General features: G+C 67.0%; 105 protein-coding genes (1 of these 105 running past the window's edge). 48 read left to right on the top strand and 57 right to left on the bottom strand.

The features are described 5' to 3' along the window. Window positions 1–58: the 5' end (the start) of a cytochrome d ubiquinol oxidase subunit II gene (gene cydB, locus ABE424_RS13835; RefSeq protein WP_346492320.1), read on the bottom strand. Its footprint begins 1,097 nt before the window's first position; 58 of the gene's 1,155 nt are visible here — the first part of the coding sequence; it begins with the start codon at window positions 56–58; the stop codon falls past the left edge of the window. Window positions 59–73: 15 nt separating this feature from the next. Then, window positions 74–1,663: a cytochrome ubiquinol oxidase subunit I gene (locus tag ABE424_RS13830; protein WP_176989428.1), complete on the bottom strand. Its 1,590-nt coding sequence runs from the start codon at window positions 1,661–1,663 to the stop codon at window positions 74–76. A gap of 226 nt (window positions 1,664–1,889) precedes the next feature. Between ABE424_RS13830 and cydD the strand changes: the two genes are divergently transcribed. Next, complete coding sequence (gene cydD, locus ABE424_RS13825) at window positions 1,890–3,620, top strand: thiol reductant ABC exporter subunit CydD (RefSeq protein WP_346492321.1); 1,731 nt, start codon at window positions 1,890–1,892, stop codon at window positions 3,618–3,620. Next, a complete protein-coding gene (gene cydC, locus ABE424_RS13820) occupies window positions 3,617–5,290 on the top strand; it encodes a thiol reductant ABC exporter subunit CydC (RefSeq protein ID WP_346492322.1) in 1,674 nt (557 codons plus the stop codon). Before cydD ends, cydC begins: the two co-directional genes overlap by 4 nt. A gap of 53 nt (window positions 5,291–5,343) precedes the next feature. Here cydC and ABE424_RS13815 read toward each other — a convergent pair whose 3' ends face one another. The 11 genes from ABE424_RS13815 to ccmA form a co-directional block, all read right to left on the bottom strand. Continuing rightward, window positions 5,344–5,970: a cold shock and DUF1294 domain-containing protein gene (locus ABE424_RS13815; RefSeq protein WP_346492323.1), complete on the bottom strand. Its 627-nt coding sequence runs from the start codon at window positions 5,968–5,970 to the stop codon at window positions 5,344–5,346. A gap of 8 nt (window positions 5,971–5,978) precedes the next feature. Further along, window positions 5,979–7,091: a homoserine O-acetyltransferase gene (locus ABE424_RS13810; RefSeq protein ID WP_346492324.1), complete on the bottom strand. Its 1,113-nt coding sequence runs from the start codon at window positions 7,089–7,091 to the stop codon at window positions 5,979–5,981. 73 nt (window positions 7,092–7,164) lie between these two features. After that, window positions 7,165–8,181: a tetratricopeptide repeat protein gene (locus tag ABE424_RS13805; protein WP_346492363.1), complete on the bottom strand. Its 1,017-nt coding sequence runs from the start codon at window positions 8,179–8,181 to the stop codon at window positions 7,165–7,167. After that, window positions 8,175–8,561: a cytochrome c-type biogenesis protein gene (locus ABE424_RS13800; protein ID WP_346492364.1), complete on the bottom strand. Its 387-nt coding sequence runs from the start codon at window positions 8,559–8,561 to the stop codon at window positions 8,175–8,177. Before ABE424_RS13800 ends, ABE424_RS13805 begins: the two co-directional genes overlap by 7 nt. Before the next feature lie 64 nt (window positions 8,562–8,625). Continuing rightward, window positions 8,626–9,237 carry a DsbE family thiol:disulfide interchange protein gene (locus tag ABE424_RS13795; RefSeq protein WP_346478185.1) on the bottom strand — a complete coding sequence of 204 codons (612 nt, stop codon included), beginning with the start codon at window positions 9,235–9,237 and terminating at the stop codon, window positions 8,626–8,628. 9 nt (window positions 9,238–9,246) lie between these two features. Next, on the bottom strand, window positions 9,247–11,160 hold the full coding sequence (locus tag ABE424_RS13790; RefSeq protein ID WP_346492325.1) for a heme lyase CcmF/NrfE family subunit: 1,914 nt from the start codon (window positions 11,158–11,160) through the stop codon (window positions 9,247–9,249). Beyond that, entirely contained in the window at window positions 11,161–11,622 is a 462-nt protein-coding gene (gene ccmE, locus ABE424_RS13785; protein WP_123730743.1) for a cytochrome c maturation protein CcmE, read from the bottom strand. Continuing rightward, window positions 11,619–11,804, bottom strand: coding sequence for a heme exporter protein CcmD (gene ccmD / locus ABE424_RS13780; protein WP_346492326.1), 186 nt, complete (start codon window positions 11,802–11,804; stop codon window positions 11,619–11,621). Before ccmD ends, ccmE begins: the two co-directional genes overlap by 4 nt. Then, on the bottom strand, window positions 11,801–12,565 hold the full coding sequence (gene ccmC, locus ABE424_RS13775) for a heme ABC transporter permease CcmC (RefSeq protein ID WP_346492327.1): 765 nt from the start codon (window positions 12,563–12,565) through the stop codon (window positions 11,801–11,803). Before ccmC ends, ccmD begins: the two co-directional genes overlap by 4 nt. 123 nt (window positions 12,566–12,688) lie before the next feature. Then, window positions 12,689–13,384: a heme exporter protein CcmB gene (ccmB, locus tag ABE424_RS13770; protein ID WP_176989437.1), complete on the bottom strand. Its 696-nt coding sequence runs from the start codon at window positions 13,382–13,384 to the stop codon at window positions 12,689–12,691. Then, window positions 13,381–14,010 (bottom strand): heme ABC exporter ATP-binding protein CcmA, encoded by a 630-nt coding sequence (gene ccmA / locus ABE424_RS13765; RefSeq protein ID WP_346492328.1) that lies wholly within the window; start codon window positions 14,008–14,010, stop codon window positions 13,381–13,383. Before ccmA ends, ccmB begins: the two co-directional genes overlap by 4 nt. A gap of 139 nt (window positions 14,011–14,149) precedes the next feature. Here ccmA and ABE424_RS13760 point away from each other — a divergent pair, with 139 nt between their 5' ends. The 3 genes from ABE424_RS13760 to ABE424_RS13750 all read left to right on the top strand — a co-directional run bounded on the left by ABE424_RS13760 (window position 14,150) and on the right by ABE424_RS13750 (window position 16,772). Next, window positions 14,150–15,298, top strand: a complete 1,149-nt coding sequence (locus tag ABE424_RS13760) for a pyridoxal phosphate-dependent aminotransferase (RefSeq protein WP_346492329.1) — start codon at window positions 14,150–14,152, stop codon at window positions 15,296–15,298. Between the two features lie 17 nt (window positions 15,299–15,315). Beyond that, on the top strand, window positions 15,316–16,122 hold the full coding sequence (locus ABE424_RS13755; protein WP_346492365.1) for an amidohydrolase: 807 nt from the start codon (window positions 15,316–15,318) through the stop codon (window positions 16,120–16,122). Window positions 16,123–16,337: 215 nt separating this feature from the next. Continuing rightward, a complete protein-coding gene (locus tag ABE424_RS13750) occupies window positions 16,338–16,772 on the top strand; it encodes a hypothetical protein (RefSeq protein ID WP_176989440.1) in 435 nt (144 codons plus the stop codon). Between the two features lie 195 nt (window positions 16,773–16,967). On the opposite strand, the gene ABE424_RS13745 is transcribed toward ABE424_RS13750, so the two are convergent. From ABE424_RS13745 to ABE424_RS13735, 3 genes are read right to left on the bottom strand one after another with little or no spacing between them, the layout of a single operon-like run. Further along, window positions 16,968–18,770 (bottom strand): pseudouridine synthase, encoded by a 1,803-nt coding sequence (locus tag ABE424_RS13745; RefSeq protein WP_346492330.1) that lies wholly within the window; start codon window positions 18,768–18,770, stop codon window positions 16,968–16,970. Next, the gene (scpB, locus tag ABE424_RS13740) at window positions 18,763–19,800 is read right to left on the bottom strand and encodes an SMC-Scp complex subunit ScpB (RefSeq protein WP_346492331.1); all 1,038 of its coding nucleotides are present in this window, start codon (window positions 19,798–19,800) and stop codon (window positions 18,763–18,765) included. The genes ABE424_RS13745 and scpB overlap by 8 nt, the downstream gene beginning before the upstream one ends. A gap of 15 nt (window positions 19,801–19,815) precedes the next feature. After that, complete coding sequence (locus ABE424_RS13735; protein ID WP_176989443.1) at window positions 19,816–20,847, bottom strand: ScpA family protein; 1,032 nt, start codon at window positions 20,845–20,847, stop codon at window positions 19,816–19,818. Window positions 20,848–21,067: 220 nt separating this feature from the next. On the opposite strand from ABE424_RS13735, the gene ABE424_RS13730 reads away from it, so the two are divergent. The 10 genes from ABE424_RS13730 (at window position 21,068) to ABE424_RS13685 (ending at window position 34,930) form a co-directional block, all read left to right on the top strand. Continuing rightward, window positions 21,068–21,367: a YciI family protein gene (locus ABE424_RS13730; protein WP_088434706.1), complete on the top strand. Its 300-nt coding sequence runs from the start codon at window positions 21,068–21,070 to the stop codon at window positions 21,365–21,367. Next, entirely contained in the window at window positions 21,364–21,633 is a 270-nt protein-coding gene (locus ABE424_RS13725; protein WP_070470362.1) for a BolA family protein, read from the top strand. The genes ABE424_RS13730 and ABE424_RS13725 overlap by 4 nt, the downstream gene beginning before the upstream one ends. A 148-nt stretch (window positions 21,634–21,781) precedes the next feature. Beyond that, window positions 21,782–22,819, top strand: a complete 1,038-nt coding sequence (locus ABE424_RS13720) for a LacI family DNA-binding transcriptional regulator (RefSeq protein WP_346489939.1) — start codon at window positions 21,782–21,784, stop codon at window positions 22,817–22,819. Window positions 22,820–22,911: 92 nt separating this feature from the next. Continuing rightward, entirely contained in the window at window positions 22,912–25,971 is a 3,060-nt protein-coding gene (locus ABE424_RS13715; RefSeq protein WP_346478195.1) for a TonB-dependent receptor, read from the top strand. A gap of 227 nt (window positions 25,972–26,198) precedes the next feature. Beyond that, window positions 26,199–27,812, top strand: coding sequence for a glucoamylase family protein (locus tag ABE424_RS13710; RefSeq protein ID WP_176989446.1), 1,614 nt, complete (start codon window positions 26,199–26,201; stop codon window positions 27,810–27,812). Between the two features lie 33 nt (window positions 27,813–27,845). Next, window positions 27,846–29,162 (top strand): sugar ABC transporter substrate-binding protein, encoded by a 1,317-nt coding sequence (locus tag ABE424_RS13705; RefSeq protein WP_346492332.1) that lies wholly within the window; start codon window positions 27,846–27,848, stop codon window positions 29,160–29,162. Continuing rightward, window positions 29,159–30,040 (top strand): sugar ABC transporter permease, encoded by an 882-nt coding sequence (locus ABE424_RS13700; RefSeq protein ID WP_123730758.1) that lies wholly within the window; start codon window positions 29,159–29,161, stop codon window positions 30,038–30,040. The genes ABE424_RS13705 and ABE424_RS13700 overlap by 4 nt, the downstream gene beginning before the upstream one ends. Next, complete coding sequence (locus ABE424_RS13695; protein ID WP_346492333.1) at window positions 30,037–30,873, top strand: carbohydrate ABC transporter permease; 837 nt, start codon at window positions 30,037–30,039, stop codon at window positions 30,871–30,873. The genes ABE424_RS13700 and ABE424_RS13695 overlap by 4 nt, the downstream gene beginning before the upstream one ends. Then, window positions 30,870–34,052, top strand: a complete 3,183-nt coding sequence (locus ABE424_RS13690) for a discoidin domain-containing protein (RefSeq protein ID WP_346492334.1) — start codon at window positions 30,870–30,872, stop codon at window positions 34,050–34,052. The genes ABE424_RS13695 and ABE424_RS13690 overlap by 4 nt, the downstream gene beginning before the upstream one ends. Continuing rightward, window positions 34,052–34,930, top strand: a complete 879-nt coding sequence (locus tag ABE424_RS13685; RefSeq protein ID WP_346492335.1) for an endonuclease/exonuclease/phosphatase family protein — start codon at window positions 34,052–34,054, stop codon at window positions 34,928–34,930. The genes ABE424_RS13690 and ABE424_RS13685 overlap by 1 nt, the downstream gene beginning before the upstream one ends. A gap of 186 nt (window positions 34,931–35,116) precedes the next feature. Here the strand turns inward: ABE424_RS13685 and ABE424_RS13680 are convergent, their stop codons facing one another. Then, a complete protein-coding gene (locus tag ABE424_RS13680) occupies window positions 35,117–38,545 on the bottom strand; it encodes an Rne/Rng family ribonuclease (RefSeq protein ID WP_346492336.1) in 3,429 nt (1,142 codons plus the stop codon). Between the two features lie 442 nt (window positions 38,546–38,987). Between ABE424_RS13680 and ABE424_RS13675 the strand changes: the two genes are divergently transcribed. Beyond that, a complete protein-coding gene (locus ABE424_RS13675) occupies window positions 38,988–39,926 on the top strand; it encodes an RluA family pseudouridine synthase (protein WP_259261541.1) in 939 nt (312 codons plus the stop codon). A gap of 125 nt (window positions 39,927–40,051) precedes the next feature. On the opposite strand, the gene zupT is transcribed toward ABE424_RS13675, so the two are convergent. The 3 genes from zupT to ABE424_RS13660 all read right to left on the bottom strand — a co-directional run bounded on the left by zupT (window position 40,052) and on the right by ABE424_RS13660 (window position 41,732). After that, window positions 40,052–40,861: a zinc transporter ZupT gene (zupT, locus tag ABE424_RS13670; RefSeq protein ID WP_176989452.1), complete on the bottom strand. Its 810-nt coding sequence runs from the start codon at window positions 40,859–40,861 to the stop codon at window positions 40,052–40,054. Between the two features lie 105 nt (window positions 40,862–40,966). Next, window positions 40,967–41,386: an energy transducer TonB gene (locus ABE424_RS13665; protein ID WP_179458505.1), complete on the bottom strand. Its 420-nt coding sequence runs from the start codon at window positions 41,384–41,386 to the stop codon at window positions 40,967–40,969. Window positions 41,387–41,390: 4 nt separating this feature from the next. Then, a complete protein-coding gene (locus ABE424_RS13660; protein WP_176989454.1) occupies window positions 41,391–41,732 on the bottom strand; it encodes a 4a-hydroxytetrahydrobiopterin dehydratase in 342 nt (113 codons plus the stop codon). A gap of 90 nt (window positions 41,733–41,822) precedes the next feature. On the opposite strand from ABE424_RS13660, the gene ABE424_RS13655 reads away from it, so the two are divergent. After that, window positions 41,823–42,422 (top strand): NfuA family Fe-S biogenesis protein, encoded by a 600-nt coding sequence (locus tag ABE424_RS13655; RefSeq protein WP_176989455.1) that lies wholly within the window; start codon window positions 41,823–41,825, stop codon window positions 42,420–42,422. A gap of 9 nt (window positions 42,423–42,431) precedes the next feature. Then, window positions 42,432–44,183 carry a hypothetical protein gene (locus tag ABE424_RS13650; protein WP_346492337.1) on the top strand — a complete coding sequence of 584 codons (1,752 nt, stop codon included), beginning with the start codon at window positions 42,432–42,434 and terminating at the stop codon, window positions 44,181–44,183. A gap of 35 nt (window positions 44,184–44,218) precedes the next feature. Here ABE424_RS13650 and ABE424_RS13645 read toward each other — a convergent pair whose 3' ends face one another. Continuing rightward, window positions 44,219–44,665, bottom strand: coding sequence for a barstar family protein (locus tag ABE424_RS13645; RefSeq protein WP_346492338.1), 447 nt, complete (start codon window positions 44,663–44,665; stop codon window positions 44,219–44,221). Further along, the gene (locus ABE424_RS13640) at window positions 44,662–45,150 is read right to left on the bottom strand and encodes a ribonuclease domain-containing protein (protein WP_346492339.1); all 489 of its coding nucleotides are present in this window, start codon (window positions 45,148–45,150) and stop codon (window positions 44,662–44,664) included. Before ABE424_RS13640 ends, ABE424_RS13645 begins: the two co-directional genes overlap by 4 nt. Before the next feature lie 267 nt (window positions 45,151–45,417). Here ABE424_RS13640 and ABE424_RS13635 point away from each other — a divergent pair, with 267 nt between their 5' ends. Continuing rightward, a complete protein-coding gene (locus ABE424_RS13635) occupies window positions 45,418–46,029 on the top strand; it encodes a superoxide dismutase (protein ID WP_346489949.1) in 612 nt (203 codons plus the stop codon). Window positions 46,030–46,102: 73 nt separating this feature from the next. Here the strand turns inward: ABE424_RS13635 and ABE424_RS13630 are convergent, their stop codons facing one another. After that, window positions 46,103–46,891: an endonuclease/exonuclease/phosphatase family protein gene (locus ABE424_RS13630; RefSeq protein ID WP_346492340.1), complete on the bottom strand. Its 789-nt coding sequence runs from the start codon at window positions 46,889–46,891 to the stop codon at window positions 46,103–46,105. 237 nt (window positions 46,892–47,128) lie between these two features. Between ABE424_RS13630 and ABE424_RS13625 the strand changes: the two genes are divergently transcribed. Then, window positions 47,129–48,691, top strand: coding sequence for an oligopeptide:H+ symporter (locus ABE424_RS13625; protein ID WP_176989460.1), 1,563 nt, complete (start codon window positions 47,129–47,131; stop codon window positions 48,689–48,691). Window positions 48,692–48,698: 7 nt separating this feature from the next. Further along, the gene (locus ABE424_RS13620) at window positions 48,699–49,322 is read left to right on the top strand and encodes a rhomboid family intramembrane serine protease (protein WP_319212117.1); all 624 of its coding nucleotides are present in this window, start codon (window positions 48,699–48,701) and stop codon (window positions 49,320–49,322) included. A 40-nt stretch (window positions 49,323–49,362) separates the two neighbouring features. On the opposite strand, the gene ABE424_RS13615 is transcribed toward ABE424_RS13620, so the two are convergent. Continuing rightward, entirely contained in the window at window positions 49,363–49,542 is a 180-nt protein-coding gene (locus tag ABE424_RS13615) for a hypothetical protein (RefSeq protein ID WP_019182899.1), read from the bottom strand. A gap of 212 nt (window positions 49,543–49,754) precedes the next feature. Between ABE424_RS13615 and ABE424_RS13610 the strand changes: the two genes are divergently transcribed. The 3 genes from ABE424_RS13610 (at window position 49,755) to cfa (ending at window position 52,110) form a co-directional block, all read left to right on the top strand. Beyond that, on the top strand, window positions 49,755–50,057 hold the full coding sequence (locus tag ABE424_RS13610) for a GNAT family N-acetyltransferase (protein ID WP_176989462.1): 303 nt from the start codon (window positions 49,755–49,757) through the stop codon (window positions 50,055–50,057). 65 nt (window positions 50,058–50,122) lie between these two features. Further along, window positions 50,123–50,977 carry a DUF3298 domain-containing protein gene (locus tag ABE424_RS13605; RefSeq protein ID WP_346492341.1) on the top strand — a complete coding sequence of 285 codons (855 nt, stop codon included), beginning with the start codon at window positions 50,123–50,125 and terminating at the stop codon, window positions 50,975–50,977. Window positions 50,978–50,991: 14 nt separating this feature from the next. Further along, a complete protein-coding gene (gene cfa / locus ABE424_RS13600; RefSeq protein WP_346492342.1) occupies window positions 50,992–52,110 on the top strand; it encodes a cyclopropane fatty acyl phospholipid synthase in 1,119 nt (372 codons plus the stop codon). A 65-nt stretch (window positions 52,111–52,175) separates the two neighbouring features. Here the strand turns inward: cfa and ABE424_RS13595 are convergent, their stop codons facing one another. Then, entirely contained in the window at window positions 52,176–54,347 is a 2,172-nt protein-coding gene (locus tag ABE424_RS13595) for a M3 family metallopeptidase (protein WP_346489953.1), read from the bottom strand. A gap of 225 nt (window positions 54,348–54,572) precedes the next feature. Here ABE424_RS13595 and ABE424_RS13590 point away from each other — a divergent pair, with 225 nt between their 5' ends. Further along, window positions 54,573–55,055, top strand: coding sequence for a glutathione peroxidase (locus ABE424_RS13590; protein ID WP_346492343.1), 483 nt, complete (start codon window positions 54,573–54,575; stop codon window positions 55,053–55,055). Between the two features lie 106 nt (window positions 55,056–55,161). Here ABE424_RS13590 and ABE424_RS13585 read toward each other — a convergent pair whose 3' ends face one another. From ABE424_RS13585 to ABE424_RS13570, 4 genes are all read right to left on the bottom strand, one after another. After that, window positions 55,162–55,941: a ferredoxin--NADP reductase gene (locus tag ABE424_RS13585; RefSeq protein ID WP_121038039.1), complete on the bottom strand. Its 780-nt coding sequence runs from the start codon at window positions 55,939–55,941 to the stop codon at window positions 55,162–55,164. 95 nt (window positions 55,942–56,036) lie between these two features. Next, complete coding sequence (locus ABE424_RS13580) at window positions 56,037–57,908, bottom strand: ABC transporter ATP-binding protein (protein ID WP_346492344.1); 1,872 nt, start codon at window positions 57,906–57,908, stop codon at window positions 56,037–56,039. A gap of 98 nt (window positions 57,909–58,006) precedes the next feature. Further along, window positions 58,007–58,450: a carboxymuconolactone decarboxylase family protein gene (locus ABE424_RS13575; RefSeq protein ID WP_346492345.1), complete on the bottom strand. Its 444-nt coding sequence runs from the start codon at window positions 58,448–58,450 to the stop codon at window positions 58,007–58,009. Window positions 58,451–58,485: 35 nt separating this feature from the next. Then, a complete protein-coding gene (locus ABE424_RS13570; protein WP_346492346.1) occupies window positions 58,486–59,382 on the bottom strand; it encodes an RNA polymerase sigma-70 factor in 897 nt (298 codons plus the stop codon). A gap of 154 nt (window positions 59,383–59,536) precedes the next feature. Here ABE424_RS13570 and ABE424_RS13565 point away from each other — a divergent pair, with 154 nt between their 5' ends. Next, window positions 59,537–61,054 carry a fumarate hydratase gene (locus ABE424_RS13565; RefSeq protein ID WP_346492347.1) on the top strand — a complete coding sequence of 506 codons (1,518 nt, stop codon included), beginning with the start codon at window positions 59,537–59,539 and terminating at the stop codon, window positions 61,052–61,054. Between the two features lie 76 nt (window positions 61,055–61,130). On the opposite strand, the gene ABE424_RS13560 is transcribed toward ABE424_RS13565, so the two are convergent. Further along, a complete protein-coding gene (locus ABE424_RS13560; protein WP_346492348.1) occupies window positions 61,131–61,766 on the bottom strand; it encodes a LysE family translocator in 636 nt (211 codons plus the stop codon). Between the two features lie 160 nt (window positions 61,767–61,926). On the opposite strand from ABE424_RS13560, the gene ABE424_RS13555 reads away from it, so the two are divergent. Further along, window positions 61,927–62,562, top strand: coding sequence for a glutathione S-transferase family protein (locus ABE424_RS13555; RefSeq protein WP_346492349.1), 636 nt, complete (start codon window positions 61,927–61,929; stop codon window positions 62,560–62,562). A gap of 6 nt (window positions 62,563–62,568) precedes the next feature. Here ABE424_RS13555 and ABE424_RS13550 read toward each other — a convergent pair whose 3' ends face one another. Further along, on the bottom strand, window positions 62,569–63,678 hold the full coding sequence (locus ABE424_RS13550) for a sterol desaturase family protein (protein WP_346492350.1): 1,110 nt from the start codon (window positions 63,676–63,678) through the stop codon (window positions 62,569–62,571). 185 nt (window positions 63,679–63,863) lie between these two features. Here ABE424_RS13550 and ABE424_RS13545 point away from each other — a divergent pair, with 185 nt between their 5' ends. Then, window positions 63,864–64,208: a hypothetical protein gene (locus tag ABE424_RS13545; protein ID WP_346489712.1), complete on the top strand. Its 345-nt coding sequence runs from the start codon at window positions 63,864–63,866 to the stop codon at window positions 64,206–64,208. A 9-nt stretch (window positions 64,209–64,217) separates the two neighbouring features. Here ABE424_RS13545 and arsC read toward each other — a convergent pair whose 3' ends face one another. The 3 genes from arsC to ABE424_RS13530 form a co-directional block, all read right to left on the bottom strand. Next, a complete protein-coding gene (arsC, locus tag ABE424_RS13540; protein ID WP_346492351.1) occupies window positions 64,218–64,571 on the bottom strand; it encodes an arsenate reductase (glutaredoxin) in 354 nt (117 codons plus the stop codon). Next, window positions 64,571–65,737: a phospholipase A gene (locus ABE424_RS13535; protein ID WP_346492352.1), complete on the bottom strand. Its 1,167-nt coding sequence runs from the start codon at window positions 65,735–65,737 to the stop codon at window positions 64,571–64,573. The genes arsC and ABE424_RS13535 overlap by 1 nt, the downstream gene beginning before the upstream one ends. 153 nt (window positions 65,738–65,890) lie before the next feature. Continuing rightward, window positions 65,891–66,376 (bottom strand): DUF456 domain-containing protein, encoded by a 486-nt coding sequence (locus ABE424_RS13530; RefSeq protein ID WP_179459580.1) that lies wholly within the window; start codon window positions 66,374–66,376, stop codon window positions 65,891–65,893. Window positions 66,377–66,608: 232 nt separating this feature from the next. Between ABE424_RS13530 and ABE424_RS13525 the strand changes: the two genes are divergently transcribed. Continuing rightward, window positions 66,609–66,812, top strand: a complete 204-nt coding sequence (locus ABE424_RS13525; RefSeq protein ID WP_019185917.1) for a cold-shock protein — start codon at window positions 66,609–66,611, stop codon at window positions 66,810–66,812. An 88-nt stretch (window positions 66,813–66,900) separates the two neighbouring features. Here the strand turns inward: ABE424_RS13525 and ABE424_RS13520 are convergent, their stop codons facing one another. Together ABE424_RS13520 and ABE424_RS13515 are read right to left on the bottom strand one after the other, a co-directional pair. Then, on the bottom strand, window positions 66,901–67,386 hold the full coding sequence (locus tag ABE424_RS13520; protein ID WP_019185918.1) for a glycine zipper 2TM domain-containing protein: 486 nt from the start codon (window positions 67,384–67,386) through the stop codon (window positions 66,901–66,903). A gap of 118 nt (window positions 67,387–67,504) precedes the next feature. Further along, complete coding sequence (locus ABE424_RS13515) at window positions 67,505–67,945, bottom strand: cytochrome c (protein ID WP_176989476.1); 441 nt, start codon at window positions 67,943–67,945, stop codon at window positions 67,505–67,507. 94 nt (window positions 67,946–68,039) lie between these two features. Here ABE424_RS13515 and ABE424_RS13510 point away from each other — a divergent pair, with 94 nt between their 5' ends. Further along, a complete protein-coding gene (locus ABE424_RS13510; RefSeq protein WP_319212080.1) occupies window positions 68,040–68,849 on the top strand; it encodes a tRNA threonylcarbamoyladenosine dehydratase in 810 nt (269 codons plus the stop codon). 27 nt (window positions 68,850–68,876) lie between these two features. Here ABE424_RS13510 and ABE424_RS13505 read toward each other — a convergent pair whose 3' ends face one another. Then, entirely contained in the window at window positions 68,877–69,749 is an 873-nt protein-coding gene (locus tag ABE424_RS13505) for a LysR family transcriptional regulator (RefSeq protein ID WP_346492353.1), read from the bottom strand. Window positions 69,750–69,846: 97 nt separating this feature from the next. On the opposite strand from ABE424_RS13505, the gene ABE424_RS13500 reads away from it, so the two are divergent. Further along, window positions 69,847–71,250, top strand: a complete 1,404-nt coding sequence (locus tag ABE424_RS13500; protein WP_346492354.1) for an MFS transporter — start codon at window positions 69,847–69,849, stop codon at window positions 71,248–71,250. Here ABE424_RS13500 and ABE424_RS13495 read toward each other — a convergent pair. Then, window positions 71,224–71,997, bottom strand: coding sequence for a TatD family hydrolase (locus tag ABE424_RS13495; protein WP_346492355.1), 774 nt, complete (start codon window positions 71,995–71,997; stop codon window positions 71,224–71,226). The genes ABE424_RS13500 and ABE424_RS13495 overlap by 27 nt on opposite strands. Beyond that, window positions 71,994–72,218, bottom strand: a complete 225-nt coding sequence (locus ABE424_RS13490; protein WP_319212071.1) for a DUF6116 family protein — start codon at window positions 72,216–72,218, stop codon at window positions 71,994–71,996. The genes ABE424_RS13495 and ABE424_RS13490 overlap by 4 nt, the downstream gene beginning before the upstream one ends. A gap of 159 nt (window positions 72,219–72,377) precedes the next feature. Between ABE424_RS13490 and ABE424_RS13485 the strand changes: the two genes are divergently transcribed. The 8 genes from ABE424_RS13485 to ABE424_RS13450 all read left to right on the top strand — a co-directional run bounded on the left by ABE424_RS13485 (window position 72,378) and on the right by ABE424_RS13450 (window position 81,689). Next, window positions 72,378–73,208 carry a glycine zipper 2TM domain-containing protein gene (locus tag ABE424_RS13485; RefSeq protein ID WP_123730792.1) on the top strand — a complete coding sequence of 277 codons (831 nt, stop codon included), beginning with the start codon at window positions 72,378–72,380 and terminating at the stop codon, window positions 73,206–73,208. 131 nt (window positions 73,209–73,339) lie between these two features. Further along, window positions 73,340–73,891, top strand: coding sequence for a GNAT family N-acetyltransferase (locus tag ABE424_RS13480; protein ID WP_346492356.1), 552 nt, complete (start codon window positions 73,340–73,342; stop codon window positions 73,889–73,891). A gap of 90 nt (window positions 73,892–73,981) precedes the next feature. Continuing rightward, on the top strand, window positions 73,982–74,641 hold the full coding sequence (locus ABE424_RS13475; protein WP_346492357.1) for a glutathione S-transferase family protein: 660 nt from the start codon (window positions 73,982–73,984) through the stop codon (window positions 74,639–74,641). A gap of 47 nt (window positions 74,642–74,688) precedes the next feature. Next, entirely contained in the window at window positions 74,689–76,968 is a 2,280-nt protein-coding gene (locus ABE424_RS13470; protein WP_346492358.1) for a thiamine pyrophosphate-dependent enzyme, read from the top strand. A gap of 3 nt (window positions 76,969–76,971) precedes the next feature. Further along, window positions 76,972–78,915 (top strand): asparagine synthase (glutamine-hydrolyzing), encoded by a 1,944-nt coding sequence (asnB, locus tag ABE424_RS13465; protein WP_346492359.1) that lies wholly within the window; start codon window positions 76,972–76,974, stop codon window positions 78,913–78,915. A 167-nt stretch (window positions 78,916–79,082) separates the two neighbouring features. Then, complete coding sequence (locus tag ABE424_RS13460; RefSeq protein WP_346492360.1) at window positions 79,083–79,643, top strand: NADPH-dependent FMN reductase; 561 nt, start codon at window positions 79,083–79,085, stop codon at window positions 79,641–79,643. Window positions 79,644–79,857: 214 nt separating this feature from the next. Further along, a complete protein-coding gene (locus ABE424_RS13455; protein ID WP_121037974.1) occupies window positions 79,858–81,282 on the top strand; it encodes a replicative DNA helicase in 1,425 nt (474 codons plus the stop codon). A gap of 191 nt (window positions 81,283–81,473) precedes the next feature. Continuing rightward, complete coding sequence (locus ABE424_RS13450) at window positions 81,474–81,689, top strand: hypothetical protein (protein ID WP_346492361.1); 216 nt, start codon at window positions 81,474–81,476, stop codon at window positions 81,687–81,689. A gap of 297 nt (window positions 81,690–81,986) precedes the next feature. Here the strand turns inward: ABE424_RS13450 and lpdA are convergent, their stop codons facing one another. The 7 genes from lpdA to ABE424_RS13415 all read right to left on the bottom strand — a co-directional run bounded on the left by lpdA (window position 81,987) and on the right by ABE424_RS13415 (window position 92,864). Next, window positions 81,987–83,423 carry a dihydrolipoyl dehydrogenase gene (lpdA, locus tag ABE424_RS13445; RefSeq protein ID WP_346492664.1) on the bottom strand — a complete coding sequence of 479 codons (1,437 nt, stop codon included), beginning with the start codon at window positions 83,421–83,423 and terminating at the stop codon, window positions 81,987–81,989. A 60-nt stretch (window positions 83,424–83,483) separates the two neighbouring features. Further along, complete coding sequence (sucB, locus tag ABE424_RS13440; RefSeq protein ID WP_346492665.1) at window positions 83,484–84,686, bottom strand: dihydrolipoyllysine-residue succinyltransferase; 1,203 nt, start codon at window positions 84,684–84,686, stop codon at window positions 83,484–83,486. Between the two features lie 43 nt (window positions 84,687–84,729). After that, complete coding sequence (locus ABE424_RS13435; RefSeq protein WP_346492666.1) at window positions 84,730–87,561, bottom strand: 2-oxoglutarate dehydrogenase E1 component; 2,832 nt, start codon at window positions 87,559–87,561, stop codon at window positions 84,730–84,732. 185 nt (window positions 87,562–87,746) lie between these two features. Continuing rightward, entirely contained in the window at window positions 87,747–88,655 is a 909-nt protein-coding gene (locus ABE424_RS13430; RefSeq protein ID WP_346492667.1) for a GNAT family N-acetyltransferase, read from the bottom strand. A 14-nt stretch (window positions 88,656–88,669) separates the two neighbouring features. Beyond that, entirely contained in the window at window positions 88,670–90,073 is a 1,404-nt protein-coding gene (locus ABE424_RS13425; RefSeq protein ID WP_346492668.1) for a cupin domain-containing protein, read from the bottom strand. Between the two features lie 63 nt (window positions 90,074–90,136). After that, entirely contained in the window at window positions 90,137–91,504 is a 1,368-nt protein-coding gene (gene purB / locus ABE424_RS13420) for an adenylosuccinate lyase (protein ID WP_346492685.1), read from the bottom strand. A gap of 37 nt (window positions 91,505–91,541) precedes the next feature. After that, window positions 91,542–92,864, bottom strand: coding sequence for a hemolysin family protein (locus tag ABE424_RS13415; RefSeq protein WP_346490291.1), 1,323 nt, complete (start codon window positions 92,862–92,864; stop codon window positions 91,542–91,544). A gap of 295 nt (window positions 92,865–93,159) precedes the next feature. Here ABE424_RS13415 and ABE424_RS13410 point away from each other — a divergent pair, with 295 nt between their 5' ends. Further along, a complete protein-coding gene (locus ABE424_RS13410) occupies window positions 93,160–94,572 on the top strand; it encodes a class II fumarate hydratase (RefSeq protein ID WP_346492669.1) in 1,413 nt (470 codons plus the stop codon). An 80-nt stretch (window positions 94,573–94,652) separates the two neighbouring features. Here ABE424_RS13410 and ABE424_RS13405 read toward each other — a convergent pair whose 3' ends face one another. The 7 genes from ABE424_RS13405 to ABE424_RS13375 all read right to left on the bottom strand — a co-directional run bounded on the left by ABE424_RS13405 (window position 94,653) and on the right by ABE424_RS13375 (window position 99,236). Next, a complete protein-coding gene (locus ABE424_RS13405; protein WP_179458541.1) occupies window positions 94,653–95,078 on the bottom strand; it encodes a hypothetical protein in 426 nt (141 codons plus the stop codon). A gap of 93 nt (window positions 95,079–95,171) precedes the next feature. Further along, the gene (locus tag ABE424_RS13400) at window positions 95,172–95,780 is read right to left on the bottom strand and encodes a DUF2884 family protein (RefSeq protein WP_346490290.1); all 609 of its coding nucleotides are present in this window, start codon (window positions 95,778–95,780) and stop codon (window positions 95,172–95,174) included. A 30-nt stretch (window positions 95,781–95,810) separates the two neighbouring features. Further along, the gene (locus ABE424_RS13395) at window positions 95,811–96,692 is read right to left on the bottom strand and encodes a hypothetical protein (protein WP_346492670.1); all 882 of its coding nucleotides are present in this window, start codon (window positions 96,690–96,692) and stop codon (window positions 95,811–95,813) included. Between the two features lie 27 nt (window positions 96,693–96,719). Beyond that, entirely contained in the window at window positions 96,720–97,748 is a 1,029-nt protein-coding gene (locus tag ABE424_RS13390) for a hypothetical protein (RefSeq protein WP_346492671.1), read from the bottom strand. Beyond that, the gene (locus ABE424_RS13385; protein WP_346492672.1) at window positions 97,745–98,620 is read right to left on the bottom strand and encodes an ABC transporter ATP-binding protein; all 876 of its coding nucleotides are present in this window, start codon (window positions 98,618–98,620) and stop codon (window positions 97,745–97,747) included. The genes ABE424_RS13390 and ABE424_RS13385 overlap by 4 nt, the downstream gene beginning before the upstream one ends. Beyond that, window positions 98,617–98,979: a GntR family transcriptional regulator gene (locus ABE424_RS13380; RefSeq protein ID WP_019185943.1), complete on the bottom strand. Its 363-nt coding sequence runs from the start codon at window positions 98,977–98,979 to the stop codon at window positions 98,617–98,619. The genes ABE424_RS13385 and ABE424_RS13380 overlap by 4 nt, the downstream gene beginning before the upstream one ends. A 2-nt stretch (window positions 98,980–98,981) precedes the next feature. Beyond that, a complete protein-coding gene (locus ABE424_RS13375; RefSeq protein ID WP_179458546.1) occupies window positions 98,982–99,236 on the bottom strand; it encodes a hypothetical protein in 255 nt (84 codons plus the stop codon). A 528-nt stretch (window positions 99,237–99,764) separates the two neighbouring features. Between ABE424_RS13375 and ABE424_RS13370 the strand changes: the two genes are divergently transcribed. The 6 genes from ABE424_RS13370 to ABE424_RS13345 all read left to right on the top strand — a co-directional run bounded on the left by ABE424_RS13370 (window position 99,765) and on the right by ABE424_RS13345 (window position 105,830). Further along, a complete protein-coding gene (locus ABE424_RS13370; protein ID WP_346492686.1) occupies window positions 99,765–100,307 on the top strand; it encodes a glutathione peroxidase in 543 nt (180 codons plus the stop codon). 84 nt (window positions 100,308–100,391) lie between these two features. Next, the gene (locus ABE424_RS13365) at window positions 100,392–101,372 is read left to right on the top strand and encodes an FKBP-type peptidyl-prolyl cis-trans isomerase (protein WP_346479815.1); all 981 of its coding nucleotides are present in this window, start codon (window positions 100,392–100,394) and stop codon (window positions 101,370–101,372) included. Between the two features lie 22 nt (window positions 101,373–101,394). After that, a complete protein-coding gene (locus ABE424_RS13360) occupies window positions 101,395–102,744 on the top strand; it encodes a UDP-glucose/GDP-mannose dehydrogenase family protein (protein WP_346492673.1) in 1,350 nt (449 codons plus the stop codon). After that, on the top strand, window positions 102,737–102,976 hold the full coding sequence (locus ABE424_RS13355; protein ID WP_179458549.1) for a SlyX family protein: 240 nt from the start codon (window positions 102,737–102,739) through the stop codon (window positions 102,974–102,976). The genes ABE424_RS13360 and ABE424_RS13355 overlap by 8 nt, the downstream gene beginning before the upstream one ends. 9 nt (window positions 102,977–102,985) lie before the next feature. After that, window positions 102,986–103,678: a DUF2058 family protein gene (locus ABE424_RS13350; RefSeq protein WP_346479816.1), complete on the top strand. Its 693-nt coding sequence runs from the start codon at window positions 102,986–102,988 to the stop codon at window positions 103,676–103,678. 67 nt (window positions 103,679–103,745) lie between these two features. Then, complete coding sequence (locus tag ABE424_RS13345) at window positions 103,746–105,830, top strand: acyltransferase family protein (protein ID WP_346492674.1); 2,085 nt, start codon at window positions 103,746–103,748, stop codon at window positions 105,828–105,830. 25 nt (window positions 105,831–105,855) lie between these two features. Here ABE424_RS13345 and ABE424_RS13340 read toward each other — a convergent pair whose 3' ends face one another. The 4 genes from ABE424_RS13340 to ABE424_RS13325 all read right to left on the bottom strand — a co-directional run bounded on the left by ABE424_RS13340 (window position 105,856) and on the right by ABE424_RS13325 (window position 112,006). Continuing rightward, complete coding sequence (locus tag ABE424_RS13340; RefSeq protein WP_346492675.1) at window positions 105,856–107,061, bottom strand: MFS transporter; 1,206 nt, start codon at window positions 107,059–107,061, stop codon at window positions 105,856–105,858. A 145-nt stretch (window positions 107,062–107,206) separates the two neighbouring features. Further along, entirely contained in the window at window positions 107,207–109,891 is a 2,685-nt protein-coding gene (gene metH / locus ABE424_RS13335) for a methionine synthase (RefSeq protein WP_346492676.1), read from the bottom strand. 69 nt (window positions 109,892–109,960) lie between these two features. Continuing rightward, complete coding sequence (locus tag ABE424_RS13330; RefSeq protein ID WP_346492677.1) at window positions 109,961–111,067, bottom strand: homocysteine S-methyltransferase family protein; 1,107 nt, start codon at window positions 111,065–111,067, stop codon at window positions 109,961–109,963. Window positions 111,068–111,076: 9 nt separating this feature from the next. Continuing rightward, window positions 111,077–112,006 carry a metalloregulator ArsR/SmtB family transcription factor gene (locus ABE424_RS13325; protein WP_121037902.1) on the bottom strand — a complete coding sequence of 310 codons (930 nt, stop codon included), beginning with the start codon at window positions 112,004–112,006 and terminating at the stop codon, window positions 111,077–111,079. A gap of 147 nt (window positions 112,007–112,153) precedes the next feature. On the opposite strand from ABE424_RS13325, the gene ABE424_RS13320 reads away from it, so the two are divergent. Further along, window positions 112,154–113,302, top strand: a complete 1,149-nt coding sequence (locus tag ABE424_RS13320; RefSeq protein ID WP_179458555.1) for an acyl-CoA dehydrogenase family protein — start codon at window positions 112,154–112,156, stop codon at window positions 113,300–113,302. Window positions 113,303–113,440: 138 nt separating this feature from the next. Next, window positions 113,441–113,734 (top strand): hypothetical protein, encoded by a 294-nt coding sequence (locus ABE424_RS13315; RefSeq protein ID WP_179458556.1) that lies wholly within the window; start codon window positions 113,441–113,443, stop codon window positions 113,732–113,734. Window positions 113,735–113,858: the final 124 nt, after the last annotated feature.

Here is a 113,858-nt window from a genome sequence, read left to right as displayed (position 1 = left end):
CGAGCAGCAGCCACCAGATCACGCGGAGCGTGGTGTAATCGAGTCCAATGAATTCCATCTGGGTTCTCCTGCCTTACGCCCGACCGTGGGTCGGCGCAGCGGCATTGGGGGAAAGGGACGTGGCTGCAGCCTGCAGCGACGGCAGGATGTCGTCCGGGCCCTTGCGGATCGCCTTGAGCATCAGCTTCACTTCGATGACCAGCAGCACCGTGTACAGGGCGGTGAATACCGCCAGCGTGGTCAGGATTTCATGCAGGGCCAGGCCCGAGGCGGCGTAGAAGGTCGGCAGCACGCCGTCCACCGCCCACGGCTGGCGACCGTACTCGGCCACGAACCAGCCGCATTCGATCGCGATCCACGGCGCCGGCAGCGACCACAGGGCGAGCTTGAGGAACCAGCGCTTGTCCTGGAAGTTGTGGCGGCACGAGTAGTAGAAGGCCAGCGCGAAGAAGGCGATCAGGTAGAAGCCCAGGCCCGCCATGATGCGGAAGGTCCAGAACAGCGGGGCGACCCGCGGCACGGTATCCATCGCGGCCTTGGAGATTTCTTCCGGGGTCGCGTTGAGGATGTCCTCGCGATAGCGCTTGAGCAGCAGGCCGTGGCCCAGATCCTGCCAATGGCGGTCGAACATCTCGCGCGCTTCGACGTCGTTCTTGTCCTTGCGCACGCGTTCCAGTGCACCGTAAGCCAGCTGGCCACCGCGGATGCGGTTTTCGGCACGCCCCACCAGTTCCAGGATGCCCGGGATCGGCTGGTCCAGCGAACGGGTGGCGATCAGCCCCATCAGGTACGGGATCTTGATCGCGTAATCGTTGGTATGGGTGGTCTGGTTCGGAATGCCGAAGGCGGTGAAGTCGGCCGGGGCACGCTCGGTTTCCCACATCGCTTCGATCGCGGCCAGCTTCATCTTCTGGTGTTCGCTGGCGGCATAACCGCTTTCGTCACCCAGCACCACCACCGACAGCGAGGACAGCAGGCCGAAGGCCGCCGCCACTGCGAAGGAGCGGCGGGCCATGTCCTTGTGCTTGTTGCGCAGAAGGAACAGGGCGCTGATCGACATCACGAACACCGCGCCGGTCACGTAGCCCGCACTGACCGTATGCACGAACTTGGCCTGCGCCACCGGGTTGAACAGCACGGCGGCGAAGTCCACCACCTCCATGCGCATCGTTTCCGGGTTGAAGATCGCGCCGGTCGGGTTCTGCATCCAGCCGTTGGCGATCAGGATCCACACCGCCGAGAGGTTGGTGCCCAGGGCCATCAGCCAGGTCACCGTGAGGTGCTTGACCGGGGTCAGCCGCTTCCAGCCGAAGAAGAACAGACCGATGAAGGTCGCTTCCAGGAAGAACGCCATCAGGCCTTCGATCGCCAGCGGTGCGCCGAAGATGTCACCGACGTAGTGGCTGTAGTACGACCAGTTCATGCCGAACTGGAATTCCATCACGATGCCGGTGGCGACGCCGATGGCGAAGTTGATGCCGAACAGCGTGCCCCAGAACAGCGTCATCTGGCGCCAGACCTGTTTCCGGGTCATGACGTAGACGCTCTCCATGATGGCCACCATGAACGACAGGCCAAGCGTGAGGGGAACGAAAAGGAAGTGGTACATCGCGGTCAGAGCGAATTGCAGCCGCGACAGTTCTACGACTGTCTGATCAATCATGGCCTGGCTACCTCGTGGGTTTTGCCGTTTCAGGTGGCGGGAAGGGGGGTCTACGGGGTGAATTCTGTGACCAGCAACTTCAAACAGCCTTGATTCAGATCAATGTACAAAGACACTCGCGCGGGGATCGTATGCGCTCCCATCCCTGCGACCGCTGGCCGCACGGGGACGGGGCCAGCACCTACTACAATCGACGGAACCTCCCTGTGGCCGCCAGTGACCTGTTTTGAGCATACCCCCCGACGCGCCCCTTGGTGAGACAACCGCCCTGCGCCGACAGCGCCTGCACTGGCTGGGCGGGCTGGCAACGGCCGCGCACGGCAAGCAGCGCCTCGCGGCGATCTGCATCTGCCTGTCCGGCGCATTGCTGATCGGGCAGGCCGCCGCCATCGCCTGGCTGATCCAGGCGGTGCTGGTCGATCATCGCCCGTTGGCCGAGGCCACGCCGGTGCTGCTGGGACTGCTGGCGGTGCTGGGGATCCGCACCCTGCTCGGCAGTGCGACCCAGGCCGCGGCCGGCGATGTCGCCGATGCGGCGCGGCTCGCCCTGCGTGAACGGGTTTATCAGCGACTGCTGGGGCGCGGTCCGCTGTGGCTGCGCCAGCAGCGCACCGGCGAGTTGGGCGAGCTGATGCTGGCGCATTCCGATGCGATTGAGAATTATTACTCCGGCTATCAGCCGGTCCGCATCGAAGTGGTGGTGGTGCCGTTGCTGATCGCCATCGCCGTGGCCTGGACCGACTGGGTGGTCGCGCTGATCCTGCTGTTCACCGCGCCGCTGGTGCCGTTCTTCATGATGCTGGTCGGCTGGGGCGCAGAAGCGGCCGGCCGCGCGCAGCTGGGTGAACTGGCGCGGATGAGCGGTCACTTCGCCGATCGGATCAAGGGACTTGGCCTCCTGCGTCTTTACGGGCGGGGCGAGGCGGAGCTGGACGGCGTGGCGAGCGCGGCAGAAGGCGTACGCGAGCGCACCCTGAAAGTGCTGCGGATCGCCTTCCTCTCTTCGACGGTGCTGGAGTTCTTCGCCTCGGTCAGCGTCGCGATGGTCGCGCTGTACCTGGGCCTGAGCTATCTCGGCCTGATGTCGCTGCATGCGCAGGTGCCGACGCTGGGCGTGGGCATGTTCTGTCTGCTGCTGGCACCGGAGTTCTACGCGCCGCTGCGGCGATTGGCCGCGCACTATCACGACCGCGCCAACGCACTTGCCGCGGCGGCCGAAGTGGAGCGCCTGCTCGGCGAACTGCCTGCCGCCGCCGTTGTCGATGACGCACCGCCCGCCACCGCGCGCGTCCCGGAGCTGCTCGAACAGCACGCGCCGCCGGTGGTCGTACGCGACGTGAGCCTGCGTCCGCTCGGTGCGCACCACGATGTGGTGCAGCACCTGTCGTTCCAGATCGAGCCCGGGCAACGCGTGGCGCTGGTCGGCCCCAGCGGCAGCGGCAAGAGCACGTTGCTGGAAGCACTGGCCGGATGGTTGCCACCCCGCGAGGGCAGCATCGTGCTGCGCCCGGGGCTGGACGTGGGCTATGCCGGGCAGCGCCCGTATCTGTTCCACGGCACGATTGCCGACAACCTGCGCCTGGCCGCGCCCGGTGCCACCGATGCGCATCTGCGCGCCGTGGCCGAAGCCGCCCAGGTGATGCGCTTCGCGGCCGCACTGCCGCAGGGGCTGGACACGGTGATCGGTGAGCGCGGCTTCGGCTTGTCAGGCGGCGAGGCGCGCCGCATCGGTCTGGCCCGGCTGCTGCTGCGTGATCCGCACCTGCTGCTGCTCGACGAGCCGACCGCCTTCCTCGATCCCGCTACAGAAGCCGATCTGCTGCGCACCCTGGCGGCATTCGCACGCGGGCGCAGCGTGGTGATCGCCACCCACAGCGAGACCGCGATGCGCTGGGCCGACACCCGCTTGACCCTGACCGCCGGCGGCGCGCGGCTGGCTTCGGAGGTAACACCATGAAGGCTGCGCACATCGATTCGCTGAAGGGTGTGTTCGCGCGGCATCGCGGCCGCCTGCTGCTGACCGTGCTGCTGCTGTGGACGACGATGCTGGCCGGCACCGCATTGCTGGGGCTGTCCGGTGGTTTCCTGACCGCCGCTGCCTTGGCCGGGGCGGCCGGGCTCGGCAATGGCTTCAACTTCTTCTCGCCCTCGGCGGGCATCCGCGGGCTGACCATGGCGCGGATCGTGTCGCGCTACTTCGAAAAGCTGGTGGGCCACGATGTCACCCTGCGCATCGCGCGTGATCTGCGCGTGTGGTTCTTCCGTCGCGCGCTGCCGCTGGCACCGGCGCGCCTGGCAGGGGTGCGCACCGGTGAGCTGCTGGCGCGGCTGATGTCGGATATCGGCGAGGTCGACGGCCTGCTGGTGCGCGCGATCGGCCCGCTGCTGGCGCTCGGTGGCATCTCGCTGGTCGCGGTGGTGTCGGCCGGCATCATCCATCCGCCCGCGGCCGGTCTGCTGGCGGTGCTCGCCCTGCTGATCGGCATCGGCGTGCCGTGGTTGACCGTGCGCGGCGCCGCCGACCAGGAACGCGACCGCGCGCTGCACCGTGCGCAGCTGCGCACCCAGTCGTTCGAAGGGCTGGAAGGCGCGGCCGATCTCGCCGCGCTGCAGGCCCGCGAGCATTGGAACCAGCGCGTGCTGGTGGCAGCCAAGCAGCTGAAGTCGCGTGACAAACGTCGCCGCTGGCGGCTGATCAGTGGCAACGCACTGCATGGCCTGTGCGCCGCCGGTGGCCTGGTCGGGATGCTGTGGCTGGCACTGCATGCCTTCGAACGCGGCAGCGTGGATGCGGCGCTGGCCGCTGCGCTGGTGTTCCTGACCGTTGCACTGCTGGAGCTGTGGGCCGGCATCGGTCTGGCCTGGCAGTCGTGGTTGTCGGGCCGCGTCGCCGCGGTGCGGCTGGAGGCCATCGTGGACCAGGCGCCGGGCGTGGTGGAAGCCGACGCGCCCGTGGCCGTGCCGTCGGCGCCCGCGACGCTGCGGTTCGATCAGGTGGTGTTCCGCTGGCCCGGCCAGGCGCGCGTGCTGCTGGACCAGGTGCAGTTGCAGCTCGCCCCGGGCGAACGGATCGCGATCCGCGGTGACAGCGGCAGTGGCAAGACCACGCTGTCGTCGCTGCTGCTGCGGCTATGGGATCCGGAGGCCGGCAGCGTGCGTTACGGCGATACCGATATCCGCCGCTTCGCCCAGGCCGACTGGCATCGCCAGATCGCCTGGCTGCCGCAGAACGCGCCCGTGTTCGCCGGCACCGTGGCCGACAACCTGCGGCTCGGCGATGTACAGGCCAGCGACGCGCGCTTGTGGCAGGTGCTCGCGGAGGTTCGTCTGCACGCGTGGGCCGAGCAGATCGGCGGTTTGTCGGCGTGGGTCGGCGAGAACGGCGCGACCATGTCAGCCGGACAGGCACGGCGCCTGGCGCTGGCGCGCGCGCTGCTGCGTGACGCACCGATCCTGCTGCTGGACGAGCCGACCGAAGGCCTGGATGTGGACACCGCGCATGCGTTGTTGCATGACATGGTGGCCGCGCTGGGCAACCGCAGTCTGCTGATGATCACCCACGACGAATTGCCGGAGGGCATCGTGCATCGCAGTCATCGTCTGCGCGATGGGACGCTGGAAGGGTAACGGCGGACGCCATCCATGCCTGGCGAGGAAAGCCATCCACGCATGGGGTGGATCTACCCGAGGAGGCTGCCGTCGTGGATCAGCCATCCCAGGGCCACGAGGTTGATCGCCACTGTCGTCCAGAACACCTGCTGGAAGGAGGCTTTGCGGTTCTTGTGCCGCAACATCGCCTGTGCCATCAACGCACCCGGCCAGCCACCGAGCAGGGCAAGGCCCTGCAAAGTGCTCTCCGGTGTCCGCTGACGATCGTGCTGCGCCGCGGATTTGTCATGCCAGTACCAGGCAAACGTGACCACGCTCAGGGCCAGGTAGATGCCCGGCACCCATGACGGCCAACGTTGCCACATCGCCACGGCAGTGATGCCGGCGAGGAACACCAGCGCGATGGCCGTGCGTGGCAATCTATCCGGCCCCGCGCCGCGCGCTGCGGCCCGCGCGCCAGCATGTGCGCCAGGACGTGCGCCATCTCGGGCCAGCGCAAACCGCACCGCAGTCGCATTGCGGCGCCCCTGCGCATCGGTCTGGACGTCATAGGTGATCACATCGCCCAGCGCCGGCCGCCGATCGCGTGCGGAGAACGCACGGATGTGGACGAAACAGCGCTCGCCACCGCCATGGGGCTGCACGAAGCCGAAGCCGCGCGCGTCGTTCCACTCGCTGATCTTTCCTTGAAGGCGCATGGGTAAACTCAGAGGGAGGACAGGAAGCCGCTGACCGCCGGGCCAAACCGGGCGAAGTCGACCAGGAAGGCATCGTGGCCCTGCGGCGAATCCAGCCCGATGAACTGCGCGTCGGCGCCACCGGCGCGCAGGCCATCGGCGATCTGCTGTTGCTGCTGTACCGGGAACAGGATGTCGGTGTTGGCGCCGATCGCCAGCGCCTTGTCCACCTGGATTTTCGCCAGCCCGGCCATGACGTCGCCGTCGGCATATTCGGCCAGGTCGAACCAGTCCATCGAGCGGCTCAGGTACAGATAGCAGTTGGGATCGAAGAAACGCACGAAGCGGCGGGCGTGGCCTTCCAGGTAGCTTTCCACCTGGAACTCCAGGCCGAACGGATCGTCATCGGCCTGGTCCGAATCCAGGCGCACGCGGCCGAAGCGGCCATCCCATTCCAGTGCGGAGCGGTAGGTGATCACGCCGAGCTTGCGCGCCATGCGCATGCCCGATTCCGGGTAGGCTTGGTCGGTGTAGCGACCGCCATTCCACTGCGGGTCGAGCCGGATCGCCTCGCGTTGCAGCGAGCGGATCGCGATCGAGAACGGCAACGCCTGGGCACTGCCGGAAATATTGATATGGCTGCGCGCGATGCCCGGGTGCAGCAACAGCAATGCCAGCGCGGTCATCCCGCCCATCGAGTTGCCGATCACGCAGGCCAGCTCGGTCACGCCCAATGCGCGCACCACCTCGACCGCTGCGCGTGCGCCATCTTCGATCGAGAGTTCGGGGAAGCGCAGGCCGTACAGCTCCCCGGTGGCCGGGTCGATGCTGGCCGGACCGGTCGAGCCCTTGCAGCTGCCCAGCGAGTTCACGCAGATCACGAACCAGCGATCCGTATCGATCGGCTTGCCCGGGCCGACCATCGCCTCCCACCAGCCGGCGGCCGGATTGTCGGCGTTGGCCGCGGCATGCGCGTCCGGCGACAGCCCGGTCACGATCAACACCGCATTGCCGGCGTCCGCGTCGAGCGTGCCCCAGGTCTCGTAGGCGACATGCGCCTCGCGCAGTGCACCGCCGCGCTTGAACGCGAACGGCGAGGGCAGGGCGTGGTAGCGGGTGCCGGGGGGAATGAATTCAGTCATGCGCGCAGTTTAGCCGGGCGCCGCGATGGCGCCGTGGTGGTGGGCGGCACGCTGCGTCGCGGCCGCGCACCGGTCATGGGCGATCGAACACCAGGGGCACCGGCCCGGCGTGGGGCAGGCGCACCCGTACCGGCGCGGTTTCCACGTCGTCCGGCTGGCGGTTGGCCTGGCCCGAACGCGACAGCCGTGCCAGTACCTCGACCTCCTGCAGCTGCGACAGCGTGCTGGTCGGCATCGGGCTGTCGCCATCGCCGAGCGTGACCAGCAGGGGCAGCCGGCTGGCCGGATGCTTCTGCACTGCGACCGGCATCGGCGGGCCGTCCGGCGCGCGTGCGATCACGAAGACCGTGGCGTTGGCCCAGGCCGGATCCATCGCGGTTCCGGGCGCGAAGCGCACCTGCACGGCGAGGGGGTGGTCGCCCGCCGCGGCAGGGGCAGGCGTTTCCACCCGCGGCGGGAGACCAGCAGCGCCACGTGCGATGGCGATCTGCTCGCGCAACGCACGCGCCGCGCCGGGTTCCAGCGTCGGCAGCAGGGCTTCCCAGGCCTTCGCGGCCTCGGCGTCCTGGCCGCGTTGGCGCAGGGCAATGCCGATCAGCCAGCCGGCGCGCTCGCTCTCCGGCGCCAGCGCGTTCGCATGACGCAGCCATTGCAGGGCCTGGTCATCGAACTGTTTGCCCGGCGCGGCCTGCGCGCGCGCCTGCGCCGCTTCGACCAGGATGCCGGGATCGTCCGGCGCGAGCCGCACCGCGCGGTCGAACGCGGCCGTGGCCTCGGCCAGCTTGCCCAGTGCCAGCTGCGAGCGGCCGAGCAGGGCCCAGCCATCGGCGCGTTGTGGGTCTTTCGCCAGCGCCTGTTGCAGCGCCTGCACGCCATCTTCCAGCGTGGCGGGCGCGTCGCTGGTCGCGGTCCGCTCGGCCGCATCCGGCGTGCCGACCAGCAGGTACAGCGCGCCACCGGCCAATCCCAGCGCCAGCATGGCGATCACGAAGGGGCGGTGCGAACCGCCTGCACGCAGCGGCCGCAGTACGAGTGCAGCAAGGGCGGCCGCGAACACCGCGGCACTCAGGGCCATCCAAAGGCTCACCAGCGTTCCTCGCTCTTGTCCATCGGTTGGATCCCGTGGCTGCGACGGCGCACCACCCAGATCAGCACGCCCGCGCCGATCAGCAGCGCCACCGGCGGGCCGAACCAGAGCAGCGCGTTGCGGGCCTCCATCGGCGGCCGGTACAGCACGAACTCGCCATAGCGGTCGACCAGGAACTGCTTGATCTGTGCATCGCTGTTGCCCTGCTGCATCAGTACCAGCACTTCACGGCGCAGGTCGTGCGCGATCTGTGCATTGGAATCGGCCAGCGACTGGTTCTGGCATTGCACGCAGCGCAGCTCGGCGGCCAACGCATGGAAGCGGGCTTCCTCGGCGGCATCGCGGTACTGCAACGGGGTCGGGTCGGAGACGGCCTGCGCCATGACCGGCGAGGCCAATGCCAGCGCCAGCGCGATCAGCGCCACGCCGACCCGGCGGGTCATCCGGTTACGGCGAGGCCGGCAGCTGCGGCTGGGCATTGGCATGGGCACGCTCCACCTTTTCCAGTTCCGGAATCAGCTGGGTATCGATGACGCGCTGGCTGAGCGCGCCGCTGTACTTCCAGCGCACCACGCCACTGGCGTCGACCAGGAAGGTCTCCGGCGCGGCGGTGACGCCCCAGTCGATCGCGGTGCGGCCTTCGATGTCGCTGAGCACCAGCACGAACGGATTGCCCAGCTGTTCCAGCCAGCGCAGCGCATCGGCCGGCTCGTCCTTCCAGTTGTAGCCGATCACGCGCACGCGCTTGGTTTCGGCGAACCTGGTCAGGATCGGGTGTTCGTCGCGGCAGGCCGCGCACCAGCTGCCCCATACATTGAGCACATAGGGCGCGCCGCGCAGTTCAGTACTGCTGACCTTGATCTGCGGATCGTGCAGCACCGGCAGCTCGAAGGCCGGTGCTGCCTTGCCGATCAGCGCCGAGGGCAGCACGTCGCGGTCCGGCGCGCCGGATTTCATCACCCCGTAGATCATCAGCCCCAGCAGCCCGAAGAAGAACAGCACCCCGATGACGATGGCCACGGGCGGCAGCGGACGGGAGGCAGGGCGGGGATCGGACACGGGGAACTCCTAGGGACGACGGAAACGACGATCGGCGGCGGTGACGAAGCCACCCAGTGCCATCAGCAGCGCGCCCAGCCAGATCCAGCGGACGAACGGTTTGATGTGCACGCGCACGGCCCATGCATTGTTGCCCAGCGACTCGCCGAGTGCCACGTAAACATCGCCGTTGAGGCGGGCGTGGATGCCGGCCTCGGTCATCACCTGTCCGCCACTGGCGTACAGGCGTTTTTCCGGATGCAGCAGGGCCAGTTCGCGGTCGTGCAGGAGCACGCGCAGGTGGCCGCGATCGGCGACGTAGTTCGGGCCCTGTTGATGGTCCACGCCTTCGAAGCGCACTTCATACGTGCCCACCACCAGCGACTGTCCCGGTGCGAGCGCGACTTCGCGCTGCACGTTCAAGGCTTCCACCAGCAGCGCACCGGCCAGGAACACGGCCACGCCACCATGGGCGAGCAGCATGCCGACCATCTCGGCGGTGAACCTGCCGTTGCCGCGCAGGCGGGTCCAGACGAAGCGCCCGGTACCGAACGCGACCCAGGCCGCCCCGGTGACACCGGCGGCGGTCTTCAGTGCCCCCTGGGGCGCCATGAAGTAAGCGATCACACCGAGCAGCAGGGCCAGCCCGGCCCACGGCGCGAGCATCGCCACGCGGCGCGAGGCCTGGTCGCGCTGCCAGTTGACCAGCGGCCCGAACGGCAACAGCGCCACCAGCGGCGCCATCAGCACCACGAACAACGTGCCGAAGTAGGGCGGCCCGACCGAGACCTTGCCCAGCCCGAGCGCGTCGGCCAGCAACGGATACAGCGTGCCGAGCAGGACCATGCCGCAGGCCGCGGCGAGCAGCAGGTTGTTGGCCAGCAGCAGCGTTTCGCGCGAGGTCGGCAGGAAGCCGCGGCGCGGATCCTCGCTGGTCAGTGCGCCGGCCCGCAGCGCATACAGCAGCAGTGCGCCACCGATGACCAGGGCCAGGAAGATCAGGATGAAGGTGCCGCGCGAGGGATCGGCGGCAAACGAATGCACGCTGGTCAGCACGCCCGAGCGCACCAGGAAGGTGCCGAGCAGTGACAGCGCGAACGCCGCGATCGCCAGCAGCAGCGTCCAGCTGGCGAAGCTGCCGCGCTTTTCAGTGACGGCCTGCGAGTGGATCAGCGCCGCGCCGGCCAGCCACGGCATGAAGCTGGCGTTCTCGACCGGATCCCAGAACCACCAGCCGCCCCAGCCCAGTTCGTAATACGCCCACCAGCTGCCCAGCGCGATGCCGAGGGTCAGGAAGCCCCACGCTACGTTGGTCCACGGCCGCGTCCAGCGCAGCCAGCGCGCATCCACGCGGCCTTCCAGCAGGGCGGCGATCGCGAATGCGAACGGCACCGCAAAGCCCACGTACCCGATGTACAGCATCGGCGGATGGATGATCAGCCCGGGATCCTGCAGCAGCGGGTTGAGGTCGCGTCCTTCCAGCGGCGCCGGGATCAGCCGCGCGAACGGATTGGAGGTGAAGATCAGGAAGGCGAGGAAGCCGATGCTGATGATGCCGAGCACCCCGAGCACGCGCGCGGAGACGACGGCGGGCAGGCGCTTGGACCACCGTGCCACCGCGCCGCACCACACCGCCAGCACCAGCGCCCATAACAGCAGCGAGCCTTCGTGCGCGCCCCAGACCGCGGAATAGCGGTACGCCAGTGGCAGCAGCGAGTTCGAATTCTCCGCGACATAGCGCACCGAGAAATCCTGGGTCACGAAGGCCACCGTCAACACGCCGAACGCGCCCAGCAGCAACGCCAGCTGGGCATAGGCGGCCGGACGTGCCACCGCCATCCACGTGGCGCGGTCGCGATGGGCGCCCCACAGCGGCAGCACCGTCTGCAGCAGTGCCATCAGCAAGGCGGTGACCAGCAGGATCTGCCCCAGTTCCGGCAGCACTCAGTACGTCTCCGGTGCCGGCACGGGCACATCGTGTTTGGTATGTGCCTGGCCCATCTTGTCGGCCACTTCCTTGGGCATGTAGGTCTCGTCGTGCTTGGCCAGCACTTCCTCGGCGACGAAGCGACCGTCCTGCAGGCGTCCGGTGGCGACCACGGCGGTGCCCTCGGCGAACAGGTCCGGCAGGATCCGCGAGGTGATCACCGGCAGCGTGGCGTCACCATCGGTGACCACGAAGTGCGCATCCAGCGAGCCGGGCGCGCGCTGCAGTGACCCTTTGACCACCATGCCGCCGAGGCGGAACCGGGCGTGATCGCCGGCATCGCCGCGCAGCACTTCGGAAGGGGTGTAGAGGTAGGCGATATTGCGCTGCAGGGCCATCGCCACCAGCGCGGTCGCCAGGCCGGAGGCGAGCACCAGCAGCATCACCCAGAGCAGGCGGCGACGCCGGACCGGATTCATCGGGTCAGCTCCGGCGCCACTGGCGGTGCGCTGCCCGCAACCGCGCGGGCCTGTTGGCGCTGCTGGCGGCGTGCCGCCAGGCGGCGTGCCCAGCGCAGCCGCAGCCAGGAGCCGAGGGCATCACTGCCCAGCACCAGCACGAACACCGCATAGGCGGCCATCACATAGGGCAGGTGGGTCATGCGCGGCTGTCCTCCAGAGGGGCACGGGTGCCTGCCGCGACCCAGGCCTTGCCGGCCTCGCGCAGCAGGTTGTCGGCGCGGGCCTTGGCCAGCAGCGAGCCGGCGAACCACAGCTTGGTACCGATCACCATCAGCCACAGGGGCAGCGCCATGCTGGCATCCAGGGTGGAGTCGCCGAACAAGCGGATGGTCTGGCCCTGGTGCAGGCTGCCCCACCATTCCACCGAATAGCGGATCACCGGCAGCAGGCTCACCCCGACGATGGACAGCAGGCCGGCCGCGCGCGCGGCGCTGCGACGGTCCTCGATGGCGTAATACAGGCCGATCACACCCAGGTACAGGAGCAGCAGGATCAATTCGGTGGTCATGCGCGGGTCCCAGTCCCACCAGGTGCCCCAGGTCGGCTTGCCCCAGATGCTGCCGGTAAGCAGGGTGATCAGGGTGAAGCCGGCACCGAGCGGGGCGCAGGCCATCGCCAGGATTTCGCAGGTCTTGATCCGCCAGATCAGCGCGATCGCCGCGTACAGCGCCATCAGTGCGAACACGAACAGGCTCATCCACGCGCTGGGCACGTGGATGTAGAGGATGCGGAAGCTGTCCAGCTGCTTGGAATCGGCCGGCACCACCGCCAGCGCCTGCCAGATGCCGACCAGCAGCACCGGCACCGCCGCCAGGTAGAACACCCGCGACCAGCGCGCGGCAAAGCGGTCGAAGGTGGGCGGCGAACCGAGTTGGTGGAACCAGCGGACGATCGGGTGCATGCGGCAGTGGCTATCCAACGAAGGGCGACGATGGAACGGACGTGGAGTGGCTCGGCAACGGGTGACGCGGATGCAGGTGACGCTCACAACCCAGCTCACGCCACCGACAGTACGCCATACCGCTCAACTCAGCGAGATGCGGATCGCGGCGGCTGTCGCCAGCGGGGCCAGCACCAGCGCGATCACCAGCCCGGCGCCCAGCATCAGCAGCGCGCCGATCGGGTCCTGGCCGCGTGCGACCGCCGCCACGCTGCCGGCGCCGAACACCAGCACCGGCACATACAGCGGCAGGGCCAGCAGTGCCACGAGAATACCAGAGCGCCGGATGCCGACCGTCAGCGCGGCGACCACCCCGCCGATCAGACTCAGCAAGGGCGTTCCCAGCAGCAACGATGCCAGCAACATCGGCAACTGGTCATGCGGCAGATGCAGCATTTCCGCCAGCAGCGGCGACATCACGATCAGCGGCAGGGCGGTGGTGACCCAGTGCACCAGCACCCGCACCAGCACCAGCCAGGCCAGCGGCACCGGGGCCAGCAACCATTGCTCCAGCGAGCCGTCTTCGGCATCGCTGCGGAACAGGGAGTCCATCGCCAGCTGGCCGGCCAGCAGCACCGCCAGCCACATCACCGCCGCGGCCACGCGTGCCATCGCCTCCGGATCGCGGCCCAGCGCCAGCGCGAACAGCACCACCACCAGCAGCGCGAACAGCAGCGGCTGCAGGGCATCGCCACGGCGCCGCCAGAGCAGGCGCATGTCGCGGGCGACCAGCGCCCGTGCGGTCTGCCACAGACCCGGCTCGGTACCCGGCGCGATCATGCCGCCACGCCCAGGGCCAGCAGGCGCGTACGCACCGGCGGGGCGGCATAGGCGCCGTGGGTTGTGACAAGCGCAGCGCCGCCGCTGCGCAGGTGCGCGGAAATCATGCGGTTCACCAGGTTGATGCCCTCCAGGTCGAGATTGGCGTAGGGCTCGTCGAGCAGCCACAGCGGCGCGGGCGAGAGCCAGATGCGGGCCAGTGCCAAGCGGCGCTTCTGCCCGGCCGACAGCTGCCGCACCAGCGTGTCCTCATACCCGGCCAGGCCGACGATCGCCAGCGCATTGCCGGGCATCTGGCGGGCGCGGCGACCGTGCAGGCCACACAGGAAATGCAGGTTCTCCAGCGTGTCCAGGTCCGGCTTCAACGCGGGCAGGTGGCTGAGGTAGGCCACGTAGTTCGCCCGTTCCTTGTGCCCGGCGCGCTTGCCATCGATCTCGACGTGCCCGCTCTCGGCACGCAGCAGGCCGGCCAGCACCCGCAGCAGGGTGGTCTTGCCGGCACCGTTGTCGCCCTGCACCAGCAGGGCTTCCCCGGCATCGACATGCAGGTCCAAGGGGCCGAAGACGGGTTCGTCGTTGCGACTGAAGCCAAGGCCATGCGCGGCCAGCAACGGAGGGGCGTTCAAAGGGCTCAGGCTTCACACCGGGAGGAGTGTTCATTGTATCGGGGACGGGCGACGTCGTGCCGGCCGCGGCCGGCACGACCGTCATGGCTTCGGGGGATTTCGTACACTTCGTCATCTACCCCCTCGATCCTGCCTGCCGATGCAACCGCAAACCAAGCTGCCCAAGGTGGGCACCACCATCTTCACCGTGATGTCCCAGCTCGCCGCCGAACACGGTGCGGTCAACCTGGGCCAGGGGTTTCCGGATTTCTCCGCACCGCAGCGGCTGATCGATGAAACCATTGCCGCGATGCAGGGCGGGCTCAACCAGTACCCGCCGATGACCGGCGTGGCGCCGCTGCGCCAGGCCATCGCGCAGAAGTCGCTGGATCTGTACGGCGCGCAGGTGGATCCGGATACCGAGATCACCGTCACCAGTGGCGCCACCGAGGCGATCTTCAACGCCATCCACGCCGTGGTCCGCCCGGGCGAGGAGGTGATCGTGCTCGATCCGGCCTACGACTGCTACGAGCCGGCGATCGACCTGGCCGGTGCGCGTGCCGTGCACGTGCCGCTGGACCCGCAGACCTTCGCGGTCGACTGGGACCGCGTGCGTGCCGCGATCACCCCGCGCACCCGGCTGTTGATGGTCAACACGCCGCACAACCCGTCCGGCGCGATGCTGACCGCCGACGACATGCAGGCGCTGGCCGATGTGCTGCGCGGCACCGACATCTACCTGATTTCCGATGAGGTGTACGAGCACATCATCTATGACGGCCGCCGCCACGAATCCTCGCTGCGCCATCCGGAGCTGCGCGAGCGCGCGTTCGTGATTTCCAGCTTCGGCAAGACCTACCACTGCACCGGCTGGAAGATCGGCTACGCGATCGCACCGCCGGCGATGACCGCCGAGTTCCGCAAGGTGCACCAGTACAACACCTTCACCAGCTTCGGCCCGGCGCAGTATGGTTTCGCCGCGATGATCCGTGACGAGCCCGAACACCACCTCGAACTGGGCGCGTTCTACCAGGCCAAGCGCGACCGCTTCCGCGAGCAGCTGCTGACCACGCGCCTGAAGCCTCTGCCGGTGCCCGGCGGTTACTTCCAGCTGGTGGACTACTCGGCCGTCAGCGATCTGCCCGACCACGAGTTCGTGAAATGGCTGACGATCGAGAAGGGCGTGGCGGCGATCCCGCTGTCGCCCTTCTATGAGACCGCGCCCGTCGGCCAGCGTCTGGTCCGCCTGTGCTTCGCCAAGAACGACGCCACGATGGACGCGGCGATCGAACGACTGCGGGCCCTGTGATGCGCACCGCGACCGATCTGCAGGACCTGCGCATTTCCCTGGTCCAGGGCGATACCCGCTGGCACGACCCGGCCGGCAACCGCGCGCATTACGGCGCGCTGCTGGCGCCGCTGGCCGGGCAGACCGACCTGGTGATCCTGCCGGAGACCTTCACCAGTGGCTTCTCCAACGACGCCATCGACAAGGCCGAGGGCATGGACGGCCCGACCGTGGCCTGGATCCGCGAGCAGGCCGTGCGCCTGGGCGCGGCGGTCACCGGCAGCGTGCAGCTGCGGGTGGGCGAGGGCGTCTACAACCGGTTGCTGTGGGCCACCCCGGATGGCGAGCTGCGGTACTACGACAAGCGCCACCTGTTCCGTTACGGTGGCGAGCACGAGCGCTATGCCGCCGGCAGCGAGCGCCTGAGCGTGGAGTGGAAGGGGTGGCGGATCAATCCGCAGGTCTGCTACGACCTGCGTTTCCCGGTGTTCTGCCGCAACCGCTACAACGTGGAGCGCGCCGACCAGCTGGATTTCGATCTGCAGATCTTCGTGGCCAACTGGCCGTCGGCACGCGCCTATGCGTGGAAGACGCTGCTGCGCGCGCGCGCGATCGAGAACCTCTGCTATGTGGCGGCGGTCAACCGGATTGGTGTCGACGGCAATGACCTGCACTACGCCGGCGACAGCGCGGTGATCGATTTCCTCGGCCAGCCGCAGGTGGAAGTGCGCGAACGCGAGCAGGTGGTCACCACGACGATCTCGGCCGCGGCACTGGCCGCCCACCGCGCGCGCTTCCCGGCGATGCTGGATGCGGACAGTTTCAGCCTGCAGGAACGCAGCTGAAACGATAGTGCCGGCCGCTGGCCGGCTCTGCACGCTGCTGGCGGTGCGCATGGCTCTCATGGGCGTTGCAGGATTGCCTGGAGCCGGCCAGCGGCCGGCACTCCCCCGGGCCGCGCGGGCTGAACGGATGCCGGATGCACGCGACGTGCATCATCCGCGCCACACGCGCACGCTGCTAGATTCGGCGCGTTCCCACTGCGTACGAGCGGACCTGCATGAAGACGTTCTCCCTGGCATTGATCGCATTGGCCGGCATCTCGGCCGTCCCGGCCGCGCAGGCTGCCGGCAACATTGATTGCGAGCTGCACTACAACCTGGCGGGCTGGTCGGTGCTGTACAAGACCGCCTCCGGCACCGGCACCATCCAGTGCGACAACGGCGCGCGCATTCCGGTCAAGATCACCGCCAAGGGCGGCGGCCTCACCGTAGGCAAGTCCAAGATCGTCGACGGCAAGGGCAAGTTCTCCGGCGCCTACTCGGTCAATGACCTGATCGGTTCCTATGCCTCCGTCGAAGCGCATGCGGGTGCCGACAAATCCAGCAATGCCCAGGTGATGACCAAGGGCGATATCTCGCTCGCCTTGGCGGGCACCGGCAAGGGCTGGGACCTGGGCGTGGGTGTGGGCCGCTTCACCATCGAACGACGCTGAGGCGTAGAGCCACGCCATGCGTGGCTGCACCACCGTCTCCGGCATGACGCGCAGCCACCCCATGACGCGCAGCCACCCCATGAAGCGCAGCCACCCATGGGGTGGCTCTACAGGACCGGGTTGATCGCGGCCCGCGTGGACCCAACGAAAAACCCCGGCCTGAGCCGGGGTTTTTTGATCTCAGCGTATCAGTGATCAGCCGCCGCGCGGGCCGCCACCACGGTGACCGCCGCCGCCCGGGCCGCGATTGCCACCGGGACGACCACCCGGGCCACCGGGACCGCGAGCACCGGGGCCACCCGGGCCACGGTTGCCGCCCGGACCACCCGGACCGCGGTTGCCACCGGGACCGCCGGGGCCGCGCGCACTGGCGCCACCCGGACCCCGTGCACCGGGGCCACCCGGACCACGGTTGCCACCCGGACCACCCGGACCGCGGTTGCCCGCCGGACGCGCGCTGCCGTACGGGCTGGCACCCGGATTGGCGTGATCGGACGGGAAGCTCGGGGCATTGCCCGGATGGCCGTACGGATGGCGGGACGGACCCTGGCCACCCTGGGCACCGCGGTTGCCACCGCCGCCCGGACCGGCCGGACGGCCCTGGCCGCCGTAACCGCCGCGGCTTTCGCCACCGCCGGCATAGCCGCCGCGACCTTCAGCGCCGCCGCCGTAGCTGCCACGCCCCGGGCCGCCTGCGCCACCCGGACCCTTCGGCTTGCCATACGGACGGCCCTGGCCGCCGGCATCGGCGCCGGCACCCGGACCACGCGCGCCGGGACCACGGGTAGCGCCCGTGCCGGCATTGCGGTGGCCGCTCGGGCCGGTGCTGACACCGTCCGGCACGTACCAGCTGCGGAACGCGGCCGGGTTGCCTTCCGGAAGCGCCCGGTTGCCCTTGTCCGGGCGGGCCTTGAACGGGCGCTGCGACTGCTTGGCCGCTGCTTCGCCGCTGACCGTCAGACCACCCTTGAAGCCGCCACCCTTGCCACCGCGGCCACGGCCGCGCTCTTCGCGCACGTTGTCGAAACGACGCAGTTCGCGGCCTTCATCGGCCGAGTTGTGGCCGTTGACGTAGGCGTTGCCCCGGCCGCCGTCGCGCGAGACGCGCACGGTGGTCTTGGCGGCACGACGCTGGCCGATCACCGGCTGCAGGGTCAGCGCCGACGGCGCGCCTTCTTCCAGCTTCAGTTCGGCGCGCAGGGCTTCGACCTGCTTGGCCGGCAGCTCGACCGACTGGCCGCGCAGCAGTTCGCGCGGCAGGCTGACCTTGCCGTAGCGGGTGCGCTTCAGGCGGCTGACCTGGCAACCCTGCGATTCCCACAGGCGGCGGACTTCGCGGTTGCGGCCTTCCTTGACGACCACGCGGAACCAGTCGTGCGAATCGGTGCCGCCGATGCGTTCGATCTCGTCGAACTTGGCCGGGCCGTCTTCCAGCGCCACGCCGCGGGCGAGGCGGTCGACGATGCTGTCCGGCACTTTCTCTTCGCCTTCCGGTGCACGCACGCGCACGACGTACTCGCGCTCGACCTCGTAGGAGGGGTGCATCATCGCGTTGGCCAGCTCACCGTCGGTGGTTGCCAGGAGCAGGCCGGTGGTGTTGATGTCGAGGCGGCCGATCGCGATCCAGCGCGCGCCCTTGAGGGCAGGCAGCGCTTCGAACACGGTCGGGCGACCTTCGGGGTCTTCGCGCGTGGTCACTTCGCCTTCGGGCTTGTTGTAGGCCAGCACGCGGGAGGTTTCGGTCAGTGCGGTGGCGACGAAACCACGGCCGTCAAGCTCGACTTTGTCGCCGCTCTTGATCGACTGGCCGGTCTGCGCGACCTCACCGTTGACCTTGACCAGGCCATCGGCGATGCGCTGTTCCAGCGCGCGGCGCGAACCCAGGCCGGCCTGCGCCAGCACTTTGTGCAGGCGCTCTTCCAGCTTGGGCTGTTCGGAGGCGGTTTCGCGCTTGAGCGAAAGCTTGTTCAACGATGGCTTGCGGGGGGTGTCACTCATTTACTTGGCTCCGGCCGGCAACGGGTGCGTCGGCCTCTGGTTCGGGATCGGCTTCGTCAACAGCCACGGTCGTCTTCGCGACGGCGTTGTTTTCGGTTTCGTTCTGGGGCGCCGCGCGCTCTCCCGGCGCGGTATCGGGTTCGCCATCGCTGGCGGTCGTATCCGCGTCGTCGTCGGCAAGCGACAACGGCGCATGGGATGGGGGGTCGTGGGCGTCCGCATCGGCGGAAGCCTCGTTATTGTCCGGCTCTGCCGGTTGCTCCGCCAGCCGCGCCGAGGCCAGCGCCACGCGGGCGGCCAGCCGGGCGGCGGCAGGGTCCAGCGGGTCCACCGGGTCGGCCGGTGCTGCAGGGTCCATCGCGTCGGCCAGGTCCGCCGGCGCCGGAGTGGCGTCGTCATTGGCCGCGTCGCTGTCCAGCTCGGCATCCGGTGTCGCAGCGCCGGCCGCCAGGCGACCGGCCGGTTGACCTTCGTTGTCCAGCGGCAGCTGCGGCTCCAGCTCACCCAGGTCGCGCAGCTCGGACAGCGGCGGCAGTTCGTCCAGGCGCTTGAGCCCGAAATAATCCAGGAAGCCCTTGGTGGTACCGAACAGCGCCGGCTTGCCGGGCACGTCGCGGTGGCCGATCACGCGGATCCATTCGCGCTCTTCCAGTGCCTGGATGATGTTGCTGCTGACCGCCACGCCGCGCACCTGCTCGATTTCGCCGCGGGTGATCGGCTGGCGGTAGGCGATCAGCGCCAGCGTTTCCAGGGTGGCACGGGTGTAGCGGGTCTTGCGTTCGGTCCACAGCCGGGTGATGTAGCCATGCACTTCGCTGGTGACCTGGAAGCGGAAGCCGGAGGCCACCTCGACCAGTTCCACGCCGCGGTCCTGGCAGCCGTCGCGCAGCAGTTCCAGCGCGCGTTCGATGCTGCCCGGCGGGGCCGGTTCCTCTTCCGGGAACAGGCCCTGCAGCTGCGCCAGCGTCAACGGCTCGCTGGCCGCCAGCAGGGCGCCTTCGACAATACGGTTGATCAGCGGTTGATCCATGCGTGGGTCGGGTGCTCAGTCGGATTCGTTGGCGGCGTCGTTGTCATCGAACTCGCTGTTGAACTGCAGCGGTTCGTTGGTGTTGCCGGCGGCCAGGGACTTGACGTAGATCGGCGCCAGCGGAGCTTCCTGGACGATGTCCAGCAGCTGTTCCTTGGCCAGTTCGAGCAGGGCGAGGAAGGTGACCAGCACCCCCAGCTTGCCTTCTTCGGCGGTGAACAGCGTTTCAAACCGGTAGAACCTGCCGTCTTCCAGACGACCCAGCACATCGCCCATCCGCTGGCGCACGCTCAGCGCCTCGCGTTTGATCGCGTGGCCGGTGAACAGCTCGGCGCGCTTGAGCACGTCGTGCAGCGCCATCAGCATTTCCTTCAGGTCCACCGGCGGCGGCAGCTTGACGGCCGCGCGGTCGGGGACGAAGGCATGGACCACGGTGGTGTCGCGGTCCTGGCGGGGCAGGCTGTCGATGTCCTCGGCGGCCTGCTTGAAACGTTCGTACTCCTGCAGCCGGCGCACCAGCTCGGCACGCGGATCGGCTTCCTCGCCCTCGATGCTGGGCGGCCGCGGCAACAGCATCCGCGATTTCACTTCGGCCAGGATCGCCGCCATCACCAGGTACTCGGCCGCCAGTTCGAAGCGGAGCTCCTGCATGACGTTGATGTACTCGACGTACTGGCGGGTGATCTCGGCGACCGGGATGTCCAGGATGTCGAGGTTCTGCCGGCGGATCAGGTACAGCAGCAGGTCCAGTGGACCCTCGAAGGCATCCAGGATGACTTCCAGCGCGTCCGGCGGGATGTACAGGTCCTGCGGAATCTGCAGGACCGGCTGTCCATGCACCACGGCCAGCGGCATTTCCTGCTGCTGTGGGGCGGGCACTCGGGTTGGCGGGTTCGCGTCGAGCGCGAGTTCGGCAGTCATCAAATAGACGTCAGTATTGCAACGGACCGGTCGCCGCACCATGCCAGCGTCCGGAACGGTGCCGGGCGGCAGGATGGCAAGCCATGACACGCCTGGGTCGGCGCGATTCCACACTTCAAACAGCAAGGCGCGCCGCGATGGGCAGCGACAGAACTACGGGGAGGTCGTCTACGTGTGCTGGTGTGGGGCAGTGGGTCGGTCGTCGGCTGGCGGTGGAGCCGGGTGCCGACGGGGCGCTGCGTCCAGCCACGTGCAATGGACATAAGACTACGGGGTTGCCGCGCCAGTGTCCAGCCAGCCCCGCTAGAATGCCCGGGTTCGATTCAACAAGACCTCGGAGTTGCCCGTGTGGTATGTGATTGAAGGCTATGACGGCACCGATGTGCTGGCCGCCCGTCTGGCATCGCGCCCGGCCCATCTGGCCCGGCTGCAGGCCCTGCAGGATGAAGGTCGGCTGCTGCTGGCCGGCCCGTGCCCGGCCATCGACAGCGAAGACCCCGGCCCGGCCGGCTTCAGCGGCAGCGTGGTCATCGCCGCGTTCGATTCGCTGACCCAGGCCCAGGACTGGGCTGCCGCCGATCCTTATGTAGAGGCGGGCGTCTACGTGCGCGTCCAGGTCCGCCCGTTCCGCAAGGTCCTGCCATGAACCGGGTCGAGCGCATCCGCGAGGCCCTGCAGCAGGCGCTGGATCCCGAGCTGCTGGAGGTCAAGGACGACAGCCACCGCCACGCCGGCCACGAGGGCGCGCGGGACGGCCGCGGCCATTTCAAGGTGCACGTGGTCAGCGCGGCCTTCGAAGGAAAACTGCCGCTGGCGCGCCATCGGGCCGTCTATGCGGCCCTGGGGACGATGATGGAGACCGATATCCACGCGTTGTCCATCCGTGCCGAGACACCGGTCAAAAACCGCTGAAACCCTTGTCCCGCCTTGTCCTGGCCAGTCCCGAAAGGGGCCGCCATGGACAGCTTTTGGTTACCGCCGTACGACATGAGGCTAACGTAGTGTTTACATCCGGGTTTGAAAACGCTTACATTCCGCGCCAAGCCCAGATCTCTAAGCCGTGGAGGGCGGCGAAGTGAACAAGGCAGCGATCACTATCAAAGATGTCGCCCGTGAGGCCCGTGTCTCTGTTGCCACGGTCTCGCGCGCACTCAATGGCCATGAAAATGTTGCCGAGCCCGTGCGCAAGCTGGTGCTGGAGGTAGCGGCGCGACTGCGCTACACCCCGCACGCAGCGGCCCGGAGCCTGAGCAGCCGACGGACCAACACCATTGGCGTGGTGTTGCCCGATCTCTATGGCGAATTCTTCTCCGAACTGATGCGCGGCATCGATGGGGTGGCCCGCGAGCGTCGCCAGCATCTGCTCGTGTCCAGTTACCACGGTGACCAGGAGCAGCAGGGCGCGGCCCTGCGTGCCATGCGCGGTCGTGTCGATGGGTTGCTGGTGCTCTCGCCGTATGCCGAGAGCCCGGGCTTCCTTACCGACAACCTCCCGCAGGCGCTGCCCACGGTGCTGATCAACACCTATCTGCCCGAGCAGGATCATCCGGTGCTGAGCATCGATGACCATGCCGGTGCGATGACGATGACCCGCCACCTGCTGGATGTCGGGCATCGACGCATCGCCTTCATTTCCGGTCCGGACCTCAACTACGACGCCCGTGAGCGCCTGCGCGGTTTCCGCGATGCGCTGGCGGCCTTCGGCGATGCTGCCCAAGGTATCGAGTTGCCCGGTGACTTTGACGAAGCTTCCGGCCATCGCGCCGGACAGGAGTTGCTGGCAGCCGGCACGCTGCCCGATGCGGTGTTCGCCGCCAACGACATGATGGCGCTGGGGTGTCTGTATGCGTTCGCGCAGGCAGGTGTCCGCGTGCCGACCGATGTCGCCTTGGCGGGTTTCGATGACATTCCGCTGGCACGTTTCGTTCACCCGTCGTTGACGACGATGCAGGTGAGTATCGCCGACCTCGGCGATAAGGCCGCGACGCGCCTGTTGCAGTTGATGGATGGCAACAACACAGAAGGGGCCGGCGACAAGCAGACGCTCGTGCCGACCCTGATCGTGCGTGATTCAAGCAAGCCCAGAAGCGAGCTGTAGGTCACGACCGTTGGTCGTGACGCATGCAAACCACGCTGTAAAAAAACAATGACAGGGGCCGCAAAGACGGCCACCACCACCCGGAGAGTTACATGACGTATTCCAATCACCGCAACCGCGCGCCCGCACGCAGTCTGTTGTCCAGCGCGCTGGTCACCTGCCTGATGCTGGGCGCCGCCCCGACCGTGATGGCACAGTCGGCCACCTCGTCGCTGCGCGGCCAGGTCGCCGAGGCTGCCGCCGGCACCGAAGTCACCGCCACCAACGTGGCCAGCGGCACCGTGCGCCGCGCCACCACCCGTGCCGATGGCAGCTACTCGCTGATGGGCCTGGACCCGGGCACCTACAACGTCGTGGCCAATGGCCAGACGCAGAAGGTGACGGTCACCGTGGCCTCGACCGCGACCCTGAACTTCAGCGGCGCGCCGGCCAACGGCAGCACCGCCAACGCCACCAACCTGGACACGGTCAACGTCATCGCGCCGACCCTGCTGCAGGAAGTGCGCACCTCCGAAGTGGGCAAGACCGTCAGCCTGCAGCAGATCCAGACCACCCCGCAGGTGTCGCGCAACTTCCTGGAATTCGCCGACGCGGTTCCGGGCCTGATCTTCACCCGTGATGCCAAGGGCAATACCTCGCTGCGTGGCGGTGCCACCAACTCCGATGGCACCAACGTCTACATCGACGGCGTGGGCCAGAAGAGCTACGTCAAGGGCGGCGGCGTCGCCGGCCAGTCCGGCAGCGCCGGCAACCCGTTCCCGCAGTTGGCGATCGGTGAATACAAGGTCATCAGCGGCAACTACAAGGCCGAGTACGGCCAGGTGTCGAGCGCGGCCGTGACCGCGGCCACCAAGTCCGGTACCAACGAGTTCAAGGGTGAAACCTTCTACCGTTACACCAACGAAGACATGCGCGCCAAGACCCCGGCCGAGCGTCAGGCTGGCCAGACGAAAGAGGCATCGGCCGAGAAGGAATACGGTTTTGCATTGGGTGGCCCGATCATCCAGGACAAGGCCCACTTCTTCGTGACCTATGAAGCCAAGCGCTTCGACCTGCCGGTCACCATCGCGCCGGACGGCGCGGTGAGCAGTGCCGCCGGCCTGCTGCCGGCCGACGGCGCCGCAGGCCTCGGCCCGGCCAGCCAGCCGTTCCAGCAGGATCTGATCTTCGGCAAGATCGACTTCGAGCCGACCGACAACGATCGCATCGAGCTGACCTTCCAGGACCGCGATGAAACCCAGTCGCAGTTCAGTGGCCAGACCGCGCCGGAAGCCGGCCGCGAAGTGGTCAACACCGACCGTCGTTACGCCCTGCGCTGGAACCACAGCGGCGAGCGTTACTACAACGAGCTGATGGTCACCCACGAAGATTCGTTCAACAACCCGACCCCGCTGACCCTGGCCAACGGCATCACCTACACCGCACCGGACGGCACCGAAGACCGCACCGTGGTGAAGATCGGTGGCGCATCGGCGCTGGATTCGCAGGTGAAGGGCCAGAAGGGCTGGTCGATCGAAGACAACCTGACCCTGGACGGCATCGAGTGGCAGGGTGACCACACGATCAAGATGGGTGCCAAGTACAAGCAGATCGACCTGTACGCATCCGATGCCGCGCAGATCAATCCGACCTTCACCTACAGCCTGGGTGATCCGGACTTCCCGTCTTCCATTCCGTACAAGGCGCAGTTCGTCAAGCCGGTGACCGGCGTGTCGGGCGTGTCGGGCGAAGTGCGCTCGAAGTCCAAGCAGATCGGCCTGTTCATCCAGGACGATTGGCAGGTCAACGACCATCTGCAGCTGAACCTCGGCCTGCGTTGGGATTACGAGAAGACCCCGTCCTACCTGGACTTCGTGACTCCGCAGCAGGTGGTCGACGCGATCTACTCGCAGGATCCGCGTGCGGCCGCTGGCCAGACCTACGCCGATTCGCTGGCACTGGGTGGCCTGAACATCGGCGACTACATCAGCAACGGCCACAACCGCAAGGCGTTCAAGGATGCCTGGCAGCCGCGCCTGGGCTTCTCGTATGACCTCAACGCCGACGAGCAGCACGTGTTCCACGGTGGTGCCGGTCGTTCGTATGACCGCGATCTGTTCGACAACCTGCAGCTGGAAACCACCAAGCTGGCCCTGCCGCAGCCGACCATCTACTTCCGCAACCCGGGCACCGGCACCTGCATCGACGGCCAGGCCGCCTGCTATGACTGGAACCCGAACCTGCTCAACGGCATCGGCAACCTGCAGGCCCTGGTCGGTTCGACCAGCAATGCCGGTCTGGAAGTCGACCTGCTGAACAACAACCTCAAGGTGCCGTACTCGGATCAGTTCAGCTTCGGCATGAGCAACCAGGTCGGTGACTGGCTGACCGATGCGACCATTTCCCGCACCCTGAGCTACGACGGCTTCGCCTTCACCCTGGGCAACCGTTACCCGACCGGCCAGTTCTTCGATGACCCGCGCCTGTGCGGCGGCACCGACCCGGGCCTGAGCCAGGCCTGGAGCTGCAACGTGCCGGGCTTCGGCAGCCTGATCATCGGCCAGCAGGGCATCAAGACCCGTGCGACCCAGGTCCTGCTGTCGGCGCAGAAGCCGTTCACCCAGGAAAGCGGCTGGGGCACCTCGGTGGCCTACACCTGGACCACCGCGCGCCACAACCGTGACATCAACGAGAAGTACGCGTTCGACCGCGGCCTGATCGAAGATTATCCGACCATCCGCTCCAACGGCGCGCCGCGCCACCGCCTGGTGGTCACCGGTTCGTACGCGGGCTTCTGGGGCATCACCTTCGGTGGCAAGGTCACCCTGGCCACCCCGACCGCCGTCAACGACTGGTACCCGGTGCCGCAGGCCAGTGGCTACAACCTGCCGACCCCGCAGGCAGCTGTGCCCAACGCCAATGGCAAGTTCCTGGTGGGTGGCAAGATCTTCGGCTACCGTTCGGTCGATCTGCAGGCGACGAAGACGTTCAAGATGCCGGGCGAGACCGAGCTGTACGCGCGCATCGACATCATCAACGTGTTCAACTTCGACAACTTCTCCACCTACAACTACGTGAAGACCAACGGCAAGCTGCAGGCCAGCTACAACGAGACCGGCGACATCATCGGTACTCCGCGTCAGGTCAAGGCCGAAGTCGGCTTCCGCTTCTGATGCAGCAACGGCCCCGTCCTCGGACGGGGCCGGTTTCATGGCAATGGCTGGCCCTCGGGCCAGTCCATTGTCCAGGCCGGTGCCACGGAGGGTGGCAGCGGCCTGGGCAATGACCCGCCGCTTTCGACCACGCATGCGTGGTTTTTTTAAAGCGGCGTTCTGTAAACGATTTCAGGTCATTGGACGTTATGCTTCCCAGTCACGAACACCGCACAAGGAGTTGGCCCATGCAGGCACGCCACCTGTTGACCGCTGCGACGATCAGTCTCGCCGCCGCTGCCTGTCAGCCGCAGGCCCAGCAGGAGCCGGCCAAGCCGAAGCCGCCCGTGATCCTGGTCGAGGCGGATGTGCCGCCGCGGCCGATGAAGCCGGAGCTGCCGCCGCTGTTCGACGATATCGAACGCCGCACCTTCCAGTTCTTCTGGGATACCACCAACGAGGTCAACGGGCTCAGCCCGGACCGTTACCCGTCGCGTCCGTTCGCCAGCATCGCGTCGGTGGGTTACGCGCTGACCGCCTATCCGATCGGCATCGAGAACGGCTGGGTCAGCCGCAACCAGGCGATCGACCGCACCCTGCTGACGCTGAAGTTCTTCCGCGACCTGCCGATGGGCCCGCAGCGCACCGGCAAGGGCGGCTACAAAGGCTTCTACTACCACTTCCTGGACATGCAGGAAGGCCGCCGCTACGACAGCTGGGTGGAACTCTCCAGCGTGGATACCGCGCTGCTGATGATGGGCGTGCTGTTCGCGCAGTCCTATTACGACGGTGACGACGCGCGCGAAAAAGAGATTCGCGAGATCGCGGACACGCTGTACAAGCGCGTGGACTGGCCGTGGCTGCAGCAGCGCGCGCCGCTGATCTCGATGGGCTGGTTCCCGGAGAGCGGCTTCATCGATCACGACTGGATGGGCTACAACGAGGCGATGATGGTCTACATCCTCGCGCTCGGCTCGCCGACGCATCCGGTCAGCCCGGACGCGTGGACGGTGTGGACGCGTACCTACGACAACGACTGGGGCGTCTACCAGGGCCAGGAATACCTGTCCTTCGGTCCGCTGTTCGGCCACCAGTACACGCATGTGTGGGTCGACTTCCGCGACATCCAGGATGCCTACATGCGCGAGCGGGGCAGCACCTACTTCCTCAACAGCCGCTCGGCGGCCCTGGCGCAGCGCGAATACGCGATCGCCAACCCGATGAACTGGAAGGACTACGGCCAGAACGTGTGGGGCCTGACCGCCAGCGACGGCCCGCAGAACACCACCCAGGAATACCGCGGCGAGCAGCGCCAGTTCCGCCATTACTCTTCGCGCGGCGCCGGTCTGCGCGAGAACTTCGATGACGGCACCATCGCGCCGACCGCCGCGATCTCCTCGATCGTGTTCGCCCCGGAAGAGGTGATCCCGGCGGCGGTGGAGATGCACAAGCGCTACGGCGACTACATCTATTCCAGTTACGGCTTCCTGGATTCGTTCAATCCCAGCTTCAACTACGACATCCCGATCAAGACCGGTCGCCTGGTCCCGGATCGCGGCTGGGTGGCCAGTGATTACATCGGCATCGACCAGGGCCCGATCCTGACCATGATCGCCAACTACCGGAATGATTTCGTCTGGGATGTGATGAAGAAGAATCCGCACATCCGCAAGGGCCTGGAACGCGCCGGCTTCACCGGTGGCTGGCTGACGCCGGAAGGCGAGGACCAGCCGATGGAACTGCAGAAAGATGAAAAGGCCGCCTCGGCGCGCTCGGTCGGCATCGCCGAATCGCGCGCGGCAGCAGCCCAGGAACAGAAGAACAATTCCAATTCGAACCGCAACCAGCAGCAGGGGAAGTAAGCAGTGCCATCGTCGTCGCGCCCGAAGCTGGGGTTGAGTCTGTTGCTGCTGATCGTCGGCAGCCTGTTGTTGAGTGCCTGCCGGAAAGAACCGGAAGGGGTCACCGTGCGTTTCTGGGCGATGGGCCGCGAGGCTGAAGTCGTCACCGGTCTGGTTCGCGAGTTCGAGGCTGAAAACCCCGGCATCCATGTCGATGTGCAGAACATCCCCTGGACGGCCGCGCATGAAAAGCTGCTGACCGCGTTCGCCGCAGAAGGGCTGCCGGACGTCTGCCAGCTGGGCAATACCTGGATTCCCGAGTTCGCCGAACTCAACACCCTGACGCCGCTGCAGCCCTACGTGGCGCAGTCGAAGGTGGTGGACCCGGCCGATTACTTCCAGGGTATCTGGGATACCAACGTGATCCATGGCGAGCTGGTCGGCGTGCCGTGGTACGTGGATACGCGCCTGCTGTACTACCGCAAGGACCTGCTGGCCAAGGCCGGCTATGACCACCCGCCGCGCAGCTGGGCCGAGTGGAACGACATGATGGCGGCGATCAAGAAAATGCAGGGCCCGAACCGTTACGCGGTGCTGATGCCGATCAACGAGTTCGAGCAGCAGCTCTCCTTCGCCCTGCAGCAGCCCGATCCGCTGCTGCGCGATGAGGACACCCGCGGCAACTTCAGCAGCCCCGGCTTCCGCAGGACGCTGGGCTTCTACGAGAACATGTTCGCGCAGGGCTGGGCCCCGCGCATGTCCGAGACGCAGATTTCCAACGTCTGGGACGAGTTCTTCCGGGGCTTCAACGTGTTCTACGTGTCCGGCCCCTGGAACATCCGCGAGTTCAAGAAGCTGCAGCCCAAGGAGCTGGAAGGGCAGTGGGGCACGGCCGCGCTGCCGGGTCCGGATGGCCCGGGTGCGGGCATCGCCGGCGGGACCAGCCTGGTGATCTTCCGCGATTCGAAGCAGAAGGAAGCCTCGTGGAAGCTGATCGAGTTCCTGTCGCGCCCGGCGATCCAGGAGCGCTTCCATTCGATCATCGGCGATCTGCCGCCGCGGCGCAGCACCTGGGAGTATCCCTCGCTGGCCAACGATCCACTGGCGCAGCCGTTCCGCGACCAGCTCGAGCGGGTCAAGCCGACCCCGAAGGTGCTGGAGTGGGAGCGGATCGCCCAGGAAATGCGGATCACCACCGAACAGGTGGTGCGTGGTGGCCTTGACCAGGATCAAGCAGTGAAAGAGCTGGACGCACGCGTGGACAAGGTCCTCGCCAAACGCCGCTGGATGCATGAGCAGCACCGCCAGGAATCGTCCGGGGTGAGCGACAGGCAGCACTCCAGTGCAGCGGCCACGGAGGCGGCACCATGAAGCAGCGTTCGCTTGCCGGCTGGATGTTCGCCGGCCCGGCCATCCTGGTCATCGCGGTGTTCTTCGGTCTGCCGGTGTTCTCGGCGCTGGCCCTGAGCATCACCGATTTCGACCTGTATGCATTGGCCGATGGGGACAACCTGCGCTTCGTCGGCCTGGGCAACTACATCGACCTGCTGCAGACCCCGATGTTCTGGAAGTCGCTGTGGAACACGACGTACTTCGTGATCGTCGGCGTGCCGCTGTCGATCGCGGTGTCGCTGGGTGCGGCGATCCTGCTCAACGCCCCGGCCGCACGCTTCAAGGCGCTGTTCCGCACCGCGCTGTTCGCCCCGGTGGTGACCACCCTGGTGGCGGTGGCGGTGATCTGGCGCTACCTGTTCCATACCAGCTACGGCCTGGTGAACTACGGCCTGGGCCATCTGGGCATCAGCCCGATCGACTGGCTCGGCGACCCGAACTGGGCGATGCCGACCATCATGCTGTTCGCGGTGTGGAAGAACTTCGGCTACAACATGGTGATCTTCCTGGCCGGCCTGCAGGCGATCCCGCATGACCTGTACGAGGCCGCCCGCATCGACGGCGCCTCGCGCTGGAAGCAGTTCCTGCACATCACCCTGCCGATGCTCGGCCCGGTGCTGCTGGTGGTCGGCGTGATCACCGTGTCCGGCTACTTCCAGCTGTTCGCCGAGCCTTACGTGATGACGCGTGGCGACCCACTGCAGAGCACCGTCAGCGTGCTGTACTTCATGTTTGAAGAAGGCTTCAAGTGGTGGAACCTGGGTCGCGCCTCCGCGGTGGCGTTCCTGCTGTTCCTGATCATCCTGGGCGTGACCAGCATCATGCTGCGTTTCGGCCGCAAGAGGCAGTTGGTATGAGTCGTGAAATCGGTCAATCGCGCTGGCATGCCTGGTGGGTCAATGGCGGCCTGCTGGTGCTCGCGGTCCTGAGCCTGGCGCCGTTGCTGTGGATGCTGTCGGTGTCGTTCATGCCGACCGGCGAGGCGGCGCATTTCCCGCCGCCGCTGCTGCCGTCCGCGCTGACCACCGCGAACTACCATGAGTTGTTCGCGCGTACCGGCATGGCCAACAACTTCGTCAACAGCCTGATGGTCTCGCTGGCGATCACGTTCGGCTCGCTGCTGCTCAACACCATGGCCGGCTATGCCTTCGCCAAGCTGCGCTTCGCTGGCCGCGAGCGCATCTTCCAGCTGCTGCTGGCCGCGCTGGTGATCCCGGCGCAGGTGGCGATGCTGCCGCTGTTCCTGCTGATGAAGCAGCTGGGCCTGGTCAACAACTTCGGTGGTGTGATCGTGCCGGCGCTGGCGACGGTGTTCGGCATCTTCCTGGTCCGCCAGTACGCGCGTTCGATCCCGGACGAGCTGCTTGAAGCGGCCCGCATCGACGGGGCAGGGGAGCTGCGGATCTTCTTCCAGATCGTGCTGCCGATGCTCAAGCCGGTGCTGGTGACCCTGTCGATCTTCACCTTCATGGCCGCCTGGAACGATTTCATGTGGCCGTTGATCGTGTTGACCGATCAGGAGCACTACACTCTCCCGGTGGCCCTGGCCACGCTCTCGCGCGAGCACATCATGGACGTTGAAATGATGATGGCCGGCGCGGTGGTCACGGTGGTTCCGGTGCTGCTGCTGTTCCTGGCATTGCAGCGTTATTACATCCAAGGTCTGTTGCTGGGGAGTGTCAAAGGGTGAAGCATGCCGTCGTCGCGGTGGGTCTGGGTCTGGTCTGGTCACTGGCGGCCTCGGCCGCACCGCCGGCGACGCCGGTGTTGCCGGCACCCAAGGTGCTGGACAGCTTCGACGACATGAGTCCGTGGAAGCTGGTCGTGTCCGACCAGGTCAGCGGTTCGCTGCGCAGCGTCGCCGGCAGTGGCGGCGGCCGCGCGCTCTGCCTGGACTACGACTTCCACAACGTCTCGGGCTACGTCGGCATCCGCCGCGAGCTGGGCATCCAGTACCCGGAGAATTATCAGTTCGGCTTCCAGCTGCGCGGCGATTCCCCCGCCAACGACCTGCAGTTCAAGCTGATCGACGCCAGTGGCGACAACGTGTGGTGGGTCAACCGGCCCGGCTACGCGTTCCCCAAGGCGTGGACGCCGGTGCAGTACCGCAAGCGCCAGATCGACAAGGCCTGGGGCCCGGAGACGGACAAGACGCTCAAGCGCAGCGCTGCGATGGAGTTCACGATCTACAGCAAGGTAGGCGGCAAGGGCACGGTCTGTTTCGACCGGCTCACGCTGCAGGGACTGCCGCCGGCCGATACCTCCTCGCTGAGCCCGTCGGTGATCGCCGATACCGCGACCGCGCTGCAGAACCGCATCGTCGATGGCAAGCCGGACACGGTGTGGATCAGCGGCGGCGTGGCCGAGCAGACGATCAGCCTGGACCTGCACAAGGTGCGCGAGTTCGGTGGGGCGGTGATCGAATGGCTGCCCGGGCTGGAGGCCACGCGCTACGTGGTGCGTTCCTCGGCCGACGGTCGCGCCTGGAACACGGTGCGCGAGGTGACCGCCGGCGGCGGTGGCCGTGACTGGCTGGCCCTGCCCGATACCGAAGCGCGCTACCTGCGCTTCGACCTGAAAGGCGGCCCGAGCTGGCGCTACGGCATCCGCGACATCACGCTGAAACCGCTCGAGTTCGCCGCGACCCCGAATGATTTCGTCCGCTCGGTCGGCGCCGAGCTGCCGCGCGGCTCGGTGCCGCGCGGTTTCACCGGTGAACAGCCGTACTGGACGCTGCTCGGCCTGGATGGCGGCCGCGAGCAGGCTTTGATCGGTGAAGACGGCGCGCTGGAAGTGGCCAAATCCAGCTTCAGCGTCGAGCCGTTCGTGCTGGTCGACAACAAGCTGCTGAGCTGGGCCGACGTCACCACCCGCCAGTCGCTGCAGGACGACTACCTGCCGATCGCCAACGTCGGCTGGACCCACGACAAGGCCGGCCTGCAGGTAACCGGCTTCGTGCAGGGCACGCCGGACAACGCGCAGCTGGTCGGGCGCTACACCCTGCGCAACCCGGACAAGGTCGCCCACGAGTACACGCTGGCCCTGGCCGTGCGCCCCTGGCAGGTGAATCCGCCGACCCAGTTCCTCAACACCGTCGGCGGCGTCAGCCGGATCGACAACCTGTCGTTCGACCCGACCCACGTGGATGTCAACGGCAAGCCGCGCCTGTACCCGGCGCAGGCACCCGATGCCGCCTTCGCCACCGCCTTCGACAGCAAGCTCGACGTGGTCCACCTGGCCAGCGGCAAGCTGCCGGGCACCACCGAAGTCAAGGATGGCACCGGCCTGGCCTCGGGCGCGCTGCTCTACCGCTGGAAGCTGGAGCCCGGCCAGAGCCGCGAGGTGGCGATCGTGCTGCCGCAGACCGGCAGCTGGAGCATGCCCTCGGCCTTCGACGCGGCCAAGGCGCAGCAGCAGGTCGCTTCGATGTGGCGGACCAAGCTGGACCAGGTGACGCTGCAGGTTCCCGCCGCCGGCAAGCCGCTGGCCGACACGCTGCGCACTTCGCTGGCGCACATGCTGATCTCGCGCATCGGCCCCAGCCTGCAGCCGGGCACCCGCTCGTATTCGCGCAGCTGGATCCGCGATGGCGCGATGATTTCCGAAGGCCTGCTGCGGATGGGCCGCAGCGATGCGGTGCGCCAGTACGTGAACTGGTATGCGCCGTATCAGTTCGACAACGGCAAGGTGCCGTGCTGCGTGGATTCGCGCGGCAGCGACCCGGTGCCGGAGAACGACAGCCACGGCGAATTGATCTTCAACATCGCCGAGTACTGGCGCTACACCGGCGACACCACCTTCCTGGAGGTGATGTGGCCGCATGTGCAGGGCGCCTACCAGTACATGGAGCAGCTGCGCCTGAGCGAGCGCACCGAGGAGAACCGCGCCCGCAACCCGGCCTTCTACGGAATGATGCCGGTCTCGATCAGCCACGAAGGCTATTCGGCCAAGCCGATGCATTCGTACTGGGACAACTTCTGGGCGCTGCGGGGCTACAAGGATGCGGCGATCATCGCCAGCACGCTGGGCAAGGCGGAAGCAATGCAGATCAGCGAATCGCGCGACCAGTTCCGTGACGACCTGCAGGCCTCGCTGCTGGCTGCGACCGCACAGCACAGGATCGACTATCTGCCGGGCTCGGCCGAGCTCGGCGATTTCGATGCGACCTCGACCACCATCGCGCTGGCGCCGGCCGGTGAGCAGGGTCGCCTGCCACAGCCGTACTTGAACAACACCTTCGAGCGGTATTGGAAAGAGTTCGAAGCGCGTCGGGATGGCAAGCGCGAGTGGAAGGACTACACCCCCTACGAGTGGCGCAACGTGGCCGCGTTCGTGCGCCTGGGCTGGCGTGACCGCGCCTGGCAGGCGACCGAGTTCTTCTTCAAGGACCGCGCGCCGCAGCCCTGGAACCAGTGGGCCGAAGTGGTCTCGCGCACGCCGCGCAAACCGTTCTTCCTGGGCGACCTGCCGCACGCGTGGGTCGCCTCGGACTTCGTGCGCTCGGCCTTGGACATGTTCGCCTACAACCGCGACATCGACGACAGCCTGGTGCTGGCTGCCGGCGTGCCGTCGCGCTGGCTGGAAGGCAAGGGGGTTGGTGTACAAGGCCTGCGCACGCCGAACGGGCAGCTGAACTACGCGCTGGTCCGCAACGACAAGCAGCTCACCCTGACCGTGTCGGCCGGGCTGATTCCGCCGGCCGGTGGCGTGGTGCTGCCGTGGCCGTACAGCGGCGAGCCGGGCGCCACCACCATCAATGGTGAGCCGGCGGAATGGGTGGGCGGCGAGCTGCGCGTGATGCAGGTGCCGGCCAAGGTCGAGATCGAGATTCCGGCGTCGGTACGCCGGGCAGAGCGCAAGGCACCGTAATGCGGCAGATGACGAAGATGATGGGCGGCCTGCTGGCCGCCGCGCTGGCGTTGGCGTTGGCGCCACTGCCTGCGTGGGCGCAGGGCACCGGGGCAGGGCAGGAGATGACCATGGTCACCTTCAACCTGCACCACGACCGCGAAGACTGGCCGGCCCGCCGCCAGGTGATCCTGCGCGAACTGCAGGCACTCAAGCCTGACGCGATCGCGCTGCAGGAAGTGATCCAGAAGCCCCACGTGCGCAACCAGGCCGCGTGGCTGGCGCGCAAGCTCGGCTACGACTACCAGTTCGTCTCCACCGATCCGCCGGGGCGTTTCAAGCGCTACGGCAATGCCCTGCTGACCCGTCGCCCGGTGTTGTCGCGCAACGACCACCTGCTGGCACCGATCAACGATTACCGCACCGTGGCGCATCTGCGCATCGATGTGGACGGCCGCCCGGTGAATGTCTACGCCACGCACTTGAACGAGCGATCGGATGCGGCAGGCAGCCGCATCCGCGGCGAGCAGGTCGCGGACCTGCTGGCGTTCATCGCGCAGACCGCGGGCGACGCACCGGTGGTGGTGGCCGGTGACTTCAATGCGCTGGTGGATGCCGGTGACCTGAGCGAGCTGCGCAATCATTACGGCGACAGCTACGGCAGCGTGCACGTCAACAACGAACTGGCCCAGGTCAGTACGCTCAACCGGCACTACTACGAAGCACCCTCGCGCATCGACCACATTTTCTTCCAGCAGGACAGGTTGCTCGCCCGCGAGGCGAAGATCCTGTTCGACCAGCCGTATGCCGATGGCCGCTGGGCCTCGGATCATTACGGTGTGTGGACCCGCCTGCAGTTTGCGCCGGGCACCGGAAACGCCGGGGCGACGACGCCCTGAGGCACGTGCTGCGTCGTCGGTGACGGCGTAGCGCGCGAATGGTCGCATCCACGCCATGCGTGGATGCTCTCAGCGCCGCCATCATGACCGCCGTCTGACCCACGCCGCTTGCTGCGCCATTCAATACCCCAAACGCAGACAGCGGCCCGAGGGCCGCTGTCTGTTTGTTGCGTCACTCACCCAGGATCAGGGCGTGTCGTTCTTTTCCTGCTTTTCCTGGTCAGCCTTGTCGCCTTCGTCGGCCTGCGGGGCATCGGTCGGGATGTCCTCGCGGGCTTCGGCCTGCGCAGCCTGTTCGGCGGCGTTGGTGGCGGCCGGGGTGTCGCTGGCGGCCGAACCGAACAGCTGACCGTTGTGCACGACCGGGCCGGCCGAGGCCGATTCGGTACGGGCCTGCGGGGCTGCCGACTGTGCCGGGGCCTGGGTCGCGTCGACGGCATCCAGCATGCTGGTCTGCACCGGCGCGGCGGTCGGCTCCTTCACTTCCTGCGCAGCGGTCTCAACGACCGGAGCGGCCGGAGCAGCCACCGGAGCCGGAGCCACCGGAGCAGCGACCGGAGCCGCCGGAGCAGCGACCGGGGCCGGAGCCACCGGAGGAGCAACCGGAGCCGGCGCCACCGGAGCAGCGACCGGAGCCGGAGCAGCAGCGACCGGGGCCGAAACCACCGGAGCAGCCACCGGCTCAACCGGACGCGCAGCTTCCACCGGCGCGGCCGGCTGAGCAGCAACCGGGGTCGGCCTCGGGCTTTCCACGAACGGCACCGGGTCGTTGTAGGAGGCCGGCGCTTTCTCGGTGATCGGCTCGACTGCCGGGGCAGACGCCTTTTCAACCACCGGGGTCGGAGCCTTCTCGGCAACCGGTGCAGCCACCGGGGCCGGGGTCGGCTCGGCGTGACCGGCGGTCACGACCGGGCTGCTGACCACGGCGACCGGCGCCGCGGCAGCGACGGCCGCCACAGGAGCCGGGCGCGGGGCCTGGACCGGTGCGGGCGCAGCGGCCGGCGCGTTGCCGGATTCGTCGTCGAACTCGAACTCGGGCTGCGGCTGACCGTTGTTGGCCACCTGACGCTCGGCCGGGGCAGCGGTGCCGCCGTCCTGATCGCCGTCCTGGTCGTCGCCATCGTCATCCAGACCGTTGTCGTCACCGTTCAGGCCATCGCTGCCGGCAGCCTGCTCGCCATTGCCACGACGACGGCGACGGCCACCGCGACGACCACGACGACGGCGCGAGGCGCCTTCACCGGTACCGTCTTCGGCATTGGCCGGCGCGTCACCCTGTTCGATGGCGTCGGTGTCGCCCAGCTGTGCATCCTCGGCCGGGGCGGCCTTGGCCGTTTCCTGGACGTGGGCGGCCGGCGCGGCGGCATCGGTGGCCACCACGGCAGCTGCAGCGATCACGGCGGCGTCGGCAGCGACCGGTGCAGCGCTGGTCGGCTTCGGTGCATCGGCCTGCGGCTGGCGCGCGGGCTTTTCGCTCACGGCCGGCTTGTCACCCTCGTTCTGCTGCGGCCTGGCCTGGCCGTTCTGGCCCTGCTTCTGCTTCAGCTTCGGCTGCTGCTGGTCATTGCGCGGTTCATTGCGCGGCTTGGCCGGCTGCTGCTCGTTGCGCGGCTTGCCCTGGCCGGGCGCCTGCACCTGTGCCGCAGTGCCATTGGCCGGTGCGGCGGCGGTGTCCTGACGGCGCTCGTCGCGACGCTCGCCCTTCGGGCCGCGTTCGCCACGCTCACCACGGTCCTTGCCACGGCCCTGTGCCTGCGCATTGCCGTTGCCACTCCGTTCGCCACGCTCATCGCGACGTCCATTGCGGTCCTTGCCGGTGCGATCCTTGTTGCGACCGTTGCGGTTGCCGTCCTGGCCCGGGCGGTTGCTCGGCTGCGGTGCGGCGGCCGGGGCCGGCTCGCCACCGAAGATGCGCTTCAGCCAACCCACCACGCCGGTTGCAGCCGGGGCGGCAACGGGGGCGGCGACCGGGGCCGGTGCGGCTTCCGGTTCCGGGGCTTCGCGCACCGGGGCCGGCTGGCTGTGCTTGACCTGGGTCACCACCGGGGCGACCGGGATGTTCAGCTGGGCCTTGGTCAGCGCGTGCACCGGCAGCTTGCGCGGGGTGCCGCGCTGGTAGCTCGGCTTGCCGCTTTCTTCGCCCAGCTCGTTCTCGCGCAGGCGGGTCACTTCGTAATGCGGGGTGTGCAGCTGCTCATCGGCGACGATCACGATCGGCGCGTCATGGCGCTGCTCGATCTCACGCAGCGCGCTGCGCTTTTCGTTGAGCAGGTAGTTGGCGATCTCGACCGGGGCCTGGACCAGCACCTGCCCGGTGTTCTCCTTCATCGCATGCTCTTCAGCCACGCGGATGATGGACAGCGACAGCGACTCGACGCTGCGCATGCGGCCATGGCCGTCGCAACGCGGGCAGACGATCTGGCTGGATTCGCCCAGGCTCGGACGCAGGCGCTGGCGGCTCATTTCCATCAGGCCGAAGCGCGAGATGCGGCCCAGCTGCACGCGCGCACGGTCGTACTTGAGCGCGTTCTGCAGGCGGTTCTCGACTTCGCGCTGGTGCTTGTTGGAGGCCATGTCGATGAAATCGATGACCACCAGGCCGCCCAGGTCGCGCAGGCGCAGCTGGCGTGCCACTTCGTCGGCCGCTTCCAGGTTGGTCTGGAAGGCGGTGTCCTCGATGTCGCTGCCCTTGGTGGCGCGCGAGGAGTTGACGTCGATGGCGGTCAGCGCTTCGGTCTGGTCGACCACGATCGAGCCGCCGGACGGCAGGCGGACGTTGCGTTCATACGCGCCTTCGATCTGCGATTCGATCTGGAAGCGGTTGAACAGCGGGATGTCGTCCTTGTAATGCTTGAGCTTGCGCAGGGTCTGCGGCATCACCTGCTGCATGAACTCCTGGGCGGTCTCGTACAGCTCTTCGGTGTCCACCAGGATCTCGCCGACATCGGCGCGCAGGTAGTCACGCAGGGCGCGCACGATCAGGCGCGACTCCTGGTAGATCAGGAACGAGGCCGGCTTGGTCAGCGCCGCTTCGGCGATCGACTTCCAGACCTGCAGCAGGTAGTCCAGATCCCACTGCAGCTCTTCGGCATCGCGGCCGACGCCGGCGGTGCGGATGATCACGCCCATGTCGTCGGGGATGTTCAGCTTGTCCAGCGCTTCTTTCAGCGCGGCGCGGTCTTCGCCCTCGATGCGACGCGAGACGCCACCGGCGCTCGGCGAATTCGGCATCAGGACCATGTAGCGGCCGGCCAGCGAGATGAACGTGGTCAGGGCAGCGCCCTTGTTGCCGCGCTCTTCCTTGTCCACCTGGACCACGACTTCCTGGCCCTCGCGCAGCAGCTCGCGGATGCCGGCCTTGTTGTGGTCGACGCCGGCCTGGAAGTAATCGCGGGAGATTTCCTTCAGCGGCAGGAAGCCATGGCGCTCGCCGCCGTATTCGACGAAAGCGGCCTCCAGCGAAGGCTCAAGGCGCGTGATGCGGCCCTTGTAGATGTTCGACTTCTTCTGTTCCTTGGACGGCTGTTCGATGTCGATGTCGTACAGCGTCTGGCCATCCACGATGGCTACCCGCAGCTCTTCAGCCTGCGTGGCATTGATCAGCATTCGCTTCATTCTTGCGTTCCTCGCGCGCTGCTACCGCGCGGAACGCCATGGGGTTTCGCTTCTGGTCACGCTTCACCGCCCATCGCGCATGCGCGGGGAGGGCAGTTTGGGTTTCCAGCGCTACAACACCACGGCAGGCCGCGGGAGCGCTTCATTTGTTTTGGTTTGGGTGTTACTGGGCCGGAGGCAGCTTTCAGCCAGGCTGGAGCGCCACAGGGACATGTTCAGCGCGAATGCGTGTCAGACATCCGGCGATGGCCGGGACCGCCGGTGAGCCGCTAACATGGCCGCCCCGGGGGCGGTGGCTGCGCACTGTGCCGGAATCGAGGGAAGTCGGGCTTCTGGCCCAGAGCAACTTCCAACGAAATCAATCCCTTATCTCGCCCGCCGAGTGTAACAGAATAAAAGGCCAATGACCGTTACCGAGCCCACCCCCAAAGCCGCTGAAGCCATGACCAGCGTACGTATCATCACTGTCCCGGCCGACCGCGCCGGGCAACGCCTGGACAACTTCCTGCTCGGCCAGCTCAAGGGTGCACCGCGCAGCCTGATCTACAAGCTCGTCCGCAGTGGCCAGGTCCGCGTCAACGGCGGCCGCGCCAAGGCCGAGCGCAAGCTCGAGGGCGGCGACGAAGTGCGGGTTCCGCCCGTCCGTCTCAACGAGGAGGGCGACAAGGCCGGCCCGCCCGCCGCGTTCATGAAACGACTGCAAGATGCCATCGTGTTCGAGGACGATCGGCTGCTGGCGCTGAACAAGCCGTCGGGCGTGGCCAGCCACGGCGGCAGCGGCATCAGCTTCGGCGCGATCGAAACTCTGCGCGCGCTGCGCCCCGGCAAGACCCTGGAGCTGGTCCATCGGCTGGACCGCGACACCTCGGGCCTGCTGATCGTGGCCAAGAAGCGCTCGGCCCTGAGCGAGCTGCAGGCGCTGCTGCGCGAAGATCATGGCGCCGGCATCCGCAAGCGCTACCTGACCCTGCTGGCCGGCCGCATGCCCGATGGCACCATGACCGTGGACGCCCCGCTGCACGTGGGCCTGCGCCAGGGCGGCGAGCGCCATGTCCAGGTCAACCCGATCGGCAAGGAGTCGATCAGCCACTTCAAGGTGCTGGAGCGCAAGGGCGGGCATTCGTACTGCGAGGTGCGGATCGAAACCGGCCGCACCCACCAGATCCGCGTCCACGCCCAGCACCTGGGGCATCCGGTGGCCGGTGACGACAAGTACGGCGATCCGGACGTCAACAAGCGGCTTCGTGAGCAGATCGGGCTGAAGCGCCTGTTCCTGCACGCGGCCTCGCTGGAGTTCGCGCTGGACGCGGGCAAGACGCCGTATCTGATCAATGCACCGCTGGCCGAGGAGCTGGTCGAGGTGTTGAACCGGTTGAAATAGTGTCGGCGTAGGCCGCAGCGACGGGGTAGGTACCGACCGTTGGTCGGTACGCGCCCACGCCAATCACCCCAGGCCGGCATGACCAACGGTCATGCCCTACCGCTTCCCGCCCACACGGGCCAGCCTCACCACTTGAACAACACCAGGCTGATCGCCAGGCTGCCCATGCCGGCCACGAGTCCGTACACGGTCTCGTGGCCCTTGGCGTAGCGCTTGGCCGCGGGCAGGAGTTCGTCAAGGGCCAGGAACACCATCACGCCCGAAATGATCCCGAACACCCAGCCGAAGGTGGCGTGGTTGAGCACCCCGGACAACAGGACATAACCGATGGCCGCGCCGATCGGTTCGGCCAGGCCGGACAGCAGGCTGGCGCCGAACGCATAGAACTTGTTCTGCGTGGCGAAGTACACCGGCACCGCGATCGCGATGCCCTCGGGGATGTTGTGGATGGCGATGGCGAAGGCCAGTGGCATTCCCACCGACGGGCTCTCCAGCGTGGCGAAGAACGTCGCCAGGCCCTCCGGGAAGTTGTGCGCGGTGATCGCCACGGCGGTCAGCAGGCCGACCCGCTTGATGTAGGCCTTGTTGTTGTCGCGGAACAGCGGATCCTGCTTGTCCAGGCTCTCGTGCGGGTTCGGGATCAGGTGGTCGATCACCACGATCAGCAGCACGCCGACCAGGAAGGCCGCGGTCCCGTAGGCGAAGCCCAGCCGGGCGTCGTAGGCCTGGGTGAACGAATCGATCGCCTTGTTGAGGATCTCGGTCAGCGAGACGAAGACCATCGCGCCGCCGGCAAAGGCCAGCCCGAACGCCAGCAGGCGCGGGTTGGGCCGGCGTGAGAACAGCACCATCAGGCTGCCCAGCGCGGTGGCCAGGCCGGCGGCCAGGGTCACCGCCAGGGCGATCCATACGTTTTCACTGGAAATATCAGGCATCCGCCAACGCGTCCTTGTAGAAGTGCAACGCGCCCCGGGCAGCAACACCGGGGCGCGGATCAGGGGGCACGAGGCTTGCGGCGGCTGACCTCAACAACGCGGCGATCAGCCGCCGCGACGCAGCCGTTCTTCGACCGCGAAGCACTGGTCGGGCTTGGGCTGCGGCGGATTGAAGCTGACCGGCACCTGGATCGTGGTCGAGACCGTCTGCCCGGCGCGGGTAGCGGCCTTGAACTGCCAGGCCTGCACGGCCTTCTGTGCCTGCTCGTCGAGCTGGGCGTTGCCACTGCCGCTGGCGAGCTGGACCTGGCTGGGCTGGCCGTCGGCCGCGATGGTCACCTTGAAGGTGCTGGTGCCGCCGATCCCCTGGCAGGCCAGTTCGATCGGGTACTCCGGTGGCGGCGTCTTGACCGCCGCGACCTCGGTGGGGGCGGCGACCGGGGCGGCCGGTTCGGCGGGCGTCTTGTTGCAGCCCGCCAGAGCGACCAGGGCAAGGCTGGACAGTGCGATGTACGGCAGTTTCATGGGCTTACTCCGTCAGGGCCGAGGCTTTCGCCGCGCAGATGAAGTCGTTCTCGCTCAGGCCACCCACGTCGTGGGTGGAGAAGCGCACCACGGCGCGGTCGTAATGCACGCCCAGGTCCGGGTGGTGGTCTTCGCGATGGGCCACCCAGGCGAGCGCGTTCACGAAGGCCATGGTGCCGTGGTAGTTGTCGAAGCGGAAGGTACGGGTCAGCGCCTGGCCGGCCTCGGCCAGCTCCCAGCCGGGGACCTGGGCCAGCAGCTCGGTGACCCGGGCGGCGCCGAGCTTGTGGTCGCTGCCTTTGCGCGGCACGCAATGGGCTTGGGCCAGCGGAATCAGGTCGGCCATGGGTTCCTCCACATCTGGATGACTGAACAATGCGCGGTCGGGTGTATAAACCGAATGAGCGCATAACAAGGGATTGGCTAGAATAGCCCGATGATCCAGATATCCGACACTGCCCAATCCTATTTCCGCAAACTGATCGAGCGTGAGGCCGTGCCCGGCATGGGCGTGCGCCTGACCGCCGTCGATGCGGGTACCCCGCGCGCCGATGCCCGCCTGGAGTTCGCCGATCCCAGCGAACTGCTCGGTGATGAGTGGGCGGTGGACTGCGATGGCTTCACCCTCTACGTGGCCGCCACCAGCGTGGCCTGGGTCGATGGCGCCGAGATCGATTTCGTCACCAATGCGACCGGCAGCCAGCAGCTGACCATCAAGGCGCCCAAGATCAAGGGCGAGGCGCCGACGGAAGGCTCCTCGCTGGTCGAACGCGTGCGCTGGGTGGTGGAGAACGAAGTCAATCCCCAGCTGGCCTCGCATGGTGGCAAGGTCGCGGTGCAGGAAGTCTCGGCCGAGGGCGTGGTGCTGCTGCGCTTCGGTGGCGGCTGCCAGGGCTGCGGCATGGCCGACGTCACGCTAAAGCAGGGCATCGAAAAGACGCTGATGGGCCGCGTGCCCGGCATCACCGCAGTGCGCGACGCGACCGACCACGACAGTGGCGACGCGCCGTACATTCCCCGCGGCACGGCTGCCTGATCGCACTGCGTGCCACTGCGCCGGGCTGACGACATCCTCGATTGGCTGCTGGCTCGCCAGCCGGACAAGCGCATTCTCGAAAAAACCACGGGCCTCCCTTACGGGTGGGGCCTGTGGCTGCGTGCGTTGTCGCCGCTGCCGCGGCCGTTCCGCGCCAGCGAGGTGCTGGCCGAACTGGCCCAGCGTGCGCCAGTTGCACACGGCGGACGCCTGCCGGCGCTGAGTTTCGCCCAGGCGATGCGTCGCCTGCTCTGGCAGGGCTGGGATCCGGCGCCGCGCGACCAGCGCTGGATGCGCTGGACGTCGGCGGTGATCAGCGCATTGCTGCATCTGATGTTCGCCCTGTTGCTGCTGTGGGTCGCCTTGATCCGGCCGCCGAGCGAACCGGAGCAGGGTGGCGAGAGCGGGCGCGTGCAGGTGGCCTTCGTGGGCCGCGGCACCCCGCAACAGGAGGAAGGCGGCCAGCCGGCCGCCGAACCGGCGACCACGGAAGCCGCCCGTGCCGCAGCGACCGACAGTGCCCAGGCGGTGGCTTCGGCCGGTGCCGACGCGCGTGAGCCGTCTGCCTCGGCGCCGCAGCCCGTCGCCGCGCCTGCACCGCCCAGTGAACCGCAGCCGGCGCCTCCCGCGCCGTCGACGCCCGCGGTGGAGCAGCCTGTGCAGGCGACCGAGGTCGCCCAAGCGACGACTGATTTCGTGGTGCCGCCGACCAGCGTGCCGCGCACCGAAGTGCGTGTGGTGCCACGCGACCCGCAGGACATCGCCGTGCGCGAGCGCGCCGTGGTGACCGTGGAAGCGCCGACGCCGCGCAGCGCCGTACCCACGCTGCGCCCGGCCGAACCGCAACTGCGGACACCCGACCTCACCGTGCAGGAGCGCCAGGTCACCGTGGTGGAAGCACCCGCCCCGGCCGTTACGGTGCCCGGCCCACGGGTGGATGCCACGCTCCCGCAACGCGAGGTGCAGGTACGCGAGCGTGAGATCCGGCCGGTCACCGCACCCGCGGTGACGATGGCGACGCTGCCCGCGCGCGAGGTCAGCGTGCCGGGCCGATCGCCGGAGGTCGCCGTGCGCGAACGCGCGGTGCCCAATGCCGCGCCGCGCCCGGAACCCCCTTCGCCGACCGCGGCAAGCAGTACCGCGACGGCCCCGGCAGCGACCCGTTCCAGTACCGCCGCCAGTGCGTCCAGCACCAGCGCGACCAATGCGACGCGTGCGCCCGCCCGACCGACGGCAGCGGCGCCGGGCAGCTGGGCCACGCCGAACCGCGCGGACGACTGGGGTGCGGCCAACCATCCGCAGGATGCCGATCTCAATGGCCGGGCCGTGAGCGCGACCCAGGGCAACGGCAGCAGCCTGTTCAAGGCCGATGGCAGTGTGCGCGTCCCGGGCCAGACCGGCGCCGGCACTACCGAGCGCGGCGCGCCCGGTGGCGACAAGGACGGCTGGAGCAAGGAGCGCATTGCGCAGTCCGGCACCTGGCTCAAGCGCCCGCCGTATGACTACACCCCGACCTCGTTCGACAAGTACTGGGCACCCAACGAATCGCTGCTGGCCGAATGGGTCCGCAAGGGCATCAAGTCGGTCGAGATCCCGATCCCCGGCACGAGCTCGTCGATTTCGTGCGTGATTTCCGTCCTGCAGTTCGGCGGTGGTTGCGGCCTGAGTGATCCGAACATGCAGGACCAGCCCGCCATCGCGCGGCCGCCGCCGGACATCCCGTTCAAGAAAGAACTGCAGGAAGACAACGGCAGCCGGTAAGGCGATGCCTCGGTGGCTCTACCGGATGCTGGGCGTTACGGTGCGGCGTCCGCGTCCAGTTCCACGTCCGCATCCTGCAATGCGACGAAGGCCCAGAACGGCACGTTGCTGTCGCTCCAGTAGCGGCTGGCTTCGTCGAGCACCTCCAGCAGCGTGTCGAACTCCGCGCCGGCCTCGCTGCGCAGCGCATCGGCATCACTGAAGAACAGCGCGTAGCCGTTGGCCGGCAACCAGGCCAGGTCGCGCAGGTTGTCGGTCAGCGCATCCCAGTTGCCGCGGAAGCCGGTCGGGAAGTCCAGGCGCGCGGCCAGTCGCATCAGCAGCGTGCGCTTGTCCTGGCAGCCGGCCAGGTCGATCTGGATCACGCGCAGGCCGGCATCGCGCATCGCCGCCGACAAGGGGGCGACATCGTCATTGCCGATCGCATAGATGCCGGCGTTGTTGATGTCGTGCAGGCCCAACTCGAATCCGTCATGCGTCATTGCCAGCTCCCGGCAGGTGGAACGTCGAAACTGCGGAACGTTTCATAGTGATCATCGGTATAGAACCAGCCAGTAGGGGGTGTGCCGCCGGTAACGATGCGCCGCGCGCCGCGATTGCCGGCGCCGGGCGTGTCCACCGTGTACTCGTGGTAGTAGCCGCGCGGTCGCTGCGGCAGGCGTTGTTCGCGGTTGCTGAAAATGCTGCCGTCCTGCCGGTGCGGGAACGGGCCGCCGCGCTGGATCAACGCGATGGTGTCGCGCGCTTCGGCGGGCAGGAACGGAGGCAGCGGATCGCGCGCCGCCTTGGGCCCGGTTGCCGATGACGTCGTCGTCGATGACGCCGCTGCACCGGCGGCCGACGCACTGTCCGGCTGGGTCAGCGACGGGGCGAACTGCGGCGCGGGCGGGCGCTGGGCCAGCTTGATGGCGGCCAGGCCACCGACCAGCAGCACGATGGCGATCAACAACAGCAGCGGCTTGCGCATGAGGGGCCAGGGGCGATGGGCGAGGGGACTACTCTACTGCGATCATCGACCTGCACGGTGAGGCCCAGCCGAACAGGCGTGCTGCACTGCGATGGATGCCGTGCCCCGTGCGCGCGCCGTCACTTTCGCGTAACGATCCCGACACGCGATCGACCGCGCAGGACGAAGTTTCCTTTACATGGCCCTTGGTAAGCTTGTCGGCCATCCCCATCATCGACACCGCAACGCCCGGTCTTTGCCGGGCGAGTGAGCTACCAGGAGAACCACATGGCCTATACCCTCCCCAAGCTGTCCTACGCCTACGACGCGCTCGAGCCGCATATCGACGCAGCGACGATGGAAATCCACCACACCAAGCATCACCAGACGTACATCAACAACGTCAACGCAGCGCTGGAAGGCACCGAGTTCGCCGACCTGCCGGTGGAAGAACTGGTCAAGAAGACCAAGTCGCTGCCGGAGAACCTGCAGGGCGTCGTGCGCAACAACGGCGGCGGCCACGCCAACCACACCCTGTTCTGGACCGTGATGTCGCCCAACGGCGGCGGCGCTCCGGTCGGCGATGTGGCCAAGGCCATCGATTCGCAGCTGGGCGGCCTCGAGAAGTTCAAGGAAGCCTTCACCAAGGCGGCCCTGACCCGCTTCGGCAGTGGCTGGGCCTGGCTGAGCGTCACCCCCGACAAGAAGATCGTGGTGGAAAGCAGCGCCAACCAGGACAGCCCGCTGATGGACGGCAACACGCCGATCCTGGCCCTGGACGTGTGGGAACACGCGTACTACCTGAAGTACCAGAACCGTCGCCCGGAATACATCGGCGCGTTCTTCAACGTCGTCGACTGGAATGAAGTCGAGCGCCGTTACCAGGACGCCATCGCCTGATCGGCACGGTCACCTGACACACGGACGGCCAGGCAGCGATGCCTGGCCGTTTTTCGTTGGGACGCCGCCCGGCTCAGGGCGCGCCGGTGCTTTCCGGGGCCTGCAGGCGCAGGGTGGCCATCGTGCCCAGGCGCAGCGCCGTGGCGTCACCTTCGCTGGCCGGCAGCTTGATGCTGTCCTGGCGGATGCCGCCGAAGTACTTGACCTGGAACAGCACATCCAGCCCATGGCCCCGTGCCGCGCCGGCCAGCGAAGGCGGGTCCACGCGTTCGCCCGGGTTCTTGCGGGCCGGCTGGAAGCCCGGCGTGCTGCCTACGAGTTCGGTGATCTCGGCCGAAAAATCGCCCGCGATCAGCGAGGGCAGGCCGTCGGCGGTCGCGCCGATCCAGGTCATCAGGTCGCTGGTCTGGTGCCGGCGGATCTGCGCATCGTCCGGCTCCGGCCGCAGCCGGGCGACATAGATGTTGATCAATTCTTCGCGCAGCTTGACCCGCAGCATGCCCGCCGCGCTGAATTGCCCGGGCGGATGCAGCAGGGTGACCGCATCATCGGTCACGGGCAGCCGGGTGAGCATGGCACTGCCGTGCCGCAGCGGCTGGCTGGGCGGGTCGGCGGTGACGAAATCGCAGCTGTAGCGCAGTCGGCTGGCCAGCCAGCAGGCCGGGTTGCGGCCCTGGGTCTGCTGCACACGCTGCACCGCGATCACGTCCGGCTGCATGGATTCGAGCAGCTGCAGCACCTGGTCACGGCGCTGCTGCCACTGCGCATCGTCCCGGGTCGGCAGCTCCAGCGACGCGATCTTCAGCGAGGGCAGGGCGTCTTCGGCCTGGCGCGCATGTGCCAGGGCGGCGGGGGCCGTCATCAACAGCAGCAGGATCCAGCCTGGCCAACGTCGGGTCCCACCGGTGATGTGCGTGCGCATAACGATAAGTTTACGCTTCCGCCGTCGACGATCCGTGACATGGGGCCCACCGGCGGCGGTCGTTCCTGATCGGCCTGCCATGTCCGGCAGCGGCTGTCATGCAGCTGTGCAGCGTGCGCTGGGGTGGGGCGTTCCGGTAATCTTGGTCCTTTCGTGTTCGCAGGACAGCCCCACAGGATGAGCAATATCGCAGCCGCCAGCGCCGGCAAAGGCAAGATGCCGCGCCAGATTCCCTACATCATCGGCAATGAGGCCTGCGAACGCTTCAGCTTCTACGGGATGCGCAACATCCTGGTGCAGTTCCTGATCACTTCGCTGCTGCTGCAGGAGATCACCGCCGATGGCCGCGCCGGCGAGGCGAAGGACATCATGCACAGCTTCATGATCGGCGTGTATTTCTTCCCGCTGCTCGGTGGCTGGCTGGCCGACAAATTCTTCGGCAAGTACCACACCATCCTGTGGTTCAGCCTGATCTACTGCGCCGGTCATGCCTGCCTGGCCATCTTCGAGGACAGCCGCCAGGGCTTCTTCGTCGGCCTGGGCCTGATCGCGCTGGGCGCCGGTGGCATCAAGCCGCTGGTCGCTTCGTTCATGGGCGACCAGTTCGACCAGAGCAACAAGCACCTGGCCAAGGTCGTCTTCGATGCCTTCTACTGGATCATCAACTTCGGCTCGCTGTTCGCCTCGCTGCTGATTCCGCTGGCACTGAAGAACCTCGGCCCGGCATGGGCGTTCGGCATCCCGGGCATCCTGATGTTCGTGGCGACCTTCGTATTCTGGATGGGCCGCAAGCGCTATGTGCTGGTGCCGCTGCCGCCGAAAGACCCGCATTCGTTCGGCAATGTCGTGCGCACCGCGCTGTCGGCGCAGGTGCCGGGCAAGGGCCGTCCGGGCCGGACGCTGGCGATCCTCGGCGCGGTGCTGGCGGTGGCCTCGATGGGGCTGGTCGGCAGCCTGGGCATCGTGATCTGCCTGTGCATCGCGCTGGTCCTGCTGCTGGCCGGTATCGGTGGCGGTACCTGGATGCAGCTGGACCGCGCCCGTGCGGTGCACCCGGCCGAAGCGGTCGAGGGCGTGCGCTCGGTGCTGCGCGTGCTGGTGATTTTCGCGCTGACCACCCCGTTCTTCTCGCTGTTCGACCAGAAGGCCTCGACCTGGGTCCTGCAGGGCCAGCAGATGGCCATGCCGAGCTGGTTCACCGCCTCGCAGATGCAGGCGCTGAACCCGTTGCTGGTGATGATCCTGATCCCGTTCAACAACCTGGTGCTGTACCCGATGCTGCGCCGCTTCGGCTTCGAGCCGACCGCGCTGCGCCGCATGACCGCCGGTATCGCCTTCAGCGGCCTGGCCTGGATCGTGGTCGGCGGCATCCAGGTGATGATGGACGGCGGCAACGTCATGTCGATCTTCTGGCAGATGCTGCCGTACGCGCTGCTGACCTTCGGTGAGGTGCTGGTCTCGGCCACCGGCCTGGAGTTCGCCTACAGCCAGGCGCCGCAGGCGATGAAGGGCGTCGTGATGAGCTTCTGGAACCTGACCACCACCATCGGCAACCTGTGGGTGCTGCTGTCCAACGCGGCGGTGCGCAACGATACGGTCACCCACCAGATCGCCAGTACGGGATTGAGCGAGGCGGCGTTCCTGATGTTCTTCTTCGCCGGCTTCGCGTTCCTGGCGGCGTTGGCCTTCGGTTGGTACGCCAAGCGCTATCGTATGGTCGACAACTACCGCACCGCCTGAGCCTGACATGACCCCAGTCAACCTGCTGCTGATCGCCATCACCGTCATCGTGTCGTGGATGGCGTTCAAGAACCGTGCGCTGGCCGACCGCCTGATCCTGTGGCCGCCCGCGGTGGACCGCAACCGTCAGTACGACCGGCTGATCACGTACGGGTTCATCCACGCCGATCTGTCGCACCTGGCGTTCAACATGATCACGCTGTTCTTCTTCGGCGGTTTCATCGAACAGGTGATGCTGCAGTTGAGCGGCAGCTATCTGACCTATCCGGCGTTCTACCTGGGCGCCCTGCTGGTCTCGATCCTGCCGAGCTACCTGAAGAACCAGAAGAACCCGAACTACCTCAGCCTGGGGGCGTCCGGTGCGGTCTCGGCGGTGCTGTTCGCCTTCATCCTGATCAAGCCGTGGTCGATCATCCTGGTGCTGTTCATTCCGGCCCCGGCGATCATCTATGCGGTGTTCTACGTGGGCTACAGCATCTGGATGGACCGCCGCGGTGGCGATCGCATCAACCACAGCGCGCACCTGGCCGGTGCAGCCTTCGGCGTGTTGTTCATGCTGGCCATGCAGCCGAGCATCTTCAGCCACTTCCTGCGTGAGCTGAGCAACCCGACCTTCAGCCTCGGCGGTTGAGTCGGGGGCGTACCGACCAACGGTCGGTACCTACCTCCCGTCAGGCGGCCTTCTTGCCGTCCACGCCATAGGTGCTGAGCAGCCGGGCATAGACCTCGTGGTTGATCTGGTCGAATTCCCAGCCCTGGGTCTGGCCGTTCACGGCCAGCTGGAACAGGCCTTCGAGCAGGGAGCTGTCGGCATCGCCGTGGGCGGCGGGGGCAGGTGCGGTGTTGTCCATGCGGACCTCCGGAGAGCGGGTGCGTACAGGCAGGTCTTCGCAAAAGCCATGCCAGCTTTCACGCCCTGTCCGAATCCGATATCGGCTTGAGCCGCCCAGGCTTTAGGGCGGCAAGTGACGCGCCGCGTCGCTGCTTGCCCCTGTTCAGGCTTCACGCGATCATGGCGGCCGGCTGCGCACTATCGCTGCAGTCGCCGCAGGAGACACCGCTCATGGCTTCGGTCACGCCGCCCGGACTGGCTTACGAGGTGGAGCACGATCTGGCCAATCACCGGTTCCAGGCCCGGGTCAAAGGGCATCTGGCACTGCTGGATTACCAGATCAAGCGCAAGCGGATGGTCATCACCCACACCGAGGTGCCCGAGCCGATCGCCGGGCGCGGGGTCGCGGGCGAACTGACCAAGGTGGCGCTGCGCTATGCGCGCGACAACAAGTTCAAGGTCGTGCCGGCCTGCGCATACGCCGAGGCGTTCCTGCAGCGGCATGAGGAGTACGACGACCTGCTGGTCCGATGAGGGCGGCGGGTCATGCTTCAGGGATGGCTGATCATGATGGTGGGTTACAACAAGGGGATTTCAGGATGAACATCGCAGGAAACCGTCGCGCGCTGCGCGCCAGCGCGCTGGCCTTGGCTATGGGCGTGGTGCTGGTGGCAGGCTGCAAGCGCGACGGCGACACACAGGCCCCGGCGACGCCGGCCGATACCGCCGCCGAACCGGCCGCGCCCGTGGTGGCCCCGGAGGCGCCGCTCGAGCTGCGCGACGTGATCGAAACCTCGCCGCAGGCCGTGGTCGGGATCACCTACCCGCCGGACATCGCCCGTTATCCGGGCCTGGCCAAGGCACTGGGTGGCTACGCCGACAGTGCGCGGGCAGAGCTGCAGCAGGCGCTGGACGGGTTGGGCAACGACAAGCCGACCATGCCCTACGAGCTGTCGCTGACCTTCGAGAAGGTCCTGGAAACACCGCAGCTGGTGGTGGTGACGGCCGATGGCAGCCGCTACACCGGTGGCGCCCATGGCGAGCCGCTGGTGGCACGTTTCGTGTGGCTGCCGGAACAGCAGCAGATGCTCACCGCCGACAAGCTGGTGGCGGACGCCAAGGGCTGGAAGGCGATCAGCGATTACGTGGCCGATCAGCTGCGCGAGCGCGTGGCGACCCGGTTGAGTACCGATGAGATGGAGCCGGCGCAGATGCAGGAATCGCTGCGCAACGCGAGCCGGATGATTGCCGACGGCACCGGGCCGAGCGCGGACAACTTCAGCCAGTTCCAGCCGCTGACCGGTTCCGACGGGCGCATCTCTGCGATACGCTTCGTGTTCCCGCCCTACCAGGTAGGGCCGTACTCGGACGGCACGCAGACCGTGGACGTCCCGGCCGCCGTGCTGGTGCCGCACGTGGGTCAGGATGTCGCGGGGTTGTTCGCCCGGGGTTGATCGACGGAGGCGATGTGGACGCTGGGCTGCAACGACGGGTCACAGGGTTGCTGCATGAGGCGGGGGTCACCGTTGACGGTGACCAGCCGCAGGACATCACGGTGCACGACCCGCGCTTCTACGCGCGGGTCATGGCCCAGGGCTCGCTGGGCCTGGGCGAGAGTTACATGGACGGGCACTGGGATGCCCGCGCGCTGGACGACTTCCTCTTTCATCTGATGCAGGCGCATCTGGACGAGCGCGTGCACGGCTGGCGCGACCTGGCCGATGCGCTGAAGGCGCGGGTGTTCAACCTGCAGGCCGGGGCCGGCAGTTTCGAGGTCGGCCGGCGTCATTACGATCTGGGCAATGATCTGTACGAGGCGATGCTGGGCCAGCGGCTGGTCTACAGCTGCGGTTACTGGCGTGAGGCCACAGACCTGGATGCGGCCCAGGAGGCCAAGCTCGATCTGATCTGCCGCAAGCTGGGGCTGCGCCCCGGGCAACGGATTCTCGATATCGGCTGTGGGTGGGGCGAGGCGCTGAAATTCGCGGCGGAGCGCTATGGCGTGTCCGGCGTGGGGGTGACGATCTCGCAGGAGCAGGCGGAGTATGCGCGGCAGTTGTGCGCGGGCCTGCCGATCGAGATCCGGCTGCAGGACTACCACGACGTGGAGGAATCGTTCGACGCGATCCTGTCGGTGGGCATGTTCGAGCATGTGGGCGACAAGAACTATCGCGGCTACTTCGAGATGGCGCGGCGCTGCCTGCAACCGGAGGGCCTGTTCCTGCTGCATTCGATCGGCAGCAATCTGTCGCGGCATCGCACCGATCCGTGGATCGCGAAGTACATCTTCCCGAACTCCATGCTGCCTTCGGCGGCGCAGGTCACCGAGGCGCTGGAAGGGCTGTTCGTGCTCGAGGATTGGCACAACTTCGGCACGGATTACGATCGGACACTGCAGGCGTGGCGGGCCAATATCGAAGCGGCGTGGCCGCGGCTGGATGCGCAGCGCTATGACGAACGGTTCCGCCGGATGTGGCGGTTCTACCTGGCCGGTTCGATGGCGAGTTTCCGTTGCCGGCATGCGCAGTTGTGGCAGTTGGTGCTGTCGCCGAACGGCGTGCCTGGGGGGTATGTGGCGCCGCGGTGAGTGAGCCATGAAAAACGCCCGGCAGTGCCGGGCGTTTTCCGTACAGCGCGTCGCTGGAACGGCGCTTACTTCTTGCCGTCACCCGAGGTCAGGCCGCGCTTCTCGAGCAGGGGCTCGATCTGCGGCTCATGCCCGGCGAAATTGCGGAACAGTTCCATCGCATCGACGCTGCCGCCCTTGGACAGCAGGGTCTGGCGGAAGTGGTCGCCGTTCTTGCGGCTCAGGCCGCCGTTCTCGCGGAACCACTTCTGGGTGTTGGCATCCAGCACTTCCGACCAGATGTAGGCGTAGTAGCCGGCCGAGTAGCCGCCCATGATGTGGCTGAAGTACGGGGTCTTGTAGCGCGGCGGGACCGGCGCGTAGAAGATGCCGTCCTTGGCCAGGGCCTCGGCTTCGAACTTCATGACGTCCTTGGCGGCCGGCACCTGGTCCGGGCCGATCTGGTGCCAGCGCTGGTCGAGCATGGCCGCACCGAGGTATTCGGTGGTGGCGAAGCCCTGGTTGAACTTGGCGGCGGCGACGACCTTGTCGAGCAGGGCCTGCGGCATGGCCGTGCCGTTCTGGTAGTGCTTGGCGTAGTTCTTCAGGATGACCGGATCATCGGCCCACATCTCGTTGACCTGCGAGGGGAACTCGACGAAGTCGCGCGGCACCGAGGTGCCCGAGAAGTAGGGGTACTTCACGTTCGAGAACATGCCGTGCAGGGCATGGCCGAATTCGTGGAAGGTGGTGGTCACTTCATCCCAGGTCAGCAGGGTCGGCTTGCCGGCCGGCGGCTTGGGGATGTTGAGGTGGTTGGCGACCACCGGCTTGAAGCCGGTCAGTTCGGACTGCGACACGTAGGAGTTCATCCACGCACCGCCGCGCTTGGAGGCACGTGCATACGGGTCGAAGATGAAGATCGCCAGCTGGCTGCCGTCGGCATCGAACACGTCGTAGACGGTGACGTCCTCGTGGTAGACCGGCAGGTCGGTGCGCTGCTTGAAGGTCAGGCCGAACTCGAGCTGGGCGGCGTGGAAGACGCCGTTCTCGAGCACGTTCTTCATTTCGAAGTACGGCTTGAGCTGGGATTCGTCGAAGTTGTACTTGGCCTGGCGCACCTTCTCGCTGTAGAAGGCCCAGTCCCACGCTTCCAGCTTGAAGGTCGGCTTGCCGGCGGCCTTCTGTTCCTTGTCGATCATCGTCTGCAGATCGGCGGCTTCGCGCTTGGCGTTCGCCACTGCGGCCGGTGCCAGCTGGCCGAGCATCGCGTTGACGGCTTCGGGCGTCTTGGCGGTCTGGTTGGTGAGGTTGTAGGCGGCGAAGTTCGCAAAGCCCATCAGCTTGGCCTTGTCGGCACGCAGCTGCATGATGCGCGAGACCAGGGCGGTGTTGTCGTACTCGCCGCCGCGGCTGCCGCGGGTCACCGAGGCTTCGTAGATCTTCTGGCGCAGCGCGCGGTTGGCCAGGTTGGTCAGCGGCGGCTGGCCGGTGGTGTTGAGCAGGGTGATGACGTACTTGCCGTCCTGGCCACGGGCCTTGGCGGCTTCGGCGGCGGCGGAGATCTGTTCCTGCGAGAGGCCGTCCAGTTCCTTGACGTCGTCGACGGTGATCGCCGAAGCGTTCACTTCGGCCAGCACGTTCTGGCTGAACTTGGTGCCCAGGTTGGCCAGTTCGGCGTTCATTTCCTTGAGCTTGGTCTTGTCCGCTTCGGACAGCTTGGCGCCGGCGCGGACGTAGTTCTCGTAGTACTTCTCGACCAGGCGCACGCCTTCGGCGTCGAGGCCGAGCTGGGTGCGGGTGTCGTACAGGGTCTGGATGCGGGCGAACAGCTTGCCGTTCAGCGCGATGGCGTCGCTGTGCGCGGCGAAGCGCGCGGAGTAATCGGCCTGCAGCTTCTTGCGCGCGTCGTTGGTGTCGGCACCGACGAGGCTGAAGAAGACGGTGGTGGCGCGATCCAGGGTGTCACCGCTCTTTTCCAAGGCGATGAGGGTGTTGTCGAAGGTCGGCTTGGCCTTGTTGTTGGCGATCGCCTCGACTTCCTTCAGCTGCTGGGCCATGCCGGCGTCGAAGGCGGGAGCGAAGTCGCTGTCCTTGATCTTGTCGAACTGCGGGAAGTGCAGCGGCAGCGGGCTGTCGGCGAAGAACGGGTTGGCCTGCTGGGCGGCGGTCGCGGCCGGGGTGGCGGCGGTGGCGGAATAGGCGGGCAGGGCAAGGCCGAGGGTCACGGCGACGGCGAGGGCAAGACGGGTGGTCAAGGGGAAATCTCCGGTCAGACAAGTCTTTGAGGGTAACCCGAGCCGTTGCGGAGGGGCTTGTGTCGAAAGGCATGTTTTGGCCGGACCAGTGCTGGACAGTCCATTGACGTCTTTTTAACAGCCGGGCTGGGGGGGTAAGTGCCGGCCGCTGGCCGGCTCCTCAGCCCACCAGGCCGCACGCGGTGGCCGAGCTAAGATGAGGTCTTTCCACCGGAGCCCACCGCCATGACCACTGCCTTCGATTTCCCGTTCGTGGATCTGTCCGGCCAGCCGCAGGCCCTGGCGCAGTACCGGGGCAAGGTGTTGCTGCTGGTCAATGTGGCCAGCAAGTGCGGGTTCACGCCGCAGTACGAGGGGCTGGAAGCGCTGTGGCGGGAGTTCGGGCCGCGCGGGCTGGTGGTGATCGGGTTTCCCTGCGATCAGTTCGGGCACCAAGAGCCGGGCGATGCGGCGCAGATCGGGGAATTCTGTTCGCTGACCTACGGGGTCAGTTTCCCGATGTCGGACAAGGTCGAGGTCAACGGCGACGGCGCCGATCCGCTGTGGCAGTGGCTCAAGCGCGAGAAGGCCGGGGTGCTGGGGACGCGCGGGATCAAGTGGAACTTCAGCAAGTTCCTGATCGGCCGCGAGGGGCAGGTGCTGGAGCGGTATGCGCCGACCGACACGCCGGCATCGCTGCGCGGGGATATCGAGGCCGCGCTGGGCTGACGGCGTCGCCCGACCAGGGCCGCGGCGACGGGTAGAGCCGGCCGCTGGCCGGCTCCTCGGTTGCATCCCCTTGGCGGGGTTCAGCCACGCATGGCGTGGCTTCACCTTATTTTTCGACGAACGCGCGCTCGAACACGTAATGACCCGGGGTTCCGATGCGCGGCGAGGTCTGGAAGCCGCGGCTGTCCAGCACGGTGCGCAGATCGGCCAGCATCTGCGGGCTGCCGCAGATCATCGCGCGGTCGTTTTCCGGGTCCAACGGCGGCAGGCCGAGGGTTTTCTGCATCTCGCCGCTTTCCATCAGCGAGGTCAGGCGGCCCTGGTTCGGGAAGGCTTCGCGGGTCACGGCGGGGTAGTAGAGCAGCTTGTCGCCGATCATCTCGCCGAGGAATTCGTGCTCGCGCAGTTCCTTCTCGAACAGGTCGCGGTAGGCCAGGTCCTTTTCGTAGCGCACGCCGTGGGTGAGGATCACCTTGTCGAAACGCTCATAGGTTTCCGGATCCTTGATCACCGACAGCCACGGCGCCAGGCCGGTGCCGGTGCCAAGCAGGTACAGGTGCTTGCCCGGGTGCAGATCGCTGATCAACAGCGTGCCGGTGGGCTTCTTGCCGACCAGTACCTTGTCGCCCGGCTGGATGTGCTGCAGGCGCGAGGTCAGCGGGCCGTCCTGGACCTTGATGCTGAAGAACTCCAGGTTCTCTTCCCAGTTGGCACTGGCGATGGAGTACGCGCGCAGCAGCGGCCGCGCTTCGGTTTCCAGGCCGATCATCACGAACTGGCCGTTCTCGAAGCGGAAGCCGCTGTCGCGGGTCGTGGTGAAGCTGAAGTAGGCGTCGGTCCAGTGGCGGACCTCAAGCACCGTTTCGGCGCCAAAAGCGGAAGACATGGGGGTGGGGTTCTGGTCGGTTTCGTCGGGTCTAGTTTATCTCAAATGAGATAAATTCTCATTGACTGGCCGGACAGGCCCGTCAGGCGGGGGTTTCAGCGGTAGCCGGCTGCCTGCAGCTCGAACAGTTCGGCATAACGGCCGCCCTGGGTCATCAGTTCGGCGTGGGTGCCGCTGGCCTCGATACGGCCGCCGGCGAGCACCAGAATGCGGTCGGCCATGCGCACCGAGGAAAAGCGGTGCGAGATCAGCACGGCGGTGCGGTTGTCGGACAGTTCCTTGAACCGCTGGAACACCTCGAACTCGCTGCGCGCATCCAGTGCGGCGGTGGGTTCGTCCAGGATCATGACCTGCGCATCGCGCATGTAGGCACGCGCGATCGCGATCTTCTGCCACTGCCCGCCGGACAGGTCCACGCCCATCTTGAAGCGGCGGCCAATCAGCTGGTCGTAACCACCGGGCAGGCCGGCGATGACCTCGTCGGCCATGCCGCGGCGGGCGGCATCGCGGATGCGGGCGTCGTCGGTCATCGCCTCGACCAGGCCGACGCCGATGTTCTCGCCGGCGCTGAGGTTGTAGCGCACGAAGTCCTGGAAGATCACGCCCATGTTGGCGCGCAGGTCGTCCAGGTCGTAATCGCGCAGGTCGCGGCCATCGAGCAGGATGCGGCCTTCGTCGGGGTCGTACAGACGGGCCAGCAGCTTGACCAGGGTGGTTTTGCCGGCACCGTTCTCGCCGACCAGGGCCAGCACTTCGCCGGCGCGCAGGTCGAAATCCAGGTGGCGCACTGCCCAGCTTTCGGCATCGGGATAGCGGAAGCCGACGTTCTCGAACACGAAGCCGTTGGTGATCGGCTGCGGGATGGCGACCGCGTCCGGGCGCGAATGGATCTCCGGTTGGATCTGGAAGAACGAGAACAGATCGTCCAGATACAAGGCCTGCCCGGCGACCTGCGAAAACCCGATCAGCAGGCCTTCGAGCAGTTGGCGCAGGCGCAGGAAACTGCCGGCGAGGAAGGTCAGGTCGCCGATCGAGAAATCGCCGCGCACGGTGCGCCACGCGATGTAGGCGTAGGCCGCGTAATAGCCCAGCGTCCCCAGTGCGGCCAGCAGCGTGCCCCAGATCGCGCGCTTGCGGGCCAGCGCGCGGTTGGCGAGATAGAACTTCTCGGCCAGCAATTTGTAGCGGTCGATCAGGAAGCGATGGAGGTTGAAGATCTTCACCTCCTTGGCGGTTTCCACGCTGGCCCCGATCTGGCGCAGGTATTCCAGCTGACGGCGCTCCGGCGTCCACTGGAAGTTGAGGCTGTAGCCGGCGGCGTTGAAATGCGATTCGCCGATGAACGCCGGGATCAGCGCCACCGCGAGCAGCAGGATCAACCACGGCGCGTACACGATCAGGCCGACCGCGAGACTGGCCACGGTGATGCTGTCCTGCACCTGGCCGAACAGCTGGCTCATCAGGTTCATGCGGCCCATGGTCTGGCGCCGTGCGCGGTCCAGCTTGTCCTGCAGGTCGGGGTCTTCGAAGTCCTCGAGATCCAGCTCGGCCGCGTGTTCCATCAGGCGCACGCTGGTGACGTTGGTGAACAGCTCCGACAGCAGCGTATCGGCGTAGCTGACCATGCGGCCGAGCAGGTCCGAGGCCATCGCCAGGCCGAACTCGAGTGCGAGCAGCCCGAGCAGCGGGTTCAGCAGCCCGCTGGAGAGCGCCTCGCCGAACGGCGGGAAACCCGCATCGTGCTGGCTGAGCAGCACCGCCGCATCGATGATCAGCTTGCCGACATAGAGCATCGCCACCGGCAGCAAGGCGCGGATCACGCGCAGGCCCAGGCTGGCCAGGGTCAGCCCGGGGCTGGTCTGCCAGACCTGGCGCAGGAACGGGGGCAGGTTGCGCATCGCATTGACGCGCTCGCGCAGGCTGGGGTTCTTCTGGCCGGGTGCACCGGCAGCGGGGGAGGCGGGCATGGACCGTATTGTGCGCGCCGTGGCCGTGGTTGATGCATGAAGTCAGTGCATGCGCAGATTGCAGACGCGTGCGCACCGCGGCCGGCACGGCCCGACCCTTACGGCAGCGGCGGCAGCAGCCCGGCGCCGAGGCGGTTCCAGGCATTGATCACCGCGATGCCCATGCTCAGGTCGCTGATGCTCTTCTCGTCGAAGTGCGGCGACAGCGCCTCGTAGGCGGCGTCGGAGGGGGCCGCACTGCTCAGCCGGGTCAGCGCCTCGGCCCAGCCCAGCGCGGCGCGCTCGCGCGCATCGAAGAAGCGGCTTTCGTGCCAGGCCGGCAGCGTATCCAGCTTACGCGGTTCGATCCCGCCCTTGCGCAGGGTGGTGCCGTGCATGTCCATGCAGTAACCGCAGCCATTGATCTGCGAGACACGCAGGAACACCAGCTCCATCAGCACCGGATCGATCGAACTGTCGTGCACGGCCTTGCTGGTGGCCAGCAGGCCCTTGAAGGCCTCGGCGGCGTGGCGGGTGTAGGGAACACGGGGGGAAGCAGACATGACGGACTCCATGACGGCCGCAGCGGCCGTCTTCATCAGGAGGACGTGCCAGCGTCGCGCGCTGTGACAAGGGCCGTGAGTTTTTCCGGATTGAGCACGCTGAGCACGCGCACGATGCGCCCCGCATCGACCGTGATCATCGTGACCGAGTGCAGCTGGTCCCCTGCGAAACGCAGGATCGCCGGCTCGCCGTTGACCTGGCCGAGCCGGGCCGGATGCTGCCCGTTGCGGCGCGCGATCGCCCAGTACAGCTGTGCGATGCGCTCGGCCCCCAGCAGGGGACGGATCGCCGCGGTCACGCGGCCACCGCCGTCGGAGATCATCTCGGCATTGGCATCGAGCAGGGAGCGGATCGCGGCCAGATCGCCCTGCTGCGAGGCGTCCATGAAGCGTGCCAGCAGGTCGCGGTGCTGCGCAGGCGAGACCGTGAAGCGCGGGGCGCCGGTCTGCAGTCGCTGGCGCGCCCGGTGCACCAGCTGCCGGCAGTTGGCGGGCGAGTGCTCCAGCAGGGGCGCGATATCCGGGTAGTCGTAGTCGAACACGTCCTTGAGCAGGAAGGCGGCACGCTCGTCCGGCTTGAGCTGCTCCAGCAGCGCCAGGAAGGCCACCGAGACCTCGTCGGCCAGCGCATGCCGCTGGGCCGGGTCGTGCAGCGGGTCCGGATCCAGGGCGATCTCCAGCGGTTCGGGCAGCCAGGGCCCGACATACTCCAGGCGCGCGCTGCGCATCGCGCGCAGCCGGTCCAGGCCGAGCCGGGTGGTGGCGGTGACCAGCCAGCCCTCCGGATCACGGATCGCGGCGATGTCGGTGCCCTGCCAGCGCAGCCAGGCGTCCTGGACGATGTCCTCGGCGTCGCTGCGGCTGCCCAGCAGGCGGTAGGCCAAGGCGAACAGGCGGGGGCGGTGGGTCTGGAAGGTATCGGTCGGGGTCATGCCGGGAGGACGCGGCAGGGCGGGCCGCTGTGACAAGGCTGGGCGGCCACTGTGCACCAAAAGCCGCGGCCGCGAGCGATTCTCAACGCCGCCGGGCGGTCCTTGTTAAAATCGGCGGTTCAACCCCCGCCAGCCTCCAGCAAGCGAGCAAGTCGTGACATCGATCAAGCAGGAAGACCTCATCCAGTCCATCGCCGACGCGCTGCAGTACATTTCGTACTACCACCCGGTCGATTACATCAAGAGCCTCAACGCTGCCTACGAGCGCGAAGAGTCGCCGGCCGCGAAGGAAGCGATGGCGCAGATCCTGATCAACTCGCGCATGTGTGCCGAAGGCCACCGGCCGATCTGCCAGGACACCGGCATCGTCACCGTGTTCCTGGAAATCGGCATGAACGTGCGTTGGGACGACGCCACGATGGGCGTGGAAGACATGGCCAACGAAGGCGTGCGCCGTGCCTACAACTACCCGGACAACAAGCTGCGCGCCTCGGTGCTGGCGGATCCGGCTGGCAAGCGCATCAACACCAGGGACAACACCCCGGGCGTGGTCAACGTCAAGGTCGTGCCGGGCGACACCGTCGAGGTGATCGTGGCGGCCAAGGGCGGCGGTTCGGAAGCCAAGAGCAAGTTCGCCATGCTCAACCCGTCCGATTCGATCGTGGACTGGGTGCTGAAGACCGTGCCGACCATGGGCGCCGGCTGGTGTCCGCCGGGCATGCTCGGGATCGGCATCGGTGGCACCGCCGAGAAGGCGATGCTGCTGGCCAAGGAGTCGCTGATGGAGCCGATCGACATCAACGAACTGAAGGCACGTGGCGCCTCCAACCGTGCCGAAGAGCTGCGCCTGGAGCTGTTCGACAAGGTCAACGCGCTGGGCATCGGCGCGCAGGGCCTGGGCGGCCTGACCACGGTGCTGGACATCAAGGTCAAGGATTTCCCGACCCACGCCGCCAACCTGCCGGTGGCGATGATCCCGAACTGCGCGGCCACCCGCCATGCGCACTTCACCCTGGATGGCAGCGGCCCGGTGATGCTGGATCCGCCGTCGCTGGAAGACTGGCCGCAGATCACCTATGACGCCTCCAAGGGCACCCGCATCGATCTGGATACGATCACCCCGGAAGACGTCGCCAGCTGGAAGCCGGGCCAGACGCTGCTGCTCAACGGCAAGCTGCTGACCGGCCGCGACGCCGCGCACAAGCGCATGGTGGAAATGCTGGACAAGGGCGAGCCGCTGCCGGTCGACCTCAAGGGCCGCTTCATCTACTACGTCGGCCCGGTCGATCCGGTGCGCGACGAAGTGGTGGGCCCGGCCGGCCCGACCACCGCGACCCGCATGGACAAGTTCACCCGCCAGGTGCTGGAACAGACCGGCCTGCTGGGCATGGTCGGCAAGGCCGAGCGCGGCCCGGCGGCGATCGAAGCGATCCGTGACAACAAGTCGGCGTACCTGATGGCGGTCGGCGGCTCGGCGTACCTGGTCTCCAAGGCGATCAAGGCCGCCAAGGTGGTGGGCTTCGCCGACCTGGGCATGGAAGCGATCTACGAGTTCACTGTGCAGGACATGCCGGTGACCGTGGCGGTGGATTCCACCGGCGAGTCCGTGCACCAGACCGGCCCGCGCGAATGGCAGGCCCGCATCGGCAAGATTCCGGTCGTCGTCGCCTGAGGCCTCCGGTCTCGGCAACGCTGGAAACGAAAACGGCGCCCCAGGGCGCCGTTTTTCGTGGCTGGCGCGCATCCCCTCAGCGGCGCGCGTCCACCAGCATGCGCACCGCCAGCGCGCCGAGCACCGTGCCCATCAGGCCGCGCTGCACCGTCTGCCAGCGCGGGCGCCCGGCCAGGAAGGTGGCGATACTGCCGGCGGCCAATACGATCAGTGCGTTGACACTGACGCTGGTCGCGATCTGGACCAGGCCCAACACCACCGATTGCGCCATCACGCTGCCATGCCCGTGGGGCTGGATGAACTGCGGCAGCAGCGAGAGATACATCACGGCGATCTTCGGATTGAGCAGCGCGGTGAACAGGCCCATGCCGAACAATCTGCGCGGACTGTCGTGATCCAGCGTGCGCAGCTGGAACGGCGACCGTCCGCCGGGGCGCAGCGCGTGCCAGGCCAGGTACAGCAGATACGCCGCCCCGGCGAGACGCAGCACGTCGTAGGCATGCGGCACTGCCATCAGCAGCGCGGTGATGCCCAATGCCGCGCACACCAGGTACACCAGAAAACCCAGCGCGACACCGCCCAGCGAGATCAGCCCGGCGCTGCGGCCCTGGCAGATCGAGCGCGAGATCAGATAGAGCATGTTCGGCCCGGGCGTCAGCACCATGCCCAGCGAAATCAGACCGAAGGCGAGCAGGGCGGACGAATCGGGCATGGGAGGATCCTGGGCGCACGGCGGGGGAGAGGAGGCATTCTGCGAGCGTCCGCGGCGCAGGGGCAGAGACAGAACGCGTCCCCACCGCCGGTGCTCTGTACCCATGGGATGGCACGGAGCGCGGGCGCATACTGTGCGCCTCCCTCAAGAGGCCCTGCACATGCGCACCACGCTGTATGGATCACCGAGTACCGCCGCCCTGGTCGTGCACTGGCTGCTGCTGGAACTGCAGATCGAGCACGATCTGGTGCTGCTGGATTTCGACAAGCGCGAGCACAAGGATGCTGCGTATCTCGCCTTGAATCCCGCCGGCCTGGTGCCGACGCTGGTGCTGGATGGGCAGGTATTGACCGAAGCGGCAGCGATCGCGCTGCATCTGGCAGACCGCCATCCCGACGCGGCCCTGCTGCCGGCACCGGGGACCGCCGAGCGCGCCGAGGCCTACCGCTGGATGTTCTGGTGCGCCAATACCGTGCAACCGGCGTATCGGGCGTGGTTCTACCCGCAGGAAATGGCCGGCCCCGAGCATGTGGACGCGACCCGCCAGCGGGCGCGCGAGCGGCTGGAAGGCGCCTGGCAGCATCTGGCCGGGCATCTGTCCACGCGCGGCCCGTATGTGCTGGGCGAGTCGTTGAGCGTGGTCGATTTCATGCTGGTGATGCTGATGCGCTGGTCGCGCAACATGCCCACGCCCAGTGACACCTGGCCGGCACTGAAGGCCTACGCCGATCGTCTGAAAGCCCGTCCGGCGTTCGCCGAGGTCTACCGTCGCGAGGGCATCACCGACTGGCGCTGAGTAACGTCAGTCGACGTACTCGTCGAAGGTGCGACGCGCGCGAAACGGCATCAGATGCTGGTTGAGCAGGCCCTTCGGTACGGTCTCCAGTTTCATGACGCCGTATTCCTGCGGCCACTGCCGTTGATCGCGGGGCAGTTTGAAGGTGCCCATCAGCATGTCCACCAGCGGCAGGTGGATGGCATAGTTGACGTCGACGTAGTCCTGCTGCCGCGCGTGATGCCAGTGGTGGTAGCGCGGCAGCACCAGCAGGTACTCCAGCCACCCGAAACGGATGCCCAGGTTGGCATGCGCCAGCACCGCCTGCAGACCCACCAGGATCACGTAGGCGTTGATTGCCGGGGTCGAGAATCCGAGTATGAGCAGCGGCAGCAGCACGCAGCTGCGGGTCATGACGATTTCGACGAAATGGATGCGCGAGCCGGCCAGCCAGTCCATGTGCCGGCTGGAGTGGTGCACCGCGTGGAAGCGCCAGAGCCATGGGGTGTTGTGATACGCGCGGTGCAGCAGCGCCTGGGCCATGTCCGCGACGAATACGGCGATCAGGAACTGCAGCCATACCGGCATCGATTGGATCAGCGTCTTGAGCGCAGGAAACGCGGCCAGCCCGGCAATGGTCGAGGTCGAGGCGGTCACCAGGATCAGGATGAACTGCACGAGCACGTGGCTCATGAAGAAATAGCCGACATCGGTACGCCAGCCTGGCCGTAGCGGCGAGAGCACGTGTTTGCCGAGGTAGCGCTCCAGCGGCACGAAGACCAGCGCCGAGAAGAACAGCGACAGCACGAACCAGTCCAGACCCAGCGAGTAGGGTGTCTGCCCGATGGAATCGAACTGGACATTGGTACCCCCCAGCAGCACTGCCAGGGTAGCGCTGCCGACGCCGACCGTGGCGATCCGCTTGTTGCGGTCGCGCAGGATCGCCATCGTGCCCAGCATGAAGGCGGCCGCCAACCCGACCAGCAGCAGGTGGCGCGCGAACTGTTCGTTGTAGACCGCGCGGAACTCGCGGCTGGTCAGCAGATCCGGAAAGTGGAAGCAGGCCACGCCCATCAGGCTGAGCAGGCCCAGCAAGGCGGAGGCGTAAGCGAAGAACGAGCGTCTTGGTCGGGCCATCCGCTGGCATCCAGGTGAAAGGGCAACGGTAGTGTGAGTGCGGGAGCCGGCGTAATGGAAGAGGCGGTTGCGGCAGCGCTGGCCGCCCGGGTCTTAGCCCGGCACGCGAGGAATGCTACATTCGGGGCATGTACGCACGCGGCGATGACCGGGTGCTTTCGACACGGAGTACGACGATGCCAAGGATGCTGTCCGCGCTGCTGCTGACCCTGCTGCTCTCCGCCTGCAGCAGTGATGGCGATTTCCACGCCAACCCGCCCAGTCTGCGCGACGTCACCGCTGCCAACCAGTGCATGCAGCAGTGCCAACGCCAGTACGACAGTTGCATGACCAGCCGGACGGGATTTGGCAGCGGCGACAGCTGTGGCGCCGGGGTGGCGACCCAGCGCGACGCGAAGTGCGACAAGATCGACAACCCGGACCTGCGTAAATCATGCCAGGCCAGCCGCGACTACTGCCGCAACCGGCTGCCCGCGCTGACCTGTGGCGAGGATAACAACCGATGTACCAGCCGCTGCGGAGGCAGCTGAGGCGCGGCCTTACGCCGGCAGGATCTCCAGCACCGTCTCCGGCGGCCGGCACAGGCGTGCCCCGCGCGGGGTCTCCACGATCGGGCGGTTGATCAGTTCCGGATGGGCGACCATCGCCTCGATCAGCGCGGCATCGGACAGCGCGGCGTCGTCCAGCCCGAGCGAACCATAGGCCGGCTCCTTGCTGCGCAGCAACTCACGCGGAGCGATACCCATGCGCGTGATCAACGCAGCCAGCGTCGGGCGGTCCGGCGGCGTCTTCAGATACTCGATCACCATCGGCTCGATGCCGTGCTCACGCAGGAGTTCCAGCGCCCCGCGTGAATTGCTGCAGCGCGGGTTGTGCCAGATCGTCACCGCCATCAATACCACTCCAGCAGCGACACACCCAGGCCGACATACGTGGCCTTGTGGTTGTAGTCGATCATGCTCTCGCCGTAGCCATCGAAGATCTGCACGTGGCCGCGCAGCAGGTTGCTGATCGGGAAGCCGTAATCGAGCTGCAGCGCACCGTGCGAGCGGTCGCCGCCGCGCAGCGAGTGACGCGCCATCAGCGAGACCTCGTGACCGTTCTTGTTCCAGGTCAGGGTGGCATCACCGCGGCCCATGTAATCGGAGATGTCCGGGTTGTTGTCGTCCTTGCGGTCTTCCGAGATGCGATACCACGGGCGCAGCACCAGCGCCCAGTTTTCGCGGTCCAGGCCGACAGTGGCGATCACCCGGTTCCAGCTGCGCGACAGGGGATCGGCGCGGCCGTTGGACATGTGGTTGACGCTGATCCCGCTCATGCGCCCGCGCCAGCCGCCGATCGAGTAGCCGTTGCGGAACATCATCATCACTTCCGGCTCGTAATTGGTCTCGCGGAACGGGCGCGAGTTGTCGGCGTTGTAGGCCTGCCAGCGCGAGCTCTGCGTGTAGCCGGCCCAGATGTCGCCGTTGTCGCCGAACAGGTTTTCCACGATCTTGGTCTTGAAGCTGAGCTGGAACTTCAGTTCCGCGCTGTCCAGCTGCTGCGAGGTGGTGACCGTGTTGACCGGATTGGGCGACTGCGGCATCTGGTTCTTGTCGCTGGTCCAGAACGCGGGCAGCAGGTAGACCGGCTTGTAGGCGCGCAGCTGGAAGGCGCCGAGCTTGGAGTCCTGCGCGAGCTCCCAACGGCTGTCGAGCAGCGAGCCCTTGCCGGCATTGGCCAGCGCATCTTCGTGGCCGTCGTTCTTGAACACTTCGCCGAGGCGCTGCTTGACCCGCTGCGTCGCGGGCGCGTCGGCGTCGGCACTGCGGGAGGCCTGACGTTCTTCCCGGCGCTCCTGCTTGGCGGCGGTGGCAGCGGCATCGGCGGCCAGGGTGACCTCGGGCGTACGCCCGAACAGCTTGTCGTAGCAGGCCAGGCGCGCTGCGTCAGTGTCCACCAGGGCGCACGCCTCCGGCGAGGCCGGGGTGGGCGCGGCCTCCTGGGCAGCAGCAGGCAGCGCCGCGCAGGCCAGGGCCAGGGCGGTGAACAGGGCGGAACGGGAATGGAGCATGGTCATGGGAGCAGGCCGCGTGACAAGAATGAATGGGTCTAACCGCACAGTGTCGCCGCTGCCCGGATTTCCCGCCAGCGCACGACATCCATCGATCTGACCGGTTTTATGCCGGTCAATGGTGTGCTCAGGGCGTGAAGCCGCACTGCTGCGGTGCGGTCAGAAGAACCAGGCGAAGGCGAACAGCCCCAGCATCGCGATCACCAGCGCGAGCTTCAAGGCGAATCCCAGCAGGATGCCCAGCCACGTCGCCAGGCCCACTTTGGTCGAACGCCCCAGCTCGCGGGTATGCCAGTACTCGCCCAGCAGGGCGCCGGCCAACGGCCCCACGAACAGCCCGATCGGCATGAAGAACACCCCGACGATGCTGCCCAGGAAGGTGCCCCACAGCGCCTTGCGGCTGGCGCCGACCCGCTGTGCCCCGACCACGGTGGCCAGGATGTCGACTGCGAAGGAGAGCAGCGTCAGCAGGCCCAGCACCGTCAGGGGCAACCAGCCGACATGGACGAAATCGTCCGCCCACGCCGCCAGCAGCAATCCGGCAAAGACCAGGGGGATGCCGGGCAGGGCGGGAAGGATCACGCCGGCGATGCCGACCAGCACCAGAACGACGGCTAGCAGGTACAAGATGAATGAATGGTCCATGCTGTCCAGTATGGTTCCTGAAATGGGGTTGACATCCGAAGGTTTTGGCCAGTTGCTTTTTCGTTTTGCTCGGGTTAAGTTGCAGACGCTGAGCTTGGCAAGGTCACCGTGGATCGTGGCCTGATGATGGTAGATCTTCCGGATCCGCTGCATCGTTGCACCTCGCTTCCCCCTTGCTGTCAGCCGCCTGTACGGGTGTATCCAACAACAAGACAGTTAGGGAGTAGCTGAGATGGCTGAGAAGGGCACCGTCAAGTGGTTCAACGACGCGAAGGGTTTCGGATTCATCAGCCGTGAGAGCGGCGAAGATGTGTTCGTGCACTTCCGCGCGATCGAATCCCAGGGCTTCAAGAGCCTGAAGGAAGGTCAAGCGGTCGAGTTCGAAGTGGTCACCGGTCAGAAGGGCCTGCAGGCCGACAAGGTGAAGCCGCTCTGAGCGCAGACCGGGTCCTGCCTGGTTGACACACGAAAAGGGCCCGCTTGCGCGGGCCCTTTTTTATTGCCTGCGAGCGGCGTTGCGCTGATCAGCGCAGGATCACCTTGCCGTTGACCACGCGGACGTAGGTGTTCTCGCGGATACCGCCCAGATCGCGCTGGTTCACGACGACGGTACGGCCATCGTCCATGCGCACGGTGATGTCGAAGGTGTCGCTGGTGACGTTCTTCTGGATCTGGTTGCCGGCCAGCGCGCCACCGACTGCGCCTGCGGCGGCCGCGATGTTCTTGTTGCCGCGGCTGCCACCGGTGTGGTCGGAGATTTCGTGGCCGGCGACCGCGCCGACGATGCCACCCAGGACTGCGCCGGTCGCGCTTGGCGCGCTGCGGCCCGAAGCGACCTGGTTGATGCGGGTCACGATGCCGCAGTCGGCACAGCGGTTGGTGTTGTAGTTGCCGCCGGAATTGCCGTAACCGTTGTTGTAACCACTGCTGCCGTAACCCGGCGAGGTGGTGGCACAGCCAGCCAGGGCGACGGTGGCAACGGCAGCGGCGGCAATCAGTTGAATCTTCATGGTGTATCTCCTGGCCAGAGGGGTGGTCGAATGCGTCTGGTGCGCATGGAGCAGATCGTGTCCTGTACTGCGTGAACAGCGTGCCAATCCCGGGCCGCCAGCGTGGCTGCAAGATGAATCAGCGGAAATCCTGGTGGCAGGCCTTGCAGTCGGTCTGGATCTTCTCGACCAGCGTGGCCATGCCCGGGCAGTCGGTCGGCGGTGCCGCCAGCGCCTCATTGAGGGTGGCGCGCAGGGCGCTGGCGTGCGTTTGGAAGCCCTGGCTGTCCTTCAGGCCGGGAAAGGCCAGGTCCAGATCGTTGGACAGCGAGCGCAGGGTCTGCAGGCGCGGCACGGTGTCGGCCAGGCTGCAGCGGTTCTGCGCCTGCGCCGCCTGCAGGAGTTCCACCTGGCGGTTCATCACGTGCATGAGCGAATCCGGGAAGGGGTCCTGGCGGGCCTGGATCGCGCGCGAGACCATCACCGTGGCGATCAGGCCGATCACCAGGCCAAGCAGGCCGACGAACAGGTAGCGGTACGCGGCGGACGGGCGGCGCTGCGGGGTCACGGGGTCGTTCATGGTGAGGGCTTCCTTGAGGGTGGCTGCGGCGATGGTACGACGCGTCCTGTCCACGGCGCGTCCCGGCCGGGCCTGGGCGCATTAAAATAGGCGCATGAACGACGTACTGCGCGAACGATTTGCCGGCATCGACCGGTTGTATGGAGTAGGCACCGTGGATCTGCTCGCCAGCCGCCGGGTGGCGGTGGTGGGCATGGGCGGCGTCGGCTCGTGGGTGGTCGAGGCGCTGGCGCGCACGGCGGTCGGGCACCTGACCCTGATCGATGCCGATGACATCTGTGTGTCCAACACCAACCGCCAGCTGCCGGCGCTGGCCGGCCAGTACGGCCGCAACAAGGCCGAGGCGATGGCCGAGCGCTGCCGGGCGATCAACCCGGACATCAGCGTCGATGCGATCGCCTCGTTCCTGACCGTGTCCAACATGGTCGAGCTGCTGGACCGCGATTTCGATCTGGTGATCGACGCCTGCGACAGCTTCCGGGTCAAGGTCGAAACCATTGCCTGGTGCCGCCGCCGCAAGCTGCCGATCCTGACCGTGGGCGCGGCCGGTGGGCGGACCGATCCCACCCTGGTGCGGATCCGCGATGTCTCGCGCACCGAGCACGACGCGATGATGGCGCTGATCCGCAAGAAGCTGCGCAGCGACTTCAACTTCCCCAAGAACGCCTCGCGCTACTTCGGCGTGCCGGCGGTGTACTCGCTGGAAAACGTGAAGTACCCGCAGGCTGACGGCAGCGTATGTGGCATCCGCCCGAACCTCGGTGCGGATGCGGCGCTGAAGCTGGACTGCGGCGCCGGGCTGGGTGCGGCGACCCACATCACCGGTGCCTTCGCGTTCGCGGCGGTGGGCAAGGCGCTGGAGATGCTGATGAAGAAGCCGGCCAAGGCGGTCACGGCCGACTGAGCCGCTGCGGTCACGCAGTGGACCGGCTTACGCGTCCAACCCGAGGCCGGGCCGGTCCGCGACGACTTTCGCCACAAAGTCCATGACCGTGCGTACCGATGGCGAGCGCCGGAGGTCACGGTGCACCACCAGCCAGATGTCACGCGAGAACGGCGCCCCGTCATGCTCCAGCGGAGTCAGTCCGGGCGCGGCATCACCCAGAAAGCGCGGCAGCGCGGCCACGCCCGCTCCGGCCAGAGCGGCTGCCCGATGACTGCTGATGTCGCTCAGTTCGCACGCCACGGCACGGCTTCCCGCGATCTGCAGCAGCCACTGCTGCTGGGGCATGTCAGCAAACTGCGTGTCATAGGCAATGAAGGCCCAGTCTTCGGGCCGACGGGTGGCGACGTACGCGTGGCTGGCATAGAGCGCGAACGGCATTCGTCCGATTCTGCGCACAACGCTGCTGGCTTCCTTGGGACGGACCAGCCGCAGAGCCACATCCGCCTCGCGGCGGGCGAGTGATACCTGCTGGGCCTGCGCCGACACGGAAAGTTGAATGCCGGGCTGCGCTGCCCGGAAGTCGGCAACCCGTTCCGCCAACAGGTGCGCCACCAGCACTGGCGGTGCACTAAGGGTCACCCTTGCATTGATGGCATCCTGACTGGCCCGGCTCACGCGGGCGACAGCAAATGCCGAGGCGTCCATGGCCTTGGCGTGCTCGTGAATCTGGACGCCCATCGCGGTAAGGCGGACGGAGCGCGGCAAGCGCTCGACCAGCGCAACCTGCAGTTCGACCTCCAGGGCCGCAACACGACGGCTGACGGTTGCATGGTCGACATGCAGCGCCCGAGCCGCGCCTGACAAGGTGCCGTCGCGCGCAACCGCCAGGAAATGACGGAGATTCTCCCAGTCGAACATCGGTGCGTTTTCGCAGGTATGGAGTGTGATTTCGGGGAATTTTCGAGGGTGCCCGCCAAGCCTAGCATGGACGGTCTCTTCTGCCTGTGGGACCCCAATGACAGCTTTTCCTGCTTCCGCGCGCGGTACGCTCTGGGCCGCCGCGCTCGGCTTCATAGTGGTGCTGCTGGACATCAGTGTGGTCAACGTCGCACTGGATGCTCTGCAGCATGAATTCTCAACCGACGTGGCCGGCTTGCAGTGGGTGGTCAATGCCTACACCCTGGCTTTCGCCGCACTGCTGCTTACCAGCGGAGCGCTGGGCGACCGCTTCGGCGCGCGCCGGCTCTATCTCTCGGGCTTGGTGGTGTTCACTCTGGCGTCGGCTGCCTGCGGGCTTGCGGGCAGTCTGCCCGTGATGGTCGGGGCCAGACTGATCCAGGGCATGGGCGCGGCGCTGCTGGTACCCAACTCGCTGGTCATGGTGCAGCAGGCATTTCCGGACAGCCAGGCGCGTAGTCGTGCCGTCGGTTGGTGGGGCGCTCTCGGGGGAGCGGCTCTGGCGGCCGGTCCCGTGCTGGGCGGAGTGCTGGTGGCGCATGCGGGCTGGCGCAGCGTGTTTCTGATCAATCTTCCGATGGGTTTGATCGGGATCTGCCTGACGCTCCGGCATGCGGCGCCGTCCGGCGGCGGACATCGGCGTGGCCTCGACTGGCGTGGGCAGGTGGCTGCCATGGTCGCACTGGCAGCGACCACCATGACCTTGATCGAGGCAGGCCAGCTGGGTTGGCAGCATGGCGTGGTGCGCGGAGGGGCGCTGTTGGCGCTCATGTCCCTCGCGGCCTTCCTCTGGATTGAAGCGCGCAGCACCTCACCGATGCTGCCATTGCATCTGTTCCGGAATCACACGTTCTCCATCGTCTCGTTGGCAGGCGTCGCGGTGAATTTCGCCTATTACGGTCTGATCTTCGTGTTCAGTCTGTTTTTTCAGACGCAGCAGCATCTGTCGCCCCAACAGACCGGGCTGGCCTTTCTGCCGATGACCCTCGTTCTGGTCGCACTCAATGTGGTGGCGGGGCGCCTGATTACGCGGCTCGGTCCCAGGTTGCTGATGTTCATGGGCCTTGCGCTGGCGGGATCGGGTTACCTGTTGTTGATGCGGGTAAGCATCGGGGGCCATTACGCGCTGTTGATCGTGCCGATGCTGATGGCGGCAGGCGGGGTCGCCTTGGTGGTCCCGACCATGACCAACGCGACGCTTGCATCGGTCGAGCGGTCGCGGGCGGGCATTGCCTCCAGCGTACTCAACTGCGCGCGACAGGTCGGCGGCATGCTGGGTGTCGCCCTGTTTGGGAGCCTGGTCGCCGATGGCGCGCCGGATGCGTTCATGCATGGCATGCACATGTCGATCGGCATGTCGGCGGGAGCGCTGTTGCTGGCGAGCGTCCTGTGCTGGTTCGGCATGCGGCCGGGGCCGCTCGATCCGTTGCGCGCTTCAGGAGAAACCGTGAAGCCCGAATAGAGTGCGCGCATTGGCCGTGGTCTGCGCGGCAACCGCCTCGGCCGGTTCCCCGCGCAGGCGTGCCACCGCCGCCAGGATCACCGGCAATCGCGCCGGCTCATTGCGCTGGCCGCGGATGCCCGCATCCGGCTGGTCCGGCGCGTCGGTTTCCAGCAGCAGCTGCTCCAGGGGCATGCTGGCTACCAGGCGGTGCAGGCGCTGGGCGCGGTCATAGGTCAACGGGCCGCCCAGCCCGATCAGGAAGCCCAGCTGGTGCAGCTGCCGCGCCTGCTCGGGGCTGCCGGAGAAGCTGTGCACCACGCCGCGCAGCCCGCCGACCTGCTTGATCGCCGCGATCACCGCATCCACCGCACGGCGCGCATGCACGATCACCGGCAGCTCGAATTCGCGTGCCAGCCGCAGCTGGCCCAGGAAGTAGTGCAGCTGGGCGTCCGCATCCAGACCCTCCACGAAGAAGTCCAGCCCGCACTCCCCAACCGCGCAGGGGCGCTCGCGTTCCAGCCACGCACGCAGTTCCTCAAGGTGTTCGGGGCGATGCTGGTCCAGGAACATGGGGTGCAGCCCGTAGGCGGGGTGCAGCCCGTCGGCCAGCCGGCAGGCGTCGCGCAGGCCGGGCCAACTGGCGGCCGTGACCGCCGGCACCACCTGCGCCCGCACCCCGGCCGCGCGGGCGCGCGCGATCACTTCAGGGCGATCCGCATCGAACTCGCCCGCATCCAGGTGGCAGTGGCTGTCGATCAACCTCACGCGCGGCGCTTGGCCGGCAGCGGCGGCGGCGTTTTGTCGCCACGTCGTTTCCAGTTGGCCAGCAGCAGCGTGCCCAGGCCGAACAGGATTTCATCCACGAACGGCAGCGGGTCCGGAATCACCAGGGTCACGGCGAACAGGGCGGCGGTGATCTTGAACAGGGTGGGGTAGCGCAGCCGACGCGCCCATTCCAGCACCGGCAACAGTATGGGATTGGACATGAGGCACTCCTGGGCAGATGCTGTAAACGCTATCACGAGCCCAAGGCTCACCGAACCTGAATGGGCGGCCGGATGTTCACGATCCGTGGAGATTCCGTTCAGGGTGGCCGTGCTGGAATTCACTCAAGAACGTTGCGGATCGTCCGCAAGGAGCCGGTTATGAAAAGTACAACTACTACTGCGTTGGTCGCTGCGGGTGCACTGCTGGTCGGCGGGATCGCCACCGCTGCCTTCATGAAGGGCGGCAGTTCCTCGCCCGATGCGGTGACCGCTGCTCAGACCCGGCCCACTCTGGACACCACGCCGCTCGCCGACGATGGCGCGCGCACTGATCAGCTGGCCATCGAAGACAAGGCTGGCAAGCTCGAGTACGCCGACATCGTCAAGGTCGACCCGCTGACCAAGAAAGAAAAGGCCTACGCCACCGTGATCGGCACCGAGCCGGTGCGCGAGACGTCCAGCACGCAGACGCCGCATGAAGTCTGCCAGGACGTGGTGGTCCAGGAACGTCTGCCGGAGCGCGACGGCAATGTCGGCGGTACCGTCGCCGGTGCCGTGATCGGCGGCCTGCTCGGCAACCAGGTCGGCGGTGGCAACGGCCGCAAGGCCGCCACGGCCGCAGGTGCTGTCGCTGGCGGCATGATCGGCAACCAGGTCGACAAGCGCCACGTCGGTGGCCGCGTGGTCAACCGTACCGAGCGCCAGTGCCATACCGAAACCGCGACCTCCGAGTCGACCCGCGTCACCGGCTACAACGTGACCTACCGCAATGAAGACGGCACCACCGGCACCATGCGCATGGCCAGCAAGCCGGGCAACCGCATCCCGATGGGCACCACCAATGCGGTCACCGGTTACAACGTGACCTACCGTTACGATGGCGCCGAGAAGACCGTGAAGATGGACAACAAGCCGAGCAGCGATCGCCTGCCGGTGATCGACGGCCAGCTGGTCACCCAGACCGCCGCACTTGATGCGAACAGGCAGTAAGTGCCTGCAGTTTGAATGCATCACCCGCACGCCGGCATCTGCCGGCGTGCTGCGTTCTGGGGGTCAGCGGTGCAGCGCGCCGAACGGTGTTCTGGGATCATCTGCGTATACCCGCACTCACAGAGGACGCCATGAGCATTTTCGACCTCCGGCTGGAGACCGACCGTCTGATCCTGCGCCCACCGCGCGCCGAGGATTTCGATGCCTTCCTGCGCTTCTGTTCGGATCCGGAGGTGATGCAGCACCTCGGTGGCGTGCAGGCACCGTCGCAGGCCTGGCGCAGCTTCAGCTGCCTGGTCGGCAGTTGGCACCTGTATGGGTTTTCGATGTTTTCGGTGATCGAAAAAAGCAGTGGCGACTGGGTCGGCCGCATGGGTCCGTGGCAGCCGCTGGACTGGCCGGGCACCGAGGTCGGCTGGAGCATCCGCCGCGAGAGCTGGGGCAGGGGCTATGCACCCGAAGCCGCCGCGGCCAGCATGGACTGGGCGTTCGACACGCTCGGCTGGGAAGAGGTCATCCACACCATCGATGCCGCCAACGAGAATTCCAAGGTCGTCGCGCGCAAGCTGGGCAGTTCGCTGTTGCGGATGGGCGAGCTGCCGCCGCCGCATGCCGGCACGCCGATCGAGATCTGGGGCCAGTCGCGCCAGCAATGGCAGCGGCGACGCGCCACGCAGCGGTGATGCTGCACCCGCGCTTGGCAAAGGCGATGCGGTGAGGCCAGACTCGGCATCGCGGGCAGGCCGCCCGCGATGCATGGCCAAGAGGGTGCGATGACGTCGTTGCGGGCTCCATTGACGGTGTACGGCATGTCCGTGTCGGGCAACTGCCACAAGGTGCGGATGCTGCTGGAGCAGCTGGGCACGCGCTACCACTGGGTCGAAGTCGACAGCGCGCACGGCCAGACCCATACGCCGGATTTCCTGGCGATGAATCCCAACGCCAAGGTGCCGCTGGTACAGCGCGACGACGGGCGCGTGCTGCCCGAATCCAACGCGATCCTGTTCTGGCTGGCGGAGGGCACGCCATATCTGTCCACCGATGGCTGGGAGCGCGCGCAGACGCTGCGCTGGATGTTCTTCGAGCAGTACAGTCACGAGCCCTGCCTGGCGGTCGCACGTTTCATCAGCGGCTGGACGCCCGTGGACTCGCCGCGCCGCAACGAGCTGCCGCGCCTGCGCGAGCGCTCGGCGCAGGCCCTGGCGGTGATGGAGGAGCACCTGGCCACGTCGCCATGGTTCAGTGGACGGGCCTACGGTATCGCCGATATCGCGTTGTTCGCCTACACCGATGTCGCGGCGGACGGCGGCGTCGCGCTGTCGCCGTACCCGGCGGTCCAGGGCTGGCTGCAGCGCGTGCGCGAGCAGCCGCGGTTCGTGCCCATGCCCACGCCGCTGCCGGAGGTGCAGGCCCTGTTCGCGCAGTCCATCTGAGGTCCATCCGGTTGTCCACATCCGCAACACGTCACGGAGGGTGATGCATGTTTGCCGTGGTTCCCGATCCGATTCCCGCACGCATGAAAGGCCTCAACCGGGCCGAGATCTGCGATGCCAATTTCATCGATTTCGTACAGCAGTGGCGCGGCGATCCCGCACCGACGCCCGCACCCGGCAGCCCCATCCTTCCGGGCAGCACGCTGGATGCACAGGGCTTTGCCGACCTGTTCGAGTCGCAGCTGATCAGCCGCCATCTGGACCTGATGGCGCGTGTGCTGCGCGTCCAGAACAAGGTCTTCTATACGATCGGTTCGTCCGGCCACGAGGGCAATGCGCTGGTGGCGCGGCTGGCCCGGCACACCGATCCGGCGTTCCTGCACTACCGTTCCGGCGGTTTCATGGCCGAGCGCTTCCGCAAGCTGCCGGGCATGGACCCGGTGATGGATGCGGCGCTTTCGTTCGCGGCCAGTCGGGACGATCCGGCCAGCGGTGGGCGCCACAAGGTGTGGGGCAGCAAGCCGCTGTGGGTGCTGCCGCAGACCTCGACGATCGCGTCGCACCTGCCCAAGGCGCTGGGGACGGCGCTGGCCATCGAAAGCGGGCGGCGCATCGGCCACACCCTGCCGATTCCCGACGACAGCGTGGTGATCTGTTCCTTCGGCGATGCCTCGGCCAACCACGCCACCGCGCAGACCGCGTTCAACACGGCGTCGTGGGCCGCCTACCAGCGCCTTCCCGCGCCGATCCTGTTCGTCTGCGAGGACAACGGCATCGGCATTTCGGTCAAGACACCCGATGGCTGGATCGCGCAGAGCTTCGCGCACCGCCCGGGCCTGGACTACTTCTTCGCTGACGGTCTGGATCTGGTCGAAGGGCATGCGCAGGTGGAGCGCGCGCTGGCACATTGCCGGCAGACGCGGCGCCCGACCTTCCTGCACCTGCGTACCACGCGTTTGATGGGCCATGCCGGTACGGATTTCGAAATCGAGTGGCGGCCGTTGCCGGAGCTGTGCGCGGCCGAGGCCAGCGATCCGCTGCTGCGCTCGGCGGCGATCGCGATGGCGTCCGGCTGGATGACGGCCGGGCAGGTGCTCGATCTGTACGAGCGCGTGCGCGTGCGCTGTTTCGCTGCGGCCGCCGAAGCGGATCGACGCCCGAAGTTGTCGGCGCTGGCCGAGGTCATCGCGCCATTGGCGCCGTATTCGCCGGCGGCGGTGCATGCCGAAGCCACGCGAATGGCCGGCGATGAGGCGCGCGCCGCTGCATTTGGCGGTCCGGCGCAGTTGCCGGAAACACAGCCGCCGCGCCATCTGGCGATACAGATCAACCAGGCACTGCACGATCTGATGGCCAAGTACCCGTCCACGCTGCTGTTCGGCGAGGACGTCGCGCAGAAAGGCGGGGTGTACACGGTCAGCAAGGGCCTGCTCAAGGCCTTCGGGCCGCGCCGTGTGTTCAATACCCTGCTCGATGAAACCATGATCCTGGGCATGGCGCAGGGCCTGGCCAACCTGGGCATGCTGCCGATCCCCGAGATCCAGTACCTGGCGTATCTGCACAATGCGGCGGACCAGCTGCGGGGCGAGGCCTGCTCGCTGCAGTTCTTCTCCAACGACCAGTACCGCAACCCGATGCTGGTGCGGATCGCCGGGCTGGGGTACCAGAAGGGCTTCGGCGGGCATTTCCACAACGACAACTCGATCACCGCGCTGCGCGATATTCCCGGGCTGGTGGTCGGCTGTCCTTCGCGCGGCGACGATGCGGCGATGATGCTGCGCACGTTGGCGGCGCTGGCGACCGTCGATGGCCGCGTCGCGGTGTTCCTCGAGCCGATCGCGTTGTACATGACCAAGGACCTGCACGCGCCCGGCGATGGCCAGTGGCTGTTCCCGTATCCGGCCGCCGACCAGGCACTGGTGCTCGGCGAGGGCCGGGTCTACGCGCCGGAGGCCAGTGACCTGGTCATCTTCACCTATGGCAACGGCGTGCCGATGAGCCTGCGCACGGCACGGGCGATCGAGCAGCAGCTGGGCTGGCAGGTGCGGGTGGTCGACCTGCGCTGGCTGGTGCCGCTCAATGCGGGTTTCATCGCCGCGCAGGCCGCCGATGCCCAGCGCGTGCTGGTGGTCGATGAAGGCCGGCACAGCGCCGGGGTGGGCGAGGGCGTGATCACCGCGCTGGTCGAGGCGGGGCTGGGGCACCTGCCGATCCGGCGGGTATGCGGCGCCGATACCTACACGCCGCTGGCGGGGGCAGCATTGTGCGTGCTTCCAAGCGACAATGCGGTATTGAACGCCGCCCTCGCGCTGGCGCAGGACCCTTGATACATGTGTGGATTGGCAGGCATGCTGCTGCCCGCTCCGGCAAGAGAGCAGGCAGCACTGGAAGAACAGGCGCGGCGCATGGGCGACGCATTGGTGCACCGCGGCCCGGATGACAGTGGGGTGTGGGCCGATGCCTCGGCCGGCATCGCGCTGGCGCATCGCCGGCTGAGCATCCTGGACCTGTCGCCGCTGGGCCATCAGCCGATGACCTCGGCCGATGGCCGCTACGTGCTGGCCTACAACGGCGAGGTCTACAACTTCGCCGAGCTGCGCGCCGAGCTCGAAGCCCTGGGGCATGGATTCCGCGGCCATTCGGATACCGAAGTGCTGCTCGCCGCCATCACCGAGTGGGGCTTCGACGAGACCCTGCAGCGCAGCAACGGCATGTTCGCCATCGCTCTGTGGGACCGCGCCGAGCGCTGCCTGTGGCTGGCCCGCGACCGCGTCGGCAAGAAGCCGCTGTACTACGGCTGGGCCGGTGAAACACTGGTGTTCGGCTCCGAGCTCAAGGCGCTGTGGCAGCATCCGGCCTTCGACAACGAGGTCGACCGCGATGCGCTGACCCTGTTGCTGCGGCTGGACTACATCCCGGCGCCGCACTGCATCCACGAGCGCTGCTTCAAGCTGATGCCCGGCCGCGTGCTGCGGCTGGATGCCGAGGCGGTCGCCGCCGGCGCCGCCGCCCATCGCCCGGACCAGTTGCAGCAGCCGTTCTGGAATGCGCGCGAGCGCATGCAGCAGGCGCTCGCCGCGCCCTTCACCGGCAACGAGGCCGAGGCCGAAGAGCGCCTGGATGCCGTGCTGCGCGACGCGGTCGCGCTGCGCATGGTGGCCGACGTGCCAGTCGGCGTGTTCCTCTCCGGCGGCACCGATTCCTCGGTGGTGGCCGCCCTGATGCAGGCGCAGTCGAGCCAGCCGGTGCACAGCTTCAGCATCGGCTTCACCGGCTCGGACCATGACGAGGCGCCGCTGGCGAAGTCGCTGGCCCAGCACCTGGGCTGCGATCACACCGAGCTGTATGTCAGCGGTGCCGACGCGCTCGCGGTGGTGCCCAGCCTGCCGGCGATGTTCGACGAACCCTTCGCCGATGCCTCGCAGGTGCCCACGGCGCTGGTCGCCAAGCTGGCGCGGCAGGGCGTGACGGTGGCGCTGTCGGGCGACGGCGGCGATGAACTGTTCTTCGGTTACACCCGCTACCAGCGGGCGATGCGCAACTGGCGCCTGCTGGGCAAGGTGCCGGCGCCGCTGCGGCGCTGGATGGCCCGCCACGCGCACACGCAGGGCGAGGCCTCGCGCACCGGCGGCCTGGCTGCGCTGCTGGCCGAGTCCGGCGCGCGTGGCATTGGTGATGTCTACCGCAACCGTATTTCGCGTTGGCGCGACCCGGTTGCCGCCGTGCGTGGCGCGCAGGCGGCCGGCAGCTTCTACGACCTGGCCGATCCGCTGCACGGCGCCGGCTCGCCGGCGGACGCGATGATGCTGGCCGATTTCAGCACCTATCTGCCCGACGACCTGCTGTGCAAGGTGGACCGCACCAGCATGGCGGTCAGCCTGGAGGCGCGTGCGCCGCTGCTGGACTGGCGCGTGGCCGAGTTCGCCTGGTCGCTGCCGATGGCGATGAAACAGCGCGACGGGATCAGCAAGTACCTGCTCAAGCGCGTGCTGGGCCGCTACGTGCCGCAGGACATGGTGCACCGGCCCAAGCGCGGCTTCGGTGCCCCGGTCAGTGCGTGGCTGAAGGGCGACCTGCGCGGCTGGGCCGATGAGCTGCTGGATCCGGCGCGGCTGGCCGAGGAGGGCGTGTTCAACGTCGAGGCGGTCGCCCCGCTGTGGCAGCAGTTCAAGCAGGGCGAGCGCAAATGGCACACCCATCTGTGGAACGTGCTGATGTTCCAGGCCTGGCAGGCGCATTGGCGCAACGCACGCGCCGACGTGACACGCGCATAGCGCCGCCTGTGCTGTCGGGTCTGGGCGGAAGGCAGCCACCCATGGGGTGGCTCTACCGGATGTGGTGTCGGCTGTAGAGCCACGCCATGCGTGGCTGACGCCGCCTTCACCGTTGCCGAAGGTAGGCCCGCCTAGGCTGGTCCTTTCCCCCGAACGGAGATGACGTGATGGCCGAATACAAGATCGCGGTACTGGTCGGCAGCCTGCGAAAGGGCTCCCACAACAAGGTGCTGGCCCGCGCGCTGGAGAAACTGGCGGCCGGCAAGGCGGTGTTCTCCTACGTGGAGATCGGCGACCTGCCGCTGTACAACCAGGATTTCGACAAGGACTACCCCAGCCAGGGCGTCCGCCTGAAGCAGCAGATCCGTGACGCGGATGCGGTGCTGTTCGTCACCCCCGAATACAACCGCTCGGTCCCGGGCGTGCTCAAGAACGCCATCGATCTCGGATCGCGCCCGTATGGCGACAGTGCCTTCGCCGGGAAGCCGGCGGCGGTGATCGGCGCCTCGATCGGCGTGATCGGCACCGCGCTGGCCCAGCAGCACCTGCGCAACATCCTGGCCTACCTGGACATGCCGGTGCTCGGCCAGCCCGAGGCCTTCCTGCACTTCAAGGAAGGGCTGATCGACGAAAACGGCACGATCAGCAACGCCGGCACCCAGGACTTCCTGCAGGGCTTCGTGGACAAATTCATTGCCTGGGTCGGCACCCACGGCGGCACGCACTGATCCACCGCGAGCGGGTCATGCTTCTGCGATAATGGCGTGGACGGACGTCGCAAGGGCGTCCGTCGCACGCGATGCGACGGCTCCGGCCGATCGTACCGGCAGGCGCCGGTATCCCCAGCTCATCCACTGTTTATCCACAGGTTTGTGCATGGCTGCGGGGCTCCCCGCGTGCCTACCATGTCCCACGCCTCACATTGCAGGAAGTACGCCCCCCATGTCCGCCCGTTCTGGCTTCCGTTCCGACCGCAAAGACCGCGGTGACCGCTTTGATCGCGATGAGATGCGCATCGACGCCCTGCGCGTGCCGCCGCATTCGATCGAGGCCGAACAGGCGGTGCTGGGCGGGCTGATGCTGGCCCCGGAGAGCTATGACCGGGTCAACGACCAGCTGACCGAAACCGACTTCTACCGCCGCGATCACCAGATGATCTACCGCGCGATCCGTGAGCTGTCCGAGCGCGACCGTCCGTTCGATGCGGTGACCCTGGGCGAGTGGTTCGAATCGCAGGGCAAGATGGAGCTGGTCGGTGACGGCGCGTACCTGATCGAACTGGCCAGCACCACGCCGTCGGCCGCCAACATCAGTGCCTACGCGGAAATCGTGCGTGACAAGGCGGTGCTGCGGCAGCTGATCCAGGTCGGTACGGACATCGTCAACGACGGCTTCCAGCCCGAAGGCCGCGAGAGCAGCGAGCTGCTCTCGGCAGCGGAAAAATCCGTGTTCGCGATCGCCGAGCAGGGCGCACGTGGCCGCACCGATTTCGTGGCGATGCCCGGCGCGCTGAAAGACGCCTTCGAAGAGCTGCGCAACCGCTTCGAGAACGGCGGCAACATCACCGGCCTGCCGACCGGTTACACCGATTTCGATGCGATGACCGCCGGCCTGCAGCCGACCGATCTGATCATCCTGGCCGCGCGCCCGGCAATGGGCAAGACCACGCTCGCGCTGAACATCGCCGAGTACGCCGCGATCAAGTCCAAGAAGGGCGTGGCGGTGTTCTCGATGGAAATGTCGGCCTCGCAGCTGGCGATGCGCCTGATTTCCTCCAACGGCCGCATCAACGCCCAGCGCCTGCGTACCGGCCAGCTGGAAGACGAGGATTGGAGCCGGGTGACCGGTGCGATCCGGATGCTGAAGGAAACGAAGATCTTCATCGACGATACGCCGGGCGTGTCGCCGGAGATCCTGCGTTCCAAGTGCCGCCGCCTCAAGCGCGAGCACGACCTGGGCCTGATCGTGATCGACTACCTGCAGCTGATGAGCGTGCCGGGCAACAGCGAAAACCGCGCGACGGAAATCTCGGAAATCTCTCGATCGTTGAAGGGCCTGGCCAAGGAGCTGAACGTGCCGGTGATCGCGCTTTCCCAGCTCAACCGCTCGCTGGAAACGCGTACCGACAAGCGCCCGGTGATGGCCGATCTTCGTGAATCCGGCGCTATCGAGCAGGATGCGGACATGATCGTGTTCATCTACCGCGACGACTACTACAACAAGGAAACGTCGCCGGACAAGGGCCTGGCCGAGATCATCATCGGCAAGCACCGCGGCGGCCCGACCGGCTCGTGCAAGCTCAAGTTCTTCGGTGAGTACACCCGGTTCGACAACCTGTCGCACGATTCGGTGGGTTCGTTCGAATAACGCCGAAGGCGTTACGGTAGTGCCGGCCGCTGGCCGGCTCCTATGGACCTGTCATCGGGCAGAGCCGGCCAGCGGCCGGCACTACCGTTTTATCGGCTTATTGCCGGTTTCGTCGCAAACCCATTGCAGCGCGCCCCCGGCGCGCGCGATGGTGGTCTCCGGGCGGCAGGTGCCGCCAACGGAGACCGACGATGAAGACCCTGTTCGCCCTGGGCGTGTGGTGCCTGCTGTTCGTGCTGTGCTGGCCGCTGGCGCTCCTGGCCTTGGTGGCGTGGCCGTTCGTGTGGCTTATCAGCCTGCCGTTCCGCTTGGTGGGCATCACCTTCTCGGCGCTGTTCGCGTTCCTGCGCGCGCTGTTCATGCTGCCGGCGCGGGTGCTGAGCGGCGGTCGCGTCGCGACGGCCTGAGGCCCCCAAGATCGGGGGTAGTGGCCGGCGCGGGGCGGGGGGGGGGTTGGGGACAGAAAACAGGGGCGCGCCCGCCGCCGCCCCACCCCCAAGGGCGGCTGCTCTTTCTGTCCGGAATACGTGGAGCCGGCCAGCGGCCGGCACTACCCATGGCGCGGAGCCGGCCAGCGGCCGGCACTACCCATGGCGCGGAGCCGGCCAGCGGCCGGCACTACCCGGCGGCAGCGGTCGACGTCACCGACCGCCCACAAAAAAACCCCGCCGAGGCGGGGTTTTTCGTTACGCCACCAACAGGGCTCAATTGGCCTTGTGGATCGCGCGCTTGCTCACGGCCATCGCGGCGTCATGCACCACTTCGGACAGCGACGGGTGGGCGTGGCAGATGCGCGCCAGGTCGTCGGCCGAACCGCTGAACTCCATGGTCAGCACGCCTTCGTGCACCAGCTCGGAGACGTTCGCGCCGACCAGGTGCATGCCCAGGATGCGGTCGGTCTCGGCATGCGCCAGGACCTTCACGAAGCCGGTCGGCTCGATCATCGCCACGGCACGGCCGTTGGCGGCGAACGGGAAGCTGCCCGCCTTGTACGGGATGCCTTCGTCCTTGAGCTGCTGCTCGGTCTTGCCGACCCAGGCCAGCTCCGGCTCGGTGTAGATCACCCACGGGATGGTGTCGAAGTTGACGTGGCCCGGCAGGCCCGCGATCAGCTCGGCCACGGCGATGCCTTCCTCGAAGCCCTTGTGTGCCAGCATCGGGCCGCGCACGCAGTCACCGACCGCCCAGACGCCATCGACGCCGGTGTGGCAGTGCGCGTCCACTTCGATCTGGCCACGCTCGTTGATCTTGACGCCGGTGCCTTCGGCCAGCAGGCCCTTGGTGGCGGCGCGACGGCCGACGGCCACCAGCAGCTTGTCCACGATCAGGCTCTTCTCGCCTTCACCATCGGTGTAGGTCAGGGCGACTTCCTTCTTTTTGCCCTTGCCGGTCACGTCGGCCTTGGAGACCTTGGCGCCCAGGCGGATGTCCAGGCCCTGCTTCTTGAATTCCTTCAAGGCGGTCTTGGCCACTTCGGCATCGGCCGCGGCCAGGAAGTCCGGCAGCGCTTCCAGGATGGTCACTTCCGAACCGAGGCGCTTCCAGACGCTGCCCAGCTCCAGGCCGATCACGCCGGCACCGATCACGGCCAGGCGGGCGGGGACTTCGGTGAAGTCCAGGCCGCCGACGTTGTCGACGATGGTCTCGCCGTCGAACTTGGCGAACGGCAGTTCGATCGAATCCGAACCGGCGGCGATGATGACGTTGGTGCCCTTCAGCTCGACTTCCGAGCCGTCGTGCTGCTTCACCTTGACGATGTTGCCCGGCTGCAGTTCACCGAAACCGTAGTACGCGGTGACCTTGTTCGCCTTGAACAGCATGGCGATGCCGCCGGTGAACTGCTTGACGATCTTGTCCTTGCGGCCAACCATCGCCTCGACGTCCATCTTGGCGTCCTTGAAGCTGATGCCGTGGTCGCCAAAGATGTGGCCCATGTTCCAGAACTGGCGCGAGGAATCCAGCAGCGCCTTGGACGGGATGCAGCCCACGCGCAGGCAGGTGCCGCCCAGGGCCGGCTTGCCGTCCTTGCCCAGCGCAGCGTCGATGCAGGCGGTCTTCAGACCCAGCTGCGCGGCGCGGATGGCGGCATGGTAGCCGGCCGGACCGGCACCGATGACGACGACGTCGAATTGTTCAGCCATTGATAGTTCCTTGTTTCTTTACCAGAACCCCTCCGCGCAGGCGCGGAGGGGTGGGAGGTCTTACAGGCCGAACAGCATGCGGCCCGGGTTTTCCAGCTGGTTCTTGATGTCCACCAGGAACTGGACCGAATCCTTGCCGTCGATGATGCGGTGATCGTAGGACAGCGCCAGGTACATCATCGGCGCGATCACGACCTGCCCGTTCTGGGCGATCGGACGTTCCTTGATGGCGTGCATGCCCAGGATGGCGCTCTGCGGCGGGTTGATGATCGGGGTCGAGAGCAGCGAGCCGAAGGTGCCGCCGTTGGTCACGGTGAAGGTGCCGCCCTGGAGTTCTTCCAGGCTCAGCTTGCCGTCACGGGCCTTCTTGGCGTAGTCGGCGATGGTCTTTTCGATGTCGGCGAACGACATGCGCTCGACGTTGCGCAGCACCGGGGTCACCAGACCCTTCTCGGTGGACACGGCGATCGAAATGTCGGAGTAGCCGTGATAGATGATGTCGTCACCATCGATCGAGGCATTGACCAGCGGGAAGCGCTGCAGCGCGTTGGCGGCGGCCTTCACGAAGAAGCTCATGAAGCCCAGCTTGATGCCGTGGGCCTTGACGAACTCGTCCTGCAGATCCTTGCGCGCGGCCGAGACCTTGGACAGGTCGACCTCGTTGAAGGTGGTCAGCATGGCGGTGCCGTTCTTGGACTGCATCAGGCGCTCGGCGATGCGCTTGCGGATGCGGGTCATCGGCACGCGTTCTTCCGGACGTGCGCCACCGGACTTGCCGGCGCCACCGTTGCGGGCGAAGTTGACGATGTCTTCCTTGGTCACCGCGCCGCGACGGCCGGTGCCGTCCACGTCGGCCGGGTTCACGCCTTCGGTGATGGCGGTGAAGCGCGCGCCCGGGGGCAGGGCGTCGGCGCTGGACTTGGCAGCCGGGGCCGGCGCTGCGGCAGCAGCCGGAGCGGCGGCCTTGGCCGGGGCGGCCTCGGCCTTCTTCTCTTCAGCAGCCGGCGCCGGGGCATCGGCCACGGCGCCTTCTTCGATGATGGCCACGATCTGGCTGGAGGTCACGGTGGCGCCCACCTCGAACTTGATCTCCTTCAGCACGCCATCGACCGGCGACGGCACTTCCAGGACGACCTTGTCGGTTTCCAGATCAAGCAGGTTTTCATCGCGCTTGACGGCATCGCCGACCTTCTTGTGCCAGGTGGCGATGGTGCCGTCGGCGACGGATTCGGGCAGTACCGGGGCTTTGACTTCGGTGGCCATGCGGGAGCTTCCTGGTTTGTCTTTTCTAGAATGAGGGGGAGAGTTATTCAGCGACCGAGTCGTTGAACGGGTTGACCAGGGCATCGGCGATCAGCTTCTGCTGCTCGATGATGTGGTCAGCCATGTGTCCAGCGGCCGGCGATGCCGAACGGGCGCGACCTGCGTAATGGATGCTCTGGCCATCGGCCAGGCAGGCCTGCAGGTGGTGGCGGATCTGGTACCAGGCACCCTGGTTCTGCGGTTCTTCCTGACACCACACCACATCGACCGCCTTGCCGTACTTCTTCAGCTCGGCCGCCAGTGCCACGCGCGGGAACGGATACAGCTGTTCGACGCGGATGATGGCGACATCGTCCTGGCCACGCTTGGTCTGGTCTTCCAGCAGGTCGTAGTAGACCTTGCCCGAACACAGCACCACGCGCTTGACCTTCTTGGCGTCTGCCTTGGCATCGCCGATCAGGTGCTGGAACTCGCCGTTGGCCAGTTCGTCCAGGGTCGACACGGCCAGTTTGTGGCGCAGCAGCGACTTGGGCGACATCACGATCAGCGGCTTGCGGGTGGTCATGCGCATCTGGCGACGCAGCATGTGGTACGCCTGCGCCGGGGTCGACGGCACGCACACCAGCATGTTCTCGAGCGCGCACAGCTGTAGGAAACGCTCCAGACGCGCGGAGCTGTGCTCCGGGCCCTGGCCTTCGTAACCATGCGGCAGCAGCAGGGTCAGGCCGGTGATGCGGCCCCACTTGGCTTCGCCGGCAGCGATGAACTGATCGATCACGACCTGGGCGCCGTTGGCGAAATCGCCGAACTGGCCTTCCCAGATGCACAGGGTGTTCGGATCGGTGGTGGAGAAGCCGTACTCATAGGCCATCACTGCTTCTTCGCTGAGCAGCGAATCGATGATGGTGGCCTGTTCCGGCGACTCGACCAGCTGACGCAGCGGCAGGTAGTAGTTGTCGGTCTTCTGGTCGTGCAGGATCGCGTGGCGGTGCGTGAACGTACCGCGGCCGACGTCCTGGCCGACCAGGCGCAGGTTGTTGCCTTCGTCGAGGATCGTGGCGTAGGCCAGGTTCTCGGCAAAGCCCCAGTCGCCCGGGATCTCACCGGCGGCCATCTTGCGGCGGTCGTCGTAGACCTTGGCCACGCGCGAATGCAGTTCCACGCCTTCCGGCACGGTGTTGATCATCTGCGCCAGCTGCTTGACCTTCTCCATGCCCACCGCGGTGGTGATGGCATCGGAGAGCTTGCCGTTGAGCAGCTTGGGCCAGTCGACGTACATCTTGCTGGTGGCCGGGGTCTTTTCGACCTGGGCCAGCTCGGTGGTGACTTCACCGGCATCGAGCTTGTTGCGGTACGCATCGACCAGCGCCTTGCCACCGCCGGCTTCGATCACGCCGGCAGCTTCCAGCGACGCCGCGTACAGCTCGCGGGTGGTCTGGTGCTTGCGGATCACCTGGTACATCAGCGGCTGCGTGATCGCCGGTTCGTCGGCCTCGTTGTGGCCCCAGCGGCGGTAGCACATCAGATCGATGACCACGTCCTTGCTGAACTTCTGGCGGAACTCGAAGGCCAGCTTGGCGGCAAACACGACCGCTTCGGGATCATCGCCGTTCACGTGCAGCACAGGCGCGGCGATCATCTTGGCCACGTCGGTGCAGTACAGGGTGGAGCGCGAGTCTTCCGGGTTGGAGGTGGTGAAGCCGACCTGGTTGTTGACCACGATGTGCACCGTGCCGCCGACGGCGAAGCCGCGGGCCTGGGACATCTGGAACAGCTCCATCACCACGCCCTGACCGGCGAAGGCCGCGTCGCCGTGGATCAGGATCGGCATGACCTGCTTGCGGGCGGTGTCGCCACGGCGTTCCTGGCGCGAACGGACGCTGCCGGCCACGACCGGGTCGGCGATTTCCAGGTGCGACGGGTTGAACGCCAGTGCCAGGTGGACGGCACCACCGGCGGTGGCCACGTCGGCCGAGAAGCCCATGTGGTACTTCACGTCGCCGGCGGAGGCGTGGTCGTCGTGCTCGAACTTGCCTTCGAACTCGTCGAACAGCTTGCGCGGGCTCTTGCCGAGGGTGTTGACCAGCACGTTCAGGCGGCCGCGGTGGGCCATGCCGATCACCACGTCCTTGACGCCATCCTTGCCGGCGTCACGGATGATGGTGTCCATCATCGGGATCAGCGAATCGCCGCCTTCCAGCGAGAAGCGCTTCTGGCCGACGTACTTGGTGTGCAGGTAGCGTTCCAGACCCTCGGCAGCCGTCAGGCGCTCCAGGGTGCGGCGCTGGGTCTCTGCGTCCAGGTTGTAGTTGCCACCGGCCATTTCCAGACGCTGGTACAGCCACTGGCGCTGCTCGACCTCGGAGATGTGCATGAATTCCGCACCGATCGAGCCGGTGTAGGTCTTCTTCAGGCGCTCCAGCAGGTCGCGCAGTTTCATGCGCGGCTGGCCGGCGACACCGCCGGTGCTGAACTCACTGCCCAGGTCGCTTTCCGACAGGCTGTGGAACGGCAGGCCCAGATCCGGCGGATTGGTCGGCGCGGTCAGGCTCAGCGGGTCCAGGCGGGCACCGAGGTGGCCACGCGAACGGTAAGCGGTGATCAGGCGGCCGACATTGCGCTCGCGCTCGTCGCCGGCACGGGCGGCGGTGCCACTGTTGACGGCCTTCTTGGCGGCGTCGGCAATGTGGGCGATGACGGCCGAGTGCGGAATATCACCGGCTTCGCGGCCCTGGAAGCCGTCGAAGTAGGTCTTCCATTTGGGATCGACACTGTCCGGAGAAACGAGGTACTGCTCGTACAGATCCTCGATATAGGAGGCGTTGCCGCCGGCGAGCTGCGAAGATTGCGCAAACTGCTTCAGTTGATTGTCCACGATGGAGAGTCGGATTCGCTTGTGGGGTAAGGCTTCGATGATCCGGCAGGGAAAAGTGAATAGCCCTGCGCGGGCGGTATCTAACACCCCAAATTGTACCCCCATCGAGACAGGAAGGGGCACCGTACGGTCCAGTGCGGGGACCGCGGTGTCATTCCCAGACAGGTTCGGGAGCGTGTGGTGAGCTACAGGCCCAGCGCGCGAAGTTCGCTGCAATCACGCGAACGTTCCCATACGCGCTGCAAACCCTCCCGCAACGGTCGCGAACGTGCCGGTTGGGCCAGCCCGGCCTCGCCATCGAAGCGATGGCCGCTCAGACGAAAGTAGTAGTCGCCGGCATCGTTGAGCAGGCAGGCCGATGCGGTGGCGCGGTCGATCGGATCGCTGACCTCGCGCACGCGGAAGACGCTCGGCAGGCGCTGGAGCAGGCCCAGCACGGGCGAGCCGGCCTGGCGGATGGCGGCGCTGTCGTGGACGATCAGCCACGCCTGCTTGTCATGGCGTGCGGTGGCGTAGCGGCGCAGGGCTTCGAGCACCGGCGATGCATCAAGCAGGCCGGGGTCGAGCTGGCGGCTGTGGATCCAGAGCTGGCGACGGGCGCGGTGGACCAGCGCGGTGGTGATCGCCACCGCCTCGTCGGCCCGTGCGATCGCGACCGGCCCCGACAGGGCCAGCCGCATGTGCTGGTGGGCGATGCCGGCCTCTTCGAACACCTCGCCGTCGGGCAGGAAACCCTGCCGGGTGTAGAACACGCGGGCCGGCAGCTGCGCGTGCAGCGCGACCTCCCGCCAGCCCCGGGCCCGGGCCTGGTCGAGCAGGGCCAGCAGCAGGGCTTCGCCGACGCCCTTGCCGCGCCAGGCCGCCAGCACCGCCATGCGCCCGATCCGGCCGTCCGGGGTGAGCCGGCCGGCGCCGATCGGGGAACCGGCGGCGTCGCGGGCCAGGACGTGCACGCTCAGGGGATCGAGCGCGTCGATCTCCAGCTCGGCGGGTACCTGCTGCTCGTCGACGAACACGGCGGACCGCACCCGGTGCAGCGCTTCGTGCTGCGCCGGGTAGTCGACCACGTCAACGTGAAAGCCGGAGGCGGTCATGGCGGGCAGGGCGCTCAGCCGCGCGGGGGCGCGTCCTTGCCGTCGGGCTCGTCGCTGTCGTCGAAATCGATGACGACTTCGATGCCGTCGTCATGGATGGTGACTTCGTGCACGTCGGCCTCGACGGCCTCGTCATCGACGACGTCGACCGCGTCGGTGCCATCGACGATGTCGTACTCGGCGACGTAGTCGTCTTCGTCCTCGAACCCGGCGTCATCCACCAGCTGGTAGAAGCCGCCGGCAACCAGCGCCTGCACGGCGTCACGGCCCTTGGCCGAGAGCTTCTGGTAAAGCGCCGCGCCGACCTGCTCGGCCCCGGCCAGCACCTGGGCGTCCTTGACCGGCAGGGCGAAATCCAGGCCGCTGCAGTACAGGCTGGCGCCCCGCTTGGCCCGGCGCCAGGCCAGGCGCGCCCACGGGTGGCGCTGCAGTTCCACGCCGGCGCCGAGGGCGGCTTCGATCTCTTCGCGCGGCAGCGGTTCGCCATGCGCCATCACTTCCCCGGCGGCGCGGTAGGTGGTGATGAAGCGGCCGAACCAGTCACCGAGCTTGTCCGGGTCGTTCATGCGGATCGCATTGAGCGCCTCGACCACGCGGTTCATCGAGACCACGTCGATTTCGTTCGGATCTTCCGGGACCTTCAGGTCCGGATCCTGATAGCGGATGGACTCGTCGGCGGCCTCGATCAGGGTATCGAGGTAGTCGCTGATCAGTTCGGCCGAGGCCGGGGCGCGCATGCCGAAGGAGAAGGTCAGGCAGGGGTCTTCGGCGACGCCGTTGTGCGGCACGTTCGGCGGCAGGTACAGCATGTCGCCCGGGGCCAGCACCCAGTCGTGGGTCGGCTTGAAGCGGCGCAGCAGCTTGAGTTCGACGTCGTCGCGGAAGTCCAGCGGCGGGCGCTTGCCCTTGATGGATTCGCTGGCGTCGATCTGCCAGCGGCGGTGGCCGTAAGCCTGCAGGAGGAAGACGTCGTACTGGTCGACGTGGGCGCCGACCGAACCGCCGGTGGCGGCGAAGCTGATCATCACGTCATCCATGCGCCAGCGCGGCAGGAAGTCGAAATGGCTGATCAGGGCGCGCACGTCGGCGTCCCACTTGTCCACGTCCTGGACCAGCAGGGTCCAGTCGTGGTCGGGCATGCCCGGGAACTCTTCTTCCTGGAACGGGCCGGTACGCACGCTCCAGCCATCGGTGGCGCGATCGTGCGTGATCAGGCGCGACAGCGCGCCTTCCTCGCAGGCCAGGCCGGCGAGGTCTTCGGGCTGGACCGGCGTTTCGAAATCGGGGAAAGCGCCGCGGATGAGCAGCGGGCGCTTCTGCCAGTAATCGCGCAGGAAGGTGGCGGCGGGCATGCCCAGCGGCAGGCCGGGGCGGGCCTGGACTTCGATGGCGGGAGTTTTGATTTTGCGTGCGGCCATGGGGGAGATCCTTGCAGCGTGTAGACGGAAATTCGGGGGCGCGGCGGTGCCGCGCCCGGGCCCTCAGATCGCCCTGGCCAGATCCGCAGCCAGGCCGATGTAGCCGCCCGGGGTCAGGGCACGCAGGCTCTGCTTGGCGTCGGCCGGCAGGTCCAGGGATTCGACGAAGGCCTGCATCGATTCGGTGGTGATGCCCTGGCCGCGGGTGAGGGCCTTGAGCTGTTCGTAGGGATTGGGCAGGCCGTGGCGGCGCATGACGGTCTGCACGGCTTCGGCCAGCACTTCCCAGGAGGCGTCGAGGTCGGCGTCCAGGCGCTCCGGGTTCACGGTCAGCTTGCCCAGGCCCTTGGCCAGCGAATCCAGGGCGACCTGGGTGTGGCCGAAGGCGGTGCCGACCGCGCGCAGCACGGTGGAGTCGGTCAGGTCGCGCTGCCAGCGGCTGATCGGCAGCTTGGCGCTGAAGTGCTCGAACAGGGCGTTGGCGATGCCGAAGTTGCCTTCGGCATTCTCGAAGTCGATCGGGTTGACCTTGTGCGGCATGGTCGAGGAGCCGACTTCGCCTTCCTTGAGCTTCTGCTTGAAGTAGCCCAGCGAGATGTAGCCCCAGACGTCGCGGGCCAGGTCGATCAGGATGATGTTGGCGCGACGGGCGGCATCGCCGATTTCGGCGACGTTGTCATGCGGTTCGATCTGGGTGGTGTACGGGTTGAACACCAGGCCGAGGCTTTCCACGAAGCGCTGGGCGAAGGCCGGCCAGTCCACGTCGGGGTAGGCGATCACGTGGGCGTTGTAGTTGCCCACCGCGCCATTGATCTTGCCGGTCAGCTCGACCGCGGCGATCTGGCGGCGCTGGCGCTCCAGGCGGGCGACGACGTTGGCGACTTCCTTGCCCAGGGTGGTCGGCGAGGCGGTCTGGCCGTGGGTGCGCGACAGCATCGGCTGGGCAGCCTGGGCGTGGGCGAGGGTACGCAGCACGCCGGCGATGTTGTCCAGCGACGGCAGCAGCACCTCCCGGCGGGCCTGCTCGAGCATGAGACCGTAGCTGAGGTTGTTGATGTCTTCGCTGGTGCAGGCGAAATGCACGAACTCCAGCGCCGGGCCCAGCTCCGCATCGGCGGTGAGCTGTTCCTTGATGAAGTACTCCACGGCCTTGACGTCGTGGTTGGTGGTGCGCTCGATCTCCTTCACCCGCGCGGCGTGAGCCGGGGCAAAGTCATCGGCCAGGGCGCGCAGGCGCGCGGTGGCGGCGCCCGAGAACGGCGCCAGTTCGACGATGCCCGGCTCGTTGGCCAGTGCCAGCAGCCATTCCACTTCCACCTTCACGCGGGCCTTGATCAGGCCGTATTCGGAGAAGATCGGGCGCAGGGCGTCGACCTTGCCGGCGTAGCGGCCATCGAGCGGGGACAGGGCGAGCAGGGCGAATTCGGACATGGCAGGGCGCAGGTCGTTGGCAGCGGGGGCCGTCATTCTACGCTGCCCCGGCGTCCTCGGCCTGTGCCATGCGCACCGTCACCGCCTGGATCCGGTGCCCGGCCATGCGCTTGATGGTGAACAGGTGCCCGTCGATCTCCAGCTGCTCGCCCTCCTCGGGCAGGCGCTGGAGCTGGTGCACGATCAGCCCGCCGACCGAATTGAGGTGGTCCGGCGCGGCCAGGTCATGCCCCAGCAGTCGCTCCAGCCGGAAGATCGAGGTCGAACCGGCCACCAGCAGGGTGCCGTCCGCGCCGCGGGTCGGGGCGTCCTTGACGATATGCGGGTGCTCGTCCTCGATATCGCCGACCACCACTTCCAGCAGGTCTTCCAGGGTGAAGTAGCCCAGGATGCGGCCGTGCTCTTCCACGCACAGGGCGAGATGGGTGGTGCCGGTGCGGAACCGCTCCAGCACCAGCGGCACCGGGGTTTCCAGCGCGATCAGGTTGGCCGGGCGCAGCAGCGGGCGCAGGTCATCGGTCGGGTTGCCGCGGGCGATTTCCACCAGCAGGTCCTTCATGTGCAGGATGCCCAGTACTTCTTCGCCATCGCGGTCGAACCAGGGGTAGCGGCTGTAGCGGCTCTCGGCGAACTCGGCCATGACGTCGGCCAGGCTCATGCCTTCGCGGAACGCGCGCATATGGTCGCGTGAGCGCATCAGGTCGCCCGCGACCAGCTCGGGCAGTTCCAGCGCGTGGCTCATCAGGGTGAGGTCCTGGTCCGGCGCGGTGCCCGTGGGCTGCTGGCGGCCCACGATGAGCTTGAGCTCCTCGCGCGAGTAGCGGTGCGAGGTGTGCTCCACATCGCCCCAGCCGGCGAGGCGCAACAGGGCGTTGGCGCTGTTGTTGAGCAGCCAGATCGCCGGGTACATCGCCCAGTAGAACAGGTACAGCGGCGCGGCCGTCCACAGCGACATCGCTTCCGGGCGGCGGATCGCCATCGATTTCGGTGCCAGTTCGCCCAGCACGATGTGCAGGAACGAGATGATGCTGAAGGCGATGATGAAGGCGGTCAGGCGCGAGGCTTCCGGGGTCAGCCCCAGCGTATCGAACAGCGGTTGCAGCAGATGCGCGAAGGCCGGTTCACCGACCCAGCCCAGGCCCAGCGAGGACAGGGTGATGCCCAGCTGGCAGGCCGAGAGATACGCATCCAGGTGCGCGTGCACGTTGAGCAGGAGGCGGCCTCGCCAGCCGTTGTTTTCGGCCAGGCCGACGGCCTGGGTGTGGCGCAGCTTGACCAGGGCGAACTCGGCGGCCACGAAGAAGCCGTTGAGCACCACCAGCAGCAGGGCGAGTACGAGGAGCAGGAGGTTGCCGATCATCCGTGGCCCCGCAGCGGTGCTGCCAGGGGCGGAACGGCACCCGCGGTCACCAGGGCGGTGAGGGCGGTCATCGGTGCGTGCGCGGCGGCACGCCCGGTACTACTGTCGGGATCGTCACCCATGGGGGCGGCAGGCTGTCTGAATGGAAACGAATTCCGAGTCTAGCCGATCCATCGCGGCCTTGGGTTTCAACGGCGCTTGGGAGTATCGTGATGCGAGCCGACAGCCAGGGAATCAGGCCCGTTGCCAGCCGCAGGTTCCCTTTCATCCACGAAAGATGTGCGGAGTTGAAGCAATGAGCAAGGGTTTCAGGATTGAACACGACAGCATGGGCGAACTGCAGGTGCCCGCCGATGCGTTGTGGGGCGCGCAGACCCAGCGCGCCGTCGATAATTTCCCGGTGTCGGGCCAGCGGATGCCGCGTGGTTTCATCCGCGCGCTCGGCCTGGTCAAGGGCGCTGCCGCGAACGTCAACGTCGAGCTGGGCCATCTGCCGCGCAACATCGGCAAGGCCATCGAGGCCGCTGCGGCCGAAGTCGCCGACGGCCGCCACGATGCGCATTTCCCGATCGACGTCTACCAGACCGGTTCGGGCACCTCCTCGAACATGAATGCCAACGAGGTCATCGCCACGCTGGCCAACCGCGCCGGCAAGGCCGGCAAGACCGCGGTGCATCCCAACGATCACGTCAACCAGGGGCAGAGCTCCAACGATGTGATCCCGACCGCGCTGCGCGTTTCCGCGCTGCTCGGCGTGCATGAGCAGCTGCTGCCCTCGCTGGTGCATCTGCGCAAGACCATCGACAAGCGCGGCCGCGCGCTGCGCAAGGTGGTCAAGACCGGCCGCACCCACCTGATGGATGCGATGCCGCTGACCTTCGAGCAGGAGTTCGGCGCGTGGTCGGCGCAGTTGTCCTCCGCCCAGGATCGGATCGAAGACAGCCTCAAGCGGCTGCGTCGCCTGCCGCTGGGTGGCACGGCGATCGGCACCGGCATCAATGCCGACCCGCGCTTCGGCGCGCAGGTGGCCAAGCAGCTCAAGCAGCAGACCGGCATCAAGTTCGACAGCGCCGAGAACAAGTTCGAAGGCCTGGCCGCGCAGGACGATGCGGTCGAACTGTCCGGCCAGCTCAACGCCCTCGCCGTGGCGCTGATCAAGATCGCCAACGACCTGCGCTGGATGAATGCCGGTCCGCTGGCCGGGCTGGGTGAGATCGAACTGCCGGCGCTGCAGCCGGGCAGCTCGATCATGCCGGGCAAGGTCAATCCGGTGATTCCCGAAGCCACCGTGATGGTCTGCGCCCAGGTGATCGGCCACCACACCGCGATCACCGTGGCCGGGCAGACCGGCAACTTCCAGTTGAACGTGACCCTGCCGTTGATCGCCGCGAACCTGCTGGACGGGATCAACCTGCTCGCCAACATCACCCGCCTGCTCGCCGATACCGCGATTGCCGGGCTGAAGGTGCGCGAGGATCGCGTCCGCGAGGCACTGGACCGCAATCCGATCCTGGTCACCGCCTTGAACCCGATCATCGGCTACGAGAAGGCCGCCGCGATCGCCAAGCGCGCCTACAAGGAGCAGCGCCCGGTGCTGGACGTGGCCAGGGAAGACAGCGGCCTGTCGGAGGCCGAGCTGCGCCGGCTGCTGGATCCGGCCGCGCTGACCGCCGGTGGCATTCATGCCGGTGGTGGCGGGGGCGGTTGAGCGCACGCGGTTGCTGAAATGAAAAACGGGCCGAAAGGCCCGTTTTTTTTGGTGCGGAGCCGGCCAGCGGCCGGCACTACCTAGTGGCGGTCGGCCTGCAGATTGCCGAAGGTCTCGGTATACGCCTTGAATTCCGGGATCTTCGTGGTCAGGTCCGGCGGGATCGGCTGCATGCCCTCGGGCACCTGGATCTTCACCGAGCGCTTGGCCGGGTCCGGCGGGGCATCGGTCAGGGTGTTCTGGCGCAGCACCTGCAGCTGGCCGAACATGCCCTGCAGCATCGCCTGCTGCTCCTCGTTGAGCGGGATTTCGATCTCATCGATCTTCATGTGCCCGTTGGGCAGGATGATGATGTTCGGCGCGGGCGCGCGGCGCACGGTGACCATGCCGTCGCTGACGGTGATCTTCGGCTTGCTGCGCTCGGCGCGGTGATTGCGGTACTCCTGATCGCAACCGGTGGCGACCAGGCAGAACAGGGCGAACAGCAACAGACTCAGCTTCTTCATGAGCAGGCAACGCATGCGACGGGAGGGGAGATTGTAGTCCTCCCGCCCCCGGAAGGGCCTGCCTGCGACGCATCGTCGCAGGCAGAGGCCGGTTTACTTGCCGCAGTCGTCGATGTCGCTCTGGTCCATCGTCGCGTAGGGCTGGAAGGCCGGCAGCGCGGCCGCCAGCGCCTGCTGCCTGGCCATCATTCCCGGCAACAGGCCGCACAGCTTCTGGGCCTGGTCCTCGATCTTCTTCGCTTCATCATTCACCCGCGCTTCGATGCCCTGGGTGTCGCCGGAGAACATGCCCTTGATCGCTTCACCGGCGGCTTTCACGCCCAGATTGGCACCGGCCACGCCGATCTCCATGCCGGCACTGGCCAGCGATTCGACCTGCTTGCGGTAGTCCAGCAGCAGCGCACGCTGCCGGGCGTCCACGGCGACCGCCTTGCCATCGATGAGCAGGTCACCCTGCGGGCTGATCTCGGCCTTCGGGGATTTCCCGTTGGAGATGGAGATGTTGCCCTGGGTGATTTCCTTGCGGGCCTTGTCGGTGGCCTCCTGCACGGTCTTGCCGATGCCATCGGTATCCAGCGCGCTGGTCGCGGGGGCGGATGCGCTCTGGTCGGCGGGCGCTTTGCCCTTGCCGCTGTCAGGGGCGTTGCAGGCAGCGATCGGCAGGCACAACAGCAGGGCAGGCAGCAGCAGTCGAGTCGTCATGATGCGTATCCGTAAGAGGAGATGAGAGGCTTACTTGCCGCGCGGCAGTTCAACCCGGCCGCGCACGTTGCTGTGGCGGATGTCGCCGCTGCCGCTGTTGGCCACGCGCAGGTCGCCGCCGACGTCGCGCGCGGTCACGTCGCCGGAACCGTGGCGGTCCACGGTGACGCTGCCACCGATGTCGCGCAGTTCGGTATCGCCGGAGCCCACGGTGCCGACCCGTACGTTGCCCTTGGCCTGGCGCACAGTGGTGTCACCCGAGCCGACCACGCCGATCTCGACGTTGCCGCCGACCGTATCGAGTTCGAAGTCGCCGGAGCCGATCGTGCCGACCTTGGCATCGCCGCGGACGTTGCGCGCCGTGAAGTCACCCGAGCCGACCGAGAGCAGGTTCAGTGCACCGGCACCGTCAAGGACGACATCGCCCGAGCCGACCGCCGCGGTCACCAGGCCCTTGATGTTCTCGAGCTTGATATCGCCGGAGCCGACGTCGGCGCTGAGCGAATGCGCGCCGGTGACGCTGGCGTCGCCCGAGCCGACCTTGAGCTGGACCAGGATCGTGTCCGGCACGGTGCCGCGCATGTCCAGGTAGGCATAGCTGTTGCCGCTCATGGAGAGGCTGCGGCCTTCGCGCTGCAGGCGGACGACGAGCTTGTCGCCGACCTTCTGCTGGGTCACGGTCAGCTCGCGCAGCCAGTCGGCGTTGGAGGCGCAGGCGCGCCCCCCGAGCTGGGCCGCGCCCGGCCCGGCCTGCAGCACCAGATCGTGCTGGTTCACTTCGAACACCACTGCCTTGGCACCGGCCAGGTCGAGCTTGAGGTCACGCACTTCGTTGAACTTGCACTGCGGTTCATCGGCGAGCGCGGTCAGCGGCAGCAACAACAGGGAAGCAACAGCGAGCTTGCGGATCATGGGCGGGTCCTCGATGAAGGGCAGGGATCAGATTTCGCCGGCGCGGCGGCGCAGGCGGATGGCCAGGAACAGGAACACCACACCGAAGGCTGCACCGATCCACAGTTCCGGCATCGCGAAGGCGCCCAGCTGGTGGCTCGGGCCCAGTTCGTTGACCAGGTTGTCCATGTTGCCGTTGCTGCTGAACAGCGCGTCGCCACGGTAGAACTGGTCGGTCGCGGGAACCGCGCTGAGCAGCAGGCGGCCGACGATGTGCTTCCAGAACCAGCCACCGGTCAGGTCGAACAGGGTCATCACCTTGGTGGTGCTGACGATGATGCCGGCGAACAGCGGCAGCATCACCGCCCACAGGAACGGCTTGGTCTTGGCCCAGGCCGAGCACAGCAGCAGCCAGCCGACGGTCGGCAACGCCCACAGCAGGTAGACCGGGATCCAGGACAGGTGGCCGGCGATGATGGTCAGCGGGCTGGCCGGACCCCAGATCAGCACCATCGGGTCACCACCGTGGGCGATCACCACGATCGAGATCATCACCAGGAAGCCGAGCATGGTCAGGGCCGAAGCGATCACCGCGATGAGCGGGGCGATCAGCAGCGCGCTCAGTGCCTTGGACAGCACCGTGGACGTATCCGACAGCGGCAGCGACTTCCAGAACAGGATGCTGCGGTCGCGACGATCGTCGTACAGGGCGCCCAGGCAATAGAAGAACACCACGAAGGCGAGCACGATCAGCGGCCAGCCCGAGCTCAGGATCAGGGTCAGGTCCAGGCCATTGGCCAGGTCATGCAGGTTCTTGGCATCCAGCTTGCTGGTCAGCAGGCTCAGGTCCAGGCCGTTGATGCTGACGTTTTCGTCGTTGAGGTGGAGGCCACCGCTCTTGACCGCGCGGTGCATGGCGACCAGGCCGAACACGATACCGAGCAGGCTCATCACCAGCGAAATGCCCCCGGCGATCACCGGCGCATACAGGAAGCCGCCGCGGTTTTCCCAGTACTCACGCTTGAGCAGCCACTTGAACGCACTGGCCTTGCTGATGGGATGGTTGACGGTGTTCATGCGTAGGTTCCCTTCATGATGGCCACGAACAGATCCGCCAGCCCCGGGCTGCGGATTTCCCCCAAGGGCGTGAGCTGGGCGCGTGGCACCCCGTCGAACAGCAGGACGGTCTTGCCGAAGGGCAGGGCGCGTTCGTCGATCGGCTTGAGCGTGCGCGCGGCCTCCACGGCGTCCGCCGAGACCAGTACTTCGGTGTAGCGCTCGCCGATGTCGTCCATGTCGGTGGTGAGCACGATGCGGCCATCGCGGATGAACATCACATCGGTGAGGATGTGTTCGATCTCTTCCACCTGGTGGGTGGTGACGATGATGGTCTTCTGCTCGTCGAAGTAGTCTTCCAGCAGGCGCTGGTAGAACTCCTTGCGGTACAGGATGTCCAGGCCGAGCGTGGGCTCGTCCAGCACCAGCACCTTGGCATCGATGGCCATCACCAGCGCCAGGTGCAGCTGCACGATCATGCCCTTGGACAGTTCACGCACGCGCTGCTTGGGATGCAGCTTGGTGGAGGCCAGGAAGCGCTCGCAGCGGGCCCGGTCGAAGCGCGGATGGGTGCCGGCGACGAAATCGATCGCCTCGCGCACCTTCATCCAGCGTGGCAGCACCGCCACGTCTGCGATGAAGCACACATCGTTCATCAGCGCGTTGCGCTGCTCGGCCGGGTCCAGCCCGAGCACGCGCAGCTCGCCTTCCACCGCGGTCAGGCCGAGCAGGGCCTTGAGCAGGGTGGTCTTGCCGGCGCCGTTGGGACCGATCAGGCCGGTGATGCGGCCGGGGGCGATCGTGAAGCTGGTGTTGTCCAGCGCCACGGTCTGTTTATAGGCCTTGCGCAGGCCTCGAGCGGAAATGACGACATCACTTGCAACGGCATTCATGAGGATTTCCCCTGGGGCAGCAATTCGTCGAGGTTCAGGCCCAGGCGCTGGATGCGTTCCAGGACCAGTGGCCATTCTTCATTGAGGAACCGGTCGCGCTCGCTGCTGCGCAGCTGCGTGGCCGCTTCTTCGGTCATGAACATCCCCAGGCCGCGGCGCTTCTCGACCAGGCCTTCATCGGCCAGTTCCTGGTAGGCGCGCGAAACGGTGATGGGGTTGAGCTGGTACTCGGCGGCTACCTGCCGGACCGAAGGCAGGGCGTCGCCGGGTTTGATGATGCCGTCAAGCATCATGGCGATCACGCGCTCCTTCAGCTGGCGGTAGATCGGAGCACCATCGCTCCATTGAATATCGCTCATGGTCAGCTCCGTGGGTTCAGCGACTGCGCGAATGAGAAGTAAGGCATGGACAGGGAGCTGTGCAGCCGGCGGGGGGGCGTGGGGGCGCCGTCGGCGGTCCCTGCCTCGATGACGCCTGCGTCCTGCGGGCCTTCAAACACATTGGCGCTGGCAGCATCGCCAGCGTCACCGGAGGGGGTGCCGAACCAGCCGAGCAACAGCAGCGCCGAGGCGGCGATGACGGCTTTGGCGGAGTGGTGGTGGCGCATGCGGTTCATGGGCATCCCCTGTCTGGGTGACTGGTGTTGTATGCAACTATAACACCGGCACGCCGAAGATCAACAGGGTGAGTGACCCAACTGATGGCAGGGGGGGCATGACAGGTGCTTGTTCTCCTCAAGTCGTTGAATGTAATAGGTATTCATGAGGTGCTTGCCGGCATTGTCCGCCAGCGCACATTCATTGATGTCAATGATATGGCAAGCGGAGAGCGCATTCAGGCGATCGACCAAGGGCGGGTGCAACCGCGTGAACCCGGCCAGAGAGGTCACCGCTGACGCTGAATGCGCCTGTGCCCGGCTGCACCTGGCAATCCGCCGCAGCCCCGCACGTACCGCATCGATGGCACGCGGACCAACGGCGGACGGCGGCTAAAACGCCGGTGATATAGTGCCCGCCGCAGTTCCGGCAGCGTCCGCCGGGCCCGTTGAGCCTCTCTTTTCCCTACCTGGAGTGTCGCGATGCACCACGTGTCTCTGTTGTCGCCCGTCCGTCGCGACCGCGCTCCGCGCCGGGCCCGCGCGCCCATGCTGTTGCTGGCGCTCGGCCTGCTGGCGGGGACGTCGGCCCAGGCGGCCGATCTGCTCGATGTGAGTTATCGCCCTCTGGCTGGCAAAGGCGAGGTGAACCTGGCCAAGCAGTACGGCGGCAAGGTGCTGCTGGTGGTCAATACCGCCAGCAAGTGCGGTTTCACCCCGCAGTACGAAGGCCTGGAGGCCCTGCAGCGCAAGTACGCCGCGCGGGGTTTCTCGGTCCTGGGCTTTCCGTCCAATGATTTCAAAGGCCAGGAGCCCGGCGACGAGACCCAGATCCAGGAGTTCTGCACGCTGACCTACGGCGTGAAGTTCCCGATGTTCCAGAAGGTGGTCGTCACCGGGCCGGAGGCGACACCGCTGTATCGCAGTCTCGCCACCGCCACGGGCGTATCGCCGGGCTGGAACTTCCACAAGTATCTGATCGGCCGCGACGGCCGGGTGGTCGCGCAGTTCCCGAGCAAGGTCACCCCGGACGATCCCAAGCTGGTGGCGGCTATCGAACGTGAGCTGTCTGTCACGGCAAACAAGCGCTGACGATATCGACATCTCGGACGCGCGTGCGACAATGGTTGCTTTCGCGCCGACGTCGGCGTCCAGTCACTTCCAGGAATGCAGCGAATGAAGATGGGAATGCGCGGCGCCGCGGCGTCGGTTCTGATTCTGGCGATGGGTGCCACCGGTACCGCGATGTCGCAACAACCAGCCGCCCGCGCGGCTGTCAAGGAGACTTCCACTTTGAACTCCCAACGGGAAAAGCTCGGCTACGCCATCGGCATCGATGTGGCCAATTCGTTCGGTCCGATCTCCAGCGAGATCGACCTGGCCGCCCTGCGCCGCGGTGTGACCAATGCCTTTGAAGGCAAGCAGCCGCTGATCAGCCAGGAAGAGGCGCAGAAGACCGACGCCGCCCTGCGCCAGGCCGTGATGGCCAAGAACGGCCAGCCGGTTCCGGGCGTCGCGCCGGGCACCGCGCCGCCGAAGGTGGACCGCGAAAAGGTCGGCCTGATGCTGGGCAGCTTCGCCGTGGGCCCGTCGCTGGCCCCGCTGAAGGACGATCTGGACCTGGACGCGCTGTTCGAGGCGGTCAGCACCACGTTCAACAACGGCACCCCGAAGATGACCGCCGAGCAGGCCAAGGCCACGCTGGAAGGCTTCATGAAGGGCAAGCAGGCTGAAATGGAGGCCAAGTCCGCCGCCCAGGCCGGTACCAACCGCGTGGACGGCAACAACTTCCTGGCCAAGAACAAGACCGCGCCGGGCGTGGTGACGACCGCTTCTGGCCTGCAGTACCAGGTGCTGCGTCCGGGTTCGGGCGAACGCCCGCTGCCGACCAGCAAGGTGCGCGTGAACTACGAAGGCAAGCTGCTCGACGGCACCGTCTTCGACAGCAGCTACCAGCGCGGCCAGCCGATCGAGTTCGGTCTGGACCAGGTGATCAAGGGCTGGTCCGAAGGCGTCTCGCTGATGCCGACCGGTTCCAAGTACCGCTTCTGGATTCCGGGCGAACTGGCCTATGGCGAGCAGGGCACCCCGGGTGGCCCGATCGGTCCGAACGCCACGCTGACGTTCGACGTCGAGCTGCTGAACGTTCTTCCGTAACGGATCTGGAGCCCCACCGCCCATGCGCGTTGCGATTTTCGGTACCGGCTACGTCGGTCTTGTCACGGGTACCTGCCTGGCCGAGGTCGGCCACCAGGTGATCTGTGTCGATATCGACCAGGCCAAGGTCGACGGCCTCAACAACGGGATCATCCCGATCTATGAGCCCGGCCTTGAGCCTATGGTGAAGGACAACCACGCGGCGTCGCGGTTGACCTTCACCTCCGATGCCGCCACCGCGATCGCGCATGGCCAGGTGATCTTCATTGCCGTGGGCACGCCACCGGACGAGGACGGCAGTGCCGACCTGCAGTACGTGCTGGCCGTGGCCCGCACCATCGGCCGGCACATCACCGTGCCGGTGGTGGTGGTGAACAAATCGACCGTGCCGGTAGGCACGGCCGACAAAGTCCGTGAGGCCATCGCGCAGGCGCTGGCCGACCGCGGCATGGAGATCGCGTTCGACGTGGTCTCCAACCCCGAATTCCTCAAGGAAGGTGACGCGGTCGCCGACTGCATGCGGCCGGACCGCATCGTGGTGGGCGCGTCCAATCCCGATTCGATCGCGTTGATGCGCCGCCTGTATGCACCGTTCAACCGCAACCACGACCGCGTGGTGGAGATGGACGTGCGCTCGGCGGAGCTGACCAAGTACGCGGCCAACGCGATGCTGGCGACCAAGATTTCGTTCATGAACGAGATCGCCAACATCGCCGAGAAGGTCGGTGCCGATATCGAGCAGGTCCGCCAGGGCATCGGTTCGGATCCGCGCATCGGCTGGCACTTCATCTATCCCGGCGCCGGTTACGGCGGCTCGTGCTTCCCCAAGGATGTGCAGGCGCTGGCCCGCACCGCCCAGCAGTACGGCCATGAGCCGATGCTGTTGAATGCCGTCGAAGCGGTAAACGAGCATCAGAAGGGCCATCTGTTCGCCCTGATCCAGCGCCACTACGACCGTGGCGAAGACGAAGGCGTGCGCGGCAAGACCTTCGCGGTGTGGGGCCTGGCATTCAAGCCGAACACCGATGACATGCGAGAGGCCTCCAGCCGCCGCCTGCTGGCGCAGCTGTGGGAAGCCGGTGCGACGGTGCGCGCCTATGATCCGGAAGCGACCGAAGAAGCGCGCCGCATTTTCGGCGAGCGCGATGACCTGGTGTTCTGCGCCAACGCCTATGACGCCCTCGAGGGCGCCGATGCGCTGGTCGTGGTGACCGAATGGAAGCAGTTCCGCAGCCCGGATTTCATCCGGCTGCGCGAGATGCTCAGCGATGCGGTCGTCTTCGACGGCCGCAATCTGTACGACCCGCAGGATATCGAAGCCGCGGGCCTGGCTTACTACGGCATTGGCCGGGGACGTTCGTTGAATGCATGAGTCCACACCCTCCGAGCGCGAACAGGCACTGGAAGCACGCCTGGTCGAGCTGGAAATGCGCGTCTCCTTCCAGGAGCAGGCGCTGGCCGAACTGAGCGAGGCCCTGGCCGATGCGCGCATGGAAGGCAACCGCAATGCCGACCTGACCCGCATCCTGCTCGAAGACCTCGGCAAGGTCCGCACCGCGTTGTATTCCGATTCGGCCGAAGAGCCGCCGCCTCCGCATTACTGATCTGACGTCATGAGCGATACTCTCCGCGACCAGCTGCTGGGCCTTGGCTTCAAAGCCGCGCCCAAACCCGAACGAACCAACGACCGCAAGCCGGATCGTCGACCCGATGCGCGCCGCGATGGCCGCCCGGCCGGCAAGCCGCAGGGCGCACGCCCGGCCGGCAAGCCCGGCGAGGGCCAGCGTCCCGCCCGCGACGGCGACCGCCGCCCGCAGGGCAAGGGCCGTCCCGCCGGCGCCCGTCCGCCCCAGGGCGCGCCCGGCAAGCCGCGCTCGCGCGAGGACATCGACCTCGCCAAGGCGTATGCGATCCGTGCGCAGAAGGAAAAAGACGACCGCATCGAGGCCGAGCGCCTGAAGCAGGAAGAGGCGCGCCTGCGTCGCGAAGCCAAGGCCAAGCTGGAGGTCCTGCTGGAAGGCAAGTCCCTCAACGCCGAAGCGGCCGACATCGCGCGCCATTTCCCGTATGGCGGCAAGATCAAGCGGATCTACGTGACGGCCGACCAGCTCAAGGCACTCAATGCCGGCGAGCTCGGCGTACTGCAGCAGAACGGCCGCTACGTGCTGGTGACTGCTGCGGTGCTGGCCGAGGCCGAAGCGGTATTCGCCCCCTCGGTGGCGCTGAAGGTGGACCCGAACGCGCCGGCTGGCGAGGATCCCTACGCCGATCCGCAATACCAGGTGCCGGACGACCTGGTCTGGTAAGCCAGCGACACCTTGGTTGAACGCACTGGGCGCCGTCAGGCGCCCAGTGCATGTCAGGAGCAGGACCATGCAGGAACGCAGTCCCGGGTACTTCCCGCATATCGATGGCCTGCGTGCCATCGCGGTGCTGGCGGTCATCCTCTATCACCTCAAGGCCAGCTGGCTGCCCGGCGGCTTCACCGGTGTGGACGTGTTCTTCGTCATCTCCGGCTTCGTGGTCAGCGCGTCGGTGGATCGACTGCCGGCGGTGGGCGGCTGGGCCGGGCTGGCGCGCTTCTACGCGCGCCGCATGCGCCGCATCGCCCCGGCACTGGTGGTGTGCCTGCTGGTAACGGCGATGCTCAGCGCGTTGCTGATTCCCGAATCCTGGCTCAGCGAGACCAGCGACAAGACCGGGCGCATGGCGTTCGTGGGCTTGAGCAACTGGGTGCTGGCCAGCACCGGCAATGACTACTTCTCGCCGCGCACCGAGTTCAATCCGTACACGCACACCTGGTCGCTGGGGGTGGAGGAACAGTTCTACCTGCTGTTCCCGCTGTTGTTCCTGGCCTGGGCCAAAGGTCCGCGCGGGCGCTGGCTGTCGCTGGGGCTGTTCGGCGTGGCCACCGTGGCATCGCTGGGGTATGCGGTGTTCCGGGCGCGGCAGGGCGGCCATGAGATCGATGCGTTCTACTTGACCACCACACGGTTCTGGCAGCTTGGTGCGGGCGTGCTGTTGTTCCAGCTGTTGGCGTTGAGCGGCCGGTTCACGCCGCCACCGGTGCCGCCGCGTGGCTTCAGCTGGCGCTCGCCGCTGCTGTTACTGAGCCTGCTGGCGCTGGGCTACGGGCTCTGGTCGGCACGCCCGGGCCATTCGCCGTGGATCGACGGCCTCTGGCCGGTACTGGGTACGCTGGGGCTGCTGGGTCTTCTGCAGCGCTCGGCGGGCGGCTGGATCGGCCGCGCGCTGGCGACCACGCCGATGGTCACGATCGGGCGCCTGTCCTACTCGTTATACCTGTGGCACTGGCCGGTCTTCGTACTGTTCCGCTGGACCGTGGGCCTGGAGACGCTGGCCACCGGCGCCGCGGCGCTGCTATGCGTGGCGCTGCTGTCCTGGCTGTCGTGGCGCTGGGTGGAGCAACCGCTGCGACACGGCGCGCGCTGGCGCGTCAGCAACGCGCGCTGGGTCGCAGTCGGGCTGGGCGTGCTGGTGCTCGGGGCCGGGCTGCAGTCGGCGCTGGTCAAGACCCAGCAGTACACCTCGCTCAGCGTGGTCAGCCGCGCCCCGCTGGACTGGTATCCGTATGCCAAGGGGCTGAAGAAGGAAATTCCCGAGTGCCGCGTGCGGGTCGGCAATGTGCCGGTGGCCGGCGGGCAGGCGCGCCTGTACGAGCGCGGGGAGTGCCCGGGACGCACCGCATCCACCCGCCAACTGTTCGTGGCCGGGGATTCGCACGCGCTGGCTTACCACGAGCTGCTGCAGCGCCTGGCCGTGCTCGACGGTGCGCCGATCCGACTGTACGGCAGCGGCGGCTGCGCGCTGGTCGGGCTGCGCGCCTGGCAGGGCCCCAATCCAGCCTGCGAGGCTTACGCGCGCAACGTGCTGGAGGATATCCAGGCGCGTGCGCAGCCGGGCGATGTGGTGCTGCTGGCCGGGCTGCGCCTGCCGCGCCTGTCCGAGCAGTACGCCCTCTTCGACGTCGCCCAGGTACGTGCCGAACATCTCAGCGAGGCGGCCGATTCAGGGCGCACCGCTGAAGTGGCGCACTGGGTCGAGCAGCTCACCCCGCTGGCCGAACGTGGCGTGCGCATCGTGCTGGAAGCGCCCAAACCGGTGCTGCCGGCGCCTCCGTACCGCTGCTCGGATGTGTTCAACCGGCACAACCCGATCTGCGCCCACGGCATGACCATCGCGCGCAGCGAGATCGAGCAGCTGCGTACGCCGGTGCTGGCCGGCCTGCAGCAGGTGGCTGCCGGTCTGCCCGGTGCGTCGATCTGGGATCCGATGCCGTTGCTGTGCCCCGGTGCGCAGTGCCTGCCGACCCGCGACGGCAAACCGCTGTTCTTCGATGGCGACCATCTCAGCGGCTACGGCAATCGTCTGCTGCTGCCGGATTTCCAGGCGCATCTGCGCCGCTTGGAGGCGACGGCGCCAGCCGCCGCGCCGTGAGTCGCCAGCCACGCATGGCGTGGCGCTACACGGCTGCGCGTTTCCGGCGGCCGGCGCGCAGCAGCGGCAGGCTGATCGCGAAGAAGCACAGCAGGGCGCCGGCCAACGCGAATCCGCTGCCGGCCAGGAACGCCGTGCGGCCCTGATCGATGGGCCACAGCTGGCCGGCGATCAATGCACCGAGCACGCCGCCCACGCCGGACGAGAAGCCGTACAGCAGGCCCTGGCCATGGCCGTTGAGCCGGCCGGGGAAGTAGGTCGCCAGCATCTGCATCGCGGCGGCGAAGAAGGCCGCGAATCCCAGTGCGTGCGCGGTCTGCGCGATCAGCATCACCGGCAGGTTCTCCGGGAACAGCGCGGTGACCGCCCAGCGCACGGTGGAGCTGAGCAGCGCGATCAGCAGCATCCAGCTGGCGTCATAACGGCGGAAGAAGCGGCCGATGGTGAAGAACACGCCTACTTCGAACACCACCCCGATCGTCCACAACACGCCCAGCGTGGAGGTCGCGTAGCCGTGGTGATCCATGTAGACCGAGAAGAAGGTGTAGTAGGGGCCGAACGACAGCTGCTCCATGAACGCGGCCAGGAAGAACGCCAGCACCTGTGGCTTGCGCACGATCTGCCAGAAGCCGCTCGCGTCGCTGTCGGTGCGCTGCAGGTTGCGCGCGTAGCGGTTGGCAAAGCCCGAGGCGGTGAGCAGGCCGAACAGCGGCAGCATCAACCACGGCAGCAGATGCGCGTTGCCGGCACCGCCGTCGCCTTCGATGATCCAGCCGAACAGCATCACCACGGCGATGAAGCCCAGCGAGCCCCACACCCGGATCAGCCCGTAACGGTGGCTGTCACTGCCCAGGTGGGTCAGCGTGATCGATTCGAACTGCGGCATCACCGCGTTGTAGAAGAAGCAGAACGTGATCATCGCCGGATACAGCCACGGTTGCGGCAACGGCAGCAGGAAGGCACAGAACGTCAGCAGGGTCAGCACGCAGCCCAGCCGCAGCCAGAAGATCGGGCGCGGCGACGCGGCGGCGAGGGAGGTCCAGGTGGTGGGCGCGACGATGCGGGTGGCGTACCAGAGGCCCATCATCACGCTGATCGCGGTGACGCTCATCCCGCGCGAGGTCAGGAACAACGACCAGTACGGGGTGAACGCGCCGAGGGCGGCGTAGTAGAAGAGGTAGAACGAGGACAGGCGGACGGCCGGAACGGCGTCGCGGGGGAGGGCGGTCATGCGGGGTCTCGGAGGGCGCGCACCCACCAACAGCGGGTGCCTACCCGGGCATTATGCCGTCAGCACCCGACCGTGGGTCGGGCAATCGAACGACACCGGCAATCCATCACGTCGGTAGCACCCGACCGTGGGTCGGGTGGCACGCTCATTCCGGATCGTAATCCAGGTTCGAGGCCAGCCAGCGCTCGGCCTGCACACGGTCCACGCCCTTGCGCTTGGCATAGTCGACCACCTGCTCGCGGGTGACCCGGCCGACCACGAAATACTGGCTCTGCGGATGGCTGAAGTAATAGCCCGACACCGCTGCAGTGGGCAGCATCGCGAAGCTCTCGGTCAGCTGCATGTCCGCGTTGCGCTCGGCATCCAGCAAGCGGAACAGCGTGGCTTTCTCGCTGTGCTCCGGACAGGCCGGATACCCGGGGGCAGGTCGGATGCCGGCGTACTTTTCGGCGATCAGCGATTCGTTGTCCAGCTGCTCGTCCGGCTGGTAGCCCCAGTAATCCATGCGTACATGCTGGTGCAGGCGCTCGGCCAGCGCTTCGGCCAGGCGGTCGGCCAGCGCCTTGAGCAGGATCGCGTTGTAATCGTCGTGGTCGGCCTCGAAGCGGGCCACGTGCGGGTCGATGCCGATGCCGGCGGTCACCGCGAACGCGCCGATCCAGTCCTGCCTGCCGCTGTCGGCCGGCGCGATGAAATCGGCGAGGCAGAAATCCGGGCGTTCGACCGGCTTGTCCACCTGCTGGCGCAGGAAGTGCAGCACGGCCGGGCCGTTGTCGGTGCGCAGGTGCACGTCATCGCCGACGCTGTTGGCCGGCCACAGGCCGAACACGGCTTTGGCGGTCAGCCACTTTTCCGCGACGATCCGGCTGAGCATCGCGCGGGCGTCTTTGTACAGGTCGGTCGCCTGGGGCCCGACGATCTCATCGGTGAGGATCGCCGGATACTTGCCGGCCAGTTCCCAGGCCTGGAAGAACGGCGTCCAGTCGATCACCTCGACCAGATCGGCCAGCGGGTAATCGTCGAGCACATGCAGGCCCGGCTTGCGCGGCGCCGGCGGTGTGTAGGTGGCCCAGTCGCCCACGAAGCGCTGGGCGCGCGCCTTGGCGAGGGTCACCAGTCGCTTGGCGTCGCCACGGTTGCGGTGGCGCTGGCGGATGTCGGCGTAGTCGGCCTCGTTGGCGGCCACGAAGGCATCGCGCAGCTCGCGCGAGATCAACGACTGTGCCACGCCGACCGCGCGCGAGGCATCCTTTACCCACACCGTGGGCGCCTTGTAGTGCGGGTCGATCTTCAGCGCGGTGTGCGCGCGCGAGGTGGTCGCGCCGCCGATCATCAACGGCATCGTGAAACCCTGCCGCTCCATCTCGCGGGCGACGTGGCTCATCTCTTCCAGCGAGGGCGTGATCAGACCCGACAGGCCGATGATGTCGGCGTTCTCGGCGCGCGCGGCATCCAGGATCTTCTGCGCGGGCACCATCACGCCCAGGTCGATCACATCGAAGTTGTTGCAGGCCAGGACCACGCCGACGATGTTCTTGCCGATGTCGTGCACGTCGCCCTTGACCGTGGCCATGATGATCTTGCCGTTGCTCTTGGCGGTGTCCCCGCTGCGTGCCTTCTCGGCCTCGATGTAGGGCAGCAGGTAGGCAACCGCCTTCTTCATCACGCGCGCGGACTTGACCACCTGCGGCAGGAACATCTTGCCGGCGCCAAACAGGTCGCCGACGATGTTCATGCCGTCCATCAGCGGCCCTTCGATGACATCCAGCGGACGCGTCGAGCGCGCACGCGCTTCTTCGGTGTCCTGCTCGACCCACGCGTCCATGCCGTGCACCAGCGCATGCGCGAGGCGATCATTGACCGGCTTCTCGCGCCAGGCAAGGTCTTCGCCGCGCACTTCGCCCTTCTTGCCCTTGTAGCGCTCGGCGATCTCGAGCAGGCGCTCGGTACCGTCGCTGCGGCGGTTGAGGATCACGTCCTCCACGCGCTCGCGCAGCTCGGCGTCCAGATCGTCGTAGATCGGCATCGCACCGGCGTTGACGATGCCCATGTCCATGCCCGCGCCGATGGCATGGAACAGGAACACCGAGTGGATCGCCTGGCGAACTGTTTCGTTGCCGCGGAACGAGAACGACACGTTGGAGACACCGCCGGAGACATGGCAGTGCGGCAGAGTGCGCTTGATGATGCGGGTGGCTTCGATGAAGTCGACCGCGTAGTTGTCGTGCTCTTCGATGCCGGTGGCGACGGCGAAGATGTTCGGGTCGAAGATGATGTCCTGCGGCGGGAAGCCGACCTGCTCGGTCAGGATCCGGTAGGCGCGGGTGCAGATCTCCACCTTGCGCGCGCAGGTATCGGCCTGGCCATCCTCGTCGAAGGCCATGACCACCGCAGCGGCGCCGTAACGCAGCACCTTGCGCGCCTGTTCGATGAACTGCGCTTCGCCTTCCTTGAGCGAAATCGAATTGACCACGCTCTTGCCCTGCAGGCATTTCAGCCCGGCCTCGATCACGCTCCACTTGGAGGAGTCGACCATCACTGGAATGCGCGCGATGTCCGGCTCGGACATGATCAGGTTGAGGTAGCGCGTCATCGCCTTTTCGGAATCGATCAGGCCCTCGTCCATGTTGACGTCGAGGATCTGCGCACCGTTGGCGACCTGCTGGCGCGCCACTTCCACCGCCTCTTCGAAGCGCTCTTCCTTCACCAGCTTGCGGAACTGGGCGCTGCCGGTGACGTTGGTGCGCTCACCGATGTTGACGAACAGCAGGTCCGGGGTGATGACCAGCGGCTCGAGACCGGACAGGCGGGTGTAGCGGGAAGACGTCATGGGCAGGCGGGCACGGGCTGGCGGAGGAGGGTCAACGACAACGACGACGGGAGCGTGGGGCGGACGCGGTCATGCCGCGTCTTCCAGCGGGGGGGCCGGCAGGCGGCGGGGCGGCAGATCGGCGACCGCCTCGGCGATCGCGCGGATGTGCGCCGGGGTGGTGCCGCAGCAGCCGCCCACCAGGTTGAGCAGACCGGCACTCGCGAACTCACGCAGCGTGATGGCCATCTCTTCCGGGGTTTCGTCGTACTCGCCGAAGGCGTTGGGCAGGCCCGCGTTCGGGTGCGCGCTGACCAGGCACTCGGCCACGGTGGACAAGGTCTCCACGTGCGGCCGCATGTCGCTGGCACCGAGTGCGCAGTTCAGACCGATCGACAGTGGTCGGCCGTGCGCGACCGAGGCGTAGAACGCTTCCGCCGTCTGTCCGGACAGGGTGCGCCCGGAGGCATCGGTGATCGTGCCGGAGATCATCACCGGCAGGCGCCCGCCGCGGGCATCGAACACCTCTTCGATGGCGAACAGCGCGGCCTTGGCGTTGAGCGTATCGAAGATGGTTTCCACCATCAGGGTGTCGGCGCCGCCGTCGATCAGGCCGTCGATGGCTTCGCGGTAGGTCTCGCGCAGGGCATCGAAACTGGTGTTGCGGAAACCGGGATCGTTCACGTCCGGGCTGATCGAAGCGGTGCGGCTGGTCGGGCCGAGCACGCCGATCACGAAGCGCGGCTTGCCCGGCGTGGTCGCCGCGACCGCATCGCAGCAGGCGCGCGCCACCGCGGCGCCGGCTTTGTTGAGCTCGTAGACCAGGTGTTCAAGGTGATAGTCGGCCTGGCTGACCGAGGTCGCGTTGAAGGTGTTGGTCTCGACCAGATCGGCACCGGCTTCCAGGTACGCGGTGTGGATGCCGCCAATCACTTCCGGCCGGGTCAACAGCAGCAGGTCGTTGTTGCCCTTGAGATCGTGCCCCTGCGGCGTCTCACCGGGCGCGGCATGGTCGCAGCCGGGCCCGTGCTGGTGGTCGTAGCCGTCGGCGAAGCGCTCGCCGCGGTAGTCGTCCTCTTCCAGACCATGCCGCTGGATCATCGTGCCCATGGCCCCGTCGATGATCAGGATGCGCTGGGCCAGCGCCGTTTCCAGCGCGTGCACGCGGTCGGGGTGGAGCCAGGGCTGGGATGACATGGGCAGACCTCAGGGCTTGCTGGCGATCAGCGAGATGACTTCGAAATGCGGCGGGCGCTTCTCGCGGGTCACGGTTTCCAGGCTGGAGACGACCAGACCGGCCTTCTCCACGAACTTGCGCAGTTCCTTGTCGCTGAAACCGAGGTTGACGTGGCCATAGGCATCCACGGCCGCACGATGCTCGTGCCGGGCCAGGCTGCACAGCAGCAGGCGACCGCCCGGGCGCAGCACACGCGCGCCTTCGGCAACGGCCTGGGCCGGTTTGGCCGCGTAGGTCAGCGCATGCATCAGCACCACCAGGTCGAAGCTCTGGTCGGGGAAGGGCAGGGCATGCATGTCGCCTTCGCGCACTTCCACGTTGGCCAGCCGGCGCAGGCGCTCGCTGGCTGCGGCGACCACGCGCGCGCTGGTGTCGATGCAGATGTAGCGCTTGGCGTGCGGCGCTACAAGCTCGGCCAGCACGCCGTCACCGGAGGCGATGTCGAGCACGTCGCCGGTTTCCAGCAGCGGCAGCGCAGTGCGTGCCAGCGCTTCCCAGGTGCGACCGGGGGAGTAGTGGCGTTCCATGTCGCCGGCGACGCTGTCGGCCCAGTTCTGGTCGGCGGCACGGCTGGCCATTACCGCGGCCACGCGTTCAGCGTCCTGGCGCAGCAGCGGGTCGTCGCTGCCGGTGCTCAGGGCATGCCACAATGCGCGCTGCGCCGGGTCCAGCGCGGCGTCATCGAAGCGGTAATACGCCGAGACGCCGGAGCGACGGTCGCGGACCAGACCGGCTTCCTTGAGCCGGGCCAGATGGGTGGACACCCGCGGCTGGGCCAGCGTGGTGATGGCCGACAGCTCGGCCACGGTGAGTTCTTCCTGTTCCAGCAGCGCCAGCAGGCGCACCCGGGTGGCGTCGGCGAACACTTTCAGCCGGACGGACCAGTCCTCGAGATCCATAAATATCTACCTATCGCGATATAGAGATATTTTCGTCCTTTGGCGGCGGTCCGGTCAAGTCAGGCGTGCCTCCCCGCCCCCCGGTACAATCGCCCGACCTGGCCGCGCTCTGCGCGGCCATATCACTAATGTCCCCGGGAGGGTGTTGTGGATTTCAGCTTTACCGAAGAGCAGTTGATGCTGCAGGACGTTGCGCGCCGTATCGCGCAGGAAAAGATCGCGCCCAGCGCCGAACACCATGACCGCACCGGCGAGTTCCCGCTGGAGAACATCCGCCTGCTGGGCGAGAACGGTCTGATGGGCATCGAAGTACCCGAAGCCTACGGCGGTGCGGGCATGGACCCGATCGCCTACGTCCTGGCGATGGTGGAGGTCGCCGCCGGAGACGCCGCGCATTCGACGATCATGTCGGTCAACAACTCGTTGTTCTGCAACGGCATCCTGACCCATGGCAGCGAAGCGCAGAAGCAGAAGTACGTGCGGGCCATTGCCGAGGGCGAAGCCATCGGCGCGTTCGCGCTGACCGAGCCGCAGTCCGGCTCGGATGCGACGGCGATGCGCTGCCGCGCGGTCAAGCAGGCCGACGGCACCTACGTCATCAACGGCAAGAAGAGCTGGATCACCTCCGGCCCGGTCGCCAAGTACATCGTGCTGTTTGCGATGACCGATCCGGACCAGGGCGCACGTGGCATCACCGCGTTCATGATCGACACCGACAACGCCGGCTTCCACCGCGGCAAGACCGAGCCGAAGCTGGGCATCCGTGCTTCGGCGACCTGCGAGATCGAGTTCCAGGATTACGTGGCTGCTGCCGATGACGTGGTCGGCAAGGAAGGCGAGGGCTTCAAGATCGCCATGGGCGTGCTCGATGCCGGCCGTATCGGTATCGCTTCGCAGGCGATCGGCATCGCGCGTGCCGCGTACGAAGCCACGATCGAATACGTGAAGGACCGCAAGGCCTTCGGCGCCGCGATCGGTACCTTCCAGATGACCCAGGCCAAGATCGCCGACATGAAGTGCAAGCTGGACGCAGCGCTGCTGCTGACGCTGCGCGCGGCATGGGTGAAGGGCCAGGGCAAGCGCTTCAGCAATGAAGCGGCGATTGCCAAGCTGACCGCCTCGGAAGCAGCGATGTGGATCACCCACCAGGCCGTGCAGATTCACGGCGGCATGGGCTATTCCAAGGAAATGCCGCTGGAGCGTTACTTCCGTGATGCCAAGATCACCGAGATCTACGAGGGCACCTCGGAAATCCAGCGGTTGGTGATCGCGCGCAACGAGACTGGATTGCGCTGAGGGAGCGCGGCCACGACCCACGGTCGTGGCCCGCCGGCGGAGGCTGTAGCGTGGGGGGCCGCCCGCCGGGTAGGTGCCTACCGTTGGTCGGCACGCGGGGTAGTGCAGAATGTGCGGTCCCGCTCTACAGGTCACCCCATGGTTATTTATCGAGGCGCAGGATTCCTGACCCTGCTCACCCCCATCGCCACCCTGCTGCTGTTGATGTGGCTGTGGCCCGATCCTGCTGTTGCCAAAGGCAATACCTCGCTGGCGCAGCTGTTGATCGGCTTCGGCATCGGCGCAGCGATCAATGTCGTGCTGGGCATGGTGCTCAACCGCGGCCCGCGCGCGGAGGGCGAGCCTGCCCGCCATCATTTCTTCTACCTGCCGATGCAGTGGCCGTCGCTGGCGATCGTGGTCGCCTGTGCAGCGGTGGCGCTGCTGCGCTGAGACGTTTGGTAATGCGCTGAGACCGTTTGGTGATGCGCTGAGACCGTGTGGTAGTTGGGCGGGCCGGGGGGGCCACCCACAGCCCCCCCCCCACGGGGGAAAGGTGGGGAGCCCACCCCCCCCG

Origin of the sequence: Stenotrophomonas sp. TWI1149 (assembly GCF_039673155.1) — a bacterium.
GTDB lineage: Bacteria > Pseudomonadota > Gammaproteobacteria > Xanthomonadales > Xanthomonadaceae > Stenotrophomonas > Stenotrophomonas maltophilia_AA.
This window is presented reverse-complemented; position numbering and strand designations above follow the sequence as displayed.

Coding starts and splice junctions, on each gene's coding strand:
- ABE424_RS13535 (WP_346492352.1), bottom strand. CDS start 65,737: ATGACCATGCTCCATTCCCGTTCCGCCCTGTTCACCGCCCTGGCCCTG.
- ABE424_RS13405 (WP_179458541.1), bottom strand. CDS start 95,078: ATGAAGAAGCTGAGTCTGTTGCTGTTCGCCCTGTTCTGCCTGGTCGCC.
- ABE424_RS13455 (WP_121037974.1), top strand. CDS start 79,858: ATGTCCGCCCGTTCTGGCTTCCGTTCCGACCGCAAAGACCGCGGTGAC.
- ABE424_RS13615 (WP_019182899.1), bottom strand. CDS start 49,542: ATGGACAACACCGCACCTGCCCCCGCCGCCCACGGCGATGCCGACAGC.
- ABE424_RS13395 (WP_346492670.1), bottom strand. CDS start 96,692: ATGATCCGCAAGCTCGCTGTTGCTTCCCTGTTGTTGCTGCCGCTGACC.
- ABE424_RS13715 (WP_346478195.1), top strand. CDS start 22,912: ATGACGTATTCCAATCACCGCAACCGCGCGCCCGCACGCAGTCTGTTG.
- ccmD (WP_346492326.1), bottom strand. CDS start 11,804: ATGACCCACCTGCCCTATGTGATGGCCGCCTATGCGGTGTTCGTGCTG.
- ABE424_RS13500 (WP_346492354.1), top strand. CDS start 69,847: ATGACAGCTTTTCCTGCTTCCGCGCGCGGTACGCTCTGGGCCGCCGCG.
- ABE424_RS13585 (WP_121038039.1), bottom strand. CDS start 55,941: ATGTCTTCCGCTTTTGGCGCCGAAACGGTGCTTGAGGTCCGCCACTGG.
- ABE424_RS13370 (WP_346492686.1), top strand. CDS start 99,765: ATGCTGTTGCTGGCGCTCGGCCTGCTGGCGGGGACGTCGGCCCAGGCG.
- ABE424_RS13520 (WP_019185918.1), bottom strand. CDS start 67,386: ATGAAGATTCAACTGATTGCCGCCGCTGCCGTTGCCACCGTCGCCCTG.
- asnB (WP_346492359.1), top strand. CDS start 76,972: ATGTGTGGATTGGCAGGCATGCTGCTGCCCGCTCCGGCAAGAGAGCAG.
- ccmE (WP_123730743.1), bottom strand. CDS start 11,622: ATGAATCCGGTCCGGCGTCGCCGCCTGCTCTGGGTGATGCTGCTGGTG.
- ABE424_RS13815 (WP_346492323.1), bottom strand. CDS start 5,970: ATGCGCCTTCAAGGAAAGATCAGCGAGTGGAACGACGCGCGCGGCTTC.
- ABE424_RS13460 (WP_346492360.1), top strand. CDS start 79,083: ATGGCCGAATACAAGATCGCGGTACTGGTCGGCAGCCTGCGAAAGGGC.
- ABE424_RS13515 (WP_176989476.1), bottom strand. CDS start 67,945: ATGAACGACCCCGTGACCCCGCAGCGCCGCCCGTCCGCCGCGTACCGC.
- ABE424_RS13350 (WP_346479816.1), top strand. CDS start 102,986: ATGAGCGATACTCTCCGCGACCAGCTGCTGGGCCTTGGCTTCAAAGCC.
- ABE424_RS13550 (WP_346492350.1), bottom strand. CDS start 63,678: ATGGCCCGACCAAGACGCTCGTTCTTCGCTTACGCCTCCGCCTTGCTG.
- ABE424_RS13325 (WP_121037902.1), bottom strand. CDS start 112,006: ATGGATCTCGAGGACTGGTCCGTCCGGCTGAAAGTGTTCGCCGACGCC.
- ABE424_RS13430 (WP_346492667.1), bottom strand. CDS start 88,655: ATGACCGCCTCCGGCTTTCACGTTGACGTGGTCGACTACCCGGCGCAG.
- ABE424_RS13750 (WP_176989440.1), top strand. CDS start 16,338: ATGAAGACGTTCTCCCTGGCATTGATCGCATTGGCCGGCATCTCGGCC.
- ABE424_RS13560 (WP_346492348.1), bottom strand. CDS start 61,766: ATGCCCGATTCGTCCGCCCTGCTCGCCTTCGGTCTGATTTCGCTGGGC.
- cydC (WP_346492322.1), top strand. CDS start 3,617: ATGAAGGCTGCGCACATCGATTCGCTGAAGGGTGTGTTCGCGCGGCAT.
- metH (WP_346492676.1), bottom strand. CDS start 109,891: ATGACGTCTTCCCGCTACACCCGCCTGTCCGGTCTCGAGCCGCTGGTC.
- ABE424_RS13660 (WP_176989454.1), bottom strand. CDS start 41,732: ATGGCCGACCTGATTCCGCTGGCCCAAGCCCATTGCGTGCCGCGCAAA.
- ABE424_RS13695 (WP_346492333.1), top strand. CDS start 30,037: ATGAGTCGTGAAATCGGTCAATCGCGCTGGCATGCCTGGTGGGTCAAT.
- ABE424_RS13355 (WP_179458549.1), top strand. CDS start 102,737: ATGCATGAGTCCACACCCTCCGAGCGCGAACAGGCACTGGAAGCACGC.
- ABE424_RS13640 (WP_346492339.1), bottom strand. CDS start 45,150: ATGCGCAAGCCGCTGCTGTTGTTGATCGCCATCGTGCTGCTGGTCGGT.
- ABE424_RS13760 (WP_346492329.1), top strand. CDS start 14,150: ATGCAACCGCAAACCAAGCTGCCCAAGGTGGGCACCACCATCTTCACC.
- ABE424_RS13800 (WP_346492364.1), bottom strand. CDS start 8,561: ATGGCGCAGGCCGTCTCCGACCCGACCCCGTTGCAGTACCGCGATGCC.
- ABE424_RS13630 (WP_346492340.1), bottom strand. CDS start 46,891: ATGACGGCCCCCGCCGCCCTGGCACATGCGCGCCAGGCCGAAGACGCC.
- ABE424_RS13450 (WP_346492361.1), top strand. CDS start 81,474: ATGAAGACCCTGTTCGCCCTGGGCGTGTGGTGCCTGCTGTTCGTGCTG.
- ABE424_RS13555 (WP_346492349.1), top strand. CDS start 61,927: ATGCGCACCACGCTGTATGGATCACCGAGTACCGCCGCCCTGGTCGTG.
- arsC (WP_346492351.1), bottom strand. CDS start 64,571: ATGGCGGTGACGATCTGGCACAACCCGCGCTGCAGCAATTCACGCGGG.
- ABE424_RS13330 (WP_346492677.1), bottom strand. CDS start 111,067: ATGTCATCCCAGCCCTGGCTCCACCCCGACCGCGTGCACGCGCTGGAA.
- ABE424_RS13490 (WP_319212071.1), bottom strand. CDS start 72,218: ATGTCCAATCCCATACTGTTGCCGGTGCTGGAATGGGCGCGTCGGCTG.
- ABE424_RS13340 (WP_346492675.1), bottom strand. CDS start 107,061: ATGACCGCCCTCCCCCGCGACGCCGTTCCGGCCGTCCGCCTGTCCTCG.
- ABE424_RS13390 (WP_346492671.1), bottom strand. CDS start 97,748: ATGAACACCGTCAACCATCCCATCAGCAAGGCCAGTGCGTTCAAGTGG.
- ABE424_RS13675 (WP_259261541.1), top strand. CDS start 38,988: ATGACCAGCGTACGTATCATCACTGTCCCGGCCGACCGCGCCGGGCAA.
- ABE424_RS13620 (WP_319212117.1), top strand. CDS start 48,699: ATGACCCCAGTCAACCTGCTGCTGATCGCCATCACCGTCATCGTGTCG.
- sucB (WP_346492665.1), bottom strand. CDS start 84,686: ATGGCCACCGAAGTCAAAGCCCCGGTACTGCCCGAATCCGTCGCCGAC.
- ABE424_RS13710 (WP_176989446.1), top strand. CDS start 26,199: ATGCAGGCACGCCACCTGTTGACCGCTGCGACGATCAGTCTCGCCGCC.
- zupT (WP_176989452.1), bottom strand. CDS start 40,861: ATGCCTGATATTTCCAGTGAAAACGTATGGATCGCCCTGGCGGTGACC.
- ABE424_RS13570 (WP_346492346.1), bottom strand. CDS start 59,382: ATGACCCCGACCGATACCTTCCAGACCCACCGCCCCCGCCTGTTCGCC.
- ABE424_RS13385 (WP_346492672.1), bottom strand. CDS start 98,620: ATGAATGCCGTTGCAAGTGATGTCGTCATTTCCGCTCGAGGCCTGCGC.
- ABE424_RS13625 (WP_176989460.1), top strand. CDS start 47,129: ATGAGCAATATCGCAGCCGCCAGCGCCGGCAAAGGCAAGATGCCGCGC.
- ABE424_RS13700 (WP_123730758.1), top strand. CDS start 29,159: ATGAAGCAGCGTTCGCTTGCCGGCTGGATGTTCGCCGGCCCGGCCATC.
- ABE424_RS13530 (WP_179459580.1), bottom strand. CDS start 66,376: ATGGACCATTCATTCATCTTGTACCTGCTAGCCGTCGTTCTGGTGCTG.
- ABE424_RS13680 (WP_346492336.1), bottom strand. CDS start 38,545: ATGAAGCGAATGCTGATCAATGCCACGCAGGCTGAAGAGCTGCGGGTA.
- ABE424_RS13665 (WP_179458505.1), bottom strand. CDS start 41,386: ATGAAACTGCCGTACATCGCACTGTCCAGCCTTGCCCTGGTCGCTCTG.
- ABE424_RS13830 (WP_176989428.1), bottom strand. CDS start 1,663: ATGATTGATCAGACAGTCGTAGAACTGTCGCGGCTGCAATTCGCTCTG.
- ABE424_RS13655 (WP_176989455.1), top strand. CDS start 41,823: ATGATCCAGATATCCGACACTGCCCAATCCTATTTCCGCAAACTGATC.
- ABE424_RS13470 (WP_346492358.1), top strand. CDS start 74,689: ATGTTTGCCGTGGTTCCCGATCCGATTCCCGCACGCATGAAAGGCCTC.
- ABE424_RS13400 (WP_346490290.1), bottom strand. CDS start 95,780: ATGACGACTCGACTGCTGCTGCCTGCCCTGCTGTTGTGCCTGCCGATC.
- lpdA (WP_346492664.1), bottom strand. CDS start 83,423: ATGGCTGAACAATTCGACGTCGTCGTCATCGGTGCCGGTCCGGCCGGC.
- ABE424_RS13345 (WP_346492674.1), top strand. CDS start 103,746: ATGCAGGAACGCAGTCCCGGGTACTTCCCGCATATCGATGGCCTGCGT.
- ABE424_RS13360 (WP_346492673.1), top strand. CDS start 101,395: ATGCGCGTTGCGATTTTCGGTACCGGCTACGTCGGTCTTGTCACGGGT.
- ABE424_RS13380 (WP_019185943.1), bottom strand. CDS start 98,979: ATGAGCGATATTCAATGGAGCGATGGTGCTCCGATCTACCGCCAGCTG.
- ABE424_RS13365 (WP_346479815.1), top strand. CDS start 100,392: ATGAAGATGGGAATGCGCGGCGCCGCGGCGTCGGTTCTGATTCTGGCG.
- ABE424_RS13410 (WP_346492669.1), top strand. CDS start 93,160: ATGAGCAAGGGTTTCAGGATTGAACACGACAGCATGGGCGAACTGCAG.
- ABE424_RS13635 (WP_346489949.1), top strand. CDS start 45,418: ATGGCCTATACCCTCCCCAAGCTGTCCTACGCCTACGACGCGCTCGAG.
- ccmC (WP_346492327.1), bottom strand. CDS start 12,565: ATGCACCCGATCGTCCGCTGGTTCCACCAACTCGGTTCGCCGCCCACC.
- ABE424_RS13510 (WP_319212080.1), top strand. CDS start 68,040: ATGAACGACGTACTGCGCGAACGATTTGCCGGCATCGACCGGTTGTAT.
- ABE424_RS13485 (WP_123730792.1), top strand. CDS start 72,378: ATGAAAAGTACAACTACTACTGCGTTGGTCGCTGCGGGTGCACTGCTG.
- ABE424_RS13475 (WP_346492357.1), top strand. CDS start 73,982: ATGACGTCGTTGCGGGCTCCATTGACGGTGTACGGCATGTCCGTGTCG.
- purB (WP_346492685.1), bottom strand. CDS start 91,504: ATGTCCGAATTCGCCCTGCTCGCCCTGTCCCCGCTCGATGGCCGCTAC.
- ABE424_RS13610 (WP_176989462.1), top strand. CDS start 49,755: ATGGCTTCGGTCACGCCGCCCGGACTGGCTTACGAGGTGGAGCACGAT.
- ABE424_RS13505 (WP_346492353.1), bottom strand. CDS start 69,749: ATGTTCGACTGGGAGAATCTCCGTCATTTCCTGGCGGTTGCGCGCGAC.
- ABE424_RS13545 (WP_346489712.1), top strand. CDS start 63,864: ATGCTGTCCGCGCTGCTGCTGACCCTGCTGCTCTCCGCCTGCAGCAGT.
- ABE424_RS13425 (WP_346492668.1), bottom strand. CDS start 90,073: ATGGCCGCACGCAAAATCAAAACTCCCGCCATCGAAGTCCAGGCCCGC.
- ABE424_RS13810 (WP_346492324.1), bottom strand. CDS start 7,091: ATGACTGAATTCATTCCCCCCGGCACCCGCTACCACGCCCTGCCCTCG.
- ABE424_RS13480 (WP_346492356.1), top strand. CDS start 73,340: ATGAGCATTTTCGACCTCCGGCTGGAGACCGACCGTCTGATCCTGCGC.
- ABE424_RS13575 (WP_346492345.1), bottom strand. CDS start 58,450: ATGTCTGCTTCCCCCCGTGTTCCCTACACCCGCCACGCCGCCGAGGCC.
- ABE424_RS13725 (WP_070470362.1), top strand. CDS start 21,364: ATGAACCGGGTCGAGCGCATCCGCGAGGCCCTGCAGCAGGCGCTGGAT.
- ABE424_RS13525 (WP_019185917.1), top strand. CDS start 66,609: ATGGCTGAGAAGGGCACCGTCAAGTGGTTCAACGACGCGAAGGGTTTC.
- ABE424_RS13745 (WP_346492330.1), bottom strand. CDS start 18,770: ATGAGTGACACCCCCCGCAAGCCATCGTTGAACAAGCTTTCGCTCAAG.
- ABE424_RS13415 (WP_346490291.1), bottom strand. CDS start 92,864: ATGATCGGCAACCTCCTGCTCCTCGTACTCGCCCTGCTGCTGGTGGTG.
- ccmB (WP_176989437.1), bottom strand. CDS start 13,384: ATGATCGCGCCGGGTACCGAGCCGGGTCTGTGGCAGACCGCACGGGCG.
- ABE424_RS13605 (WP_346492341.1), top strand. CDS start 50,123: ATGAACATCGCAGGAAACCGTCGCGCGCTGCGCGCCAGCGCGCTGGCC.
- scpB (WP_346492331.1), bottom strand. CDS start 19,800: ATGGATCAACCGCTGATCAACCGTATTGTCGAAGGCGCCCTGCTGGCG.
- ABE424_RS13315 (WP_179458556.1), top strand. CDS start 113,441: ATGGTTATTTATCGAGGCGCAGGATTCCTGACCCTGCTCACCCCCATC.
- ABE424_RS13375 (WP_179458546.1), bottom strand. CDS start 99,236: ATGAACCGCATGCGCCACCACCACTCCGCCAAAGCCGTCATCGCCGCC.
- ABE424_RS13685 (WP_346492335.1), top strand. CDS start 34,052: ATGCGGCAGATGACGAAGATGATGGGCGGCCTGCTGGCCGCCGCGCTG.
- ABE424_RS13645 (WP_346492338.1), bottom strand. CDS start 44,665: ATGACGCATGACGGATTCGAGTTGGGCCTGCACGACATCAACAACGCC.
- ABE424_RS13590 (WP_346492343.1), top strand. CDS start 54,573: ATGACCACTGCCTTCGATTTCCCGTTCGTGGATCTGTCCGGCCAGCCG.
- ABE424_RS13580 (WP_346492344.1), bottom strand. CDS start 57,908: ATGCCCGCCTCCCCCGCTGCCGGTGCACCCGGCCAGAAGAACCCCAGC.